The sequence below is a fragment of the Kyrpidia spormannii genome (assembly GCF_002804065.1).
Classification (GTDB): Bacteria; Bacillota; Bacilli; order Kyrpidiales; family Kyrpidiaceae; genus Kyrpidia; species Kyrpidia spormannii.
Genome location: NZ_CP024955.1, coordinates 1,151,753 through 1,267,095, shown reverse-complemented (window position 1 = coordinate 1,267,095; position 115,343 = coordinate 1,151,753). Strand labels below are relative to the sequence as shown.

Sequence of the window (115,343 nt, the reverse complement as noted above, 5' to 3'; positions counted from 1 at the left end):
CCTTCGGATTTATCGCGGATCGAATCGGCCGGCGCTGGACGTTCTTCTTGTTCTTCGCCGGGGCCGCCGTTCTGGTACCCTTTTACGGATTGACACACACTGCGTCCACCCTGTTGCTCTTGGGACCCTTCGTAGCATTTTTTGGATCGGGGTACTTCAGCGGGTTTGGTGCGGTGCTGGCGGAGTTGTTCCCCACAGCAATCCGGGCCACGGGACAGGGATTCACCTACAATTTTGGCCGGGGAGTCAGCGCCTCCGCGCCCTTTGTCGTCGGCACCCTCGCCATGACCATGGGACTGGGCAGCGCCTTTTTCGCCACCGCCCTCTCCTTCGCTTTGGCGGCCATCACCACTTTGGTCTTTCTTCCTGAGACCAAAGGCAAGGAGTTGGTATAAAGCAGAAAAGGCATATACCTTCACAAACGAACCACTGTGACCGCGATCATAGGCCGCGGCTGCCACTGGCGATACGATGATCGCCGTCCGGCTGCGCCACTCTCTGCGCGCCGGAGCCCCGCGGTCAGAGGAGATGGCCGGGATGAAATGGGCGGCCTTACATTACTGGACTTTCGGGCTTCTCTTCGCTGCCGGGCTCTGGCTCGGTCGCTGAGGAGTCCGGACCCTCGATCAAAGGATCGGCACACCAGCGCCTAAAAAGTCAAGCGGGCGACGCCTCCGTTCGCCCGCTTTCATTTGGCCGTTTTGACCTGCCAGTCATGCAGTTTCTTCCACACATCCTCCAAATCCACCCGATCCCCGAGGGTCATCCGCTCCCGGCGATTCAGATACTCCTTATCCTTTTCGATCATCCGGAAAATCTCCACCGTCGTCAAGGCGTCGTCCAGGGCTCGGTGGTGACGGCCAACCCCCGTTCGCCCGTACTCCTCAATCGCCTTCCAGAGGCCGGTCTGCTGGCGATTCCCGAAAAACCGTTTATATTCTAAGGACAGATCCCGCTCCCGGCGATCGAAAGGAAAGGGCAGCCCGGCATGGCTACAGTTTTCCCGCAGCACCTGCAAATCGGCGTTTCCCCAAGTGACCGGCGTGGTCGGGCACAACTCGACATAAGTCTGCAAAGTCTCCACCAGTTCACGAAAGGAGATCCCCGCGTCCACATCTTCCTGGCGAATCTGTAAAAAGTTCTTGCACCGCTCGGTCAAGGTGGGAAATCGCATCGGGCGCACGAAAGTGGACAATCGGTCAAAGATCTCGCCGTCGATCACCGAGACCAGACCCAGCTCGATGATCTCCGGCCGAAACTGTTCGGGCATCGATCGATCTTCCGGCATGGTGAACTCAAAATCAAGAAAGAGCAACTGTTCACTCAATCCTGTTCCCCCCGCTCCGTCACATCCCTCGACACCAGTCTACCACAGCCGGAAGAGATGGGGTGGATCCGGGCCGGCCAACGCAGCGCAAAGAGTATTCGCGCTCCCTTGCCGGTCCCTCCGTCCCGCCGAACCCCCGAGCCACCCAACTTCTCCTTCCGGCCTTCGTATCGAACGGTCGGTTGGCAATCCGAATCCCCTTGCTCATCCCCGGCGCCTAGAAGGGAGGGCCCCCCACTCTGTTCCTGCCTCTAGCCCTTCCGCCCCCTAATCTCCTGCTTCGCGATGGACATGCGGTGCACCTCGTCGGGACCGTCGGCGATGCGCAGCGTGCGGATGTTCGCCCACATCCGCGCCAAGGGCGTGTCGCTGGTCACCCCCGCCCCTCCGAAGGCCTGAATCGCCCGGTCAATCACCCGGAGAGCCGTGTTCGGGGCCACCACTTTAATCATGGCGATCTCCTTTCGGGCCGCCTTATTCCCGACGGTATCCATCATGTAGGCCGCCTTTAACGTCAGCAGCCGGGCTTGTTCGATCTCGATTCGAGAGTTCGCGATCCATTCCATAATGACCCCTTGTTCCACCAAGGGCTTCCCGAAAGCCACGCGATTTTTCACCCGGTCGATCATCAACTCCAGCGCCCGTTCCGCCGCTCCGATGGAACGCATACAGTGGTGAATCCGGCCGGGCCCCAGTCTCCCCTGGGCAATGGCAAACCCTTTCCCTTCTTCCCACAGGATGTTCGACGCCGGCACCCGCACATTTTCATAGGTGATCTCGGCGTGGCCGTGGGGAGCGTCGTCATACCCGAAAACCGGCAACTGACGCTCGATCTTCACCCCGGGGGCATCCAAGGGCACCAGAATCATCGACTGTTGCTCGTGTCTTGGCGCATTGGGGTTCGTCTTGCCCATGACGATGGCGATTTTACACCGGGGATCCCCCGCCCCGGATGACCACCATTTGCGCCCATTGATGACGTATTCGTCCCCGTCCCTGACAATGCTCGCCTGGATGTTCGTGGCGTCCGACGAGGCCACATCCGGCTCGGTCATACTAAAGCACGAGCGGATTTCCCCGTTCAACAGGGGGATCAGCCACTGCCGCTTCTGCTCCTCGCTTCCGTAGCGCACCAATACCTCCATGTTGCCCGTGTCCGGTGCAGAGCAATTGAAGACCTCCGGCCCAATGAACGAACGGCCCATGATCTCGGCCAGGGGCGCATACTCCAGGTTTGTCAGCCCTGCCCCGTACTCGCTGTCCGGCAAAAAGAGGTTCCACAGACCGGCCGCCTTGGCTTTCGCCTTCATCTCCTCCATAATCGGCGGGATCGTCCACCGGCTGGGCGCCTCCCGCAGCTGCTGCTCATACACCTCTTCCCCCGGATAAACGACCTCCTCCATGAACTCTGTCAATCGGCGCTGCAGTTGTTTCACCTTCTCGGAGTATTCAAAATCCACGGCCATCCCTCCCCGTATTGGTGCGCGGCCCCTGCCAAACGCCCGGTCCCCGCCCTACTCCCAGTCTAAAGTGAAAATACAGAACCGGCAACCGGTTCTATGGATGCTGACGATCAGGCCCTCACCGGCAAATTACGCCGTTTTCGAACCACCTGCGCCCTTTTGACATCGTACAGCCCCAAAGGCGTCAGGCGAAGCCCCGGGAGAAAATCACAGGTCAAAAAGAGCAGGGAATACAAAATGTCGTGAAAGGGAAATCCCCGATCGTGGACCGCCGCCAGAAGCCGGTCGTGGTCCCGCACCACCTGGGCAAAGGGCACGTCGGACATGATTCCGTACAGGGGCAAAGGAATATCCAGCTTGACCTCCCCGTCTTCGGCCAGGGCGATCCCGCCCCCCATCCGCCGCACCCGCTCCGCCGCAACGGCCATGGCCCCGGGATCCCTGCCGATGACGAGAAGCTCGGTGGTGGTGTTGTAGGTGGAGGCGAGCCCCGCGATCCGACCGCCGAACCCCTGGATCACCCCTTTGGCCACCCAGGTCCCATCCCGGGCTACCAAAGCGGCATAGGCCAGATCCGGCCGGCCGCTGATCGCCACGTATTCGCCGTCTGTCGACAGCGCGGTATCCGTACGCCGGGTGATGACATTACTGATAAATTCGATCACCGGCACCTTTTCCCCGTCTTTCGCCTCAAATCGGTACAGATCGGGATCCGCCAGTACCTCTGCGGAGACGGACAATGGTTTCATGGAAGGATAGCGGTCCCATGCAATCTCAGGTAGCGGCGCGATCAGCCGGCCATCCCGGGCGACTTCCCGTCCTCCCCTCACAACCCGATCCGGACGAAAACTCTCCAAATCCGGGAGGATCAGTACATCCGCCCGGCGCCCGGGTGCAATCCCGCCGATGTAGTCATCGAGCTTCAGGTACTGGGCCGCGTTGAGGGTCACCATCTGCACGGCGGTGACGGCCGGCACGCCCATCCGCACTGCCTGGCGAAGAAGCCCGTCCATAAACCCGTTCTCTGCAATAAAAGACGGATTCGGCCCGTCCGTGGTCATCAGGAGCCGCTGAGTGCTGATCTGCCCTTCTACCACCGGTTCGATCAACTCTTGCAGATCCGGGCGCAGTGAACTGTTGCGCAGCACCGTCCACAGCCCCAGGCGCAACCGGTCCAGCACCTCCAGGGCGGTGATCGCCTCGTGGCAGGCACTCAGCCCCCCGGCCGACAAGGCGTTTAATTTTTCAAAGGAACAGCCCGCGGTGTGGCCATCGGATACCTTCCCCAACCGTTTCGCGAATTCCATCGTGTCCACGATCAGGGGGTCGCCCTGGTACAACATGGGCCAGCGGGTCAGCTCCGCCGTTCCGATCACATCTTCGTGTTCGAGCAGCTTCCGCACGAAGACCGGGTCAAACCACTCCTCTTCTTCCGGATACCCCGCCTGGGCAACGATCCGGGCGAGCCACAGTTGATTGATGGGCACATCCCGCAGCGCCTCGATCAGCCGCACAGTCCCCTTGTAGCCTAAATGAAGGTAGAAAAAAAGGGTGTCGTGAACCACCGTGGTTGTCCCCAGAGGCACGATGCGCTCCGCCAGGCTCACCGGATTGTACAAAATCCAGGGATGCGAGTGGGTCTCGATATACCCCGGAACCACGAACATCCCCGCCGCATCCACCACCTGGGTCTCGTCCCCTACGGCGACCTCCCGGGGCCCGACATAGGCGATGCGATCTTTGTAGATCGCGACGTGGTGGGGCAACAACTCCCCAGAATAGACATTGACCACCGTACCACCCCGAATGAAGAGATCGGCCGGCCGATCCCCCCGGGCCACCTCAATCAATTCTCGTCGATTGGCTTCAAACTTTTGGATCCGCACCCCACCGCCTCCATTTCTTCCTCGATGGTTGGAAAACCACCATCTTTGCCATACTGTTATAGTAGACTGGTTGTGTCCCCGGACTCAAGAAAGGAGCGAGGGCTCTTGCACCTGGGCGTCCAATACTGGATCTCCCACTATGGATACATCGGTGTTTTTTTTATTTTGCTGATCGAAAATCTGGGAGTGCCGTTTCCCGCAGAAACCACGCTGGTGGTATCGGGCATCGAGTGGACCAAGGGGGCCTTTGCATTCCTGCCCCTTTTCATGGCGGCCTCCTTGGGCAATATCTTCGGCTCCACCGCCGCCTACGGAATCGGATATTTTTTGGGGCGTCCGATCGTCATGCGAATCGGACGATACCTGGGAATCCGGGAGGAAAAATGGGCGAAGGCCGAGGGGACCTTCGCCAAATATCGGGGCTTTGTGGTCCTGTTTGGGAAGTTCATCGCCGGAATTCGCGTTCTGGTGCCTTATCTCGCGGGCATTGAACGCATGCCCTTTTTGACCTTCAGCCTGTTCAACGCAGTGTCGGCCTTGGTGTGGGTGGCCGCCTTCACGACCCTCGGCCGCTTCGCCGGGGTGGCCTGGTCCCATTACCACCGGGTGATGCACCAGTACCTGGTGCCTGGTCTCATCGCCCTGGCCGTCCTGGTTGCCTTGTATGTTGCCCTCAAACGCAGGTACCGCCAGGCGTGAACATCAGAAAAAGCCATCGAGAAGACTTTCTCCTCCCGAGCACGTCAAATCTCCGGAGGAAACCTCCTAGATGGCCTCAATCGATGATGCGTGGTCATTTGTTCCTTTTTTGGGATATCCCAAGATCAACTATGGCCACAGCGATCTTCACGGCCGATGTCACCCCGTCAATAACCGGAATCCACCCACACCGCCTCCCCCCCGAATTCCTGATCGGCGCCCACGGTCCGCCATAAACCGGGAGCCTAATCCACCTCCGATGAAGCCTGGCTCAGTGCAACCACCGATTCCCTTGGCCGCATCAGAAAAACATAAACAATCAACCCGGCGCCCACCCCCAAAAACCATGAATAAGCGTAAAGGCCGCTCAATGCCGGGACGAACAACCCGATCAGAGAGAGGATCGTACCGATTCCCATCGCCACCAACGCTCGAAAGTTCCATCCGTTGCTGTAGGAATACGGACCGTTCCGACTATAGAAAGCGGCCATATCGTAGTTTCTCCGACGAACAAAATAGAAATCACCGATCATAATCCCCGCCACCGGCCCCAACGTGCCCCCGATCGCACCGAGGATCGCAAAAATCGTATTTGCGTTGTCAAACCAGAGCCAAGGGGCAAAGAACAGCGCAATGACAATGGACAGCATCCCGGCTTTTACAAAATTGAGTTTCTTGGGGAACAAATTGATCAAATCATATGCTGGGGAAACGACATTTGCCGCAACGTTCACCGACAGCGTCGCAACCAATAGGGAAAACGACCCGAGAATCAGGATGACCGGATTGTGGAACTGCTTTAACAGCTCCACCGGATCCCATATCGGTCGACCGAATACCACGATGGTCCCGGATGTAATGATAATGCTCATCACGGCAAAAACAATCGCCGTGCCGGGCAGCCCGATCGCCTGCCCGACCACCTGATCCTTTTGGCTCCGGGCAAACCGGGTAAAGTCAGGGATGTTGAGAACCAACGTCGCCCACACACCAATCAAACCGGTGACCGAGAGGAAGAACACGTGCCAAAACTGACCGTTCGTCAACTTGCTTGGTTCAGCAAAAAGGGGGCCGACCCCGTGCGCCGCGACCAAGGCCCAAGTGACCAAACCGAGGCCGAGCACAATCACCAATGGTCCCGCCCACAGTTCGAAAAATTTCACACGTTCCATTCCATGTGAAATCACGTACGCATGCAGCACCCAGAACACGGCATATGCTAGAGCGTCGTTCAGACCCATTCCAAGCACATGAACGTCACCCAGAGCCGCCCAACCGGGAATGAGAAGGCCGAGCACGGCGCCAACCGCCTTACTGCCCGCCCAGGACTGTACGGCAAACCAGAAAATCGCCACAAATGCCCGGATCAACACCGGGATCTGTGCCGCTTGATGACCAAACGACGCTCTCACCAACACCGGAAACGGAATCCCGTATTTGGCCCCAGCCACGCTGTTCACCCACATCGCAAGGATCAAGATCACATTCGCCACGACGACGGTGGCCAGAGCCTGCCACACACTCATCCCGAGTCCAAGCAGGCTGCCCGCCGTTTCGTAAGCCACGATATTGTGAACCATACCCATCCACACCGTCGATCGGCAGCGCCCACTCATCGGCGGCCCGGACCATCTCCGGAGGGGTCTCCGGAAGGAACCGCCGGATCTTGATCCCCAAGCCGGCGCAGCCTTTTTGCGCCATTTGGCGGACCAAATCCACCAGGGCACCGGGGTGATCTTTTAGGCCGTATCCGGTGGTGACCAAAAGTTCGTTTGGTTTGAGAAAATCGATAATATCCGGCGCATCCATCATGTTCACTGATTGAACATTTCGCGCAAGACCTGACGCCCCTGCTACAACCTTTGCATCGGCAAGAATCGGAATAGCCAACAAATCCCTCACATTCATCGCCTCATCACCTCCTATGCGTAATATTATATATCATAATAAGTCAGTAAGTTAGACAGTTGGATACCATACATAATTCGTGCCTGCGAAACCGGTGAACCTGACCAATGACAGGGGTCATCCCGAGGGGTAGGATACACCAACAGAGGTGTTGCCAATGTTCGAGATTCCTATCCGGATGGAACGGGTGCTCCACCGGCTCAAAGAACTGGCTCATTGCAGTGCAGGGAAACGAGGGGTTACGCGGTTGTCGTTCACATCCGAATTCCGCCAAGCCGGCCTCTTGGTTCGCAGGTGGATGAAAGAGACGGGGATGGTGGTCCGAGTCGATGCCCTGGGGAATATCATCGGCCACTATCCCCATCACCGGCGCGGTGGCCCCGCCTTCCTCATCGGATCCCACCTGGATTCTGTGATGGAAGGCGGAGCCTTTGATGGGACGCTGGGGGTGGTGGCGGCCCTGGAGGTCGTCCAGGCGCTGTTCGAATCTGGCTTCCAGACCGCTTTGCCCCTGGAGGTGGTGGTATTTTGCGACGAGGAAGGGGCTCGCTTCCACACCACGCTGCTGGGAAGCCGGGCCATGGCGGGGACGTTGCTGGGAGAGGATCTGAACGCCCGGGATGCCCGGGGCATCACGTTGGCTGAAGCCCTCCGCGAATTTGGCCTCGACCCTTTGGCGTTCCGCTCGGCCAAGCGGGATCCGGAACAGATCGCCGGCTACATGGAACTGCACATTGAACAAGGGCCCATCTTGGAAAATGAACATCTTCCGTGTGGAGTCGTCAGCGGCATCGCCGGTGCCGTACGCGGCCGATTCCAGGTTGAAGGTCTGGCCGGTCACGCCGGCACCGTACCCATGGATGCCCGGCGGGATGCTCTGGTCGGGGCGGCAGAAATCATCCTGGCCGTGGAGGAGGCCGCCCGAAAGTCCCCCTCCACGGTGGCCACCGTGGGGAATCTCCAGGTCTTTCCGGGATCGAGCAACGTGATTCCCGGCCGTGTCGAGGGAACGCTCGATGTCCGCAGCTTGGACGACGAAGAACGGCGGCGGGTGTTCAGGCAAATTTGCCAAAGAGCGGAGGGTATCGCTGAAAACGGGAGCCTTTCTTTTTGCTGTGAAGTCGTCCTGGACACCCCGGCGGTCCAGTGTTCTCCGCGGCTGATGGCGGCTGCGGCAGAGGCCATAACCCGTCATGGTTACCCGCCGCTTTTTATCCCGAGCGGAGCCGGACATGACGCACTGGCCATGGCCGACCTCACCGAAGTCGGGATGATATTCGTTCGCTGCCGCGGCGGCGTCAGTCACCACCCGGAGGAGTACGTGGAACCCGAGGACATCGAGATCGGCGTCTCAGTCTTCCTGGAAGCGGTATTGCGAGCCATGGACAGCCACCCTAAAGCAGGCTCAACGGGACAAACCGAAGAGGCGGAGGTGCCCTGAATGAAGCTGTCGACGCGAGAAGGCCCGAATGACGGTCACGCTCCGGGAAGCGCATGGGGGGACGGGAACCGGATATCCACGGGGTGCCTCTTTATACCGACGCCCGGCATTTTGCCGAAGCGGGGATTCCGGTGGTACTCTTTGGAGCGGGCCCGAGGACCCTGGCCGAGGCGGGCGGTCACCGGGCGGATGAACACGTGCGCATCGATGATATGGTCCTAGCCGCCAAAATCCTCACCATGACGTTGTACGATCTTCTTCGGAAAGGAGTCGGCGGGAATGAGAGATGAAGGTGATTTGGTGATTCGCGGGGGCACTGTGGTTTCACCGGAGGGCACTCGGCGAACGGATCTCCGGATTCGACACGGTACTGTGGTCGCTATGGAGAGTCAATTAACTCAGGCGTCCACATTGGACCGGGAAATCGACGCCACAGGCTTGTACATTTTCCCTGGACTCATCGACGCCCATGTCCACTTGAACGAACCTGGAAGGGCGGACTGGGAAGGGTTCACGACGGGAACCATGAGCTTGGCAGCCGGTGGGGTGACAACGTTTTTTGACATGCCCCTGAACAGCACCCCGCCCGTGACAGACAGGAGTCACTTTGAGGAAAAACGAAAGGTCGCCGAGGCGAAATCTTTCATCGATTACGGACTGTGGGGAGGGCTCATTCCCGGAAACACAGAGGAGTTAACCGAACTCAGCCAGTGCGGGGCGATTGGCTTCAAAGCCTTCATGACCGACGCTGGAACCGACGATTTTCCCGCTGTGGACAACGACTCCCTGTGGGCGGGGATGGACATTGCAGCCCGCCTGGGCGCCGTGGTCGCCGTCCATGCGGAAAGTTCCTGGATCACCCGACGCCTGACCGAATCTTTTCTGTCCCAGGGGCGGGTTTCAGCCCGAGATTACGAAGCCTCCCGCCCCGTGGTCTCCGAACTGGAAGCTGTCGAACGCGCCCTGGCCATCGCCCGTCTGACCGGGTGCCGCCTGCACGTCGTCCACGCGAGCAGCGCGGATGTGGTCCGCCGGATCCGGGCGGCGCGAGAGGCCGGAGTGGACGTGAGCGTGGAGACCTGCCCCCACTACCTATCCCTGACTGTCGCCGACCTGGAAGAACTCGGCGGCGTGGCCAAATGCGCTCCCCCCTTGCGAGGACGGGACGAAGTGGAAGCTCTCTGGCAGGCCGTTCGGGCGGGGCTGGTGGACACCGTGGGATCGGATCACTCCCCTTGCCCACCTTCTATGAAAGAGGATCCCGAAGGCAACCTTTTTCGCGTCTGGGGCGGCATTTCCGGCGCCCAAACCGCCCTCAACGTACTTCTCGAGGAAGGCTACCACAGGCGCGGAGTCCCCCTCGAGACCCTGACTGCCCTCACCGCCACCAACCCAGCAAAGCGGTTCGGCCTTTATCCCCGAAAAGGCACCATCGCGCCCGGCTCGGACGCCGACCTGGTTCTCGTGGAACTCGGCACCCCCTGGGCCCTCCGCCGGGAGGATCTCTATTATCGTCACCCGCACAGCCCCTTCATCGGTCGGACATTTCGAGGAAAGATTCTTGCCACCCTCTTGCGCGGAAAACCGGTTTACTGGGACCCGTCCCTGAACAAGCTCATGAGGGAATTCGGCTCGGGGCGCTTCCCGGACAAACCCTTCGGCCGGTTTGTCGCGGGACAGCATGGCTGACACGGGTACAAATCTCATGCCCGATCGGACGGAGCCGGCTCCACCCCCATGCCAAGCACCGGTTTCACCGGCTCAGGATCTTCGGCCGCGCCATGTCCCGGCCCCTCCGGCCAATTTGTAAACCGCTCCAGCTCATTGTACGCCGGAATGCCATGGAAGGCCAGGTCCAACCCCTGCTCCTCCAAGTCCGGCGCCACACGAAGCCCCATAATTTTATCGAGAAGAGTGCCAATTCCGAACATGGCCGCAAACCCCCACACCGCCGCCACCGCAGCGCCTAACCCTTGCACGAGCAGCAGATGGGCATCGCCGGTGGTCAACATCCCTTGGCGTACATCGAACAACCCCACCGCCACCGTACCCCAGAGGCCACCGAATCCGTGAACCGCCACCGCCCCCACCGGATCATCCACCTTCATCCGATCCACCCATCCCGTCGCCCAAACCACCAAGGCCCCGGCCACCGCGCCAATCATCACCGACGCACCCGTCCCCACAAAGGCACAACCCGCCGTGATCGCCACTAGTCCCGCCAGGGAACCATTGATCGCCATGCTCGGATCGGAAACCTTAAAGCGCGCCATGCTCACGAGGATCGCCGCCGCCCCGCCGGCCGACGCCGCTAGAAAGGTGTGAAGAGCAATCATGGGAAGCCGCACGTCCAGGGCGTTCAATGTACTGCCCGCGTTGAACCCGAACCACCCAAACCACAGAATAAACGCCCCCGCCGAAGCCAGGGGAATGTTACTTGGAGCAAAGACGTTGACCTCTCCATCCGAACCAAATCGCTGGCGCCTGGGCCCGAGCACCGCGGCCAGGGCCAGCGCGGAAAATCCCCCCATGGCGTGAATCGCCGCCGATCCGGCAAAATCCTCCATCCCGAGTCGAGATAACCAGCCCCCCGAAGACCAGATCCAGTGGCCGGACAACGGATAGATTAGACCGCAGACCAACATGGTCACCACGATATACGCCGAAAATTTCATCCGCTCGGCGACGGCCCCGGACACGATCGACGCCACCGCCATGGCGAAAGCGATCTGAAATAATGCATAAGCGGCAGTGGGAACTCCCTCGGGCCCCATCACCCCAGAGGGTAAAGCCAACCCGAACCAACCAAAGTGATCCGCACCAAACATAAGTCCGAGTCCCACCGCATAATAGGCCAAAGCCCCAAAGGTGAGATCCACAAAAATTTTCATCGTCACGTTTACGGCGTTTTTGGTCCGCACCAAACCCGCCTCCAAAAGGCTGAACCCGCCCTCCATGAACACAATCATCGCCGCCGCCAGCACGACCCACACAGTGTTCAACCCTTCCGGTACCGTCACATCTCTCCCCTCCAACGTCAGAGAAAATACGATGCCAGTATACGCGACCGAAAGGGGTATTCGCAAGCAGTTTTGTCATCTTTCATTACATGTTATCGATTATTTTGTGGACCGCATATCATCGATCGTTTCGTCGGGCGCACCGGTGCGAATGTTGTACGCTTCATACACCGGCAGGACAAAAATTTTCCCGTCTCCCGCCTCCCCGGTCTGCGCCGCCTGGACAATCGACTCCACCGCCCTCTGCGCATAGGCATCGGAGACGACCATCTCCACCTTCACCTTCGGGTGCAGGCTGATTTGATACACGTGCCCCCGATACACCCCTGCCGAACTGCGCTGTTGACCCCGGCCTTGAACCTGGCTGACCGTGAATCCAAAGATTCCAGCCGCATGCAGCTTTGCAATCACCGCCTGCAACTTTTCCGGACGAATAATCGCCTCAATCTTTTTCAATCCCATTCTTCCTTCCCGCCTGAAAATCGCCTTGATCGCCCCCATGATAACGAAAGGAGCAGGACTCGACAAATCCCGCTCCCCTTGCTCGTGCTCCATTCATGAATTCACGGCTTTCCACCGCTTCCCTCTCCTTTCGAAAAAAATACGGAGGGATAAAAACCTCCCGGGCTTTTATCCCTCCGTGTGACGCCGGCTTCGGCGCGAACTCCTCTCGGACCGGTCCGTTTGTCATCTTTCATGCCAAACGCGGAACCCTAGGAGTTCTCTATCGCCATTTTAACCGGACTATCTCCATTATGCAAGATATTTTTCTCATTCTACGTCATTTTTTATATCTCAAATATCCCTGATTCAGAAAGGTTTCTATCCTAAATCTGACCGCGGTCCTGTTCAAAGGCATAGGCGGCCCGAAGGACCACCTCATCCTCCCCGTGGCGCCCGATAAGCATCATCCCCACGGGAAGTCCGCCCGACCGCCCGCAGGGCACGTTCATCGCCGGGTGTCCGGTCACATCGAAGGGAGCGGTGTTGACGATCATCTCCAGCGCCCGGGCCACCCGCTCCTCCCGGCTGCTCTCCGGCCCGGGGATGGGCGTCGCTTTCATCGGCGTCGTGGGCATAATCAGTACATCGTAGGTTTTCAAGACGGCGTCATATTCCGCCCTCAACTGCCGCCCGAGATTCTGGGCTTTGGCATAATATCTTCCGTGATACATCTCCTGCATGTACTGGGCTGCCAGGATCACCATCTTCACAGTATCGGTGAGATCCACCGCCCGGGTCTTCAGACCCCGGGCATACACATCGAGAAGGCTGGTCTGATAAAAGCCCTTCCAGTTCGTTCCTTGACTGTGCCCGCGGATCATCATGTCCAAGGTGCCCTCGGTTCCGATCACGTTCCAGATGTGAAGCCCGTCCCGATGCATTGGAATCGAGATTTCCTCCACCGAGGCCCCGTACTGGACAAAGGCGTGCGCCGCCTCCCGGACCGCCTCATCCACGTCGGGCTCAGACAACGCTTCCCATCCAAAGCCTTCCCGCACCACGCCGATCCGCATCCCGCTCAGGTCTCCGCCGAGCAGTTGGCTGTACGGTTTTGCTTCCAGATCCCTCTGGCGTGGGTCGAGGCCATCAGGTCCGGCGATGACCTCGAGCAGGAGGGCCACGTCCGCCACGGTGCCGGCAATGGGACCCACGTGGTCGATGGTTTGCTCGATCGGAAACACCCCGGTGTAGGGCACGAGACCATAGGAGGGCTTTAGCCCATACACCCCGCACCAGGAACTGGGGATCCGAATCGATCCCCCCTGGTCGCCACCAATGGCCATGTCCACGTCCCCGGTGGCCACAAGTACGGCACTTCCGCTGGACGACCCCCCCGCTGACCGCGACGGGTCGTGAGGATTTCTCACCGGGCCAGTGTCAGACGTAAAACTGCTGCCGGAAAAGCACAGATGCTCACACACCGCTTTCCCGACGATCTCACCCCCGGCGTCGAGAATCCGGGTCACGATCGTCGCATCGACATCGGGCACATAGCCCTCCAACACCGAAGTCCCGTTCATCATCGGCACTCCGGCCAAACTCACGTTATCTTTCAGAACAATCCGCTTACCGGAGAGCTTCCCTTCCGACGCTCCCGGAACTTTCGTTTTCCAGTACCAGGCTCCAAGCGGATTTTCCTCCTCGCCTGGGCGATAGCCCACCGACCGCGAATAGGTGACTGGCGGCTTCGGTTCCACCATGTCGTGAACCCGGTCATAGGAAGCCAGCGCCGCCGACACCAGATTGCGAAACTCTATTAAATCCTCCGGTCCCAAGCCCAGCCCATACGCACGCGCGATGCGGTCCAATTGTTCCAGTGAAGGGCGTTGAATCACGAGGCATCCCCCTTATGCAGGCAGTTTTGAAAAATTTTCACTAAGATCAACGCTGGGGTGGTTCGTTCACGACAAGCCTGAATACGTCTGGACGGGAGTAGTGCCCAATGGGATCGAACTCCTAATGGACCTCATCCAACAAACCGAGATCTAAGTCCGCGTACAAAATTCCTTCCCGGGAGTACAACGGGCCCTCGATGTATTGCCCGAACGGGTCAACAATTGCCGTCCCGCCCCGGGAAATCTCTTCAGGAAAATTCTCTAAATCGTCCTGGCCATACAGATCTTGAGGGTACATCTCTTTTGTGACGTACTGGCTCGTGGAAATCACAAAACACCCGTACCTGTGTTTTCTCTCGCAACCCGCTCCCTCCCGGTTAAACTTGGCGATGCCGCATCGGACGACACTCCGCCTAGATCCACTATACCGATTGGCGCATTTTTTGTACAATACAAATAGGGTAGGGGATACCAACTGTTGGAACGAATCCAAGTTTACCATGAAACAACCGGCCGGTCGTTATAACGAAGCAACCAGGTTGGAGTTCGGAAGGGGGCAATGCGATGGATTTCCAATTGACGAATGGTCCAACAGACGGTACGCCGGTTTGTCGAACGGGAACTGATCCCCCTTGAACAGCAGGTCTTGCGAAACGAACGGGAAGGGAAGCCAGGGATGTCCCGGTACGCCTCCATGGGGAAGCTCTACGGTTCCAACATGGGCAACCGCGTGGTGGATCGGGTGTTGCAGATTCATGGGGGAATGGGGTACACGAAGGAGTTGCCCATCGAACGATGGTACCGGGAGGCCCGGTTGTGGCGCATCTACGACGGCACGGATGAGATCCAGCGCCTCATCATCTCCCGAAATCTCCTGAAGGGACACGTCAAAGTGGATGATTTGCTAGGCAATGTCACGGAAGGAAGGTGTTCGCCTGTGCGAGCCTGGGTGGTGCATCAGCTTGGAAATCCGGAAGAAGTACTCCGCCTGGAAGAGAGGCCGGCGCCGGTCCCGCAAGCGGGAGAAGTGTTGATCGACGTCGAGGCCGCGGGAGTTAATTTTCTTGACCTCCTCCTGTGTGCCGGTACCTACCAAGAAAAGCCCCCGCTTCCCTTTACCCCCGGAGCCGAGGTGACCGGTCGCATCCGAGCCTCGGGAGAGGGGGTGGACCTGCCCGTCGGGAACCGGGTGATTGCCCTCCCCGCTTTGCCAGAGGGCGGCTACGCCGAACAGATCAAAGTACCGGCTGACCGCGTATACCCCGTGCCGGAATCGATGCCGCCGGCGGAAGCCGCCGCCTTTTTCATCAGCTTTCACACCGCTCATTACGCCTTGCATCGGCTGGCCCGGCTTCAGCGGGGCGAGGTGCTCCTGGTACACGCCGGAGCCGGCGGAGTCGGGTCGGCGGCGATCCAGCTCGGCAAGGCGGCAGGCGCCGGAGTGATCGCCACAGCGGGCGGCCGGGAGAAAGTGAACATTTGCCGAGAACTCGGCGCCGACTTGGCGATCGACTACAGAGAACATGATTTTGTCGAGGCCGTCAAAATGGCCACCCAAGGCAAGGGGGCAAACGTTATTTTCGACCCGGTGGGCGGGGATGTGTTCGACCAGTCCCGCCGCTGCATTGCCTTTGAAGGGCGGATCCTGGTGGTGGGATTCGCCGGCGGGCGCATCGCCCAGGCTCCCACCAACCACGCCCTGGTGAAAAACTACGCCATCTGGGGGGTGCACTGGGGACTCTTTCAGCGCCTCTTCCCCCAGGCGGTCCGGGAGGCGCACCGGGATCTAATCGCCCTCTACCAGCAGGGTTCCATCCGGCCCCTTGTCCACCACCGATTCCCCTTTGAGCAGCTGCCCGCAGCCCTCGCCCGCCTGGCCTCCCGACGGACTTGGGGAAAAGTGGTTCTGGAGCGATGACGCGCAGGGCCGGACCGGCTTCGGTCCGCCCCCTTCATGCAAAGGACTCCAGTACGATTTTTCCAATGCTGCGGCCTGAGCGAATTTCGGCGAAGGCTCTTTCCAGGTTGGCGGCGCTGATCGGGGACAAATAGCGATTCATCGTCGTCCGGATCTCTCCCGAGTCCACCAAGCCCGATACCTCCGCGAGGATGCGATGTTGTTCCTGCATATCCGGAGTTCGAAACCGGGCACGCGTGAACATGCCTTCCATGGCCCAGGTAAGACTCTTGTCAAACAGCGGCCGCAGATTGACCGGGGAGGTGGGCGGGAGGATGGTGCACAACTTCCCACCCGGCACCAAAACATCTAACATGGCATCCCAATTGGGCTCCACCACGTTAAGACAAAAGACCGCGTCGACCCCGGATATCCCCAGCGCCTCAAGCTGCGGCCGAAACGGTTCATAATGGTCGATCACATGGTGGGCGCCGTACTCCCTCACCCATTTGGTCGACTCCGGTCGGGATGCGGTGCCGATCACCTCAAGTCCCGCCCACCGCGCCAGCTGTACAGCCATGGAACCCACTCCACCCGCCGCCCCGACGATCAAAATCCTCTTGTCCGCTCCACCGTTCGCTTGCACACCTAATTTTTCAAACAGCCCCTCCCACGCGGTCAGGGTGGTCAGGGGCAGCGCCGCCGCCTGGGCAAAATCTGAGGTTCGGGGTTTAGGCCCCACCAGCCGCTCATCGACGACGTGATACTCACTGAAACCGCCAGGTCGGGTGATGTCCCCGGCGTAATAGACTTCGTCACCCGGGCGAAAGAGCGTACAGGCCGGACCCACCTCCCGGACGATACCCGCCACATCCCAACCCAGGATCCGGAGTTTCCCTTCTTCTGCCCGCTGTTTGGTATCCACGGGATTCACCGACACGGCGCGAACCTCCACCAAAAGATCGCGGTCCCCGGGCGCCGGTTTTGGCACTTCAGTTTCGATGAGATTTCCTGAAGACGTCAACACAATCGCTTTCATTTCGCCGGCCACGGCGATCACCTCCACAAGATCACAGCCCAAAACCCCGGGCCGGGATACGGGTTGTCGCTGACATCCCTTTGGAGTTTAGTGAAGCCTCTCCCGCCTTCGCTTTCGCTTAGAAGCGGGAGCTTCCTGGTTCATCGACCGTAGCCACATGGGTCTTACACAATCTCCGCAGGCGTAAGTTCGGGTGCTTCCAGCCCTACTCAGATCTTGCCTAATTCGCCCTTTGCAGGATGACCATCGCCGAGACCACGTCCCGGTCGGCGGTCAGCCCGCAATGCGGGCATTGGTGTATCCGGACGCTTAGGTCTTTGGGAACTGGATGCCCGCATACACAGGTTTGGGACGTGCCGGCTGGAGGAACTTTCACTAGAACCTTGCCGAACTTTTTGGCTTTATATTCGATGTAGCTGATGAACTTGCTCCAGCCAGCGTCGGCGATGCTCTTGCTGAAATGGTGATTCTTCATCATGTTCTTAACCGACAAATCCTCGACGGCGATCCAGTCATATTTTTGGACTATGCCGTGGGAAATCTTGTGCAAGAAGTCTTTCCGCTGATTGGCAATCTTATCATGCAGCCTGGTTACTTTCGCTTTAGCCTTCCCTCGGTTGTTTGAACCTTTTTTCTTGCGGGAAAGCCGTCTTTGCAACCTGGCCAATTTCTTTTCGGATTTACGAAAGTATTTCGGGTTGTCGATTTTCGTGCCGTCTGAGAGTGCGGCGAAGGTTAAAAGGCCAACATCAATACCCACCTTGTTAACAATGTCTACTCCTTCGGACTCTTGGATTTCCGAGGTCAGATTGACGTACCATTTGCCGCCGTGGTACTTGACATTGATTCGGCTGACCTTGGCCGGGTTAAATTCAAAGTGAGCTTTCATTTTGACGTACCCAATCTTAGGCAAATAAATATGGCCGATTTTTTTGAAATGGTCCTGCTTGTCCGCCTGCGGGTAGGTGAAAGAACGGTAATGGTTCTGATCTTTGTAGTGCGGATACCCGGCCAGGCCAGCAAAAAACCGCTGGAACGCATGGTCTAACCTCTGCAGGCAATCCTGCAGGACTTGAGCATTGACCTGTTTGTATTCCGGAAATTCTTTCTTAAATGCCGGTAGTTCATTTTTTTGTGCGGTGCAAGAAGGTGACTTGCCTCTTTGCCGATAACAAATTTCTCTTTGCTCCAGGGCTGCGTTGTATAGCTGGCGGCAAAGCTCCAGGGTCTGAAACAGCTTTTGCTCTTGCTCTTTAGTTGGCTCGATGTGAAACCGGTGTACGATGATCATTTTTCTCACCCTGGGACTCGATGTATTTTTTGATCACTTCCATCGGAGCTCCCCCGGTAGTCAAAAGGCAAAAACTGCGGGACCAGAAATATTCTTTCCAGAGGTGTTTCCTGATTTCCGGGAACTCCTTTTTCACCAACCGTGACGAGGCGCTTTTAAAAGCGTTGATATATTTCGACAGAGTGCTGTTGGGGTGGGCACTGAAGAGTATGTGCACGTGATCGCGGTCATGGTTAAATTCCAAGAACGTAATGTTGTACCTTGGTGCTATATATTCTCCGATTTCCCTAATGCGTGCGGCCACTTGATCGTTGATAACTTTTCGGCGGTACTTGACCACCAAGACGAGGTGATAAGTGAGCTTAAACACTGAATGATAATTGCTGTCCAATTTCATAGCAACACCAAGACCTTCGCTAATTAGTAACTGATTATATGTTACAGCAACTTTTGGTAAACTGCAATCGAGTAGGAGGGGGCGGCTAGCCCCCGTCCTCTCACACCACCGGACATGCGGGTCCGCATCCGGCGGTTCACCAAGCTTGACTGAGCCTTCGGTAACGTTCGGTTAAACTCATCAGACCTTGAGCCTGCCAGTAGGTGTTGTCCAGGGCTCGATTCATCGGCCCATGGGCCATTCGCCACGGCCCTTTGCGGGCATTGGCGAATGGGTGTACCACCCACTCCGGCAACCCCAGTGCGCGCAGTTCACGGTATCGCGTCCGCACCCGTTTCCACTGTTTCCAGAGACACATCCGCAGCCTCCGCCGGATCCATCCTTCGATTTCTTCGAATGTGCTCGGCGTTTCGGCCAGAGCAAAGTATCCGATCCAGCCGCCCAGATACGTGTTCAGCCGTCGGATTCGTTCCTCCATGGCGATCGGTGTGTTCCTCGCCGTGAGGGCTCGGATCTTGGTCTTGACCCGGTCGATCGACTGCCTGGCCAGGCGAATCCGGATTTCCCCGGCTTTGCGTTTGTACATGCTGAACCCCAGAAACTTGAGTTTCCACGGTCGGTCCACCGTGCTCTTCTGCTCGTTAAGCTTGAGTTTTAACCGCTCCTGCAGGAATTTCCGGATACTGGCCAGGACTCTCTCCCCCGCCCGTCTGCTTCGAACGTAGATGTTGGCATCATCCGCATACCGGACGAACCTGTGGCCCCTCTTTTCCAGTTCTTTATCCAGGTCATCCAGAAGGATATTCGCCAACAGTGGACGGGGCGGCCCGCCCTGTGGCGTCCCTTCCTCCCTTTCCATGACCACCCCGTTCACCATGATCCCTGCCTGGAGGTACCGGCGAATAACCTTGAGCACTCGTTTGTCCGTGATCTTCCGAGCGACCCGGGCCATCAGGATGTCATGATTCACCCGGTCAAAGAACTTTTCCAGGTCCATGTCCACGGCCCATTCGTATCCTTCTTCCACATACTGCCTCGCCTTCTTGACCGCGTCGTGGGCCTTTCTCCCGGGACGGAACCCATAGCTGGCCTCCGAAAATTGCGGATCAAAGATCGGCGTCAGCACTTGCAGGAGGGCCTGTTGGATCAGGCGGTCCATCACGGTGGGGATCCCCAGCATCCGCTTGCCTCCCCCGGGTTTCGGGATTTCGACCCGGCGCACGGGCTGCGGTCGGTAGGTCCCCGCGAGCAGTTCTTCCCGGATGCGCGGCCACTCGGCTCGGATCTGTTCCCGGAGGTTTTCCGTGGGAATGCCGTCCACGCCGGGGGCACCCTTGTTCTGCTCCACCCGCTTCAGGGCGGCCAGCATGTTATCCCTGGCCACCACCTTCTCCATCAGGCTGTCACCTTGATCCCCGCGAGGTGAGGTTCCGCTTTGTGCCGGAGAAGGGCTCGGCTCTCCCACGATCCCCCGTGGCTTCACCACTTCCTCCCGTGGGCAGTTCCTGTTCAGGGTTTTCGGCTGTCTTCGTCCTTCTCGCGAACGCACCGGTCTCACCTCTGACTTGATGTTCGGGCCTTCCTCTCAGGTTCATGATCCCCGGAGTACTATGCCCTCTGCTGACTCCTGCCGGTTCAGCCGAACCTCTCGGTTCGGGTTGCCAGTTTCTCTGGCGTGTCCGGCAGGCCTCCCCGGGTAAGAACGCTGACCTTCCCCCCGCGCCCGCCTCATATACTCCACCGCTCCTTGGCAGCCTTGGATTTCGCTGTGTTGCGCCAGCTCATCCGAACGGCGCAGCCTCGTATGAGGTTCTTGTTCATCGGACCGTGGGTTTGCCTCCGGCTTCCTTCGGATTCCGCCTCGCAGCGGACACCCTTGCCTTTGGCTAGCAGACTCGTGCTGCCTCGCCTGCAGTGGACTTTCACCACCAAGTCAACGCCCATGCCGGGCACACATCGAGTAGGAGGGGGCGGCTAGCCCCCGTCCTCTCACACCACCGGACATGCGGATCCGCATCCGGCGGTTCACCAAGCTTGACGAAGCCTTCGGTAACGTTCGGTTAAACTCATCAGACCTTGAGCCTGCCAGTAGGCGTTGCCCAGGGCTCTGTTCATCGGCCCATGGGCCATTCGCCACGGCCCTTTGCGGGCATTGGCAAATGGGTGCACCACCCACTCCGGCAACCCCAGTGCACGCAGTTCACGGTATCGCGTCCGCACCCGTTTCCACTGTTTCCAGAGACACATCCGCAGCCTCCGCCGTATCCATCCATCGATTTCTTCGAAGATGCTCGGCGTTTCCGCCAGGGCAAAATACCCGATCCATCCACCCAGATACGTGTTCAGCCGTCGGATTCGTTCCTCCATGGCGATCGGTGTGTTCCTCGCCGTGAGGGCTCGGATCTTGGTCTTGACCCGGTCGATCGACTGCCTCGCTAGGCGGATTCGGATTTCCCCGGCTTTGGGTTTATACATGCTGAACCCCAGAAACTTGAGTTTCCACGGTCGGTCCACCGTGCTCTTCTGCTCGTTGAGCTTGAGTTTTAACCTCTCCTGCAGGAATTTCCGGATACTGGCCAGGACTCTCTCCCCCGCCCGTCTGCTTCGAACGTAGATGTTGGCATCATCTGCATACCGGACGAACTTGTGGCCCCTCTTTTCCAGTTCTTTATCCAGGTCATCCAGAAGGATATTCGCCAACAGTGGACGGGGCGGCCCGCCCTGTGGCGTCCCTTCCTCCCTTTCCATGACCACCCCGTTCACCATGATCCCTGCCTGGAGGTACCGGCGAATAACCTTGAGCACTCGTTTGTCCGTGACCTTCCGGGCTACCCGGGCCATAAGGATGTCATGATTCACCCGGTCAAAGAACTTTTCCAGGTCCATGTCCACGCCCCATTCGTATCCTTCTTCCACATACTGCCTCGCCTTCTTGACCGCGTCGTGGGCCCTTCTTCCGGGGCGGAACCCGTAGCTGGCCTCCGAAAATTCCGGGTCAAAGATCGGCGTCAGCACTTGCAGGAGGGCCTGTTGGATCAGGCGGTCCATCACGGTGGGGATCCCCAGCATCCGCTTGCCTCCCCCGGGTTTCGGGATTTCGACCCGGCGCACGGGCTGCGGTCGGTAGGTCCCCGCGAGCAGTTCTTCCCGGATGCGCGGCCACTCGGCTCGGATCTGTTCCCGGAGGTTTTCCGTGGGAATGCCGTCCACGCCGGGGGCACCCTTGTTCTGCTCCACCCGCTTCAGGGCGGCCAGCATGTTATCCCTGGCCACCACCTTCTCCATCAGGCTGTCACCTTGATCCCCGCGAGGTGAGGTTCCGCTTTGTGCCGGAGAAGGGCTCGGCTCTCCCACGATCCCCCGTGGCTTCACCACTTCCTCCCGTGGGCAGTTCCTGTTCAGGGTTTTCGGCTGTCTTCGTCCTTCTCGCGAACGCATCGGTCTCACCTCTGACTTGATGTTCGGGCCTTCCCCCTGAATTCATGACCTCCTGGGTACTATGCCCTCTGCTGACTCCTGCCGGTTCAGCCGAACCTCTCGGTTCGGGTTGCCAGTTTTCCTGGTGTATCCGGCAGGCCTCCCCGGGTAAGAACGCTGACCTTCCCCCCGCGCCCGCCTCATATACTCCCCCGCCCCTTGGCAGCCTTGGATTTCGCTGTGTTGCGCCAGCTCATCCCAACGGTGCAGCCTCGTATGAGGTTCTTGTTCATCGGGCCGTGGGTTTGCCTCCGGCTTCCTTCGGATTCCGCCTCGCAGCGGACACCCTTGCCTTTGGCTAGCAGACTCGTGCTGCCTCGCCTGCAGTGGACTTTCACCACCCAGTCAACGCCCATGCCGGGCGCACACATCGAGTAGGAGGGGGCGGCTAGCCCCCGTCCTCTCACACCACCGGACATGCGGGTCCGCATCCAGCGGTTCACCAAGATTGACGAAGCCTTCGGTAACGTTCGGTTAAGCTCATGAGTCCTTGGGCCTGCCAATAGGCGTTCCCCAAGGCTCGATTCATCGGCCCATGGGCCATCCGCCACGGTCCTTTGCGGGCATTGGCAAATTGATGAACGACCCACTCCGGCAGCCCTAGCGCGCGCAGTTCACGGTATCGCGTCCGTACCCGTTTCCACTGTTTCCAGAGGCACATCCGCAGCCTCCGCCGGATCCATCCTTCGATTTCTTCGAAGGTGCTCGGCGTCTCCGCCAGGGCAAAGTATCCCATCCATCCGCCCAGATACGTGTTCAGCCGCCGGATGCGTTCCTCCATGGCGATCGGTGTGTTCCTCGCCGTGAGGGTTCGGATCTTGGCCTTGACCCGCTCGATCGACTGTCTGGCCAAGCGAATGCGGATTTCCCCGGCTTTGCGTTTGTACATGCTGAATCCCAGAAACTTCAGTTTCCACGGTCGGTCCACCGTGCTCTTCTGCTCGTTGAGTTTGAGTCTTAGCCGCTCCTGCAGGAATGTCCGGACACTGGCCAGGACTCTCTCCCCCGCCCGTTTGCTTCGAACGTAGATGTTAGCATCATCCGCATACCGGACGAACTTGTGACCTCTCTTTTCCAGTTCTTTGTCCAGGTCGTCCAGAAGGATATTCGCCAACAGGGGACTCAGCGGCCCGCCCTGTGGTGTCCCTTCCTCTCTTTCCATCACCACCCCATTCACCATGATCCCTGCCTGGAGGTACCGACGAATGACCTTGAGCACTCGTTTGTCCGTGACCTTCCGGGCTACCCGGGCCATAAGGATGTCATGATTCACTCGGTCAAAGAACTTTTCCAGGTCCATGTCCACGGCCCATTCGTATCCTTCTTCCACATACTGCCTCGCCTTCTTGACCGCCTCGTGTGCCCTTCTTCCGGGTCGGAACCCGTAGCTGGCCTCCGAAAATTGCGGGTCAAAGATGGGCGTCAGCACCTGCAGAAGTGCCTGCTGGATCAGGCGGTCCATCACGGTGGGGATCCCCAGCATCCGCTTGCCTCCCCCGGGTTTCGGGATTTCGACCCGGCGCACGGGCTGCGGTCGGTAGATCCCCGTGAGCAGCTCTTCCCGGATGCGCGACCACTCGGCTCGGATCTGTTCCCGGAGGTTTCCCGTGGGAATGCCGTCCACGCCGGGAGCCCCCTTGTTCTGCTCCACCCGCTTCAGGGCGGCCAGCATGTTCTGCCTGGCCACCACCTTCTCCATCAGGCCGTCACCTTGTTCTCCGCGAGGTGAAGCTCCGCTTTGTGCCGGAGAAGGGCTCGGCTCTCCCACGGTCCCCCGTGGCTTCACCACTTCCTCCCGTGGGTAGTCCCTGTTCAGGGTTTTCGGCTGTCTTCGTCCTTCTCGCGAACGCACCGGTTTCACCTCTGTCTTGATGTTCGGGCCTTCCCCCGGAGTTCATGACCTCCTGGGTACTATGCCCTCTGCTGACTCCTGCCGGTTCAACCGAACCTCTCGATCCGGGTTGCCAGTCCCCTGGCGTATCCGGCAGGCCTCCCCGGGTAAGAGCGTTGACCTTCCCCCCGCGCCCGCCTCATATACTCCGCCGCCCTTTGGCAGCCTTTGGATTTCGCTGTGTCTTGCCAGCTCATCCGAACGGCGTAGCCTCGTATGAGGTTCTTGTTCATCGGGCCGTGGGTTTGCCTCCAGCTTCCTTCGGATCCCACCTCACGATGGACACCCTTGCCTTTGGCTAGCAGACTCGTGCTGCCTCGCCTGCAGTGGACTTTCACCACCCAGTCAACGCCCATGCCGGGCGCACAAAAAAAATGCCGGGCTTTCGCCCGGCCGCCCATTCACCACGCACCTAAAGAGGCGGGAGTCCTCTGGGCGAATTTCGATAGAATAGTACCTGTTTTTATTTTATCTCATGGAGGATGTGCCATGGAAACGGGATTGAAAACGTTCCTGGCGGGTTTCAGCCCGTGCAACCGATTTCCCCCGTCGTCATTTTTTTCGCTATACTGGGGATAGACGAAGAACAACGTCCGCACAAAGGAGGCGGTAGGAATGAAAGCGGTGCTGATCGAGAACTACGGGGGCCCGGAGCAGCTCAAAATCGCCGATGTCCCCAAACCAGAACTCAGGGAAACGGATGTGCTCATCGAGGTCCATGCCGCTTCGGTGAACCCCGTGGACTGGAAAATCCGCCGGGGGTATTTACAAAGTCGGCTGAACCATCGCCTCCCCCTGATCCTCGGGTGGGACGCCGCCGGAACCGTGGTGGAGACGGGACCGAAAGTCACCCGTTTCCGGGTGGGGGACGAGGTCTTCACCCGGCCGGACATCGAGCGGGATGGCACGTACGCGGAGTACGTGGCGGTGGACCAATCACTGGTGGCTAAAAAGCCGGCCAATCTGTCTTTCGAAGAAGCAGCATCTGTACCCTTAGCGGCCTTGACCGCCCGGGAAGCACTGATCGATCATGCCGGCGTGAAACCTGGCGACACCGTGCTCATCCACGCCGGGGCGGGCGGAGTCGGCAGCTTTGCGATTCAGATTGCAAAACTCCTCGGTGCCCAGGTCATTACGACGGTCAGCACACGGAACGTCGATTTTGCAAAACAATTGGGCGCAGACCGGGTCATTGACTACACCCAGGAGGATTTTACCGCGACCCTTCGGGATCTGGATGTGGTGTTCGACACCCTCGGCGGCGAGGTGCAACTTCTCAGCATGAACGTCCTAAAAAAAGGGGGCATGTTGGTGTCTATCGTCATGCCGCCGGACTTGGCCCTGGCCGAACAAAAAGGCATCCGCCGGGCTTACTTTTTCCTGCAACCGGACGGAAAAAAGCTGGAGGAGATCGGGAAGTGGATCGAACAGGGACACATCAAACCCGCCATCGGCGCTGTGTTGCCATTGGAGGAGGTTGCCAAGGCCCACGAACTGAGCGAATCCGGTCACTCCCGGGGTAAAATCATCCTGAAAGTTCGCTAACACCGGGCCAGGCCTGGCCGGCCCCCTGGAGAGAGGAAGGATTCGAAGGATGAACCACGAAGACGCGGTGACGCTCTCAGACATCGAACAAGCGCGCCGGCGCATTGGGGAGCAGGTAACCACCACTCCCCTACTGTACGCCCCCCGCATCTCGGAGAAGGCCGGTGCGCCCGTCTATCTGAAATGCGAAAACCTGCAGCGCACAGGTTCGTTCAAACTTCGCGGGGCAACCAACAAGATCAAATCCCTACTTGAATCCGGGTCATCTCCCCTCGGAGTGATCACCGGTTCTTCAGGAAACCACGGCCAGGCCGTCGCCTTTGCTGCCAAGTCCCTGGGACTGGGCTGTACCGTCATCGTGCCGGAAAATGTAGCGCCGGTCAAAGAACAGGCCATTCTTCGCCACGGGGCCGAAGTGATCCGACACGGGAAAACATCAAACGAACGGATCGACCTGGCACAGAATTTGGCAAGAGAACGCGGGTTTATTTTTATTCCCCCTTATGACGACCCCCACGTCGTCGCCGGCCAGGGGACGATTGGTCTGGAAATCCTCGAACAGCTGCCCGAGGTACAGGCGGTATTCGTGCCCGTGGGCGGTGGCGGGCTGATCTCCGGCATTGCCACAGCGATCAAAAATCGGTCGCCCCGCACCCGGATCTACGGAGTGGAGCCGGAGCTCGCCAATGATACGTATCTTTCCCGCCGTGCGGGCCACATCGTGGATATTGGAGTGAGCACCACCGTCGCCGACGGCCTGCGGTCCAGCCACCCGGGAACTTTTACTTTCCCGATTGTCCAAAAATATGTAGACGAGTTGGTGCTGGTGGGTGATGCGGAGATTCACCGGACACTGCTCGAGCTGCTCGGGGAAGAAAAATTGCTCGTGGAACCTTCGGGTTGTGTATCTGTGGCCGCCGCGACCCAGGCCGGCACCTCGGCGGGCGGCGGCCCCATCGTCTGCGTGCTCAGCGGCGGAAACGTTGATCTCGACCTGGTGCGGCGCTGGATCGAGGAAGACCAGAAACCGGGACCGCAAAAGGAGGGAGACAGGACATGAGTTCGTACCGACTGGACGCTCACATGCACATCATGGCGGAAAAGCGGATGAAAAGCGGCATCCGCTGGGCGGTCAAAGCCGGTTTTAACATGGGTTTGGATCCGGAGACGACCACCGAGGAGGACCTGCTGCGGCACATCCGGGATACCGGAATTACGTATTTTTTTAACTTCTTTTTTCCCATCTTTCCCAAGACAAGTGTCGAGATTCTGGACTGGCAGACGGAGTTCGCCCTGCGAACCCCGGAAGCATTGCCCTTTGTGTCTGTCCACGTTCACGATGGCGATCCCCTACCGATCGTTCGGGAGGCCTTGGAGAACCGCCATTTTGTCGGTCTCAAGCTGCACCCGTACGCCCAGAGGCTGGAGTTGTCCCACCCCTTGCTCGAGCCGGTCTATCAGTACCTGGAGGACACGGGAGCCATCTTTTTCGTCCACACCGGTTACGATGCCTTTTATGGCCGCTCCGGCATCACCCCGGATTTGGAACAGATCCTCCAGCGGCACCCGAAGTTGATCACCGTCGCGGCCCACATGTTATATCCCGAGATCCCTAAGGCCTTTGATTGGCTGGAGAGGTTCCCGAATCTGTACTTGGACGGGACCGGGGCCGTGGCCTCCGCCGACGAGGACGGGCTCGGTGAGACCCTGTATCCCTTGATGGAGCGATATGCAGACCGGGTTCTGTACGGCAGCGATTACGCCATGGCCATCGAATCGGTAGGGGCTTCATGGAAACGATTCCAAGAGATGCCGATCTCCGACGAGGCGCAAAAGCGGATTGCCTGGGAAACGCCCCTGGAACTTCTTAAACGGCGCAACTGGCCCTTCTGCGGCGACCTTCCGGCCCGGTATCGGGACGTGGCCTACGACAAGCCCAAAGTTCAAAATCGGTTGTCCGAAGTCTGACGGTGCAGGCACTGGATCCCCTTACCGGCCCGGGGGCCGCGCCCATTCGGCGCCAATCAACCCCTGGCCGGTTTCGCCAGGCCGAGCTCGATCAGGCCCTCCAGGATACACTCCGCCATCGCCCGATAACCCGTTGGTAAAGGATGAACGCCGTCGTCACTGAGTAACTCCTGCAAGTCACCCTTTCGCTTGAATCGATTGCGCAGATCAATCCAAGATATATTTAAGTCGCTGATCAATCGCCGCAGGAAACGATTGTACATGCCATGCCAATGCTCAATCCCGCCGCAGAGGCCGATCCAATGCCCCAGTTTATCGCCGTAGAATCGAACCAAATGTCGGTAATACCGAACGGGGTCGAGGGGCAACAGGGTGAGAAGGACCGGCAAGGTTCCTCTCCCATCGATTTCCTTGACCAGCCTCGTCACATTTTCTAAATACTCCCTCAGTGGAACGATCGGTTCATGAACATCGTGGGGACTGGCTGCTACCTCGTCCCAGCGAAAATTACAATCGTTGCCCCCGATTTCGATGAGTACAAGATCCGGATCCAGGTCCAGGACATCGGCCTTGAGACGCTGTAAAAGATGGGTCGAGGTGTCATTCCACACCCCTTTATTGACCACCTGAATATCTCTTCCTTCCCCATCTAACCGTTCCTGAAGAAAATACGGGTAATTCTGTCGCTGGATGCGCAATCGGCCCCTAAAAAAGGAGATTCCCCGGGTCACGCTGTCCCCGAAACAAACAATTTTCACCGTTAACCCCTCTTTTTCCGCAAAATCTTGCCCTCTTATTAGCGCCCCGTTTAAGCATATCACAAACTGGACACAGGATTCGCGCCAATGGTCAACCGTAACACATGCCGATCCCATTTCGTCTGTATGATGTGGATAAAAGATATCTTCGAGGGATGAGGGGATTGGACAGTATGCCCGAACCGATGAGAAGCGGCGGCCGCTACATGCCCGGGCTGGATGGATTGCGAGCACTGGCGGTACTCGCGGTCCTTGCCTACCACCTGAACCCGGGCTGGGCCCCGGGTGGGATGTTGGGGGTAGGCGTTTTTTTCGTGTTGTCGGGGTACCTCATTACCGATCTTTTGGCAGAAGAATGGCGTCAAACAGGTCGGATTGATCTTCGGGATTTCTGGATGCGCCGCTTTCGCCGCCTCATCCCGGCACTGTGGCTGCTGCTGATCACCGTGATTCTCGTTTTGCTTGTCTCCGATCCCGGACGGCTGGGGAGCCTCTGGGGGGACTTGGTAGCGGCCTTCTTTTATGTGAGCAACTGGTGGTATATTTTTCATCACATCTCGTACTTTCAACAATTCGGGCCGCCCTCTCCTTTTGGACACCTGTGGTCCCTGGCCGTAGAGGAACAGTTCTACCTGCTGTGGCCCTTGCTGCTGGCCTTGGGACTCCGCCGCTTGTCCCGACGCTGGATGTTGACCGGGATTTTGACGGGGGCGATCCTCTCGGCCGGGGCGATGGCGTGGATTTATCAGCCGGGAGTTGACCCCAGTCGGGTCTATTACGGGACGGACACCCGGGCCTTTGCGCTGCTGTTCGGCGCGGCCCTGGCCCTGGTTTGGCCGAGCCGACATTTGGCAGCGGCCCTTTCCCGGGGGCGCCGGCGGCTGCTCTCCGCTGCGGGCATCGCGGGGCTCCTCGTGGTCTTGATTCTGATCTTGACGTCCGATGAGTACGGACCTTTTCTCTATCCGGGAGGGATGCTGCTGCTCTCCCTGGCCACCCTGGCAATGGTGGCCGCCGCCGCGCACCCCGGTGTGGCTTTCGGGCGCATCCTGGGATGGGCACCCCTGAGGTGGATCGGGGTGCGCAGTTACGGGATCTACCTTTGGCATTATCCCGTCATCGTCCTGACGACTCCTCTGAACACTGCCGGCCAGTGGGATGGAATCCGGGCGGGACTCCAGGTAGCGGCGAGCATCGGGTTGGCCGCCCTATCCTGGCGTTTTATCGAGAAGCCCATTTTACGCCGGGGAAAATCCGGGGGCCAAGTTGGCGGTGCGGCCCCCGCCCTTGGCTCTCTGGGCCGACTGTGGACAACCTTGCGCAAAGGCGGTCGAGTTCGAGTTGTGGGGCCCGCACGCCTGACCGGCGCGGCCGCGCTGTCGGCGGCGCTCCTGCTGATCGTTGCCGGATCGTGGCTTCACGCTCATGCGGGCGCGAATGTCCTGGGGTGGGGTCCATGGCGAGGTGGAGGAACTGCCGTTTCTGTCACGGCTCCCGTTCCGGGCATGGGCGGCACCCCGCCGGAGCCCACCTCTGTAGCGCCTACTTCACAGCCTGGAGGGAGCGCGGGCACTCGCCCGGGGACACCCCACCAGGGCTCAGGGGGCACCTGCCCTCCGCCGTCCACCCCGGGACCGTCAACCTCTACTGACGGATCCACGGAGGGCGCGGACGGGGCACCTTCTTCGGGCGGGGGTGAGCCGGGCACTGGAACCTCGCCTTCCGGTCCCTCGGACAATCCCCGATCCTCCGGGAATCAAGGCGGGAATCCCGGCCAGGATGGGAAAGTAGGCACGGGAATCACTGTGGTAGGCGATTCGGTCCTTCTCGACGCCGCACCGTACCTGCAGAACCTCTTGCCGGGAATTGTCGTGGATGGCAAGGTCGGTCGACAATTCATCCAGGCGGGTGACGTGGCCGCTGAATTGGAGCGCACCGGAAAGCTCGGAGACACCGTCATCATCGAGCTCGGCACCAATGGACCTTTCACAGACCGGCAACTGGACGATCTGTTAGCCCAACTGGCCCCCCGGCGGGTCCTGGCGATCAACGTCCGGGTCCCCCGTCCTTGGCAGGACGTGGTCAATCGTACCCTCGCCGAAGCCGCCGCCCGCCACCCGGATCTCACGGTCATTGACTGGTATCGCGCCAGTTCAGGGAAAACCGAATGGTTCTATTCCGACGGGGTCCATTTGACTCCCCAAGGATCCAGGGCATACGCCGAACTTGTCGCCGCCGCGATTCGGCCCAATAGGGCGTTATCACCCCTCCCTTCCCGAAGTGCTCTAGATGTGCAGGACTTCACCTTGTCCGTGCGGCATCCGGCATCTTCCGCGAAACGACCCGCGACCACGGACAGTACCATCAAGGCTTCACTCTCGGTCCCCCCGGCACCTGAAGATGAGTCACCGTTGCAACGGGGAGATGAACCGGGTGGGCGTCCATCCCCCACAACTATACCCAGTCCACATTGATCACCAACAAGCGGCCTTGGCAACTTTCCGGCCCGGCCAATGTCCCAAGGATGTTGGCCGGGTTTTCTCTACCGTCGGAGCCAGGCCCCCACGAACATGCGGCAGGGAAAACTTTTGCATACTCTTAGTTCCTTGGCCCATGGGCCCATGAACCGATTCCAAAAAATCGGACCAATGAATCCAAAAAATCGGACTATCCGTCGGATAGATGCCCAAGAGAATATGCCGTATACCCGAAAATACTTCTGTTTTTTGCATCTTTCGGATTGATTCTGACATGGCATCATTTTTGCTGAGCATGAGGGCGTACCACATTTCAATCATTGTAATGGAGGTTGATGGTGGATGAAGGCTGCTGTCGTTCACAGTTTCAGCGAACCGTTACGCATTGAGGACGTGCCGAAGCCCACACCCGGCGAAGGCGAGATTGTCGTAAAGATTGAAGCCTCCGGACTTTGCCACACGGATATCCACGCCGCCCACGGCGACTGGCCGATCAAGCCCAAGCTACCCTTCATTCCCGGTCACGAGGGCGTCGGGATCGTCGAAAGTGTCGGCAAAGGCGTGACCCGAGTCAAAGAAGGGGATCGGGTGGCCATTCCCTGGCTTGGGTATGCCTGCGGTCACTGCAAATACTGCGTAAGCGGATGGGAGACGCTGTGCCAGAGCCAGAAGCAGACCGGATACATCTTGGACGGCGCTTATGCGGAGTATGCCAAGGCGTATGCGGATTATGTCGGAATTGTTCCGAAAGGAGTGGATCCTTTCGACGCGGCACCGCTGACCTGCGCTGGGGTAACCACGTACAAAGCTGTTAAGATGTCGGGCGCTCGACCCTCCTCCCTGGTAGCGGTGTTCGGCATTGGTGGCCTTGGGCACTTGGCCATGCAGTACGCAAAAGTTGCCGGCGCGTCTGTGGTCGCGGTGGATCTGGTGGACGAAAAGTTGGATTTAGCCAAACAGCTCGGGGCGGATTTTGTCATCAACGGAAGAAAACAGGATGCCGTGGCGGAAATCCAGAAACTCGGTGGAGCGGACGCCGCCATCAGCGTGGCGGTGTCGCCGAAGGCCTTTGAGCAAGCATATCAGTGCCTCCATCCCGGCGGTACTGTGGTGTTTGTGGCGCTCCCGGCCGACAACTACGTTCAGATTCCGATTTTCGAAACAGTCCTCAACGCCATCCGGATTCAGGGATCGATTGTGGGAACCCGAGTGGATCTGCAGGAAGTGTTCGACATCCACGCCTCCGGCTTGACAAAAGTGATGTACGAAAAGCGCAACCTGGATGACGTCAACCAATGTTTCCACGAAGTTGAAAGCGCCCAAGCCAAGGCTCGGCTGGTGTTTGAAATCTGACAGCTCCACATTACGCAAAGGGGGAACCAACTTGCCCAAGTTCATCATCGAGCGTTCGATCCCCGGAGCGGGCAAGCTTTCCCGGGAAGAGCTTCACCAAATCGCGAAGAAGTCCAATCAGGTGCTGCAGGATCTGGGCCCAGGTATTCAATGGGTGCACAGTTATGTGACGAATGATAAGCTCTACTGTGTCTACCGAGCACAAACAGAAGAGCAGATCGCTGAACACGCCCGGAAAGGTGGATTCCCAGTCGATCGCATTGAGGTGATTCATGATATTATGGACCCTACAACCGGCGAGTGAAGTCTAAGACTTTATCATATCACGGCCCCTCCATGGGGCCTATTTATGTCGAATCTTTTCGGTATTCAGCTATTTGTTGAACTTTGTTGTATAATCATCGGTAAGACCTTCTGATTGGGAGGGGCCACTTTGCGACTCACGAAGTTTGTCGTTCCGGAGATTATTTTTGGAAATGGGGCTCTTCTGGAAGTCGGACGGGCTGTGATTCGCCTCGGAGGCAGTCGGGCCATGGTGGTGACGGATCCGGGAGTGGTCGAAGCAGGATGGACTAAGAAAGTCACTCAATGTTTGGACGAAGTGGATGTTCCGTGGTCCTTGTGGAGCGCGCTCACCCCAAACCCCAAGGATGTCGAGATCGACAGCGGGGTGAAGCAGTATCTACAAGAGCACTGTGATTGCTTGGTCGCCATTGGAGGGGGCTCGGTCATCGATGCAGCCAAAGCCATAGGAGCCGTGGTCGTACACGGCACCCGGGTACATGAATTCGAAGGGACGGACAGAGTGGGGCACCCGCTCCCTCCGCTCGTGGCTATCCCCACCACGGCCGGCACCGGGGCCGACGTTTCCCAGTTTGCGGTAATCGTAGATACGAGCAGAAGATCCAAGATGGTGATGATCTCAAAGTCATTTATTCCCGACATTTGTCTCAGCGATCCGACCACCTTGATGACAAAGTCAGCCGAACTGACGGCATACACGGGTATCGACGCCTTGACCCACGCCATCGAAGCTTATGTGTCCCGGGCTGCCACTCCTTTGACAGATGGTTACGCACTCCGGGCGATACGGCTGGTCGCCACCTCCCTTCGCCAGTCAGTGGCATCCCGCAGCAACAGCGGGGCCAAGGAGTCCATGATGATGGCGAGCCTGCAGGCGGGAATCGCCTTCTCCAATGCCGTGCTGGGAGCCGTACACGCAATGAGTCACGCCATCGGCGGGATGCTGGATCTGCCTCACGGCCTGATCAACGGAGTCCTGTTGCCCTATGTGACCGAATTCAACCTTCTCGCCTGTCCAGATCGATTCCGGGATGTGGCCGAAGCATTCGGCGAGCACATCGACCACGCCCATCCTATGGAGGCCGCCGAGAAAAGCATACGTGCCATTCAGCGACTGTGTACCGACATCGGTATACCGAGTCGACTTCGCGACTTGGAGATTCCGAGGGAGTTAATCGGCGAATACGCCTCCCGGGCCGTTCAAGACCCGTGTCTGGCCACCAATCCGAGGGACATGTCCCACACAGACCTCTTGGCATTGTTCGAAGCCGCTTGGTAAAATGTCGACCCGGCGTGGCACTCGTGTGGGGAATGGACGGTGAGTGCCTTGACGACACCCGAAAAATTGGATCAGTTACTGGAAAGACTGACGGGGGTTTATTCGTCCAAAAAAACATACTACCGAGAACTTCAGCAGACTGTGTACACCTTGGCCACACGCAATGTCCAGTTGGAATTGCTGAATCGCCTTGTCACCGAGTTTCACGTTCAGGCATCTCCTGTGGAATGGGTGGGATTTCTCGGTTCTCTTTTGGAGGGATGGCCGGGTTTAAACCGCATTATTCTAACTCTGCGAGAAATTGAGGATCAAACGACACTGACGATCTACGATACATCCGGTCGCAACGCCACCATGATACCGGTTCCGGGTGACCGGTGCACGACATTGGACAAAGACTTGCCGAGTGCCGAAGGGCTTGGGGGAGATTTTCGCGCCGAGGGGATCATGGAAGCAGACTTCCTGGCAGCCGAGGACGATCGCTTTTGGTTTCGCCTTTTGGGAAGGGCGAATGCCCGCTTCGGGGCGTTGATCCTTACATTCCACCCCCGATCTACAGCCTGGACGAAAGACGAACAGTTCCTGGCCCGCTTCACCGACCATCTCCAGGTATGCTTAGAAAATGCGCTCTTGTATCGACGGATTCAACGCTACCAACGTGAATTGCGCCAAATCAACCGGTTTGCCATCATGGGCGAAATCGCTGGCGAGGTGGCCCATGAGCTCAATGGCCCTCTCACCATTCTTCTCGGTAATGCTCAGTTGTTGATGAAGCAGTTGGATGAAGGAATGCTGCGGGAATTGGGGGAAGACATTCTGTCGGCCGGACTGCGGTGCAGGGATGCGGTGCAACGCTTGTTGGTGGTGGCCCGGGGCGGAGAGGTTCATCTGCAGCCTGAAGTGACCTCGTTGGAGCGGATCGTCGATGATGCGCTTCAAAGCCTTTATTGCGTGTTCAAAGAGCGGGCCATCGATGTTCGTTTGTTTTTCTCCCAAGGTCCGTTGTACACTTGGGGCGTCTCCTCGGAGTTGGTCCAAATGGTGACTCATCTCCTTTCGAATGCTTGCGATGCCATGCAAGATCAGCCCGTGCGTCGGTTGATCCTATCGGGCAACCGAAAAGACGGGAGCCTCTTGTTGAGATGCAGCGACACCGGGCCCGGAATTGATCCATCCATCTTGCCGGATTTGTTTAAACCATTCATCACCTCCAAGCCTCCCGGGAAGGGCACCGGACTGGGACTGAGCAGCGCTCGGCGCATTGCTCGAAAATACGGTGGGGATGTGCTCCTGGAAAACACGGGCCCCGAGGGCACTGTGTTTTCCGTCCTTCTTCCCGCCGTCCACTCAACCCAGGGAGGTGAGGTGACGCACAATGATCCACGTCCTGGTCGTTGATGACGATCCCGGGATCACCCGTTTTTTCCAACGCTTTTTTGCCCAACGCGGGGTCGCGACGTCTTCAGCACACACCGTGGAAGAGTTTAACCTCCAATTGGAGAAGGAGTTCCATCTCGCATTGGTGGACATTCGTTTCGGCCCGGTGGATGGGGTCCAGCTGATCAACCAGATCACCCGAAAGCACCCCCATTGTGCCGTCATAGCCATCACCGGATACGCCTCGGTGAAGACCGCCGTGCAGGCCATGAAAGCAGGAGCCCGGGATTTTATCGAAAAGCCCTTCACAGATATCGATCAACTGCAGCGCCAACTGGGTGTTTATTTAAAGCAACCCGACCCAAACCGGGACGAGGATGACCCCTGGCCGGATCTGTGTCCGATCCTCCGAAAGATTGGGATGATCTGCTCTGCGAATTCCCCGTTGCTGCCCATTCTGCGAATCGCCATGCGCATCGCCGATTCAGACATCCCGATTCTGATCCTGGGTGAGACCGGGGTGGGAAAAGAGCAGGTGGCGCGGTTTGTGCATGAGGCGAGTTCCCGGCAGAACAACCCCTTCTTGGCCATCAATTGCGCAGCTATTTCCGATACATTGCTGGAAAGTGAACTCTTCGGACACGAAAAGGGGTCGTTCACCGGGGCAACGGAAACCCGTCAGGGACTGCTGGAACTGGCCAACAAAGGGACCCTGCTGCTCGATGAGGTGGCAGACATGCCCGTCCGCCTCCAGACGGTACTGCTTCGGGTTCTGGAACAGAAAGAGTTTTTGCGAGTTGGCGGACGATCGCCCATTCGCAGCGACGCCCGGATCTTGTCCGCCACCAATCGCCCGGTGGATCAATTGGCCGCCGAGGGGACGTTTCGGGAAGATCTTTTGTACCGGTTGGATGGCATTCGTCTGGAAATTCCCCCGCTTCGGTATCGAAAGGACGACATTTTGCTCATGATGAGGGATTTCTTGAAGCGACAGGATTTTCCGGAAGACCACGTGTCACCAGACGTCGAACGGTATTTGACCGCCTACGCCTGGCCGGGAAACGTGCGAGAACTGAATCAGGCCCTTCGCCATGCCATGGCTCTGGCGGGCAAGGGGCCGATCACTCCGGAGCATCTCCCGGCCAGAATTCGGCACGCGGTGGAGGGCTGCAGGCAGGATCCGGATGGTTTCTCCTGGGATCAAGATCTCGATCAACTGACAAAAAGGATCCTTCAGGATTGGCTGCAAAAAAAGGACTGCACGTTGGAGGAACTCGAGCAAACCCTGAAACAATTGAATCGTGAAGTGTTATTCCGGGTTGTGGAACACCTGTGGTTTAAGTACCAAAAAGATAAAAGCAAAGTCTGCAAGGTGTTAGGTATCAACGAGCGCAAGTTCCGTTATATTCTGTATGAACTTCGCCCGGACCGCGGGGACTCACTGTAATTCCGAGGATCATTGGCATACCAAGAGTCCCCGTACGTTGCGGACGCGGACAACTCTCGACATTGTTTCTGCCCGGGAGCGGGCAAATCCGGGCAGACGCGAACCCGGCCGCCACAATTGGGCACCGGGCCCATGCGCCCGGTGTCCACATAAGATTTCCGTGGATCGATGGCCTCATCGTCCTCCCAACCTGCTGCCGTCTGCCTTTCCACCGGCTGCCGGCACGAGAACGACACTCAGCCGTTACCGATAATGCCTGTGGGGATGGCGGGCTGAAGGCGATACAGTTCCTCCACTTCCTTCCAGTGGTCGAGAAGAACGCGAACCATCTTAGGATCGAATTGGCGACCACTTTTGGTGCGCAAATACCTCTGTACCTGAGAGGCAGCCCAGGGAATTTTATAGGGACGGTGCGAAAAAAGGGCATCGGTCACGTCCGCCAGGGCGACGATCCGGGCGCTCTCGGGGATTTCTTCGCCACGGAGACCTTTCGGATATCCGCTGCCATCCACGTGTTCATGGTGACACTGGGCAATCTCCCGAGCCATTAATAGCGCCTCGTTGTAGCCGTAGATTTTCGCCATATTCTCACTGAAACGAGTCAGGAGTTCGGCGCCCTGGGTCGTGTGGGTTTCCACCAACCGCCGTTCCGCCGGGGTCAACGGACCGGGTTTGAACAAGATCTCCCGGGGAATGTACAGCTTTCCCACGTCGTGCAGGACCGATGCCATCCCCAACCACCTCGCCCGGGCCTCCGGCCATCCCAACCATTCCGCGAGGGACCGGGAGAGTCGGCCTACCCGATCCAAGTGCGGCTGCACCGACGGGTCACCGGTTTCAGCCAACTGTGCAATCAGCAAAAATAGCTGTTCGTAGGACTCGGAGATCGCCTGATACCTGAGTTCTTCTAGATCGCGGCACACCGCAAGGTAGTAAACCTGACCGAAAGCGCGCACCGGTGTCACCGTGAGGGAGAAATTCCATAACTCCCCGTCCGCCCGCTCGCAGGTTACGATCCCTTTCCATCCCTGTCCGCGTTCCACGTGTTCGCAGACAGATGCGGAGGTGCCGGGGATCAACCCTTTGGGTTTCGCATAGACCGCTTCCTTACCGGTCAAATCTTTGCACCTGAAGCCACTGGCCCGTTCATACGCCGGGTTCACGGCCAACACCCTGTGACGGGCATCGGCTACAATCACCGGATCATCGAGAAGCATATACGGGTCATACCAGTTTCCCATCTGTTGTTGACCTCCAGTACATCTACTGTTCCCGGCTGTTCAGGTGCGCCGCTACACTTTAAATCGATCTGTCACGTTCTGCAAAGTCGAGGCCGTATTCGACAGAGAGACCGCTGAGGCGGAAACCTGTCTGGGGAACGGAGGAATTGGCGCAGGGTATGGCGGAGAATGGTCAGAGTGGGGGTAAATATAATAAGATCCATATATTGTAATTAATGGGCCACTACCCCCCCCCCCCCCCCCCCCCGCACTATTTACATATATTTCCATATCGTGCGGCTCAGGAAAATGGTCGGAGGTTCCTCGCAGAGTAACTCGAGCCGTGGTCCCCATGAAAGTCCCTCCTCGACAATTCTTGTTTCTTATAGTTTCGTCGCCACGGATAATATTTCCTTCAACAGCTCTCTTGCCGCCGTCCGATCAACCGCCGGAATATTGCCCATGACCGGTCTCGACGCATGTGGTATCCTAGGCTTAAAAATCGAGCCCGTGAGCAACGGAGGTGGGGAGGCATATGCCGGACCTTTCCGATACAATCCGGCGCCGGTATGATCGCATCGCGCCCCTGTTTGACAAGATGGATCGGATGGTGAAGGATAAATACCGGGCCGAACTCCTCGACCAAGTTCGAGGTGAGGTGCTGGAAGTGGGCGTCGGAACCGGGGTGAATCTGCCACTTTATCCGGAAGGGCTCCACGTCACCGCTATCGATTTCAGCCCCCGCATGCTAAGATACGCAGAAGAGCGGGCAAAAAAAAGTCGGGCGAGGGTCCGCTTGCTTCACATGGACGTGCAACATCTACAATTTGAAGATGATACCTTTGACTCCGCGGTATCCACCTGTGTGTTTTGTTCCGTCCCCGACCCTGTGGCAGGCCTTCGCGAAATCCGCCGGGTCCTCAAGCCGGAGGGGCGCCTGTACATGATCGAACACATGCTGAGCGACCACCTTCTCATCGCCCTCCTGCTCCATGTGCTGAATCCCCTCGTCGTCCGAATGGTGGGAGCCAACGTCAACCGCAAAACGATGGAAAATCTCCGATTGGCGGGTTTTTCTATCGATCGCGTGCGGTTAATTGGTTTTGTGGATGTTTTTCGGATGATCGTCGCCTCTCCAAACAAAGCCGATCAGGCTCATGAATAGCCCTGAGCCCGTTCTGTCAACCTCGTATCCAGACGAGCCTTTTTCGATGTCCCTTTTTTCCCCGAACCTTCAGCAAGAATCCCATCGGCATGTTGAGTCCGACATGCCCATTATCTGGGTTATAACGTTCTGGACCCCTATCCGTGCCTGGAATACCTGTTCGAAGAGCATGGCATGGCAAACTGCCCCGTCGGGTTCCCTGGCGGGGTTGCTTGTTGTTTTTTCGGACCGCCTTTGTCATCAATTGATGATCCAACTCCCGACTCCACTTATCAACAGAAACTTGCTCGACTAAAGAAGAAAGCGAGTCCTCGGACATATTACCTTTCTTCATGATTCCTTCTATAAATGTTCATCGATGCGCAGGGTGGCCCCTTGATTGCCCGACGTTCTCACTATAGAGTAAGCGTGAAGTTGGATGTATGGACCAATTCTCTACATCTTATATGATTGGAGGCAATGAAAAACTGTCCGGAATTGGGCGCTTGACGCCCGAATGCTCACGACACCAAGCAAATCCGCGAAACGGCGTCAACGGCGGCCGACCACGCCGAAGGGACCAGCGCCGCCGCCCGACGGACACAGGAACGGTGGAACGGGCTGTCACCCTTTTTGGAGGAATCTTACCCACAGCGGCGTGTGCAAGAAAAAGTTTTTTTGCGGTTGCCCGGCAGGGACAGCGCATGATCTTGAAAGCAACAAGCATCTCAAGGCGGGGAAAACGAATGGCAACTTGGTATGATCCTTATCTGCTTCTCGGGGATCCAGTGATCGTCACCGACGCGGATCACCGAATTCTCACTGTGAACAACGCTTACGAAGAAGCAAGCGGCTATCGGCGCGAGGACATCATCGGCAAAGACGCGGGGTACATCAAATCCGGATTGACGCACCCTTCGGTATACCGGTCGATGAAAGAGTGCCTTGGAAACGCCCAAGTTTGGAAAGGCATCCTCACCAACCGCCGTCCGGACGGCCGTCTCTGGAACTCTTCTTTGACCATCACACCCGTGCATCGTCCTGACGGACTCTATTATCTCGGCGTTTGTCGGGACGTTCAGAACATCACCTCACAGGACATTTCAGATTCCTACCAGCAGTTGTTTTTCCTGATCGCCGAAATTGCCGAAGCCGGGGATCCTTCGGTGGCACCCCACCTGTTCCGGGTGAGACACATTTCTACATTCTTGACCCGATGGCTGGGATGGCCGGAGATTCAGGCGACATGGGTGGGCACAGCCTCGGTCCTGCACGACGTGGGAAAACTGTACATTCCCAGGGAACTTCTGTTCAGGCCGGGTCCCTTGACCCACCAGGAACGGCGCCTGGTCGAGACACACACCACCATGGGGGCTGAACTCCTGATGCGCCTCAATGACAACATGGCCAAAATCTACGGATACAACGAAGCTTTGGTCATGGCCAAGGACATTGCCGAGTGCCACCACGAACATGTGGACGGCGGCTATCCCAATGGCCTTCGAGGCGATGAAATCCCTGAAAGTGCGCGAATTGTGGCTGTCGCAGATGTGACGGACGCACTTTTGTCCCGTCGCCCGTATAAAACCCCTTGGAGCAGCTCAAGTGTCCAGGAGTACTTACGTGAAAAGCGCGGTCGGCAATTCGACCCCGCCATGGTCAATGTCCTTCTCGAGCACTGGGACGACGTCGAACAATTGTACAGTCAGAACGACAAGCGAGACAAGATATCTTCGAGTCCTATGTGAACCATCACCCGATGGTCGCATCATGAGGGGTGGAAGTTTTTCTATACCACAGCCGCACCTGCTTCGGGCCGTGCATGGAAGCCAGGTCAGACGCCATCCATGCGAATCTGTCGGTTGCCACGCAAAAATACTGGCTCTTCGCCGTTTGCGGTGGGTTGAGCTGTGAATGGATTCAAGAGTTGGGATTAAGGGGAAAGCCTCCCTGCGATCGGCTTCTCCTCGTGTTTGCCATGTCTTGGATTGCTTAACCTGAGAAAAATACAGGATGTATGCCCGCTGCCGTCCCGGCGTCAACGCTTCGAAGGCCGTTTTCGCACAGGCATCCTTTCCCTCAGAGAGGGAACTTTAGAAAGTTTACGCCGGAAACGCCCACCCCGAAACCTACTTTCGCACGATTGCCCGAATGAACTGACCAGGATGCATCTCGACAAGACTTTCGGGTGGATACTTTCGGCATACCTCCTCTCCTCTCTTGATGAGTTGCTGGACCATGTCATGACGCGCACGCCATGGAAGCGTTGCCATCTGTTCCTCAAAAACATCGACAATCCCCACAAAAAATTCCACGACCGTGCGCGGTGAAGTATAATGCATTTCCAAGTCGAGGCTTTGAAGATGGACAATCTCATAGTGCGGCTCCATCGCCGATGGGACAGTATCAGGTCCGGGCAGATTGTCCTGATTCCTGGGCGTGCCCCCCGTCTTTAGCAATGGTGCAAACCATTCTAAGAAGAACTCATTCCGAGCGGGAAAATGCAATGGATGCAATGTGATCAATGACCCGCCGGGTTTTAACACCCTGGCGATCTCCCTCAGCGCCTCGTCCATGTCAGTCAGGTGCAGAAAAGCGTATCCAATCACACTGTCAAACGTGTTCGCGGGAAAGGGCAGACGTTCGGCCTTCCCATGGACGACTTCCACCCAATGGGCGTTGTAAGATTCTCGTTTGCGCCTCACCGATGCCAGCATACTTGTGGACGGATCAGTTGCGACCAGACGGCCATCGGGTCCAACCCTTTGGAACAACCCGGCCTCAAATGTCAGTGCACCGGTGCCGCTGCCCAATTCGAGCACAGCCATGCCGGGCTGAATGCCGCTGAGTTCAACCACCGTTTTCCTGTGCTCACATGCAGTTGGAACCAGCGCTTCCATCATGGAAGCGATATCATCCACATGATTGAAATTATTGAGTCGAATCAGCTTGGATCGGGATGTGAAAAACCCGGATTCACGAAATATCCCTTCAATGTAATGCAACATTTCCTTGCCCCGAGAAGTCAGTCGCACAAGGTCGGCAGCAGTGTCGACTTCGACCGCCTCAGCAGAGACGGCGGCTTCAAGCTCCCCACTGAGCGTCTCCGTCCCCCAGGGTCTGTGCAAGTGTCCTCGGACAAAATCATTCGCTTGCATCGAGCCGTAGTACTCCAATGCTTGTAGGTCTTCATATATGACCGTCAGAAGGTAGAACGTCACAAAAACCTTTGGATCGGTTTGAGCGACAAAGTTTTCGGTTAACCTTTCTGCGACTTTTACCATTTCTTCGGTTACATTCAATTGGCCAAGCTCCAGATGACTCAAATACACCGCGGTGCTGGAAACCGTTTCTCGGTAAGCTTCCGCAACTCGGTTCCTGCTGATGGGATAACTCCCGGTAAGAGTGATCCGCCAGTCCGGACGCCAATGCAAATGCGCGAACCTCTCCGCAATCCCCTCAATGTCGCGCTGCAAATGGGTGGGGATTCGATTTTGTCCGTCCCCCCAAGTTAACCAAGGAGCAATGACAACGTCTTGCTTCATCATGTTTTTTGCGAAGTCGACAAATACATCCAAATTCTCCATGCCCCTCACCCCTATCATGTAAATGTCTTCGACTAAACGTGTCTCATTTCCCCCCATCCTCTCTCAGGGAACATCACTCTGACATTTGAATGAGAAATGAGCCTGGCTATCGGTTCCGGTAGACCTTATCGGCCAACACAGCCTCCGGATAGCAGCTGTACCGGTCTCGATAGGCTTCGACCGCGGCCTGCAAGGTATGGCCTTCATGGAACCCGTCCCACGCGAGTTGTTCGATCCGTGCGTACCCATCCACCAGGCGATCACCACTTTTGTGCGCTTCATCTCGGGTTCGCTTGGTGAAGCGCATGTGGAAAGCGAACGCGAGTCGAGCCCGGTCGGATTCCGCCCACTCATGCAAACCAAACCCATGCAAAAGCCGGGAACATCGTCTCATTTCGGCTTAATCGAAACCCAACCTTGAAAAATCCGTTCTTCGACTATCCTATTCTCCTCAGGCACATTTCTTCTCACATACAGGTTCAAAATTTGTACTCTCCATCAACTCAGGAAACTGTGTCCACAAGCTCGAGAAGGTTCCGTACAACGTAATCTGGCCGCACTCCCAACTCTTCATGCGGTTTACCTTGTCGATTGACCCATGCGACAGTGAATCCAAATGCTTTTCCCCCGGCTACATCCCAACCGTTCGACGAGACAAACAGAATTTGCTTTTTGACTACCCCTAATGTCGAAACCGCCAATTCATACACCCGTGGATCCGGTTTGTACGTTTGCAACTCGTCCACACTGAGAATATCGTTAAAATACGTCCGAAGTCCAGTATTCCGAACCACGGTTTCGAGCATGTTCGTAGTCCCATTCGACAAAATCGCCAACTTGTATGGCTGAAAAGCCTTAAGAGCCTGTGGCACTTCAGAATAATGTTCGAGTCGAAGGTAGGCATTCAATAGCCTTTCAACAATGCTATTGTCGAACTTCAACTTCAGTTGATGGAGCGTATACTTCAATGCATCTCGATTAACTTCTTCGAAGTTTGCGTACTGACGCATCAAGGCACGCAGCCAAGTGTATTCAAGCTGTTTCTGTCGCCAGATTTGGCTGATTTGCTCACCGTATCCAGGAAAGGAATCCTCGCATGCATCTACCACGGAATGCACATCAAACAACGTACCATAGGCGTCGAATACAACTGCTTCGATCACCCGAATCCCTCCTTAAGACGCTGTGTCGTTGCTAATGATACCATATTTTTACATTCAACGTCGATGATAGTGTTCCATCATCCAGCGCAGCACGACAGCTTGGACACGTCTTTGTCGAACGTGAGGGCCGCCAGTTTGAGTCCCTCTGCCGTGGTGAGATACGGTGCCATGGTGTTCCGCAGATCCTCAATGGTCAGGCCGAACTTTACAGCAAGAACTGCCGAATAGATGACTTCACCAGCGTTTTCTGCCACCACATGCGCACCGAGAATCTTCCCCGCGTTCGCATCCGCCACAAGTTTGAACACACCTGTTGTCTCGCGATTGACGAGTGCTCTTGGAACGGCATCCAGAGGCAACACCGATGTAATCACCTCGTATCCAGCAGACCTGGCTTGCACTTCTGTGAGCCCGACTGTCGCGATGGCCGGGTTCGTAAACGTCACAGCCGGGACAACAGTCAGATCGACTTTATGACTGCCGCCACCAACCGCATTTTCGGCTGCCACCCATCCCTCATACGCCGCCACGTAGACAAATTGCGGTCCCATGGTGACGTCGCCAGCAGCGTAGATGCGGGGATTGGTCGTCCGCAGGTATTCGTCCACGAGAACCTCGCCACGGTCGCCGACCTTCACGTTTGCAGCCTCGAGATTGAGTGCATCCGTGTTGGGAGTGCGTCCCGCGGCAACAAGAAGCTGCTCGGCCTCAATGATCCGCTCCTTCCCCTCCACCGTAATGTGAACTCGCTTGATGTCGCCCTCCTGCTCAACGCGTTGGAACAAGGCGCCCGGGATCAGTTGAATGCTTTGTTCAGTCAAAGCCTGTGTGACAGCTTCCGAAATTTCGGGATCGAAATCTTTGAGGATCCGATTGCTTCGCTGGACAAGCGTCACTTCGGTGCCAAGGTTATGGAAAAGCTGGCCCAGCTCCATTGCGATATAGCCGGAACCGATCACCGCAAGACGTTTTGGCACTTCCTGAAGCTCCAGTGCCGTGGTGCTTGTGAGATAGTCCACGTCTTTGAGTCCCGGAATATCCGGAACTGCCGGCGAAGCTCCTGTGGCAATAAGAAAGTTCCGGGCCGTGATCGGTCGCCCACCCACTTCTACCGTCCCTTCATTCACGAATCGGGCCTCTCCCCGGATGAGTTCAAAACCATAATCATCGATTAGATCAATATACTTGTGCTGGCGCAGTTCCTCGACGAGCTCGTTCTTCTGAGCGATCAATGCCTTCAAGTCCACTGGCCCGGCGTATGTTTGCAGTCCGGCAAATGAATGCTTTCCTGCCAGACGTTTGATCTCTCCAGCGCACAGCAGGGTTTTCGACGGCACGCAACCGATGTTCACGCAGGTTCCACCAATGGTGCCGCGTTCGATCATGCCCACCTTCGCACCGCGAGAAACGGCCTGGATCGCTGCCGAGAATGCGGCACCACCGGATCCGATGATAAGAAGATCATACTCGTCGCCACCGGTCCCATCGAGTTCCGAACCGCTTGCCATACGATTGAGAATCTCTGCGTCACCGGGTTCATAACCGATCTCGGTTACTGCTCGTTTTGCCGCCTCAATACCGGGCGCATCATCAACCTCAAATATCGCCTCTCCACGGCGAAAGTTGACGGATATCCTCTCAGCCCCAGCACTATCCAGGGCTTTGTGCACGTGTTCCGCGCAACCTGTACAAGTCATTCCTCGCACAGCAAGTCGTACCCGCAATTTATCACTCACGAATTCGGAACCCCTCTCTGTCGCAAAACTATGGAATCCAACTGACACACGGCAACCAGTAAAAAACCAGATAGATACCCGTAGCCAGAGTAATGAAGCAACTGGAGTTGTCCCGGGTTTCGTGGAAATTTGAAGGTGGCGGTCTCCTGAGCCCGTTTGGTATAACGGGATTGGGAACAACAAAGAAAGGAGAGCGCCACCTACAAGATCAAGAGTACACCAGATTGTCCTGAAAGACCAGAAGCAATTTTCCAGACTCGATGCTTCCGAGCATTTGGCCATTCAGCTATCCCCGTTGGATTGTGATGGAATCGACCAAAGAAGGGCTGATGGCTTTGGCGGTGCAAACGGGACTTCGAGTCATTCAGAAACAGAGAGACTGGGGCAAGCGGCAACTGCGGGAGGCCTGGCGTCAGGATACCGAGAAAGAGGGGGCTGGCGGCCCTGCGGCGATTGGCGGCGCAGCTTGAGAAGGCGCATCCAGGGGCTGCAACCAGCATGCGGGAAAGAATGGAAGAGACCGTGACCGTGATCCGAGTGGGTATTCCGGAACTGTTGCGGGGGACAATGCGTTCGACGAATGCGATTGAATCGGCACATGAATAGGTGCGCATGGGGAGTCGGTACGTGAAGCGCAGGCAGAATGGGGAACAGGTGCTGCGTTGGGCTGCCGCTGGTTTTCTCGAGGCGGAATTGAAGAAAAAAGCCGCCACGAAAATCTACGAGGAGCGGGACAACCCCGTCGCACAATTCCAGCCGATGGTATAACACATATCTGGCCCATTCTGCCCCACGCTCTTGAAAGCACCCGACGCCTTGGAAAGTGCTTTCGGATCTACTCGCAACGCCAAAACGGCCCCCATACCAGCAAACAAATCAGTCCATTGCGAATCGTTTGGTCCGCCGCTTCTTTGATTGTTCCATGATGCAGCCTGCTCGGAATGGCAAACAAACGAATCATCCCTCTCTCTCCAACAGAGAGCGAGTTATACCCCTATCGGTTAAGATTTTTTTGCGTCGGTTGAAATGGCATCTATTCGCCAAAATACGGATATTAAGGGAACTCGCTCCGCCGGGCCTTGCACCAGAGCCTCTGACGAGGTGGGAGCTCGTCAGAAGCCAGGCATTAAAACATCAATGCCTACGACCAACCCGACGATGCTCAGGACCACCGAGAGGAACGCCAGTACAACCATGACCAGGCGATATTCACGAGGTTCGATAGCTTAGCCTCCTTTCGGGAAACTTCCCGGCGGAGGCGAGCGTTTTTCTAATCCACCATCACCATTCTACCATACATCGCCCTTTTCCTGATAATCGGGAGAGGGCGATTGTTTTTGCCTCTTCACAAATCCACCGCCTCGCCCATCACGACAGCCCGAATCTCCGGGCGCAAGGAATCCTCGGCCACCACATGCGCCGGACATCCGAGCAAGTCCCCAAGGTCCTCCTGAAGGCCCGCCAAATCAAATAATGACACGTCCTTCTCGAACCGTACCAAAAAATCCACGCCGCTGAACTCGTCCACCTCGCCCCGGACCACCGAGCCGAACACCCGGACGTCCGCGGCGATATTGCCGCGCTATAGCGAGAACTTCCGGTTTCAGTTCACGCAGCCGTTCCAGAGTCACCTTGCGGTGCGGCAAGCCATCGTCCGCCACGTCATCCCCCGCCATCAAGGCTTCGCAAAACCGCTTCACCTTAAGCAAGTCCTTTATAGGCAACCGGTCCACAAGCGCATGTAACTCAGCCCGAGCTGTCTGCATTGGTTAGCACCTCCCAAGCAGTTGTGTAAGCATTCTGCTGACTTACGCTCGCCCAACAGCACTTTGGAGCGTCGCGGGATTTTCAAATTGATTCAATTTGCAAAACGGTGTATCATTCCATTCACAGGTGGTCCCATGCGCAAAATTCAACGAGCTATCCAGTTCGATCCCGACGTTCTCGTCTTTGACGCGGAATTCATCAGCGCAAAATTCGCGATCCCGCACGAGCCTTGAAGCGCGACTCTTGGGACTATTTTAGTCCCGAGTGGAAGAGAGGGATCATGGACAAATGGAAACGGGAAATCAAAACCTTTCATGAACAAATCTGGATTTGCCAGATGGAAATCCAACGCCGACAGCGAAAGAAGCCAGATTGATCTTCCAGCAGTGGATCTCCAATCTGCTGGAAGAAGCCCGGCACCACCGCGACGTGGCCAGGCGGCATCCCGAGGACAAGTTCGAGTCTGGAATCGCGTTCGCGTACTACGACATCCTAACCAGGTCGAAAAACGCTGCCATCAGACTGGACTTCGATCCGAAGGCCGTGGGTCTTGAAATCGACTTGGACCGCGAGTTTTTGCCCTGACGAGGCTCAGGATTGCACGCGCCTCCCACCCGGAAAGCGGTCGTTTTTGTCAAGTGTCGGTACAGTAATCGCTTCACAGGATAGCCGTCGGTACAATCGTCACTCCAATGTCGGTGAGAAAAACACCGCCAAATGAGCTCAGCGCCTACACCACAGCCGTCAAAATAGAGATGCTTCATTCTTGTAATTGGAGGGAGGAACTGCGAACTTATGTATTTTGAGGAGTTTTTCGTTGGCCAGCACTTCAAGCTAAATCCCATCATCTTAACCTCACAGGAAATCTACGAATTCGCTCATCGCTATGACCCGCAGCCCATACATATTGATCCTGAGTTTGCGAAAAATGGGATTTTCAAAGGGATCATCGCCTCCGGATTTCACACGTTGAGTATGGTTTGGAGTGAGTGGATCCGAACCAATCGATTCGGAACAGAAATCATCGGCGGTACCGGGCTGGACTTTGTACAGTGGACAGCGCCAGTTCGACCAGGCGATACGTTATACGCGGACGTTGAAGTAACCGAGACATTACCTTCATCCAAAGGAAATGGAGGATTGGTTGCCCTTAAATTTACTGTTACGAATCAAAAGGATGAAACTGTTCTTGTGACGCAGGGACGAGTCTATCTTAAGCGCAAGGGTGATTAACAGGTGATCACCCGAAAAGGTCTTTGACCACTTGGGCATTCATTGCCTGGCGCAGTATCCACAACGCCCTTCCCCTGACGTCCTTGGCGGTTCCCTACTCGATCGCTACACAAGCGATGCTCCGGGTATAATGGCCCCAAGAAACTGGACATCGAGTAGGAGGGGGCGGCCAGCCCCCGTCCTCTCACACCGCCGAACTTGCGGGTCCGCATCCGGAGGTTCACCAAGCTTGACGGAGCCTTCGGTAACGTTCGGTTAAACTCATCAAGCCTTGGGCCTGCCGGTAGGCGTTGCCCAGGGCCCTGTTTATCGGCCCGTGTGCCATTGCCATGGCCCTTTGCGGGCGTTGGCGAATGGGTGCACCACCCACTCCGGCAATCCCAGTGCGCAGTTCACGATATCGCGTCCGTACCCGGTTCCACTGTTTCCAGAGACACATCCGCAGCCTCCGCCGTATCCATCCTTCGATTTCTTCGAAGGTGCTCGGCGTTTCCGCCAGGGCAAAGTACCCCATCCAGCCGCCCAGATACGTGTTCAGCCGTCGGATTCGTTCCTCCATGGCGATCGGTGTGTTCCTCGCCGTGAGGGCTCGTATGAGGTTCTTGTTCATCGGGCCGAGGGTTTGCCTCCAGCTTCCTTCGCATGCCACCTCGCGATGGACACTCTTGCTCTTAGCTAACGGTGTGTCGCCAAGCCCCGTTCGGGACTTCCACCATAGAGACACCGCCCATGCCGGGCGTACCAATAAACCGGGCACCCGCCTGAGATGCCCGGTCAATTCTTCCAGGGACGTCACGTTTTCCTCAAAACTCCAGTGGCTCCGGCGCCGGCGACTGGCGAACCGGAAGTTCCTGCTGGGCGAGCCTCTCCAGCGCCCAGTCCGTGACCCTGTCGAGTGTGGTCCACCACACGCCGGGGTACTGACGGATGTGCCGGATGAGCCGCTCCACGACAGCCATGTACGCCCAGCGGCCGCTGATGAACGGGTGGAGTGTCAGAACGTAGCACCCACCAGAGGCGTAGTAGCCGTCGAATTCAGTGCTCCAGAGGCGAAACACCGCGTCAGGATCGGCAATGGCCTTGTCCCGGTTGGCGCGGGAGTGGTTCCAGTGCTCGGCGTCATCGAGCAGCCAGTGGATGGGGATCTCGATGAGCTGCCCGGCGGGCGTCTCAAGCGCATAGGGTTTCTCGTCGTCCATAAGACTGGAGTCGGACAGGACGCCGTGGCGCACGAGAAGTTCGGGGGTCCAGCGGTTGAGTTCCCACGACGGGGCGCGGAAGATACGGGGTACGGAGCCGGTGAGCTCGCGAAAGATCTGCTGCGAGTGAACGAGGATTTCCTCCTCTTGCTCTAGCGTCAGCACTTCCAGACTGTGATGCAGGTGGCCATGCAGACCGAGAGCATGCCCGTCCTTCTGGACCGCCTCGACGACGTCGGGGTGAAGCTTGGCGGTGTAAGTCGGGATGTAGAACGTGCCGGGGATGTCGTATTTGCGAAGTAGGTCAAGCACCTTCCAGATGCCCACCTGCGGACCGTACAGTCTCTGGTGCAGTTCGCTCAGCTGATTGGGGGCCCGGTCCGGAAACCGGACGTATTGCGCGGACTCCCCGTCCACATCCCAACTCAGGCAAACCGCCACGCGTGCTCCGTTGGGCCATGGTGCTGACATCTTTCTCATCCTCCTCGAGTTTTTGGGGTTGGGGCCTGACCGCAGCGAAGCCCTTCAAACTTTAGCACATCGCGCTCAAGCGTGCGCCTCCGGCAACTCGAACTCTCCCGCCGCGCTGCCACCGTCGACGACGAGGGTGGCGCCGGTGATGTAGGCGGCGTGATCAGAACACAGGTACAGGACGGCCGCACCCACGTCATCAGCGTTCGACGGGCGGCCAAGCGGGATCCGGCGCAACATCGTTGCGATATATTCGTCGGACAGCGCGTTCACCTCGCTACCCGGCGCAAGGCCGGGGCTCACCGCGTTGACACGGATGCCCAGCGGTGCGAGCTCGAGGGCAAAAGCCCGCGTCAACATCGCCAGTCCTGCCTTGGAGACTGCGTAAGGGCCGCCGCCTGGCCGAGGGCGGTGCGCGGATTTGGAGACGATGTTCACGAAACATCCAGTCACCTGCCGCGCTTGCATCAGGCGCGCAAAGGCTTGCGTAAGGAGAAACGGCGCGGTCAGGTTGACGGCCATCACCTCCGACCACTCCGCTGCGTCCACATCGAGCAGCCGCCGGCTCGGGTAGATGCCGGCGTTGTTGATCACGATGTCCGGCGCGCCCCACTGCCTCTCCACCGCGTCCACCAGTGCACCGATGGAGTCGGCGGACCGCAGGTCCGTCACGTGGTGCAGGGCAATGGCAGGGCCGATGTGCGGGTCGGCATGGAGAGCCGCTAGCGCGTCGGACCTCACGTCCGTCACGCAGAGGTGTGCCCGTTGCCGCGCAAAGGCCGTACATATCCACTTGCCAATAACGCCCGCCGCCCCCGTCACCACCACCTTCTTCGACTTAAACAATCTGTCCACCTCCTGAATGCACACCGCAGGGCGGCGGCGCGTCGGCAGCGCGGTGCACCGCCGCCCTTCACAACCACTTCGGATTCAGTTCAGCTCCTCACGGTAACGATCCTTGAGACCGAGCAACACGAGGAACGTGATGACGGCGCAAATGACCACGTACCAAGTCGGAGACAGCTTGTTGCCCGAAACTGAGATCAGGTAGGTCGCGATGAACGGCGCCGTGCCGCCGAAAAGCGCCACACCGATGTTGTAGCCGACGGACAGGGAGCTGTTGCGCACCCGCGTTGGGAAGATCTCCGCCAGCGCGGCCGGACCGGGAGCAGCGAAGAACGACTCGAATAGCGCGAGGATCAACTGCGGCAGAAGGATCATGAAGAAGCTGCCGCGGTTGATGAGCAGGAACATCGGATACGACAGGATGGCGAATCCCGCACACGAGAGCAGAAGCAGCGGCTTACGCCCAATTTTGTCGGACAGGGCACCGACGAAAGGAATGAGCAGGATGAAGAACGTTAGGATGATAACGTTCGACAGCATCGCGGCCCCGAACGACATGTGAACGACCGTCTTGACGTACGTCGGCAGATAGGTGAACGTGATGTAATAAGACACGGTCCAGGAGATGGTGAAACCGATGGCCTGCAGGACCTGCAGCGGGTGCTTGGTCACCATTTCCTTCAGCGGCTGTTTGGCGACGTTCTCCATCTGCTCCGCCTGGATGAACTTCGGCGTATCCTCCATCTTCATCCGCAGGTACAGACCCACCAAACCGAGCACGATGCCAATGAGGAACGCCACGCGCCACCCCCACGACTCCAGTGCAGTCGCCGGCAAGGAGAGGATGAGCAACGTGGACACGAGCGATCCCGACAACAACCCCGCCCCGGTGCTAAATTGCTGCCAACTGCCGTAAAATCCGCGGCGGTTGCGCGGCGCGTACTCGACCAGGAACGACGTCGAACTTCCCCACTCGGCGCCAGCCGAGAAGCCCTGGATCAGGCGCGCGATAACGAGCAGAATGGGTGCAGCCACGCCAATCTGTTCATAGGTCGGGATGACGCCAATCACGAACGTGCCGATGGCCATGAGGATGACGGCGAGGGCCAGCGCCTTGCGGCGACCCACGCGGTCACCGTACGGCCCGAACACCAGCGAACCCAGCGGCCGCATCACGAAGCCGAGCGCGAACACCAAAAACGTTGAAAGAAGCGACGCGACAGGGTCCTGGGATGGGAAAAAATGTTTGGAAATCACTGACGCGAAAAATCCGTAGATGGACCAGTCGTACCATTCCATGACGTTGCCGATGGAGCCGGCGATGATGGCCTTGCGCACCGCTCTCCCCTGCTGCAACGGGACATCTCCCGCGTTTACGCCCAGCACGGTTGACATCTTTCAGCCTGCCTCCTTCGTGTATCGTTTGAGTTCCTCCAAGTTGATCAAGGACAGTGGCCGCTGACCGGTTTCTGCCGCGCGGATCATATCGAGCAGCCGTTCAACCGCATCTCGTGTCGAGCCGGCGACCTTCCTGAATCACCGGCCCCAGATGCCACGGGACTTCCGTCTTCCCCCCGCGGACCGTCAAGCTCGCCGATGAAAAGGCTCCCCATGCCGCCGTATTCCACCACGCCCGGTTCGAAGCAATCCGCAAACAGGTTGACGAACGCGCCCACCGTGCGCTCCGGCTCGACGTAACGGGCGATGACGTCCTCGCACAGGCCGTTTTGCAGCAAGACCACGCAGGCCGTCTCCGGTAGACGATGGGAGAACGGGGCCACCGCATCCTCCGTATGCTGCGCCTTCACCGCGAGCAGCACCGCGTCCACGTCGTCCAGCGGCGTGGCCTCCGCCGCGAACGCGTCACTGGAGAGCGCATCCACGGGGATGTTAAACGTCTCCGACGCAGTACGGATGGAGAGACCCTGCTCCCGCAGCGCCCGCACGTGATCCGGATCCTTATCCACAAACAGCACCCGGTGTTCGGCCCGGGACAGATAGCCGCCGATCACGCCGCCAATCGCACCTGCACCCACCACGAGGAAGTTCATTCGCTCGCTCCCTCCTCCTGCCGCCGCGCATTCGTCAGTACGTCGGACCATTCGTCCGCCAGGCGGATGGCCTCCTTGAGCGTGTGGCATACCTCGTTCGAGCGACGGCGCAGCGCCGTTTGCAGCGCCCTGTGGCGGAGCGTGCCCGGCGCTTCGGCCGCCAGCCGATCGATGTCCGCCAGCTTCGGCAAGGGCGACTGAGACAGGGCGAGGTCATGATCAAACGGGCTGCCCTTCACGTAGTTGAGCGGCACAAGCAGGCGGCACATCCGCATGATCAGGCGGTTGCAGGTTTCGCGCGCGGCGGGGTCTTGCAGGTCCGGCATCTGTGCATCGATAGCCCGCAGCCGCTGTGTCAATTCGCGCGCACGGCGGATAGCTTCCGACAAATCCAGGTGTTCCCCGGCGCGGCTCTGCCAGCGCATCAGCGCGGACTCGACATCCAACGCCGCCTTTGAGCAGGTGATGGGCAGCAACGGATCGGTCAAAAAGCGCCAGATCACCAGCAGATAGATCTGCGTATCGCGCACGAGCAGATCCGGGTCAATCTTGTCCAGGGTGTCTTCCGTCGTGTGCCACCACCAACCGAAACCGCCCGTGTTGCCGCCGCCGAAGAGTTGAGCGAAGGCGCGCGCGGCGGGATCATCGGAGGCTGGTTGCTCCGACAGGCCCATGAACAGCGAGGGGACGCCGGGACCCCAGAACGACTGATCGCCGGATCGACCGTAGCGGGTGCCAACGAAGGACTGACCGGTGAGCGCCTCGATAACCTCGGCCGCCAGCGGCTTCGTTTCGGCCATCGCGTTTGCCTCGCTCAGCACGGTGGCGCCACGGCCGCCCACGGAATCGACGTTGATGTGTACCATGCAGTGCTCATGCAGCTCCTCCCAATGCGTATCGCAGTACCACGCGGATCCCGCATAACGGCCGTGGGAGTGCCCGGACCAGAAGGCGAGCCGAAGTGATCTGCGCAACTCGTACCGATGCGCCGCAACCACCCGCGCAACCTCCACCATGAGTGCGTTAGCGCTGGCGTTGTCCATCGCCCCGTAGTGCCACGAGTCGATATGGCCACTGAACAGGACAAAGTCCTCCGGCGTCTCGCGGCCGTTAATTTCCGCGGTGAGCACGGGGATGGGCCGAATGCCCGTGTCCACAACGGTCGTCATGACGCATTCCGCCGTACCGCCGCGCATCAGCTCGCGAATCCGCTCTCCCCCGTGCCGCGTCACCGATACCACCGGAATCGTCGGCAGTCTGTCCAGCGTCTCCGGCGTGGGATGGCCCCAGACGGGCGAGACAATCATCTCGTACGTCAAGTCCCCATTGACAAACACCATGCCCGCTGCGCCGCATTCCATCGCACGCACCACGAGGCCCGGCACCGCCAACCCGTCGGTCAACCCGACGCGCCCGGCAAGGATGTCTGCGGACCAGCGGTCGGGCGGCAACGGGGCGAGATCGACCAGGGATGCCTGAAGGTCCTGCACCGACGCGCTCATCGAGTGCGTGATACAGTCCACGGCTTCCCCGTTCACCTCGAGCGACGCGCGGATCGGCAGGCTGATGTACGCATCCGTTGACATCCGCTTCGTCGTAAAGCCCAGCCGCTCCAATTCGGCTTGCACCTCATCGAAGGCCCTGGCCTCCTCCGCTGATCCGGACAGCCGCACCTCGCGGACCAAACGCCGGTTCCACTCGACGAGCCGGACCCGGTCAACGGCGGCGATGAGCTCACGCTCTGATTTGTCGATAGATCTCACCGGCATCGCCTCCTTTGAAGCCTCAGATTCTGTCCAACACGCTCTGCATCTGCAGTTGAAAGGACGGGAACGTCTGGCCCGCGGTGTAACCCCCGTCGACAAACAGCGCCTGGCCCGTCACGTAGCCGCAGACCGCGTCGTCCGCCAGCATCCGTACCACATTCGCGATCTCGCCCGGCTCCGCCGCCCGCTGCATCGGTACCTTGGCGACCTTTTCCACATGCTCCTGCGTGAGCACGGGCGTGACGAGGCTGGCGAGTAGCGTGTCGGTCTCGACGAGGCCCGGACATACGGCGTTGACACGAATCCCGTACGGTGCCCACTCGAGCGCAAGCACTCGCGTGAGCATCACCAATCCGGCCTTGGACGCCGCGTAGTGCGCCACGCCGGGGCGCGCCGTGTGAGCCGCGGTGGAGGCGATGTTCACGATGGACCCCGTGATATTCGCCTGGATCATTCGCCCGGCCAGCTCACGGCAGAGGAGAAACGGCACCTTCAGGTTCAGGTCCAGCACCGCATCCCAGGCGCTCTCATCTATCACGAGGGCGGGGCTCGACGGATAGATGCCGGCACAGTTGACGAGGATGTGAACGGGCCCTTGCTGCCACAGGTCCTCCACCAAATGAGGAAGACGGTCAGTCTGATAGAGATCGAAGGCCACATCCGTGATATCAGATTCGGCTTCCTCCTGGACGCGCCTGTCCACGCTCGTCACGTCAGCACCCGCTGCCGCGAACGTTCGCGCGATGGCCCGCCCGATACCGCCATTGCCCCCGGTCACCAGCACGCGCTTGCCTTCGAGTGCCATTGCATCTTCACCCCCTTGAGTGTCTGTCACATGCGCGGCTCCAATTGCACGCCGGTATCCTGATCACGCTAGCAAGAGAAATGCCAAAGAGCCACGTTGCTGCGAAAAATAGAAATGGAGCGGTTTGTGGCTGGCAGACGTTCTGTCGAAGCTACCCACCGCACAGCTGTGTGGAGGATCACGGCTGAGCTCCAAACTTTAGGTTTCATTTTGGGTTTTCTTTTGGGTTGATTCAGGCGATTAGGAACGTCTCCAGCCGCCGACCCGTCATCATCAGTACGGTCATCCTTGGTGACCGCGGCGTCATGAGGGCATCACACAATGGTTGGCACTCTTCTTGCTAGCCATTCTCTGCGTGGAGTCCAATGCGAGGAGTGGTCATAGGGTGTCCGACATCCATGAATACCTGCAATCCCAGCAGCAACGGATGATATCTTGCATCGAAGCGCTCGTCCGTGCGGAGTCCCCCACTTATGATAAGCAGCGCGTCGATGCGTGCGGCAAGGTCCTGGCCGAACAGTTCCGGGAGCACCTCGGCATTACACCGGAGGTGTACCGGCAGGATCAGGTTGGCAATCACATGAAATTCATTTTTGGCAAAGGTGAGGAGCAGGTGCTCATCGTGGGCCATTTCGATACTGTGTGGGAACCGGGGCGGCTGGCTTACCGTGTGGAAGAGAACAGGATCTACGGACCCGGCATCCTCGACATGAAGGCCGGACTGGTGCAGGCTCTGTGGGCCGCAAAAGCCCTGCGTGAGCTGGGGCTGCCGGTGAACAAGCGGATCGTCTTCCTCTGCAATTCGGACGAGGAGGTCGGCAGCATCACGTCACGCGCGCTCATCGAAGAGGAGGCGAAAAGGAGCAAGGCGGTGTTTGTCGTGGAGGCCGCCCAGGCGGTGACCGGTGCATTGAAGACCGCGCGCAAAGGTGTATCCATCTACAAAGTCCGCGTCCGCGGACGCGCTGCACACGCGGGCAATCACCACGAGGATGGCATCAGCGCTGTACGCGAGCTGGCGCGGTTGGTGGAGTATTTGGAGAGTCTGACGGATTACGATCGCGGTACCACGGTCAACGTCGGCGTCGTGCACGGCGGCACCCGCAGCAACGTGGTTCCCGAGGGGGCCGAGGCCGACGTGGACGTCCGCACCGTGACGTGGGATGAAGCGGACAGAATCCATCGCATCATGGAAGACCTAAAGCCGAGCCGCCCTGGCCTGAGCGTCACCGTCAGCGGAGGAATCAACCGCCCGCCGATGGAACGCACGGAAAAAACCGGGCAACTGTTCCGTCTGGCTCAGGACATCGCTCGCGAACTCGGTTTGCCGCTGCAGGAGGCGATGGTCGGCGGAGGCAGTGACGGTAACTTCACCGCCGCGGTCGGCGCGCCGACACTCGACGGTCTCGGCGCCGTGGGGGACGGGCCGCATGCCGAACACGAGCACATCCTCATCCCCTATATCACGCAGCGCGCGGCCCTGCTTGCGCATCTGCTCGAACGCGTTTGACTTTCCCACACGTCACCGGAGGGCGCGCTCCATCCGCGCTCTCCGACTTGCCCCGGGCCAAACCGGTTTGCCCTGTCGCGGCTCACCCCGTGTGACCTCGGCGCAGAACTTCCAGCACCTTCACACCCTTTTCCGTTAAGGCGGAGCCCTGCCGGCGGGTGCCCGTCCGGATGAGACCCAGGTTTCGCAACACCTCCATGCGGTGCCGAACTTGCGACTCACTCAGATGGACGGGGTATCCCTGAATGAAAGACGCGACAAAGCTACGTCCAACGGACTTCATACCGATCTCGCTCGCCCGCGACAGCGCTTCGAGGACGGCGGTGAACTGATCCAAGTCCCCGGATGTCCGCAGTGCGTCCACCATATCGTCTTCATCGTCAACATCGTCCGCCACATGTTCACGGAACTGCGGCGGCAAATCCTCTTCCCCGATCTCGCTGGCCTCGCACACGGTTACCATGTATTGGACCACGGACTCCAGCTCCCGAACGTTGCCCGGCCAGTCATAGTGCTGAAGACGACACATGACCGCGTCCGCCACGCGAATGCGGCGTCCACCGTAACGGATCAGGAAATGCTCCACGAGCAGCGGGATGTCCTCGCGCCGCTCGCGCAGCGGCGGAATGTATACCGGAAGTACGAACAGGCGGTAATACAGGTCCTCACGGAATTTGCCTTCGCGGATCAGTTGTTTGAGGTCCCGGTTCGTCGCGGCCACAATCCGGACATCCACCGGGATCATCCGGTCTCCACCGATGCGCATTACCTGCCGCTCCTGCAGCACGCGCAACAACAACGCCTGGATGCTGAACGGTGCATCGCCAATCTCGTCCAAAAACAACGTGCCGTTGTGCGCCAATTCGAACAACCCCGGCTTCCCGCCGCGGCGCGCGCCGGTGAACGCGCCCTCTTCGTAGCCGAACAGCTCGCTCTCAGCCAGTGTGGCAGGCAGCCCTGCGAAATTCACCGGCAAAAACGGTCCTTCTCTGCGCGCCGACAACTGGTGGATGGTATGCGCGATGAGTTCCTTGCCCGTCCCGCTCTCCCCCAAAATCAGGACCGTCCTGTCGGTACGCGCTATCTTCTCCACCACCTCCAGCACCTTGACCATCGACGGGCTGTGCGCCACGATGTGTTGCGTGGAGTAACGCGGCAACAATCCCTTGCTCTGTACCTTCCGGCGGAAATCCTGCTCCAGCTTCTGCAGGCGAGTCACATCCTGGAACGCGAGCACGGACCCGATATCCCCTTCACTTACATCCGTCCGGCTGATTACAAGAAACGACTCGTGGAAGGCGTAGATGTTCTCCTCCGACCTGATGTCGGTCAGCTCCGGGAAGGACGGCACCACATCCCATAAGCGGCGTCCGACAAGCGACTCCGTCCCCGGGTCCAACCCCAGAATGCGGTGCGCCGCGCGGTTCGCCTGTACGACTCTGCCGTCCTCCGCAAGCGCCACCAGACCCTCGTGGACCGTTTGGAAGATGGCATCCATCTGCCGGTTCAACATCCGCTCCACGCGAAGGGACTCCGACAGGTGAAGAGAAAGCTGAACAATCTGGCGAATATACGTCGACGAATAAAGCTGTGAGTTGCGGAACGGAATATCCAGGCGAAACGCGATCTCTAGCAGCGTGGTATAGTCGATGGGACGCAGCCCGATGTCCACCACCCTGTCGACGGTCGGCGGAACATATGCTCGACCTGTGGCCGCCACCAAGGCCACTTCAATCCCGTCTGACATCGGTGCGCCCGGATCATACGGATAGAGCCGTAAGTCCAGCCCCAAGTTCTCAAGGGATGCCACGGTCTCCAATGCCGTGTCGTAGCTGTTGTTTACCACCAGGCAACGCGTCCCCGGCGGTAGTTGCACGAGATTTGTCACCTTTGTCAGGTCCACCGTTCTTCGCGCCACGATAGTGCGTTCCTCCGGGAGGCCGTGTTCCCTCAGTGCCTCCCGATACGAACAGAGTGCAAGGTCAGCCTCCACACGAACACCAAGTTCCGCCGCATCGAGTAGTTCGATTGCATCGGAAAACATGTCATGCAACTGGCGGCAAAAAAGCTCATATACCTCGTGGCTTCGGGTCACGAGCAAAAGACAGGGTCTCGGCATGGGCCGGATCAGCTCCTTGTTTGAGAGGAACCTCTGGATGCAGAACTAACAATCCGCACCGCTCGCACCACCGTCGTCATTTTCGTTTCGGCAGTACATATTCTATAATGGACCTAAGAAAATGGACAACAAAGAAGGGAAGGCCGAGACTTCCGAAGTTGTTTCAGTACTCTGTGAATTCTGGACTTCACCGTACCCACGGGCATGCCCGTGATATCGGATATGTCCTGGATGGTGAAATCCTCCCCGTAACGCATCGCGAGCAGGTGTCTGTCCATCTCGGGCAGTGTAGCCAGCAATCCCTCAATGTCCAGCCTGTCATCAATCCGTTCGTAAGATTGGTCCATTTCAAGCACCGGCGTGTCATGTTCCAAACCACTCTCCCGGTTGGATCTCACTCGTTTCTGGTGATTGAGGAACACATTCCAAAGAATCTTGAAGAACCAGGCGTGCGAGCTCTCCGCGATCCTCGTCCTTGATTGCCAAGTCCGCAGGAACGCCTCCTGGACCACATCTTCGGCCATTTGGCGATTGCGCGTCCAACGAAACGCAAGACGCAGTGCGCGCGGCCCCACCTCCTCCGCAAAACGCGTGAGACTATCCTCATCTTCAATCGCGGCATTCTGCGATCTGTTGGCGTGCCGTTTCACCGCCCGCCCCCCTTCGTACTGTTCTATAATCATAAGACCACCGGCAAGCTGAAACGGTTGCACACCGATTCCTGTTCAGGCCCAACAGTGTCAAGGGCAGACAGGCCTCCTTCACCACGAACCCGTCCCTTTGCCGGATTGTTCGTTTATAATAAGCCAAATAATGGTAATAGTTTTAATACTATTTGTGGAATCATCCCTACACCCAAGTCATTTTGGGGTCTCGCCCAGTCACCGGTGGAACACTCCTTCCACTTCCGCATGAAGCATGGGCGTCATGAACAAGGCTTCGTAGTGGCGTCCGTTCACCTTGTACCACACCCGGACATCCATGGCCCGTCGTTCGGCCTCGATGATGGTGACGCCCTGGCTTTGCAGTTCCTGGCTTCACGGCCTTCATCTGGCGGGCCAGTTCCGCCTGCAAATATTCGAGTTGCAGCCGCCCGTGGTACAATATCCTTGCCACCAACCAATCGGAAGGAGCGAACTGCCAATGGCCGTCACCAAGGAAGAACTCCACAGGCTGGTCGACCAAATCACGGACCCCGAAGACCTGGAAATCGCCTACGAAGCGCTGCGGGCCGTCGTCGAAAGCGACCGGGACCAGTCGTGGTTCTGGACCGAATACTGGCAGGCAGGGGAACGGGAGGCCGACGAAGACAAGGCATCCGGGCGGATCAGCGGGCCGTTCGATACTGCCGATGAAGCTATGCGGCACCTTGACCGGGTGGCCGCCAAGGGCGACAGCGATGAAGATTGAGACCACCCGTCGGTTTGACCGGCAATACGCGAAACTTGTCCGGGCCAATCCTGACATCCGTCCCGCTGTCCTTAAGACCCTCACGCTTTTGGAACGCTTCCCACCCGCCCATCCCTCGCTGCGGTTCAAGCGGGTGCGCGGAACAGACGGCCTCTACGAGTGCTCCGTGAACATGGACATCAGGATAACGCTTGAATTCGTCGGAAACGACACCTTCCTGCTCCGCAACATCGACCATCACGACCCGGCTTTTCGACGCTAACCGAAAGGAGGAACCCACATGCCCCGCCGACGCCTCACCGCCGCCGTCACCAAAGAGGGCAAATGGTACGTGGCCCGCTGCCTCGAAGTGGAAGTGACCAGCCAGGGCGAGACCCTTGAAGAAGCTCTTGCCAACCTCCGTGAGGCCCTGGAACTCTATTTCGAGAACACGCCAACCACCGACCTGCCGGACACCGGCCCGATCATCGCACCCGTGGACATTGAGGTGAAGCAGGCTTGAGCCCGCGCCTGCCAATCGTGTCCGGGGCGGAATCCGTCACGGCGCTGGGCCGCGCCGGATTTATGAAGATTTATGAAAGTGAGCCAAAAGGGAAGCCGCGTGAAAGTCCGGCGCAAGGACGGCAGGCAGGCCATCGTTCCGTTGCATGACGAGCTGGCTCCGGAAACTCTGCGGTCGATACTCAGGCAGGCCGGGATCTCCGTGGAAGAGTTCCTGAGATTGTTGGAGAACTGAATCACACTCCTTCCAAGATTCTCACTTTATGCTGGAGGAGAGAGAAATCCTTACACCAGGTCAATCAAGTCAGGCAGATAACGCCGTACCGGAGCCGGCCCTCCGTGCAGGTGCACCTGGCTAAAGAACACTTCCTGCCCGTTGAGCTCCACCCCGTGCGGCACGCCGACGAAACTCGTGTAGCCACCCGAGCGCGTACTGTGCACCGCCTGCATCATCGATTCCTGCGTACCGACACACTCGAGCACAGAATCCGCACCGACACCATGCGTCAACTCCTTCACACGAGCCACTCCTTCGTCACCACGTTCAGGAATGATGTCGGTTGCGCCAAATTCCCGAGCCAAGTTCTGGCGGACCGGGTTGCGGCTCATCACGATGATCCGCTCCGCCCCCATTTCCTTGGCCGCGATCACGCCGCACAACCCAACCGCGCCGTCGCCCACGACTACAACCGTGGAGCCGGGCTTTACGCTGGCCGTGTCCGCAGCAACCCATCCGGTCCCCATCACGTCAGACAGTGTCAACAGACTGGGAATCAGATCCTCGGGTGGGTATTCTGGTGCCGGAACGAGCGTACCATCCGCCAGAGGTACACGCAACCGTCTGGCCTGCGCACCGCCAACCGGCTCCCTGTGCTGACACGAGGACGGGTACCCATGGTGGCAGATGACGCATGTGTTGTCGGAGGCAAAGAACGAGCCGATGACGAACTAGCCCGGTTTGACCAACTTGACTTCGCTGCCGACCTCTTCGACCACGCCACAGTACTCATGGCCCATCGGAGTCGGCCGTGTGACCGAGCTGATCCCCCGATACGGCCACAAGTCGGAACCACAAACGCAAGTCGCGACAATGCGAAGGATGGCATCTGTCGGTTTCTGGATGATTGGATCTGGCAAGTCTTCAAACCGTACATCCCCGGGAGCGTACATGACCGTACCTTTCACGCTACAACTTCCCCTTTCACTCGGATAACCTCAACGTTCATCCCGCCGCGTTTGCGCAAACGCACGGTGATGACCCTGCCCCAACCGGACAGGGCCATCTTTTGGTCAACGGTCGATCTGGCGCATCAAGTGTTCCGGATAACGGGGCCCAGACACCTTGTCCGGTGCCAGTGCCTGGTCCAAAACCGCCGTTTCATCCGCACTGAGGGTGATGTGCACCGCCCCAACATTCTCCTCCAGGTACTTGCGGCGCTTGGTGCCAGGGATGGGCACTATGTCCTCCCCCTTATGCAACAGCCACGCCAAGGCGATTTGCCCCGGAGTCGCTCCCTTTTGCGCCGCCAGCTCCCGGACGACCGCGGCCGCCCGCATGTTGGCGTCAAAATTCTCTCCTTGGAAGCGCGGGTCACCCCGGCGAAAGTCGCCTTCCGGGTACTCTTCAGCCCGTTTGGCTGTTCCGGTCAAAAATCCCCGCCCCAGCGGGCTGAAGGGCACCAGGCCGATGCCGAGTTCACGCAACAGCGGGATGATGCGCGGCTCCAGGTTCCGCTCCCAGAGGGAATACTCGCTCTGAAGCGCCGAGATGGGGTGGACGGCGTGCGCGCGCCGAATTGTGTTTTCCCCCGCCTCCGACAGGCCGAGGTAGCGCACCTTACCTTCACGCACCAGGTCAGCCATGGTGCCGACAACCTCCTCAATCGGTACATCGGGATCGACCCGATGCTGATACAGGAGGTCGATGTAATCCGTGCCCAACCTGCGCAGAGACGCATCAACGACTTCCCGAATGTGTTCGGGCCGGCTGTTCAACCCCACATTCTTGCCGTTCTCAATGCGAAAACCAAATTTCGTGGCAATCACCACTTGGTCGCGGCGTCCCTTCAAGGCACGCCCCAACAACTCCTCGTTGTGGAAAGGGCCGTAGACCTCTGCAGTGTCAAAGAACGTAACACCCAGTTCAATTGCGCGGTGAATCGTCGCCATGGACTCCACGTCGTCCGGCACACCATAGGACTGGCTCATGCCCATGCAACCAAGCCCAATCGCCGATACTTCGAGCCCTTGACGACCCAATTTTCTCTTTGGCAGCATGCTTTTCTCTCCTCCCATTGGGCATTCCATCCGTGCTTCCTAGGCCCGGACGAATTACAGCTCCTGGCGCGTCGGACGGAACAGGATCTCGTTGACGTCCACCTCTTCCGGCTCATTGATGGCATAGGCGACCGCCCGCGCGAACGAATCAGCGGGGATGGCGTACGTAGCGTAAAACTGGTGCATCTCGGCGGACACGTCCGGTTCCGTGATGCTGTCCGGCAGCTCCGTGTCGACCGCACCCGGAGAAATCACCGTCGTCCGGATGTTGTACGGTTTGACCTCCTGGCGCAACCCTTCCGTCAGGGCGCGCACGGCGTGCTTGGTCGCCGCGTAAACCACGCCTCCGGCGCGGACCTTGTGCCCCGCCACGGAGGAGACGTTGATGATGTGCCCGGACTTCTGCACCTTCATATAGGGAAGTGCCGCCGCGATGCCGTACAGCACCCCCTTGATGTTCACGTCGATGGTCCGGTTCCAATCCTCGATTTTCAGGCGCTCCAGCGGCGAATGAGGCATCAGCCCAGCGTTGTTGATCATCACGTCGATCCGCTGGTACGCCTCCACCGCGGAGTCGACCAGGTGCTTCACGTCCTCGTACCGCGTGACATCCGTTTTCACCGCGAGGGCCTGTCCACCCTGTGCCTTCAAATCATCGACCAGCGCCCGAAGGCGTGCCTCACGCCGTGCCCCCAACACCACGATGGCCCCCTGGGCCGACAGATGGCGCGCGGTGGCTTCGCCCAGCCCGCTGCTGGCGCCCGTGATGACGACGACCTTTCCATGGATTCGATTCTCCATGCAAAACACTCCCTTCCGACGTTGTTGACCACCTAAACCTCGCCTATCGTCTATACCTGCCAATCCATCGATGCAAGACGAACGCCACCAACAACGCTGCGGTCCCCGCTACTGCACCCATCCAACCGATGGCCATTATGGTCGAGCCATTGACCACCACGCCTCCGGCTGCTGCACCAGTGGCAAAACCGAACTGCACAAAGGAAATGTTCAAACTCAGGGCAATGCCGGACGCCTCAGGTGCAAGTGACAACAGGTTATAGTTCTGCACCGGCCCAAACGACCATGAACAAGATGTAGGCGCGCGCATACACCGGGTCACCGACGACGACTGACCAGATCCAGGTCGGGGCGCCTCAGGTAACTCCTTCCTCGCAAAAGGGTGAAATATGCAAGTCATCCGCCTCGGCGATTTTACGCAGCTCATCCTCAGACCAAGTGCTCATGTATCGACTCCTGATTTTCGCCCCGTTGATATCCGCTCGAGGCAGGGTTTACAAGTTCAAGTGGCTTGAACTACAACGAGCGTACAACATTCGAGTAACACGAAGTCAAGCTGGCGATCAAAATCTTGAGGTGTTGTACGATGTACACTGTGAAAGAAGTCGCTAGACTGCTTGGTCTGACGGAACATACCGTTCGCTTCTATACCGATAAGGGACTGGTCCCAAATGTACAGCGTGACAGCCATAATAACCGTCTTTTCGATAACCAGTCCTTAGATTGGCTGACGGCGTAAAATATTTGAAATAATGTGTAATGTCAGTAAAGAAGGCGGGTCGTCAATCTTTTGTTCCAGCCACTTGTAGAACCGCTTTCCCTCTTGCGCTCCCCATTTTGAAAGCTTCCATCCCGTCCGCCTCCCCACTTCGAAACCTTCACGCATTCTCCGCCGACCCCCGGGCGGTGTCGCGGATGAGTACATACCCGGCTCCGGCGGCGTTCCCTTCGCGCAGTTCGTCACCCATACGCCGGAGGGTTACGGTGGTCCCAGTTGTCAAGACAAAATTTCCGGCGTTGCTAAGCTATATCCTCGACTCTCCACCGACCCGTTCCCTCGTTGTTGGAGGAGCAGGAGGGGTGAATGGCCAAAGGCCAGAGGGGAGGAGCAAAGCGGCTTCCCCTTGTCTTTAAGCACTCTCCTTTCCACAATATGTATGTTCGGTAGAGACTTGAGGACGTATAGGGTCTTCTGGCCTCATTCCCTTCAGGTAAATCTCGGCAGGTGTGTGGTACCCCAGCGATTGGTGTGGCCGCTCATGATTGTAATGGTGAATGAACGTTCTGATGGACTCCCTCGCCTCCCTGGGGTTGGCGTACTCTTTCGTGTACACCTCTTCGTACTTGAGCGTCCGCCAGAACCGCTCGGTGAAGATGTTATCCACAGCCTGTTCCGGCCGTCCATGCTGATTTGCACACCCGCCTCTTTCAGCAATTTCATGTACTGTGGACTGGTGAAATGACTTCCTTGGTCGCTGTTCCAGATCTCCGGTTTCCCCTGTTCGAGAGCCGATTGAGCGGCGGCTAGGACAAACTGAATGTCCATGGTCTGTCCAGTCGCCAGCTCACAATGTACCGAGAATGCCAATCGATTACAGCCATTAGGTACATCCAGCCTTTTTTGAGCCGAATATAGGTGATATCAATCCCCCATACATGGTTGTTGTGACTGGCCCGAACGTTGCGCAGCAAGTACGGATAGACTTGATGCTGAACATTCCGTTTGCTGAGGTTCGGCCAGGGCATACTCCTGCAATTTCCATCTCTCGCATGCAGCGTTGTACACGTTTACGATTGACATCCCCCCTCACGGCGTAGTACGGCAGTCATCCGTCGAGACCCATACGCCGGGTGATCTGTGTATATCTCGTCGATCCGGTGCTTGAGGCGCACCTCCTCCCGCTTAGAGGTTGTCCCGGTCGTCGTGGATTTTCGTGACGGCCTTTTTCTTCGATTTACGCGGTGATGGATTTGTTTTCCTGCTGTGGTTGAGGATGTACACATTTGTGTAATGCATCAAGGAGCAGAGGGATTTGGCGAAATCCCTTGACGGTCCTGAACTTTTTCTCCGCCTCCAAAAATCCTGCAGCCGCCCAGCGCAGAACCTGTTCCCCATTCTGCCAGCGCTTGACGTTCCGACTCACCATCCCACCTTCTCATTGGCTGATTCGATCGCATTCGTCGAGCGCAGAGTTCCCCGAAGCAGTTCCGGAACTCCCAGCCGGATCACGGTCACGGTCTCTTCCATCCCCTCGCGCAAACTGGCTGCTGCTCCTGGATACGCCTTCTCAAGTTGTGCCGCCAAGCGCCGCAGGGCCGCCAGTGCCTCTTTTTCGGTCTCCTGGCGCCAGGCCTCCCGCAATTGCCTCTTGACCCAATCTCGCTGTTTCTCCGGCAGATGCTCCAGGACATTGCGCTCCTTGTGCACCTGACACCGCTGAACCAATGCCGTCTCTCCAAACACGTCCCGTACTGCGGCACGCAAAGCCTTACTCCCGTCGATGACGACCAGGATCCCATCATCGGGTTTCAGTCCCCGGTCCACAAGATCGGTCAGCAGTCCTTTACACACTGTCGCATTCTCTGTCGCTCCCTCCCAGACGCCCAGGATCTGCTTCTGTCCCCCTACGTCAATCCCTAATGCCGCCACTACGGTGTGGTCCGCCATGACGATCCCGTCAATAACTAGCGCCACGTACCGGCGGTCGTCCAGGCGCCGCTGCATGAGTTTTTCGAGCAGCTTCTTCGTGGCGGCAATGAAACGCCGGCTAACGGCGCTCTTGCTCGTGCCGGAGGTTTCCACCTCGTTTCCGACCGGCTCAAGACCAAACGCATAGTTTCGGGTCGACAAGCCATGAATCATCCGCTCCAACGCGGCCTGGGTCAGCAGCGTTGGATCCTGAAAAGCCTGGTAGGTCTCCAGCGGGATTTCATGACCGTCGACGCTGCGTACCCGAACTTTTTCCACAGCCACCTTCCGGCCCCCAAGCATCACGGAGCCCTTTTCCTTTCCGTGTCGCACAGCCTTGCGCTTTGGATTGTGTTTCCCTTTGGGGCCCACCAAAGCTTCGACTTCCTCTCGCATCATGAGTTGAATCACTCGAAGCCCGGTTTGAACCGCCAAGGCCATGAGTCCCTCTTTCGCGCTCTCCATCACGTCCAGTAGCGACAGTTGGAGGGTGAACTGCTGAGAAGGATCTAGTGTCGAAAAAAGGCTCTGGTCATTTCTCACAATTTGATGTACCCTTGATTTCATAGGTGGCGTTCTCCTTTCTTCGTTGTGCCCAATCCCGTTATACCAAACGGGTTTAGGAGACCGCCACCTTCAAATTTCCACGAAACCTGGGACAACGCCGCGACCCTGTCGCTTGTTCAGTTTCCTGGGACCACATGCTAACCACCACTGATGCAACTGGGGAATTTTCGATTGATCTTTTCGAGGAAATTTATTTCGGTCTTGACACCATGCCGGGCACACGAAAAACGGCCGACGAGAATCTCCTCTTGTCGGCCTTAACTGATCCTACAATGTATTCACGCAGGTCATTCTACCCATGTTTGGACAGGCAATCCCGTTAGCATTCGGGCATTATGGCATATCGATAACAGTTAAAGATCGGGTCTAAGATGACGCGTCGCCTCTGCTTCAGTACGAAACCATATCTCGCGAGCAATCGGTTGACCCATTTCTTCACGAATATGTCCAATCAACCCTACGGACCGAGCAATAACACCCAGCCCACGACAGACATTCCACGGTATCGCCATCTCGCTAGCAATAGCCCCAATCGCGCCAGTTACATTAACCGGCAACGTCTTTGAATAGTGCTCAGACGCAACACGCGACACAAGCCACATCAGCTGAACGTATCTTCCTGAAAACCCACAATCTGTAGCAATCTCTAATAATCGTTCAGCACGAGGATCAATCGGTTTATGAATAGGATGACCAATTCCGGGTATCTTTTGGTTTGCCTGTCGATGCCGCGCCACAATCTCTTTCGCAATAGTATCAAGAGGTTCTTCCGAAGGGACTCCCTCTAGCGCCTCCTGTAACATCCGGGCTGAACCCTCCACTGTGCCAACAAACACCGTACCAAGCCCCAAAATACCAGCCGCGATAGCAGCCTGAAATGACTCAGGAGCTCCTAAATAGGTAAGGCGCGTTACTAAGGCGCTGGGAGTCAAGCCATGTTCAACAAAACTAACCAAAAGTGCATTTAACATAACGGACTCATCCGAGGTCGGCAATCGATCAAAAATTTCAATAAACGCCATATCTCCTAGGTTTATTTGTCCTAAAAGATCTTTCGCGAGGTCGAAACCTTTGACAACTACGCGGTCTGCAGTACTCCAGGCAATATCTGATCGCAACTCCTTTGAGGTACTCATGATACGTTTCTGCCATTTCTCCTTTCGTTAGTCATTTCATACGTGACTCTCTGTCCTAGTCGCAGATTTATCGCACACTTTGCCCTTTGATATGAACGAGGCTTGTCAACTTCCTAGTCCCGTAGGTTTTTATTTTGCGAGGAAGAGCCTTGGCCCGAAAACCTGTATATAGACCACGGCCAGCAGGCTGATATGCGTAAGATTGGCACCGGATTAACTCCTATAGATTGGACACACGCTCCCGATATTGCGCGATGTCGCATTCATGCTACGGCCTTTGCCCTCGTCTATAAATTGCGATCGGTCGTCGGGCTGTAAGGGCCGCTGACGCTGGACCTTTGGTCCCTTCCTTGACAACTGCTCCTCCCTCTGGCAGAGGGGGAGCCGGATTTGCTTGCCGACAAGTAAACCGCGAAATAGCGCAGCGGTACGATGATATTCTGCGCAAGTCTTGATGGAATCAAAGTCCCATAACCATAGACAGAAAGTCATCTGGCCAAATGGGTAAATTCCGTTAACGGGACACCATCCTAAGTCCCCCCACCGAATTTCACACCCTCATCACACCTCGAAATTCCTCTCCAAGGCAGGAAAGGCCCTTCACACTATCAAAGGCTCCTTCGTCCTGCCTTTCGCTAACCTTTTCTTCATGTGGCAAGGCGATGAAACAGAGGGACCTCCGATGGAACGTGCGGAGATCGAACTTCGCGGACATGGGCTCATTTCGATTCAGGGTAACCTTTCTGCTCTTTCCGTAAGTTCCTCTACTTCTGGAAAATAACCTCCCATTTCACGAGTCACCCGCATCGCGATTTCCTTCAGTCGTTCTCCACATTCGTTCATCTTATCTGTCGGAAACTGATCCGCGATTCCGATGCAGGCAATAGCCAGCAACACCCGGCCCGAGGAATCAAAAACCGGTGCTGCCACCCCGTTGATCCCTTTGACCTGTTCCTGGTAACTCAAGGCGTATCCCTGACGTCGGATTTGATCCAATTCCGATATGAACACTTCTCCATAACGCTCTGCAGCAACATCCCGTAACTCCTTGTCGTCCATATAAGCACAGAAACATTTTCCGAAAGATCCGCGATCGATAGGAAACTGTTGCCCCAGGGACACGGTGACGTGTACATTGCTGATACTGTCTTCTTTGACCACATAAGTCAACCGGTCTTTGCGGATCCTCTGAGCGGCCACCGTCGTCAAACCTGTCTTCCTGGCAACCTCGGTGACTGCGAACTTGGTTATCTCCAGATAATCTAAGGACTCTGCTGCCCGCGCACCAAGCACCACGAGATAGGGTCCAAGATTATATCGACGAGTCCGCTCGTCATAATGAACTAACCCTTGGGCGACCAACGTCTTCAACAGACGTAGGCACGTGGTTCGCGGGGTTTGCAGCAGTTTGCATATTTCCCCGAAGGTCTTGTTCCTGTGTTGCATCCGGCTGAGCAGATGCAGGAGTCGACAGGCTTGGTCTACCGATGGAATAATATATTTTTCGTCCAAGATTTAACCCTCCTGTATCTTCCCCCTAGGTTGACTGTCTATATAGCACTTCGCAACCACACCAATGCCTTTGGCCGCAATCAGTCGACCACCTCGGGAAGCATCTACACCATCCAAAATAATCGTTTTGGGAATCAGACATTTATAAATTTTATTCTAGACAAACCGGAAAAGATACTAAGATGCATAGCAACCACAATGATAAATATACTGATCCCACATGTGCGTTTTTTAAGTTGCTATTATTTTTATATACAATTATATTCACTATAGATCTTCCTAGAGTGAACAAGTTCCTATCCAGGTCATAATCCGGACATAGTTCATTAAATACTGACTAACCTGTCCGATTCCTCCAGCGCAATACCCCGGTTACCCGTGCTGGCCATCGATGGCAGCCTTGATCGCCGTGATTGCCTGTGGGTTGTCCAATGAGGACAAATCTCCCGTTACTTCACCCATGTAGAGTTGACGTACCACTCGTCGCATCAGCTTTCCGGTGCGAGTCTTAGGTAACTGAGAAACTAGAATAACTCGCTCCGGTCGAAAAGACTTGCCTAAACGCTCCTCAACAAGTCTCGACACGGCAACCGAAAGTTCCTCAGGATTTTCCTCTCCCCTGGGAACCACAAACACCAGAAGCTGCTCACCCTTCTGAGGGTGAGGTATCCCCACCGCAACGGCTTCGGTTACGTGTGGCAACGTAGTAACCAAGTCCTCCACCTCCGCCGGGCCAAGCCGCTTACCGGCAATTTTCAAAGTATCATCACTACGGCCCAAAATGAAGAACTGTCCATCGTCGTCTTGAAAGGCCAAGTCCCCATGTACCCAGATATCGTTGAACCGACCCCAGTAGGTCTCTAGATAACGGTCTGGCTCCTTCCAAAACCCCTGGGTCATTCCCACAAACGGCTCAAGGACCGATAATTCGCCTGTCTGATTGCAGACGGGGCGTCCCATCTCGTCACAAATAGCGGCCTTAATTCCAAGTGCCACGGAGTTGAAACCACCCACCTTAATAGGCCGATAGATTACGTTGCCTAGGATACCACCGGAAATCTCTGTTCCACCTGAGAAGTTGATGATGGGTAGTTTTCCTCCACCGAACTCATTGAAAAACCAAAGGTAAGATTCAGAGTCCCATACCTCACCGGTGCTAAGCAACATTCGTAACGAGCTTAGGTCACCAGAAAGCGCCTCATCATGTTGCATTAAAGCGCGTACTAACGTTGGGGATACCCCCAAATGAGTAACCTGATGATGCTCTATAATACGAGCCAGGCGATGCCACCCAGGGTAATCCGGCGCTCCCTCATACATCACCAGCGTAGCCCCAAGAGTAAGCGCTGCACTCACTATCATAGGACCTACAAGCCAGCCCATGTCGGTGAGCCAAAAAAGAGTTTCGCCCTCTCGAAGGTCGAAAAACTGGGCGGTATCGAGAGTAGCTTTAAGGGGTAAACCACCGTGGTAGTGGACAGTCCCTTTGGGCTTCCCAGTGGTACCAGAGGTATATATGATCAAAAAGGGATCATTGGCGTCCATTGGCTGGATAGTGACAGGTTCGGCCGTCTTTAAAAGTTCATCCCAAGCCCAGTCCCTGCCTTCTCTCCATGACACCTCAACTCCGAGCCGACGAACCACCACAATGCTTTCCAGGCTTCCGTATCCTTCGGCGGCCTTGTCGACTACCTCTTTCATCGACACTACCCTTCCCCGTCGGTAGAAACCGTCGGCGGTGACAATAAGTTTGACCCCTGCGTCTTTAAGGCGAATCAGGACCGCCTCGACCCCATATCCGGAAAACATGGGCACTGAGATGGCACCAATGCGTGCAATGGCCAGGTGGGCAATGGCTGCCTCCGGAATCATCGGCATGTAAAGGCCCACTCGATCTCCTTTACCCACTCCCAGCATCTGCAACACTCCAGCAAAGCGGGCCACTTGCTCCTCCATTTCCGCGTAACTGAGAGTTCGTACCGTTCCGTCCTCTCCCTCCCAGCGAAGGATGACCCGGTCTCGGACTCCGGGGTCCTGAGCACGGCGCAGTGCATTGTACGTTAGATTGATTTTCCCTCCCACGAACCAGTAAGGCCATGGTTTTCCCCGTTCAAGATCCACAAATACCTTATAAGGTTCGAACCACTCTATGCCAAGTTCTTCGAGGGTGGATTTCCAGAATTCATCTGTGTTCTCTATTGAAAAACGGTAAAGTGCATCGTAACTCTCAATATTAAGCTTTTGCATAAATCGTTGTAAATGAGATCCATTTGTGTAAGCATCAGAAGGTTGCCATATAATAGGAGCTCGCATCGGTTATTCCTCCTGTCGCAAATTCCGGAAAAGGCTAAAATCTGATTTCCTCTTTTCCATAAAGGCTTGGTGCCCCTCTTTGGACTCCAAAGTAGTGTAGTACAAGCCCAATGCTCCGAACGCCAACTGTGTAAGGCCGGAGATGTGCTCAGTCTCGGCGTTGAAGGATGCCTTAGTGATCTTAAGGGCTGTAGGGCTCAGTGCAAGGATTTCTTCGGCCCATTGCCGCACGGTGGGCATGAGTTGTTCAGGTTCGACTACAGCATTCACCAAGCCCATGCTCAAGGCCTCCTCAGCGGAGTAACGGCGACACAGCATCCATACCTCCCGCGCCTTTCGCTCACCTACTAGACGTGCTAGATAGGCAGTACCAAAGCCAGCATCGAAACTCCCGACGCGGGGACCAACCTGTCCAAACACTGCAGTCTTTGAGGCAACTGCCAGATCGCAAACCACCTGCAGAACGTTTCCACCTCCAATAGCATAGCCATTGACCGCAGCAATCACGGGCTGAGGCACACTACGTATGGTCCGATGTAGCCGATCAATTGGAAGCCCGATCCCGACCCAAGAAGCCCCAGTATACCCCACACCACTTTTCCATTCTTTAGTGTCACCTCCGACGCAGAATGCCCTATCTCCAGCTCCGGTCAAGATGATTACGCCCACCTCAGGATTATCTCCAGCTTGTTCAAAGGCATGGATCAACTCATTCACTGTTCTGGGTCGGAAAGCGTTGAGTACTTCGGGTCGGTTGATTGTGATAGTAACAACACCACCGTGTTTATCAAACAAAATATCCATATATTCCATGAATCCTTCCTCCTTTAAAGGATTTGTTTTTTGAGGATACTACGAATGGGTCCCAATCCTACACTATGAAACCCGAACCCCTGTCCTCCTGCGTATTTATTGCTAAATTCAGGTAGTTACTAAGCACATCTTCAATGGATTCCCGATAGTATGATAGCTAGATCTTCACCCCCAATCCAAACTTGCCAATTCCCCAGATATTCTCAGCACATTGTGAGCCCGCCTGAAGCGCTGACAACTTGACCCGTTATTGCACCATTGGTCCAAGAGGCTAAGTAAACAACCAGAGAGGCTACCTCCTCCGCCTTGGGTAAACGATGTAATGGTACGCTTCGTTCCATAGCGAGACTGATTTTTTCCGCAAAAGGACTTTTGACTTTTTCCTTTTCCCATAGTTCACTTTCCGTAGGACCAGGAGCTACTACGTTGACTAGTACCCCATTTCGTGCAACTTCCCGAGCTATGGATTTTGCGAAGGCATTAACTGCCCCTCTGCAACCTGCCGAAACGGCCATACCCAGATTACCAACTTTGCCTGAATCTGACCCAACCAGCACGATCCGTCCTTGGGCTTTAATAACATGGGGGAGAACTGAACGAACCAAGTAGACCGTTCCTAAATACTCCACCTCTACTGTACGACGCAAAGAGTCCATATCCATTTGAAGAAAGGGTTGGATAGAGTGTTCGAAACCAATAGTATTTATCAGAACATCCAATCTTCCCCATCGATCAATCACCTGTCCCGCCGCCTGTTCACATTCCTCTAAGTTGGTTATGTCAAACCGAACAGGTAATACCTGCTCGAACGCAATGTGCCTAAAACGCTGGACAACCTCTTCACGATTGCGATAACCGATTGCAACTTGAGCGCCCTCCTGAAGCAACTGGTGAATAATTGCTTGGCCAATTGAGCCAAGTCCCCCAACGAAAACAATTTTATCCTTCAAACCTAAGTCCATGTGTCCGCGCACCCCCAATTGTGTCAACGGGCTATTCGATACAACCATTGAAACTGTATTATACACCATTCAAATGCCCACAATCTCACAAGGATGCGGAGCGCCCAGAAGGTTATAGGCGAGGTTGTCCCGGTCGTCGTGGATTTTCGTGACGGCCTTTTTCTTCAATTTACGCGGTGATGGATTTGTTTTCCTGCTGTGGTTGCGGATGTACACATTTGTGTAATGCATCAAGAAGCAGAGGGATTTGGCGAAATCCCTTGACGGTCCTGAACTTTTTCTCCGCCTCCAAAAATCCTGCAGCCGCCCAGCGCAGCACCTGTTCCCCATTCTGCCAGCGCTTGACGTTCCGACTCACCATCCGCACCTTCTCATTGGCTGATTCGATCGCATTCGTCGAGCGCAGAGTTCCCCGAAGCAGTTCCGGAACTCCCAGCCGGATCACGGTCACGGTCTCTTCCATCCCCTCGCGCAAACTGGCTGCTGCTCCTGGATGCGACTTCTCAAGTTGTGCCGCCAAGCGCCGCAGGGCCGCCAGTGCCTCTTTTTCGGTTTCCTGGCGCCAGGCCTCCCGCAATTGCCTCTTGACCCAATCTCGCTGTTTCTCCGGCAGATGCTCCAGGACATTGCGCTCCTTGTGCACCTGACACCGCTGAACCAATGCCGTCTCTCCAAACACGTCCCGTACTGCGGCACGCAAAGCCTTACTCCCGTCGATGACGACCAGGATCCCATCATCGGTTTTCAGTCCCCGGTCCACAAGATCGGTCAGCAGTCCTTTACACACTGTCGCATTCTCTGTCGCTCCCTCCCAGATGCCCAGGATCTGCTTCTGTCCCCCTACGTCAATCCCTAATGCCGCCACTACGGTGTGGTCCGCCATGACGATCCCGTCAATAACTAGCGCCACGTACCGGCGGTCGTCCAGGCGCCGCTGCATGAGTTTTTCGAGCAGCTTCTTCGTGGCGGCAATGAAACGCCGGCTAACGGCGCTCTTGCTCGTGCCGGAGGTTTCCACCTCGTTTCCGACCGGCTCAAGACCAAACGCATAGTTTCGGGTCGACAAGCCATGAATCATCCGCTCCAACGCGGCCTGGGTCAGCAGCGTTGGATCCTGAAAAGCCTGGTAGGTCTCCAGCGGGATTTCATGACCGTCGACGCTGCGTACCCGAACTTTTTCCACAGCCACCTTCCGGCCCCCAAGCATCACGGAGCCCTTTTCCTTTCCGTGTCGCACAGCCTTGCGCTTTGGATTGTGTTTCCCTTTGGGGCCCACCAAAGCTTCGACTTCCTCTCGCATCATGAGTTGAATCACTCGAAGCCCGGTTTGAACCGCCAAGGCCATGAGTCCCTCTTTCGCGCTCTCCATCACGTCCAGTAGCGACAGTTGGAGGGTGAACTGCTGAAAAGGATCTAGTGTCGAAAACAGGCTCTGGTCATTTCTCACAATTTGATGTACCCTTGATTTCATAGGTGGCGTTCTCCTTTCTTGTTGTGCCCAATCCCGTTATACCAAACGGGTTCAGGAGACCGCCACCTTCAAATTTCCACGAAACCTGGGACAACGCCTTATAGGCGCCCCGCGTTACTTGTCAGACCGTAGCCTTTCGATAATGCATTACAAGGAAACGATCGAATGCGACTTCGTATTTCGGAGGGATAACTACAGTCGTCATGGGATCACGAATGATGGCTGGTCCCCGCACGATGTTCCCCGCTTTAAGCGTTTCCATCTGCCAGACGTCAAACTGCTGCCATCTTCCCCCGTAGAAGACCTGTCGTGTGCCAACAAAGGCGGAATCGTCCGGCTTCTCGCCTGCTACAATGTGCTCCCGGAGTTCAGGACGTGGACGAGGGACTACGGCATGAATGTAGATTTCAGTCACCGCGTAGCCTGTCTCAGGGAAACGAGCCCCCTCCGGGTAGATCTTTGTGTAGACTTCCTCAAATCGATCCACTATCCGGTCAAGATCCCGAACAGTCCGGGGCCGGAAATTTAGAGGGGTATCAAAGCTTTCCAATTGTCCAATGTAACGAGCATATACGCCGTAACGAAACATGACAGTCTTCGGATCGATCCCGCTGTCCTTCAATTCGGCAATGGCTCGTTCCTCCAATTGTCGAAATCCACTATTAATATTTTCTGCGAGACCTTGCTTGTCCTCGAGACTGAGACCTGGGGGCAACAATGTCACGTGACTTCTTTCATACCGCTGGTAGTGTTCGGCACACGCAGCCCCGTAAGCGGAGAACGCTGCAGCCCAAGGCACCGTAATAACTTCCGCCAGACCTACCCCCTCGGTGAAGCCACGCATGTGTACTGGTCCGGCCCCACCGTAACAAAGAGCCGTGAATTCACTAGGGTTATATCCTTTCGATAGTAGCATGCTTCGCATAAGATCACGCATTTGACTATGAATAACCTCAAGAACTCCTTCACCCGCAAAAAAGGGATCAAGACCGAGCGGACGTGCCACGCGTTCTTCTAATCCCGCCAGAGCACGGTCACGATCTAGTTTAATCTTCCCCCCTAAAAAATAATCCGGATCCACAAAACCAAGCGCCACGTTGATGTCTGTTATAGTAAGATCAGGATATTGATAGCAGAGTCCTACTTTATATCCAGCGCTTTCTGGACCAACATGCAACCTCTTGTATTGATCAACTCGAACAACCGATCCAGCTCCTGAGCCAACCGAGTCAATTGCTACCATAGGGGTTGCTAAACGGTGTCGTGCAAAGTCTGCATACCGTCGAACTTCAATCAAATGGTCTACTACAAGTCCGACATCGAAACTTGTACCGCCCATGTCGGCAGTAACCAAATTTTTAATGCCAAGCGTATTGCCGACCACCTGCGCGCCTGTAAGTCCCCCTATCGGACCAGAAATAACAGTTTCATATAGCCGAGGATAATCAACAGTCACTGCCCCCCCATAAGAAAGAAGCGTATAAAGAGGGCTTTCTAATCCTTCTTCTTGCGCGGCCCTTTCTACCCTCTTTAACTGGGTACGAACCTTTTCAGCAGCATGTGCTTGGAAAATTAAACTTTTCACCCTATAGTTTTCCTTCATAACCGGAGCCACTTCACTCGACGTTACTACGTCTACCCTAGTCCCGCGTTCACGGGCCACTTCCTCGACTATTTCTTTGGCCGTCAACTCATGATTAGGATTTACATATGAGTTGACAAACATGATACCGATGATTTCAACACCTTGAGTAATGAGACGCTCAGCAGCTTGTCTTACTTCTTCGCGATTCAAAGGTATAAGAACCTCTCCAGGCTTAACATCACGACCAGGAAACATGTTATTCCCCGCAATCCTTTCACTCACACCTATGACGTTGCCGGGATCAACAAGCGGCGGGGTGTGACGACGTAATTGTTGGTGTAGAAGGTGCTCTTGGGGTTCCCCAACCCAGGTCAAACCAGCTTCCATAACCGTGATGTGTTCAAACCCGCGCGTGACGATTAGACCCACTACAGCGCCCGAACGGGTCAAAATCGTATTTAAAATCGCAGTACCCGTGTAGACACTTGAATCTGCCGACTTGTGTACATCATTAGACGATAGGCCCAGGAAAGAAGCCGCATCTCGTACCGATTCAAGGTAACTTGAAGCCTCGTCCTCACGATTGCTCAAGGCTTTACCAACGGCAAATTCTCCATCAGGTTGAACCAGGATGCAATCGGTCATGGTACCCCCGGCATCAATCGCAATAATAAACTCTTTGGACGGCACTGATAAATCACCTCCTAAAATTAGCAACCACATCCATGGTTCGATCACGAAACCAATCTTCGCTCTCGTCCTCCAGCGGTCGCCCCAATTCCCGGTACAACCGGTCCAAATCAGGCAACAAATCGAAAATCGGGGGATAGCCTGGAGGAACTACCTCTACCGCCAATTGAGCAGCACATCCTGGGCAAAAGTACTCTCTAATAGTCATCCAACCTGGCTCTGGAATAGCTTGATCAGGAGTGTACACCTCTTTAAATTCCTCAGCTGTTCGTCGGACGCGTACCCTGGATGCTATTTTCCAGTTGACTCTATAGTCGCCAAACTCATGGCCGCAATCACATTTCACAACCCTTGCACCGTTTCCATTTCGCACGATATATAGGTGGTCAGTCAGGCGTAGCAAGATTTTGTCATTCCACTGAACACGTTCTTGAAGAACCTCGAGATACTTCCAAAACCGATCGGCGTCTTTCTCATGCATGCGTTGCAACTGTTCAACGTCGCTGTCAGCCAACCGTCCGTCCAACAGATTTGAAATGATCTCTTTTGTGATTTCCATGGTGCCACCTCATCCTCTCACCAAGAAAAATCTTCCGGTAGTTGCCAGAATTCCTTAACTTCCTTATCGAAATCGTAAATTTCACTAACTGTATGGGTGTACATATACCGCACAGGCTCAATGATATTATGCGTAAGAAGTAAATTTCTTTCTTCCTCCCAGAATTCTTCGAAAGGAACGCTGTCGTCAAGACGTTTTTTATATATACTCTTACGTAGTACCGTTGTTAACTCTTGGTCTATCGTCCAACCCTCATTCGTTTTCTCCAATACCACCCCATAAACCTTTTTTGCTGTATCGGGTTGAAGCCAGCCTTGACATACGTCATCCAGAACTAGATTTGGATCACGTTCAATAGGATCGCCCCATCCACCCGAAGAACCATTACATGTCGCTACCAGATCGCCATCTTGAAGTCGAATTGGTGGCATATCGTAGCGCCAAATATCCAGTTGATCAACTTTAAGCGTTCCTTCTTCAGCCATTTGGATGAGTTCTATTCCATCACGTGGTACTGGTTTACCTGCTGAAATGAGATCATAAATATTTGTGCCGCGAGCCGAAATGTGAAAATTCGCTGGAGCCGGGTAAGCCCCGCTCATACCTTGGGCCACAAATGTACAGTAAGCCACACCCGCTCCACCACGACTTAGGTACAGCTCCCCTGGTCGTACTACCCAATGAAGAATGGCTTGACCAGGGCCGCCCCGGTATTTTCCGTGACCGAAGAAATCCGGCAAAAGCTTGCGCCCCAGATAGAAAGTCGCAGGAATCAGGTATTCGAATTCCTCTGCGTTTCCAATATTAGCCAATTGAGTCCACTCGGCCCAAGCGATAGGTTGGCCATCACGAAAGCAAAAAGCACCCATGGCAGTACCGCCCACATTTTCAAAGTTTGTAACCCCATAAGGCGTACCATCAGGTAGTACCCCCGCTCCTTGGATGCCCTCCCAGTCTCCCTCAGCCTGGAAAGATTCTTCAAGATATCCTATTGCGAATCTCCCTCGGTTTACAGAGTTAAAACCTATGCTGTTAAGAGCCATTGATTGTGCCCAGATATTAGAGAAGCTTGCAACATTCACTCCAGGATTGTAAATCGAATGTTTCGGATAGTGGGTTTTCATAACCCAAGATACGGCAGAGGTAGGCTTCGTGTTATAAGCAAAATTATTAATCATGCTAAGATAAAAGGCTACGTCGGCCCCACCAGGATATCCATTCCAGGCGTGATAGTCCCAGTGAGAGCTGCCGTCATGGTACGCATCTATTGTTCCATCACCATTAACAACAAGCCGTTGACGTATGGATATAATCTGATCTTTATCCGCATGCTCCCATATTGATTGTAACCCCTTATACTTAACAGCTCGGAATGCAGCACCATCATATCTTCCGGGTACCATGGTCCTTCGAACATTGTCTGTTATCATCTGCCGACTTTCTTCAATTATTTCGCGAATGGCACGCTTATAGTAGTCAAGACCGAATTCACTAATGATTTTATGGATTTCTCTGTGGATCATGGCACAACCAGCAAGCCGCATCTTGTCATCTAGATTGTTTAGTGTCCCCGCACGGGTACGTCGTAGCCACATTTGCTCCCACCAAGTAAATTGGCGTAAATTCTCCCCCGTCTTGATCGGTGGTACAACAAATCCATCCATAAATGTGTCCACAGCAAACCCCGGCCAGCTACCAGCAATTGGGGCCCCGGCCTCCATAATATGGTTTATTCCCATAGCCCAAGCAACTAATTCATCTCCAACCATGATCGGCACGTAAGTGTAAGTATCTCCAGGATGTGGGGCGCCACCTGACTCGCCATCGTCTGTAACGAAAACATCGCCATCACGGATACCGGGATTTTGATCGTAGTGATGCTCTGCCATAAAACGAATAGCATACTTTCCCGAATTAATGTGACTGAAGAAACCTGCCGAAATCGCCAACGCATCTCCCTCAGGAGTAAGTAGTCCCCAAAGAACCTCACCCATTTCTCGTGCGCCGGGAGACGCCGTAACGTACCGCGAAACTTCGTATGCCGCCACCATAGTTGCATGAAGACGTGAGTAAAAACGTTCGTATTTAACCGGATCATTCTCTTTTAGCGTTAACTCATGAACCCCGTAGTATTTGCCCGTTTCTTCGGTCAATCTATCCCGTTGTTCAACTAGTTCAAGCAAGGACGTTTTCACAAACCAACCCTCCCCTTCAGTTCATTTTAATCCTTTGTTTAGTCAGAATAAGACCACGTGACAAATTCCCGCTCAAGTTCCACCCCCTTTTAAAGTAATGAAAGGTCACAATGGAACTGTATTCATATTTGAAACTCTAGTTCCTATTTATAAATTATAGGTTACTTTATCTGTTTGTCAAGCAAATAGTTACAAGTAAAAAATTCTAAAATAACGGTCATCATAGTTTAATCTTATCCCCAACTTCACTTCTGACAGATTCGCACTTCAGTTGTGCCGCAATGATATTGCGTGTTGATCGTCAAGTAGAATTGACCCCGGTTTGGCACTGAATTTTGACCCCCCTCAGAAAACGGAAGTCATTGCTTGCCATGTCGTGTCGTCACTCAGGGTTCATCGTCGTCGGCCGTTGTCCCAACGGGCCGAGTGTATCGGCCCTGGCCGCTCCGTCAAGGGACGCTTCGCTCGCCCAAGGGCGCCCTTGACCTCGCGGCTGCGGGCCGATGGGGGGCCCTTAGGGGACAACGGCCACGTGTGCGTGTCGCACACGCACGGACAACATGGGGTACCAAGTCCGCCGGGCTGGTGATTAGGCGGAGGCATCGGCCTTGAGCTTGTCCTTCATCCGGTAACTGTGACCCTGAATGTGAAAAATGTGACTGTGATGCACCAGACGATCAATGATGGCGGCAGAAGCAATTGTATCGCCAAACACCTTGTCCCACTCGTCAAAAGGCATGTTGGTCGTCAGGATGATTGATCCCGTCTCATAGCGCTTGCTGACGAGCTGGAAAAAGAGGTTCGCCCGTTGCTTGTCCATGGGCATGTAGCCCAACTCGTCGATGATCAGCAGGTGGTAGCGGCTCAGCGACGCCAGCTTTTGGGGCGTGGAACGATCCGCTAAACTGGCATACAAGAGATCCGCCAGTTCAGAGGCGGTGAAAAACGCGACCCGGAGTCTGGCCGTGCACGCTTTGACCCCAAGGGCAATCGCTAAGTGCGTTTTTCCAACCCCTGGAGGACCTAGGAAAATAACGTTTTCTTTTCGGTGGATAAAGCCGAGTTCTCCCAATTCCCGAATCTCCGCGGCATGGAGCGAAGGTTGAAACGAGAAATCGAACTCCTCCAATGTACAGATCCGCGGGAATCGCGCCAGATGAATCTTCGTGGCAATGGACCGGTTGGTCTTCTGCAACACTTCCGCTTCCACGAGCCGCGTGAGAAAAGCTTGGTAAGTCAGCTTCATTTTCACCGCGTTCTCAATTTCCCGTTCCACCACCTCCCGCATATACGGCAGTTGGAGCGTTTTGAGATGTTGTTTCAGGGTCTCCATCGCATCTTCGGTCACGGGAACTCCCCCTTGTTAATGCAACAGTTGACTGTAGTAGGACAACGGGCGAATGGTGTCGGCGCGCCGAGATAACGCCTGGACCTCGACGTTTCTCGAAGAGGCGGCCGGTTTTGTCGGGTAGTTGGCCAGCAGTTTCAACACGACCTTCTCGTCCGTGGCTCCGTAAGCCAAGGCCTCCTTCAGGGCCATTTCAATAGACTCGTCGCTATAGGTGCTGCGCATGTCCAGGATGCGGGCGGCATGGTACCGAGCGTTGTGGGCATACCGACGGGTGAGCCCTTGGTAGAATGCCGCACCGCTGGGAAACACCTCGCAGAATCGCTGACGAACCGAGACACGCTCCCGGTGAGGCGCCTGGTGTTCGGGCAGCGTGTGGATCGAGCCGGTGTCTCTCGATTTGACGTGCCGACACAAGAAGGTGCCGTCTGGGCCGTACATCTCGACATATGCCCCCCTGGGTTGCGTCACCCACACCTCCCGGCCGAGGTAGGAGGGCGGGACCGAGTATTCCACGTGATCGACGGAGATGTATCCGTCTCTGCTGACGCGGCGCAAGACGCGCACACTGTCGACATACCTGCGCTCGGGGAGGGGCCGTAAAGCCGCCCGGTCCGCCTCAAACCGCTCCAACGGGGTTTGTCCCAACCGGCGGTGCACCCGCTGATTCTCCGATTCGTCAAAGGACTTCCCTTGGGTAATGAGGTCCTCAAAGTCTTTGAACTCCGTCCCTTTGAGGAAATGCTGTTCCAGCATATAGAAGGCCCGTTCCACTTTCCCCTTCGTTTGGGCGCGGTACGGGGCGCATGCATACGGGTCCATCCGGTACAGTCCCATGACCTTGAGAAATTCCGGGTGGTACCGTACAGCTCCATCCGGCCGATGATCCACGACCATTTGACCGGCATTGTCGATCAGCACCCTCTCAGGCACACCGCCAAAGTGGCGAATCCCGCACTCCAGAGCTTCCAGGACCGTCTCCAGCGTTTGATTCAGCGCAAAGTGCGTGTATCGCATTCGACTATAACTGAGAATGTAACGGTACGCGTATACCTTGACCTCCTTGCCTCCTATCTTTACTGAGTACTCCGACCAGTCGAACTGGGCTTGTTCACCTGGAGCCGTCTCCATCCGCTGAACCCGCACTTCGGTGTGCGGCTGTTCTTTCTTCAGCCGCTGCAGACACCGGTGAACCGCAGAAAGTGAACCTTGGTACCCCATCTTCTGCAACTCCGCATAGATTCGTGTTCCGATCAATTGTTTTTCCACGTACATCTGTCGAATGTGCTCCAGGAATGGGTCTGTTGCCCGAGCCGACGGCTTCTTTCGCACATACTTGGGTGGATCGTCTCCCCGCAAGGCACGACGCACAGTGTTGCGCGAAATTCCCAGTTGCCGCGCAATCGCCTTAATACTGACACCGCGGGCATGGAGTGCTCGAATCGCAGTCCAATCCTCGATAGAGATCAACCCTTTCTCCCCCGCTCCCACTCAGATTAGTAGGAGCGTACCAGTCTATCTGGTGGGGGTCAATTTTCACTGACGATCTGGGGTCCATTTTCAGTGTATATCAACAGATATTGCGCTGAATTTCTGACGTTCCCTAGTAAATCCGGGTAATCCGGGCATCCCGGTAAAACCGTTCCACCGGCACCTCCCGCATGTACCCCATCCCACCGAAGATTTGTACCGCCCGGTCGGCGATCCGGTTATAGACCTCCGAGGCGTAAAGTTTGACAATAGCCGACTCTTTGATCGTGTTCTCCCCCCGGTCGACCATGGCGGTCACCCGATACAAGACGCTTCTCAGGGTTTCGATCTCTACGGCCATGTCGGCGAGCATGTGTGCCACGGCCTGATTCCCAATGATCGGTTTGCCGAATTGCACCCGCTGAAGTGCCTGATCGGTGGACAACTCCAACAGTTTTTCGCAGGACCCCAGACACCGCGCCCCGAGAGACGCCCGGCCGTTCGTGAGGATTTTCAGGGCATTGACATATCCTTCCCCTTCCTCCCCTAGTCGATTTTCCACCGGTACCTAGCAATCCTCAAAAAACAGCTCGCAGATGTGGGAACCCCGAAGACCCATTTTGCGATCCGCCAGTCCTTTGCGAAATCCCGGGAAACCCGCCTCGACCAAGAAAGAAGTAATGCCGCGAATCCCCTTGGATGGATCGGTCACCGCCATGACCGTCACGACGTCTGCCTCAGGACCGTTGGTGATAAAATGCTTTATGCCATTCAGAATACACCGGTCTCGCTTGCGGACCGCCGTGGTCCGCAGATTAGCCGCATCGGAACCGGCTTCGGGTTCGGTGAGGGCGAAGGCCCCGATCTTCTCCCCTGCCGCCATGGCCGGCAGAAACGTCAAGCGTTGTTCCTCGTTGCCGAGTTCAATGATTCCGACGCTTCCGATCCCGCTGTGGGCCCCGATAAAGCTGGTGAACCCGTTGTGGGTCTTGCCCAGCTCCTCAAGGATCACACATTTCTCGGTCATGTTGAGGCCGAAGCCGCCAGGAATCGACAGTCCGAAAAGCCCCAGCTGTTTGGCCTGTTGCACCAGCTCCTCAGGAATGCGGTCCTCATCTTCGATGACGCCGGCCGCCGGTTCCACGACCCGATTGACAAAATCCCGGACCACGAGTCGGAATTGTTCGATCTCCTTCGACAGTTCCACATCCACTACAACAATCCCCTTGTTTACATCAGTCCCTCGGCCTTTCACACCGCCGATTGGCCGTCACTCGTCCGAGTGCACCCCGGCCCGGCCCCGGTTTCTTCCATCCCCCGGCGCCCCATCACGACGTCTCAAGCTGCTGGCGGAGCCGGGTATCCTGCGCCCCTGCTCGTCGTACTCGTACACCCCCCGGCCGACCTTCTTCCCCAACCGGCCGGCACGCACGTACTGAACCAACAGAGGACACGGGCGGAATTTTTCCCCGAGGCTCTGATGGAGGTATTCCAGCACATGAAGCCGGGTATCCCAGCCCACCAAATCACCAAGCTCAAAGGGACCCATGGGAAAATGCAATCCCTGCTTAATAGCCTTGTCGATCTCCTCCGCCGAACTGACGCCTTCCATCAACATATAGAACGCCTCATTGCCGACCAAGGCACTGATCCGACTGGTGACAACCCCTGGGCGCTCGTTCACCCGAATCGTCTCCTTGCCCAAGCGGCGGCCAACGGCCTCGGTTTGTTCCACCGCCCAGTCGGCAGACTCCAGCCCCTGGACCACCTCCACCAACTCCATGCGGTGGACGGGGTTGAAAAAATGCATGCCCACCACCCGTTCCGGTCTGGTGGCTGCGGCAGAGATCTCGGTGATGCTTTTGGCCGAGGTGTTAGTCGCCAATACCACGTCCGGGGCGCACACCGCGTCCAGTTCCTGAAACACACTGTGTTTCACCGCAAGATCCTCGGTCACCGCCTCAATGATAAAATCGCAGGAGCACAGATCCCCGAGAACGCCTACAGTTCTTAACCGTTCCAGTATATTTGCAAGATCCCCTAAGATTCGGCCTCTGTCACTCTGCTGTTTAACCAATCTTGCGATTTTCTCGACTGCTTGTTCCAGAGTCTCCACCTGAACGTCATATAGCCATGCTTCAAATTCGTTCATTATTGCCTGATAAGCAATCCCCTCCCCCATCGTACCAGTTCCTACTATACCGATCCGTTTTACATCCCGCACTTTCTAGCTCTCCTTTCACAAAACCCTAATCACTACTCGGCTCATCACAATCATAGCAAGAATTTTATTAAACAAACTTTTATCAAAAACCAGGATATTTCTTCTTATCCGATCATCCGCCAATTAACATCGCAGTTTCAAATAGAGATATACTATTTCATATACGGAATCATAGCAATAATTTCTTGGATATGTCAAGACATATAGCATGACTGATTTCCCACTTTTACGATTTCGACTTGCAGAACTTCGGTGTCAGCCTCTTTGCCAGCACACGCCCATCCTCCGTCACCTCGTACCACCGCGGCACCAGCCTCTTCCCTCTGTGTTGCACTTTCACCACTCCCTTTTTCACCCGGACGTTCGCCGCCACCCGCAACTCCAACTGCGTCACCCCCCTTGCCGGGAAGGCTCCCACCCGGCTGTCCTCGACGAGCGCGACCTTCGCCCGCCACGAGACCGGCTCCGGCCGCCCCTTCGGGCTTGGCCTGGCATCCCAACCGTCATGCACCTTCGGGCGCGTCAGGTATTTCGCGAGATCCCACAAGAATGCCACCACGGTCTTGCCCGCCGGGTCCAGTTTGCTTAATTGGTATCCGATAAGACCGGCGGCGCACACCCCGAGGAACCAGGAGGGAAGCGGGATCCATGCGGACACGAGTTGCCCCACAATGACCCATGAAGGCATCCACAGGACAATCGCCAGGATCACGGTGTCCGCCGTAATCTGAACTCCCCTCGGCAACCGCAGGCGGTACCGCCCCTGGCCTATTGAGGACACGGACGGCCGGATCCGGTACAGGTTACGATAGGTTCTGTACGCCATTGCTCACATCCCCGACCCGCCGCTTCCGCCGCCACCGCCGATCTTGCCCCCGGCGGAACTGACGATGGACTTGAAAATATTCAAGATGCTGTTGGGGTCGGTGGTGAACCAGAAGGCGATGCCGAAGAGCAAGATCGTGGCAATCAATTGCCGTATTCATGACGGTGGAGCATCCGCAGCATCCGGGCACCCATCATCACGAAAAGGATTAGGCTTAACAAGAGATGCACAAAATTGTCAATCGGTCCAATTGAGCAATCACCTCGTTTTAACGGATTAGTGCCTGAATGGACGCCGGAAACAACCGGATCAACCCGTCCGACGCCGCCGCTAACGCCGGCCCCGCGAACGGGACCTGCCTGAGGGCCGGACGGACGTAGCCGGCAAACAGGAGCGCGCTGAAGGCCGCCATCACCCTCCTCAAGACGGTTTCCCGGAACGACTCAACCGGAATGGCCAGCGGGTTCGGCAGCAATTTCACCCGGAACCTCCACGGCCAAAGAAGCTCCACCCCCTCTTCGTTCAGGGGGTCAATCGCCGGGTGACTGGCATATCCGATCCAGACCGCCCAGCGCACGACGTCCGGCACGGGCAGGAATCGCAGGGGCGCCCATAGCGTTGCCAGGAACAGCAGCGAGTGGGTCAGCCTCCTGTGGCGCATCCCGACCACGCTCAGAAGAACCGCCAGGGGCCAGACACGCTGGCCGACGTAGGATTGCGGCTGGTCCACGTCGGCAATGGGACCGGCGAAATACGCTCCAAGGAGCGCCGCGGCCGTGGGCCACGTGAGGACCGGCTGGTGCACGTGCATCAGCCACAGTTCGGCACCAATCAGAGCGGCGACATGGATGCGTCTTGTATGTCCCCCCTTCTCACCCCCTCCAAAAAGAAAGAGGCCCGGGAGAAACCTACCGTCCCGTGGACTGATCGACAGGTGTGCAGGGGTCCGGAAAGGTTAATGCGAGGGGAAATCCGTGGGGCGGCAATGCAGGCGAGTAAGCAGGTGGTACAGGATACCATCCGGGAGCAGGGTGATCAGTACCCGTGATCGACTAGAATACACCTGCACGGCATAAACGAATAGTGTTCGCAAATGTGGTTGCCATCCGGAAGGCAGAGCGCATGAGGACGACATCATGACTGAATCCGGCTTCCTGCACAACGGACTTTTTCATGTAGGGGGAAAAAGAAACGCGGGGCGCGAACACGCCCCTTCTTAGCGTCCATACCATGCATGCTATCACGGCATTGGTGTTTGCAGAGCTCGCCGCGACAGCGGGCCGCAGTGGAAGCCGAATGGCAATTCTTCACTGAGTCCATATCCCATGACTGCCAAGGTTTCCTGCTCTCGCCGAGGGGTTACCTGGCTCTGCTGTCAAAACGTCCGTCATGAAGGTTGACTGACTGGCGTGCGCAGTTTGCTCAGCGTTTCGCGGATGAACGCCGGTTCGTCAGCCGGCATACGCGACGTAATATAGTTGCCGTCAACGACTACCTCTTGATCGACGTATGTCGCGCCTGCGTTAATCAAGTCATCCCTTAAGGGAGGGTAGCAGGTCATCTTCTTACCTTTGGTAAGACCTGCGCTGATCAAAATTTGCGGTCCATGGCAAATTGCTGCGATCACTTTGCCTTGCCGATCCATGTCTTTCACGAACTGTAGTACCTGTTGATTCAGCCGCAGGTTTTCCGGTGACGAGCCGCCCGGAATGACAACCGCGTCAAACTGGTCTGCTCGCACTTCGTCAATCGATGCATCAACCGTATACCTCGCTTGCCTGTTCTTGCCTACAAGTTGTTCGCCCTTCTTCAACCCAACAATCACTGTTTCGTAACCCGCACTTTTGATGGCTTCGTACGGTGTTTTTATTTCGGAGTCCTCGTAATCATTCGCCAACAGAAAGGCAACTCTCTTCATCTCTCCTGTATACCCCCTTCATCACGGATATTTCCACGTCGTCCTTTAGACTGCCCGCCGATCTGCCCTTAAATTCGTGGCCTGCGATACACTTGTGTACGCCAAGCAACATCTTGAACGTGCTCGCCACGTGTGGCGCCTTCACCATGAAGCTGCCCTCCGGCGCGCCGCCCCGTGCGCTGAAGATAGATCCTCCGCACCGCTTTCGGCTCAGAGGCCAGCCACGGGAAGACAATCTCAGTACCCGCCGCACTGGCTCGGCCAACAAGTAGCACTGTAACCGTACTCCTGTTCCAGCAAGAGGTTGTCCCGGTCGTCGTGGATTTTCGTGACGGCCTTTTTCTTCAATTTACGCGGTGATGGATTTGTTTTCCTGCTGTGGTTGAGGATGTACACATTTGTGTAATGCATCAAGGAGCAGAGGGATTTGGCGAAATCCCTTGACGGTCCTGAACTTTTTCTCCGCCTCCAAAAATCCTGCAGCCGCCCAGCGCAGAACCTGTTCCCCATTCTGCCAGCGCTTGACGTTCCGACTCACCATCCGCACCTTCTCATTGGCTGATTCGATCGCATTCGTCGAGCGCAGAGTTCCCCGAAGCAGTTCCGGAACTCCCAGCCGGATCACGGTCACGGTCTCTTCCATCCCCTCGCGCAAACTGGCTGCTGCTCCTGGATACGCCTTCTCAAGTTGTGCCGCCAAGCGCCGCAGGGCCGCCAGTGCCTCTTTTTCGGTCTCCTGGCGCCAGGCCTCCCGCAATTGCCTCTTGACCCAATCTCGCTGTTTCTCCGGCAGATGCTCCAGGACATTGCGCTCCTTGTGCACCTGACACCGCTGAACCAATGCCGTCTCTCCAAACACGTCCCGTACTGCGGCACGCAAAGCCTTACTCCCGTCGATGACGACCAGGATCCCATCATCGGGTTTCAGTCCCCGGTCCACAAGATCGGTCAGCAGTCCTTTACACACTGTCGCATTCTCTGTCGCTCCCTCCCAGACGCCCAGGATCTGCTTCTGTCCCCCTACGTCAATCCCTAATGCCGCCACTACGGTGTGGTCCGCCATGACGATCCCGTCAATAACTAGCGCCACGTACCGGCGGTCGTCCAGGCGCCGCTGCATGAGTTTTTCGAGCAGCTTCTTCGTGGCGGCAATGAAACGCCGGCTAACGGCGCTCTTGCTCGTGCCGGAGGTTTCCACCTCGTTTCCGACCGGCTCAAGACCAAACGCATAGTTTCGGGTCGACAAGCCATGAATCATCCGCTCCAACGCGGCCTGGGTCAGCAGCGTTGGATCCTGAAAAGCCTGGTAGGTCTCCAGCGGGATTTCATGACCGTCGACGCTGCGTACCCGAACTTTTTCCACAGCCACCTTCCGGCCCCCAAGCATCACGGAGCCCTTTTCCTTTCCGTGTCGCACAGCCTTGCGCTTTGGATTGTGTTTCCCTTTGGGGCCCACCAAAGCTTCGACTTCCTCTCGCATCATGAGTTGAATCACTCGAAGCCCGGTTTGAACCGCCAAGGCCATGAGTCCCTCTTTCGCGCTCTCCATCACGTCCAGTAGCGACAGTTGGAGGGTGAACTGCTGAGAAGGATCTAGTGTCGAAAAAAGGCTCTGGTCATTTCTCACAATTTGATGTACCCTTGATTTCATAGGTGGCGTTCTCCTTTCTTGTTGTGCCCAATCCCGTTATACCAAACGGGTTCAGGAGACCGCCACCTTCAAATTTCCACGAAACCTGGGACAACGCCTCCAGCAACCGGGCCGTGGTTGTCTTCCCTACCCCCCATTGCACCAATCAACAGCACGGAACCAACAAATCGACTTAGTGCAACCCCACCTTTGCAACCTCCAAATGCCCTTTATCGTCTTTCAGGAAATCCACCAAAAACGGCTCCGGCAACACTGCCTCCGCCCATTGGTTGAAGCGTGATCCCCGCCGCTGCCATGTTGGCCAAATCAGCGGGGTTCGAGGACGTGAGAAACGTCCGTAAGAAATCACTCACGAACGGCGTGGCCATGTCGTACACGTCCTGCTGCGCGTCCTTGGCTGTGGAAGCCGGTTTCTGCCGTTGCAAGCCCCAGGGCCAGCGGCGGCAAGATCGTCGGCGGCGCCGTGGTCACGTCCCCCGTGTCAACCCGCAGAACTGGCCCGTTGAGGACCAGATGACGGCTCCGGGTCTTCTGCCCGTCCGACACGTCACACCAAGCGTCTACCGAGGCCTCAGCGAAGCCCGGACCGGACCGGGACACGTCCCGCACGTACATTTCCCGCGGCGTTTGGTCTTGAACAGGCGGCGTCCAGCCCTGGGGTTCAAACCCCGGCCAGAGGTCGGCAACGTCCGCCTTTCGCTCGTCGGCCGACTCCCCTTTGTGCAGGGTCAGCCAGACCTTGGCCGGTGGAGGGCGATCGCCGACACCTGGTGGTCATCCGCGGCCCCGCCGTGTCCGCCTGGGCCGGGGCGAGCATCCGGGCGACAGTGCCGACGCCGCCGAGGGCGCCCAGGGTGAGAAGGATCCAGAGAAAAACACTGGTCAACTTTCTCAACAAAAAACCCCTTTCATTAGTAAGGGGGAGCGGGAGAAAAATACGTCGGTCGACGCCGTCGGCAATTAAAATAGAATCCAGTATAAATTTGTATCGGAACGTTATTCGTGGAGCACTCGCAGTCCAGAATTTCCCGCTTTCTATCAATGGTGAAAGTACCTGCGTAACAGCGCCCAGAGAATCACCCATGCAACACCGATACCCACCACGACCCGGCTGCGCCAGCGCGCCGCCGCCACGCGCAACGACCACGGATCTACGATTTGTTGTTGTGTGATCGGGACCTCATACAAGGGATGAATGCGGATGCCCCACCACTCGTAAAACAAGAACACACAAAAGCCAAAATAGATCCATTTGATCCAGGCTTGCGAGCCGATCGTCAGGGTGCCGGTCGCGACAACGGTAAAAAACATGAGATCGCGAAGCATACCTTTCCGCCGCAGTGTCCGGAGTAAAAGGATCCAGATCACCGGGTGCATTTGCCGGTGAAACAGATTCTCGGTCCATCGGACAAGCCATGCGGAAATCCGGCGCATCCGAAATTGAATGTTCGAGACGGCGTCGGGATCGGCCGGCAACACTGCGGAGACGAGGAAACTTTGCCGCACTTGAAACAAACCATCCCACTCCGTCCGGGAGATGTACCTAACCGCCAATGCCGACACCGTGCCACCCACACCAAGAAGCACCCCCCACCCGGCGCCCGGCCGGCCGAGGATCTGCCGCGTCAAACCGATGCCCACGGGGAGGTATGACAGGTACCGGCCGGCATGGTACGCGATCCATTGTTGCCAGGTCATGCGATCGCGATCATTCAACAGTTGACTTGCGATTCGAATGACCGCTTCATACCCTGACAACAAGACCAGCATTCCAAACCAAGTGTCCAGGGGAATCCGGCAAATCCGGACGAAGGGAACGGATAGGATCCCGATCACCGCGACCGGCATAAGACTGAAAATCAACCCTTCAACCCACAAGGTCGCCAGCAGCCATGACCGCCGCACCGGGGACAGCAACAGGAACAAGCGGTCTCCGCTCTCTAGAGGAATCGGAAGACTTCCATACAACATCACGTGAACCGCCATCATGACCACGAACATCGCCACAGCCACGACGATGCGGAAAGGAACCCCGAGCCATAACTCGGTATCCGCCGTCAAGCCTGACGTTAGATCACCTCGGTAATATCGTCCCAACCACCAAACGGCAAAGATCGTTCCGGGAATGAGCAAGTACAGCGTCGTCACCCAGTCGGAGACCAGGCGCAAGACCTGGAGCCGTACTTTCCACCAGGAGCGCATTCGGCGACCCGTCCACACCGCCAGCAACGCAATCCGCTTCACTCCGCGACCACCCTTTTATGGAGAAAAGCAATGAACAAATCCTCCAAAGTCGCCGCATCATCCCCATGGACGACCCGCAATTCCGCCAGGGAGCCAACGGCGAAAACTTCCCCGTCCGCCATAAAACCGAACCGCCGGCACATCCGTTCGGCCGAATCCAACACATGGGTCGAAATGAGGATGGCTGCACCGCCCTGCCGCGCTGACTCGAACAGCTCGCGAAGTTGGCGAATGGCGATCACATCCAGCCCGATAAACGGCTCGTCCACCAGGAGCACGTCAAAGGGAAACATGAACGCCGAGACGACCATCATTTTCTGAAGCGTTCCCTTTGAACATTGGTGAGGAAACTTCACCAGATGGGGCTCAAGTTGAAACCGCTGAATCAAGGTTGCCAGGCGGTCGCGCACCGCCTCATCCTGTGCGGACGACATCTCCCGCAACCGCATTTTCCATTCCAGGTGCTCTGCCAAGGTGAGATCGGCATAGTACATCGGCTGTTCGGGAATATAGGCCCACCTTTGCTTGACCTCGAACGGTATGTCTTTGCCGGCGCCGAACGTCCATTCCCGGAAGTTGACCGTCCCGCCGCTGATCGGATAGTAACCCAGCAACCCGCCGATCAGTGTACTTTTCCCCGCACCGTTAGGGCCGATAAGTCCGAGGATCTCACCGGCCCGGATGTCGAAACAGGCCTTGCGGACAATGGTCGTCCCGCCTCGGGCGACGGAGAGATCGGCCACCGACAAGATTGCGGACATCGTAAAACCCCTCCTCGGATTACCGCCTTCGATTCTCCCCCCGAGAATTCCAGGGATCTTCCGAACAAACAACTGTAAATCCGGGCACACAATTGCAAATGGGGTAAACTCAGGCGGCCGCTCACGGGCCGATACCCACGGGCTACCTCCGGTGAATGGGAAAAACATGGGGTTCACCCCGGCCATAAATCGGCGCACTTCGGCGATCCGCTTCGGCATGTCGAACTCAACACACCGATGGGATTCGTGCTGAAGCTTCGGGGACAAAGGAACATCGAAAAAGGCTGTGAACTAAAGGCTGACTTTACAATCAGGTTTGCCTTTGTAACCGCTCAACCCTGCACCAAACATCTTCCATGAGCATCAACTGATTGAGGGACCGGCTTCCGATCCAGAAACATAAAAGCCCAAGGGGAAGTCCGATTCCGGCCAACATCCCGAGCCTATGCCAAAGCCCCGGCCCCTGTCCGCCCGCGACTGTCCACTTGACCAGCCATCCGAATTCTCCGTACACCGAAGCATATAGCAGCACCAAGAACACACTCAACACCCGATGTCGAAAAAGTGCGGGAGTGATCTGTAACAAGAGTAAATTCAGCGTGAACAACAGGGTGATGACCAGCCAGATTTCTCCGATGCTCCGCCACCCGTCGGCAAGGGAAGCCCAGGACCCGCCGATCATCCCGCGTATCGTGATCCCGATCCCCAGGCTCATCAGAGCGAGGGACATTAGCTCGACCAGGGTGGTCCACACCGCCAACCCCCTCGCGGCCAAGAGCATCCACCGGGGACGGGGGATGGCCAGCCACCAGGATCCCCACCCCTGCCTGAAAGGTTCGGTGGGAAACCCGACCACCCGAAAGATGGCGTAAGCGTACACCCCGGCGCCGACAAACGACGGTCCGTGAAGCCAGATCTCCTGCCTGCCCATCAGGACATAGCCCTCCACCGCCGCACCGGCCATCGCCGCGGCGAAGAGCCACCGGTACAGCGGCGGGGCCCCGGCGCCCCACCATCGCTGCCGGGCCCGCTCCAGCGAAAACAGACTCCAAAAAGGAGAACGGCTCGCGCGAACCTCCCAGGTCCCGGCCGGTGCTGCCGACGTCTGCAGCCGGAATCCCCACCCGGTTTCGGCCAAACGCATGTCCCCCAATCGACAGAGACCCACTCCGGCCGTAAGGCGAACCAGGAACCACGACAGCGGCCAGCCGATCACCGCGATCCCCAGAATGATCATCAAGTATTTGGAAACGAGTGGTGCGCCATTCCACAGTTGATTGAAAACGTTCCCTCCGTTAAACAATCCGAACAGAAGGATGAAGTACAGAAGGATGAAGTAAATGAACCCGCCCACCCGGGCCCATCCCCTGGAAAACACCACGCGAATCAGGCCCACCCCCACGGCGGGAAACAGCGCCACCAAATCCAGCATGGTAAAGGTAGCCGCCACCACGGCGAATTGGGACACTGATGTGCCTGGAACCCAGTGAAGAAAAAACGCCGTCGCGTAATGCAGGATCACCGTCGCTTCCATGTAAAGGGCTAGGTGCAACCCCATCCGTAGGCATCCTAGGGCCCTGCCCAACACCAGGTGCATGCGCGGGCGCGGAATCGTGAGCCACCACTCGATTCCCCCCGATGTGGACCATAGAGACCCGCTGAAGATGATCACTGCGAAAAGATGAAAGATCGTCCATTCGGCGTACAGTTGACCCAGGTCCGTCCAGCCACGAAAGAACCACAAGCTGATCAGCAAAAAAACGGCCTGATTCAACATGAACACTCTCGGCCGACTCCCCGGGGCAAAAGGCATCCACATTCGAAACCGACTGAATTCCAGATCGGCAAGGGCCAAGATATCCTTCATGAAAAAACCTCCCGGTACCGGGATTCCACCGACTGACCGCGGGCCCGCAGGGCCTCCACATCCTCAACTCCAAGAATTCGGCCGTCGCCGATAAGGATGATTTGATTAAAGAGATTTTCCATCTCCCGAATGTCGTGGGTAGCGATGATGAAGGTGCGGGAACCGCCGGCAAAATCGGAGATCACCGAGGAGGCGATCTGCTCCCGGGAAATCATGTCCACCCCGGCACAGGGTTCGTCCAGGACCACCAGGGGCGACCGCCGGGCCAGGCAGGTCAAAAGCTGGACCCGGGCCTCTTCGCCCCGGGAGAGTGTGGACATGCGGGCGGTACGCCTGACCTTGAGAAATTCGGCCAGTTCCTCCGCATGGCCGGAGTCCCAATCCGGATAGATGTCCCGGGCAAAGCGGAGCCACTCCCCCACCGTGACCCATCCGGGCATTTTCCCCCGGTCGGGTAAAAAGGCAAGGTAACGCAGCGTCGACACCCCGGCCGACTCCCCGAACAGCTCCACCGTGCCGGCGGTGGGCGGCGTCAGCCCGGCCACCAGGCGCAGGAGAGTGGATTTTCCCGCCCCGTTGGGCCCGAGAAGCCCAACGATCTGCCCTTGATCCACGCGGAAGGTGACGTCGTGGAGGATCTCCTTGTTTCGGATCTTCATGAACACCCCGCGGCAGACCACTGCGGGCCGGTCCGCCGGAGTTGTTCCTGTTGGCCCTGGTGCCGACAGCGTCATCTTCCCATCCATTTACTCATCCTCCTCCGTCTCGGCATGGGCAAGGTCGATCAGTTGTTGAACGGTCAGACCCAGGGACTGCGCCGTCTCCCGAAGCCGCACCACCGCTTCCCGGGCCAAGGCCCTCCGGCTGGCCTCGACCGCCCCGGCATCCCGGGTCACGAACGTGCCCTGGCCCCGGAAGGAGACAATCAGCCGTTCCCGTTCCAATTCCTGATAGGTGCGCTGAATCGTCGTCGGATTGACCCGGATCGCCGCGGCCAACTCCCTGACCGAAGGGAGGCGCGCACCGGGCTCAAGGTCTCCCCGGGCAATCGCGGCCCGGATCCGTTCCACAAACTGTTCATACAGCGGCCGGGAGGGATCCACAGGGAATTTCAAAATCTCCAGGGCGACGTCCACCTCCAACTGACCGCCTCCTTTGCATGGAGTGTACGATTTCAAACCATACAATCTGCATGATGGATTGTATGATAACACACCATGCATGTCAAGTACAAACATGCGAGGCCCGCGCAGTATGGTAATGCCGCCTATATCCTTGCTCCCGGATCTCGCCAAAGATTCGCTCCGCATTGAGGACGCCGATACACATGCGCTGCTCCACATAGGCCTTGTATGGCTCCAGCTTCTGGCCTTTCACCCTCCGGCCGCGCGACTTCACCATCCCCTCCTCCTGCTGCCTAGGTTCACTCACAGCCTTGCGGATGGTTTTGCGGTCATGGCCGTATCTTCTGGCCAGTTGCGAGATGCTGACGCCCTCCTCATACAGCTTCCTGATTTCCATCTTCTCACTCTCCCTCATGACTGGCACCTCCCCAGACGTGATGTGTTACCGCTATTCCATAATGGCCGAATGCTGACGGGATTGCCGGTCCAGAAATTGACGGATACAATGTCCATAAGTCTGGGAAAGGAAAAGGGTGTTGATATACCCTGAAAATGGACCCCAGATCGTCAGTGAAAATTGACCCCCACCAGATAGGATCGCGAGATGCTCGAGGAAGTCCGGTTTCTGCTGAACTTCAAGATGGACGCGCAAAGTCCCATGGCCCTGATTTTGGTGGGTCAGAGCGAACTGCAGGAGCGGTTACATTTGCAGGCATACGCTGCGATCCGCGGGCGGATCGACGTGCAGTGCAGGCTGCCCCATTACGACCGGGCCCAGGTCGGTGAGTACATCCGCTGTCACCTCACCTATGCGGGAGCGCAGCACGAGATTTTCTCGGATAAGGCGATGGATGAAATCGATCGATTCTCGGGCGGGGCGGCGCGGCTGGTGAACAAAGTGTGCACACATGCGCTGATTTACGGCGCCCAAAATGGCCACCGCATCATTGATGATCACATGATTCGGCGCGTGGTGGCCAAAGAAAGCAACAGCAAGAATGATTGGCAAGGGTCCCACATATCCAATCCACTGAGCAAACTCGAAGGTTCCCGATGTGTACTTTATTGAGGTAATGCTATAAAGATCTGCAGTCAGATAATCAGTAGGATGAGGGGATGGGATACTCTTCCACACGAACGTGCTTTCCCCTCAACATCTTGGACAATTTGACTAAAGCCTGAGTTCCCGAGATAATTAATCCGTAATGGTGATGAGTGTTCAATCGACATTGTAAAAAGGGGGGGAGCAGATGGATAAGCCGAGAGCTTATGGAGTGTTCATAAAAAATGGGACTCATACGTGTAGGACTGCAGCGTACATCCAGTGGGCGACATCAAAGGTATCAATAGGAAGTTGTCTACTGCTTAATCCAGGGTCGGCAGATTTAATCGACTCACATAATAAAGATAAGTTGAACTTTAACGGCGAAGTACGGGGAGAGATTCGACTCGATCATACCATGAATCAACTCATTCGTTTTGTAGAACAGATTTTTAAGCCGTCCGAACCAGACGGACGGTTTTACATCTACAATTTGTTCTCCATTCAGCAAACTTCATCATCAAGTGCCTTCGAGGAGTTTAAAAGCCTTGTGGAAACCGGGTACTATGACCCAACATCATCCCTTGTCGACAAACAAGAGTTAAAGAAACACCCCTGGATCTTGTTGGGATGGGGGTGTGACGAAGAGTCATTTCCGGTTGAACTGCGCGCCGTAAAGGACAGATGGCTAGAACTCATCTCGCATGCTAATATCCCATGTTTTGGAAAGAAACATCCGGAAGGCAAGGGGTATTACCATCCTAGCTATGCTCTGTATCATCCGGAACTCATTGATGAGTTAGTATCAATCTACAAATTGTGTGTTAGTGATTCATGACTGATTTACAATGGGCCAGATTCAACGGTTATATCTGGGGATTCGCCGTGTGACTGGACGATGGACTTGGCTGGAAAACAAGCTTCCCGCGCCCAGTCTGGAAGAAAGGCCGGTGCTGGTCGATTTCACAAAGGTGATTTCCTGCCGGCCGTTCTGGCTAAGCTTCTGGGTTTGAGCCGATCCTGGCTCTATTACAGACCGGCCAGCCCATCTCACTAGATGGGGCGCAAGCAACAGGATCGAATTGGCGACAATCCGTGCAATACACTTCTTTCGGCTTGGGGCGAATGGCGGTGATATTACGCAACGAACACTGGCCCGTGAATCGAAAGGCCGTCCAGCGTCATATGCGAGAAATGGGAATCGCCGGGATCACACCGGGCCCAAATCCAAGCCAACGTTCTCAAGCACACCGGGTCTACCCGTATCTCTTGCGCGGCATGAAGATTGAGTCCAAATCATCTAATGGGCACCGACATCACATATATCCGGATGGCCAGTGGTTGGATGTTCTGGTCGCAGTTCTAGACTGGTATACCCGGCGTGGTCAGGTATGAGTTGTATCAGACTTTATACCTCGACTTTGTCCTCGAGCCTGACATTCTATAATCACTCGGCCACTGTATTTGGCATCCAAGGAACGCAAAGAGGGTTTCCCGCCAAAAAAGGATTTACCATAGCTTCGGAACTGGAATAGGTCCGGGGTCTATATCTAGAATGCAGCAAAGCAACAAACCTCAAGAACAGCCGAAAAAATGTCTTGACAGTGGGGTTACCTCAGTTGAGGAGGGATAGGGTGTGAAGTATAGAATTTCACCACTTTTGATGCCGTTTTTTTTGTTACTTAGCGGTTGTGGCAATTCGGCCATATCGAACGCAGATTTGAAGAATCTGGATGTTGGATCTTACTTTCCGGAAGACTCTTCGACAGCGACCTATGATACATACAATGCCCCAAGTAACAATGTAGTTGTCGAAGAAACAAACATCACTCATCAGGTGTCACAGAATAAGTTTGTTATCTTGACTACTGCAACAGGACAGGCCGCAAATGTTGGAGATAGACAAGTCGCTTATGCTGTCAACAGAAACGAGATTATCCAAATTGGAGTTAGTAATTCTCTCATTGGAACAAGCAATAACCAGAAAATTATTTTAGCTAACACTTCACAGTGGACTGCTGAACCGTCAGAGACCGACACAATTACTGGCATCAATAAAACCATCACTGTAAAAGCTGGAACATTTAATAACTGCATTGAGGTCACAAGTGAGGTCAAGTTTGGAAACGATAAGGTTTTCAACAAATCTTATTACGCACCTCATGTTGGATTAATTCTTAAAGAAATTAAAGACAAAAATAACCATCAATATGTAAAATTTGTAGAACTAGTGAAGTTTAGTTCTGTGCAAAGTCGGGATAGCTTAACAAACGAAGACTCTTCCGCCACCCCCACGAATTCTAAAAAACCTTTAACAGACTTGCAGATAGCAGCTGGTTCCGGAAATGTGGAACTGGTAAAAGCTTTGCTCAGCCAAGGTGCCGATCCTAATGTAACAGATTCAAGCGGGGCAACTCCTCTTATTGATTGTGCGCACTCAGCTGCTAACCCACACGCTAATACGCAGGCCTACAATGAAATAGCAAGGATTTTATTGGAACACGGGGCAAATCCAAATGTTCAGGATGCCAGCGGAGACACAGCATTGTCCTTTGCTGTGTTCGCGAATGATCTAGAAATGGTTAAGCTTTTATTGAACGCCGGAGCAAATCCAAATCTCAAGAATACGAGTGGACTTTCGGCGATGTCGGGAATTGATCCAAATTCGGCGATAGGAAAATTGTTGATTCAATTTAGCACATCCGCTAATTCTAATAATTAACTCGAGCTTCGCACCCTCAGCAAGCCAGCTTTGGTTTGATTGTATTGAGTAAATGGTCGATGAATCGCTATACAATCTGCTCAATCATGTCTTGTTCCTGGGTGACTATCCCATATTGGGCGACTCTGAGTCACTCCAAAATAAGTCTCAGTCTTTTATAAACCGGAAGTCGTCCAGTTCATTACAGCAATCGTACAACAGACCGCCAATAGTTCGAGGATCCTGGCCGTTTCTGGAAGTCACGGACAAGATGATATAGCGGACGAAAACGATGGTTGTATGTGTAAACATTTTGTCATACGTGCGCCCCTGGAGTTCTTTCGCCAGTCTCAGATAGGACTTACTGGCCTTGAAGAACGTCTCGATGTCCCATCGCTTACCGTAGATCTGAACGATCTCTTCTCTTCGTCGGCCAGGCGGGTGTCGGTACACAGGAGCGTTAGCCATCTACAGGAACGACCTCGATCTCGGACGAACACGATCTTGGCGGGCACCAGCCATATTCTTCAGCATACACACGACGTGCGGAGAACGGCGCGCGGCCTGCGTAATCGTCGATGGGTATGCGAACCAGCTATCGAACAACAGGTACTTTGCTGAGATGCCCAAGTCCTGAGCCTGTGCCAGCAGTTCGAAGATGACCTCCGTGGCTTTCCGCAGGGGCTCCTGCCCCGCTTGTACCCACAGGTGCACTTGTCGACGGATTCGGTAACGCTGCACAGCCTGTGTCCTCGTGTTCAGAACTCAACAGGGAAAAGCATAAAGGCACAAACGAGTTGCCATCCGACCAACCCAGTGTCAGTAGTTGGAAGGCTCGTACGAAAGTATAAGAGACGTAGTTCAATTTTTTACCTGTAATCCCTGAATTAGAAAAATTGACGTTTTTCGTAATACATCATATAATAGGCGTAAGCATATCCAACCATCGACCAGCATCCTTCTAAATTTTCACAAATCAACTGGAGCAATGCGAAGTCTTTAATGCAAGAAGGTTACACCGATAGTGTTGCGTTTGATCTTACGGCAGCAATGGGAATAGCGGCAGATGTACAAGTGAATGGCTCGACGATGGGTTCTATTTGGCTCGGAACAGATAATCCTGCAGTGGATAATCCTGAACTCCGGGCATTAGCTCTGGATTTAAGAGCAAATCTGAGTTACCTAGATGAGAATTGTAAACAACTGTATTCCGTTTTAACGAAGAAAGGTAACCCTAACTCCATCGACGAACTATCCTCTCATATTTCTAATGACCTCGCAAAACTTCAGTCTTACGAAGATGACCTTTTGCATGGCCATCAGCAAGTAGGTGCCCTTCCTGAACCGCTTAATCCGGCGGCAGATTGTTTTTGTCAAGCACACCAAATCCCCTGTTAAATGAAAGCACAACCTCAGAGTCGGTCCCACACATCTTGCGCCTATCCCAGGAAGACATTGCGCGAAAAAACCATCCTCAGCCGACCGCCGATGCCCGGCAGCTCCCCATCCATGCCCGCCGAGGCCATGTAGAGAATGCGACGTACGGAATGTTGTTCATCCCGGCAATGAGATTCCGGGCCATCTCCGTGAGAACAGCACTGGGCCGGCCGACTTGCTTGGCTCCAAGGCACGACACCGCCGCATCAAAAGCGGAGGACACTCACGAACAATCCCCCTTTTCAGTCCAACGCCTCCCGCCGAATCTCCTCAACCTCTTTGTAAGGCGCATTCCCCCGATGGCTCCACACCATTCCTCATCCGGCTTCACGATTCCTCCTGGCTTTGATCCGATAGAGTGCATCAACCAACCAGACCTTATCATGTGCGGAATCAATGGGCTAACTTTGATGATCCATCCCTCCGCGACCCCCCTTTATGAAACGGAACAGAAACTTGCCCGACTAAAGACGAAAGCGAGCCCTCGGAGGCATTGTCTTCAAAAATATTTCACAATTTCTTCTATAAATATTCGTCGATGTGAAGAATGGCGTACCTTGATTGACCAAGATTGTCACTATAGAGTAAACATGAAGCTAGCTGGATGTGTGGACCAATCTTATACATCCTATATGGTTGGAGGCAATGAAAGACTGTCTGAAATTGGGCGCTTGGACAGTTTGGAGCCAGTAGCGCAACCGGCCAATGTCCTTCGGGGGATATTGGCCGTTTTTTGTGGTCCCAAATACCTCAAATGGAGGGATCCCATTGATGCCGGAACTCTTGGGATTGAAAAAAGGAAACAAAGAAATGATTGTGGAACCGATCACACAGACGGATATCGAATCGACGCCCCGCATGAAGGACAAGTTGACCTTTTTGCAGTTGTTCAAGCGAGATCTGGAGACGATTCGGCAAATTAAAGACGACATGGACCAGATCATCGAAAAAGTTGCCGTGCGCCATTACGACATGATTGAGCGGTTCCCCGGTTTGCAAGGCATTGTGGATCGGCACAGCAGTCGCCATCGGCTGACAGAAACATTCATCCATTATTTTCAGACGCTATGCGCCATTGAGGATGTGGACGCGGAATTTATTCACAGCCGCGTGAAAATTGGACAGATACATAGTCGCATTCACCTGACGCCCGAATGGTACCTTGGCTCTTATGTAAGGGTGTACGAATATCTCATCCCTTGCCTTGTTCGGAAATATGCGAAAGAGCCCGAGAAGTTGGGGAACATTCTGTTGTCGTTCCTGAAGGTCATTACCATGGATATGCAACTCATTATTGAGGCGTATCAGGAAGAGAACGACTTCAAACTGATCGACAACATCTCGGGGATTATGGAATCCATCCTGGGCATGGACGGCACCAAAGAAATCCTCGACGCGGCGTCGACGGCAGCCGACCACGCCGAAGGGATCAGCGCCGCCGCACAACAGCTCACCGCTTCGGTTAAAGAAGTGGCCCATCAGGCCGTCCGGGTCGCCGAACATTCCGATCGCGCCGTCCAGGACGTGGAGACGGGCCGTCGGGTGATCGAAGATTCCCTGCAGGGGATATTGTCCCTCGGAGACTCCTTTGAGAGCATGCAGACAAAAGCCGATTCCCTGTCCTCAGCAACCGAGGACATTTCGCACGTGACCGATTTCATCCGCAACATCGCCGACGAGACGAACCTGTTGGCGCTCAACGCCGCCATTGAAGCGGCGCGGGCCGGCGAGCACGGCCGGGGGTTCGCCGTCGTCGCCTCCGAGGTCCGTTCCCTGGCCGACCAAACCAAACGATCCGTTCATAAGATTGCCGCCACCATTGAGCAAGTGCAGCAAGAAGCCCGGTCGATGCGGGATCTCACCGGCCACGTGGTGGAGGAGCTCCATGTTCGAGTCGAGCAGTCCCAAGAGGCCATCCAAACGCTCGGGGGGATGGTCGAGCAAGTGACACGGATGGGGGAACTGACCGCCGGGATCGCCGCGACTACGGAGCAGCAGTCGGCGGCCACCGAAGAAATCACCACACGCATCAGTCATGTGTTAAGCGACACCCAGCGGACAAAGGAACGGGTGAACGCCATGGGGGCTCAAATCCACCAAACCAGCGTCCAGGCGAATGGGCTGCGCCTGGCGCTCATTGAAAATCTCAGCCACCTACAGGACAAGCAGGTGGTGCGCGTGGCCAAAACCGAGCATCTGTTGTGGAAGTGGCGGCTGCACAACATGACGCTCGGTTTTGACGTCGCCGATGAGAAGGAGTTGGTCGATCACCGGCAGTGCCGCTTGGGGCAGTGGTACGAGCAGGCTCGGGGGCGGGCGTCTCTCTCTTCCCTGGATTCGTTTCAGGCGATCGAGGAACCACACCGGCGGCTTCACCATCTGGCAAGGCAAATCTACCGGCTGCTTCTCGAAGGGGAACGAACGGAAGCGGAAAAACGCTTGATTGAGCTCGAACAAGCTTCCCATCAGGTTGTGGAAGATCTGGATCGTCTGTTGGCGGATTTGGAACGGGGGCCCCAGACGTGAAAGACGGGGTTGGAGATTACGAAGCAATACAAGACCTTACGGAACTAGCCTGTTGGGCCAAAAAGGATCCGGACGCCTTTGCGGAGCTATCCCGGCGGTTTCACCCGTTGATGGCGAGCATCGCAAAGAAATACTGGTTGCCGAACGATACCGAGGACGAAACGATGCAAATTTTGCGGATTGAACTGTGGAACGCGGTGAAGAAGTTCCGTCCGGAACGGTCTTTCGAGGGATTCGTCAAGATGTTTTTGAGAAACCGGATGAAAACGGTAATTACCAGAAAGGCGTTCGGCGAAGAAAACCGATTTTGGCAGTCTGTCGATCGGCTCACCTGGGCGCCGGACCGCATTCATCACCAAGCCTATCCATCACCGGAGGATGAGGTCGTCCACAAGCTGGCGACAGCGTCCCTGCGGAAGGGATTGTGCCAAGCGCTACAACAGGCGCTTAGGATCTGGAACGACAATGTTTCATCGGCCGATACATCTACGGGCACTCCTACCGTCAGATACAGGACCGACTAAAACTGAAAAGCACCAAGGCTGTTGATAACGCACTCACGCGGGTGAGGAAAAAGCTGGCGAAACATCCGAAAGTGATAGAGCTTTGGAAGAACCTTGCGAGGTAGGGAGCGGAATTGGTGAATACGGTTTTGGCTGCAACTCAAGGAGGGGGAAACGAATGGCAACTTGGTATGATCCTTATCTGCTTCTTGGGGATCCAGTGATCGTCACCGATGCGGATCACCGAATTCTCACTGTAAACAACGCTTACGAAGAAGCAAGCGGCTATCGGCGCGAGGACATCATCGGCAAGGACGCGGGGTACATCAAATCCGGATTGACACCGCATTATCTCGGTGTTTGTCGGGACGTTCAGGACATCACCTCCCAGGACGTTGCGGATGCCTACCAGCAGTTGTTTTTTCTGATCGCCGAAATTGCCGAAGCCGGGGATCCCTCTGTGAAACCCCACCTGTTCCGGGTGAGACAGATCTGCACATCCCTGGCCCGATGGCTGGGATGGCCGGAGATTCAGGTGACGTGGCTGGGCACTGCCTCGGTCCTCCATGACGTCGGTAAGCTCTACATTCCCAGGGAGATCCTGTTCAAACCGGGTCCCTTGACCCACCAGGAACGGCGCCTGGTCGAGACACACACCACCATGGGGGCTGAACTCCTGATGCGCCTCAATGAAAACATGGCCAAAATTTACGGATACAACGAAGCTTTGGTCATGGCCAAGGACATTGCCGAGTGCCACCACGAACATGTGGACGGCGGTGGATATCCCAAAGGTCTTCGGGGCGATGAAATCCCTGAAAGTGCACGAATTGTGGCTCTGGCCGATGTAACGGACGCACTTTTATCCCATCGCCCATACAAAACCCCTTGGAGCAGCCCGAGTGTTCAAGAGTACCTGCGTCAAAAACGCGGCCGGCAATTTGACCCCGCCATGGTCAATGTCCTTCTCGAGCACTGGGAGGACATCGAACAACTGTACCGACAAGAGGACCGGCGGGACAAGATGTCGTCATGAGTTCGTTGTGAACCATCAGGCCGCCCCACGTTTCTTCAAATCCCAATTGTTGCAAGATGTCTCGAACACCTTGGAGCTTTGATACCGACAGAATCATCGTGTGTCCCCTTTTGCTTGTGGATGTCGGTCAACAGACGTTCCGGTCAAATGAACTCAACCCCATCTATCCCCTCCTTTTGAAGTCACCCCTCCTTCTTGTTCGCCCACAATTCTGGGAAAGGTTACAAACGAAATACAAGCGCGACACAAAGTTGCACAATTTTATGCCACATCTTCGGTCTTTCTCACAGATCTCTGAAAATGTTGTCAACGCCATGCCGAAGCCGATTCGAAGTTGTCCCCGACTATAACCACAAGGGGGCAGACAAAACACAGAGCACGTTACGTCATTTGGACAAACATGGTTCGAGAACATCAAACCGGTTCACGGGGACTATTCTGCCTTTTTACAGCTTATCCGCCCTGGTCTTTTTTCGCGCCTTTCTATCTCATGAGGACCGTTTTGCCTTGGAACCCGCGTCTTTTCTTGGTCGCAAAAACGCTGGAATTGTATGAGCCCAGCCGCAAGGAACGGCTCCCGATGGAACCTTCGGATCAGCAAGGGAAATGGGTCACCATCACGCCACAATCGACCCATCCCGAATCCCTTGGGGAAAAGTGAGCTCAAAAGACACTTCCGCAGCAAACATACGGTGGGGATCAAGCCACGATTCAAGTCGCACAAGGGTCGTGGTGTTCGACGTGGACGCCGTGCGTCAACCGACAGAAGCCGATGGTGAGACCGTCATGCGTGTCCGGCATACCACGCAGGCGTTGGTCGTGGTCATGAAGCGCCATCACCTGGAGCCGCATGTCTCAGCAGCGGCGGAAAAAGGTACCGTGTGTCTCTGTTCTTTGATCAGACCATTAACCATTCCATTCGGGATATTCGGGAGAAACTCGGAATTCCAAAGGTAGTGAAAACAATATTTCCATCGGACCGGTTTTAGAAAATCAAAAACGAATGAATACTGCCTGACGGAGATGCCAGGTGGTGACGGAGAGGTTGACACCCCCCTTGCCACCATCACTTCCGAAACCTGGACCCAGGATTTGTGGTATCGTTTGCTTCTTAGACTATTTACCCCAGAACAACTAAAAACGGATTATCCCTTTGCCTATCACCGCATTCTGGCCGTTTCAGCACAGAGCATGGCCGTTTAGTTCCATACGGCAACACAAAAGGGCCTTCCCCTTTTTGGGGAGGTACAGATCTGTTGCACCCAACCCCCGACTTGCCTGTCCCCGCGATGTTTCACTCCTGATTCCTCGGCCCGACGCTGCCAGCCGACCGTTCCTCTCGGTCACAACCTTTCACTTGTTTAGCCAGACCACATCGTCATTCCCCTGTTACCATCTATCGTCTTGATACCAAAGGTCTGGCGACGCCATCCAGACTCCTCCATTGCCCGGAGCCCAGGATGTATCCACCCCCACAGGCGACGCCCCGTCCAAGCGAGAATCTCTAATTAAATTCGCTACGGGACCGTACTGGCCGACGTCAACCATTCGAACTGCGTCGGCGACGTGGCGCTGCACCTTCTCGAGACCCGCCGGCTCAATCAGCGGGCCGACCGACACCCCATCCTCCATACCGTTGCCGACCTGCATGCAGCCCATTCTCTCAGCCAAGTGCTGTACAAACCGATCATAAACAGAGCGCTGCACATAGATCCGGTTGGGGGATACGCACGTCTCGCCCATGCCACGCATCTTGCATGTCACCGCACCTGCGACCGCCGCGTCCAAGTCCGCGTCCTCGAACACGGTGAACGGCGCATGGCCGCCCAACTCCAACCACACCCGCTTAGCCGTGTCGGCCGCCTGGTGCATGAGAATCTTGCCGACCTCGGTTGACCCAGTAAACGACACCTTGCGCACTCGGAAGTCGTCCATAGCATCTCGGCTGAAGACTTAGACCGTACTGTGCATCGAACGCTAAGAGAAAGTGGTGGCACGGAATTTTCAAATAAAAACTGAAGAGAATGAGTCGACTCCCATGCGTTTGGTTCCAGGCACATATAAAAACCCCTGACGAGACGGCATCTCCTCAGGGGCTAGCGAATTGATGACGAAAACCTGGGCTGACGCTACCGACCATCAGGGAGGTCTGCCTAACAGGCGGTACTCTCTCAGCCCCCGAACATTTCGGGGACGCGGAAGAATTCCTGCCACGTATCGCGATCCCAACATCACGGCCACCCGTTCCATCGACAACACGCGAATGCGCCGCAGGAGAGCCTGCCGAAGCCAAAGGACCTGCTCATAAGTCATTTGTCATTCCTGCAGCTTTATTCATTGATGAGTCGAAAACGAAGCGAACGATTTCCCGCTGTTGTAGGGAAGATCCGTCGACACCAATGGACCGTCGTACGGGATGTTTTTCATGCCGGGCGGCATCATCTTGGGGAAAAGGGGAGTACGTGGTGCACGCGCCCCCTGGCAAATAGTGTTGGTCCAACACCAACACCTTCGCGCCGCGTTTCGCGACTTCAACGGCGGTAACCAGTCCGCCGATGCCGCGCCCCGCGCCCACGACGCCGGGGGGCCGCAGGTCTTTGGGTGGGATACCCGGTTTCCATTGCGTCTCTTTCGTTTCGGATTTGTACAATTGTGTCAGGTAGAATCTCTGCATCCGGGCTGGCAAAATCATCATCGCCGCGACGCCCAACACGTTCCACACGTTCGTCAGGATATACCCCAAACTTCGGATAGAACGTAAAGCGCGATCAGGACCGCAAAGAACAGGGACAGGGAAAACAACGCCGCCCACAGGATGTATCCATAGCCTTTAAGATGTTGTCGAGACTTTGAGATGAATTGACAACCGGCAGTTTCCCCGTAAAGTATTCGTTCTGCACATCAATGACCAAGAGAGCCTTTTTCATCATGATCCCCCTGTTGGATCAACATGTCCGATCGGCACGGAGATGTGCCATGTTTCCAGGCTCGCGAAGAGCGGCGGTGAGCAGAGCGCCCATGATCAGAGCGACGGCACTGGTTAAAAACGACAGATGGTAATTCCCCGTGGCAGACCTCAGATATCCTCCGACAAAAACTCCAATAGCGGCGAAGATTTGGTGCAACAACCACGTGGAGCCGAGTATGCTTCCCAGTGCGTTGGCCCCGAAGCGTTCGCTGATCATGCCTGTCACCAGTGGAATGATCGGCATGGAAGAAATCCCGTACAGGACTGCGACAACGTATAGCTGCCAAAGGTGTGCGGAAACGGCAAGAAAGAAAAGTGCCATGGCCCGGATTGCATATAACCAAATCAGCAATATTTTCTTTCTGTGGGTCTTGGACAGTTGCCCGGTGATCCACATCGATACAGCGCTGGCAGCCGCCGCTATTCCGAGGAGCCTTCCTCCAAGGTCAAGCGCTCCGCCCAGATCCACGGCGTATTTCGGAAGATGGATGGTGACCATGTACAGGGAGTATCCGCACGTGACAAACGCCAAGCTGGCCAACCAGAACACCCGGCTTTGCAGCGCTTCTGAGAGTGGAGCGCTCCGGGGAGGCGTGAAGGTGGATGTCGGATCTCCATCCGGGGCCTGCCCGATGCTTTGAGGGGTATTTTTTGTCAACAATAGGAACGCGGGGACGATGATCAAAAGCATCATGAACCCCAGCACAAGAAAAGCAATTCGAAAATTAGTATAGGCGATCAACATTCCCGCAAGAGGCAAGAGCACCAATTGACCAACATTCATCCCCATGGAACTTCGCGCCAACATCACGGCCCGATTTCGGACGTACCAGCGAGAGACGAGAACAGAATTGGCCATTGAACCACAGCCGGCAAAGCCCACCGCGGTGAGAATTCCGTAATACACAAAAAACTGCCAGATTTGTGTGATTGTCGAGGAAAGCAAAAAAGCAATCCCCATCAAAGCTGCACTTCCGGCAATAACGGGCTTTGGGCCGAACCTGTCAATGAGCCGGCCCATCACCGGTTGGAAAATCCCCCATGTCAACATGTTCAGGGAAACCGCTAGACTGAGGGTCGTCAAACTCCAACCGTAGATCCCGTGCAGGGGCGAAAAGAATTGACCGGCTGTGAGATTCAGACCAAAAGCACCGATCAAGGTCAAAAATGAGACGAAAACAACGCGGGGACCAAGAAACGGTCGATTCACAGGCACGCCTCCTTCAACTAACCCTTTGAATATATTTTTTATGGTTAGGATAATATCCGATTTTATTTAACCTGTCAACGCGCTAAAATAGAGTTAGATGTGTTTCGGGGTTGTTATCAATCCCAGTGTGGAGGTATGAAAATGGTCCACAAAAAAGAATTTCCGCTTATTTCGGGACACCTTTCCCTTGATCTTGTCAACACGGAGGTGGTTCGGCGGGGTGTCCGACATGATTTGCTGGTCACTTCCGAAGATCTGGTTCATTGGGTTGAGAAGATGGAACAGGTTGGGAGTCTGGATCCTGCCGTTCTTCCCGAGGGATATGATTCGCCTGAAGCCTTGAGTAGACTGCGAACGGTCCGGAATTGGTTGAGAAAGAATTTTGAGGAGATCGCAGACGGAGGGAACCCCTCCGATGGCTTGAAAGACTCGTTAGAGGGGTTGATTGAGAGGTCTCCGTTTTCTTATAGAATCATCGGCACATCCTTGGTTCCTGTTCCGATGGGTTCTCCCGCCGATGCTCTGGCATCTTTGGTCGCTTTGGATGCCCTCCGTCTGCTTGCAGGCGGAGATCTACGGACTCTGCATCGGTGTGCGAACCCTGATTGTGTGTTATTGTATATGGATGCGACCGGGCGACGAAAATGGTGTTCCATGAAAATTTGCGGGAACCGGGCCAAGGTGGCCCGGCATCAGGCTCAGGCGAAGAACAAAGCGGTCGAGACCACCGACCCTCCGCACCAGGGCGCCGGGATGAACGGCTCCATCTAAAGGCACACCGCCTTACCGGTTGCGACAAGAATGATGATCGAGCGAATCTGAACCCGCCTGTGTCCAGTATGTGCTCGGCAATGTGCCGATCGTTTTAGCACCGATTTCTTGCAGCCGAGTGTTCATGCCATCCACGGAACCATATAGACTAACAATAGACTATTTGCACAAATACTGTTTGTGGGGTGATGCAAATGAACAGTATTGACACTTTTGACGGTAGCGAATATGATGGAGACAGGGAGCGTGATAAACCGATGAGACAAACGGCAGCAGTGGAACAAACAACAAAACTGGGTGGCAATTGGGTGACTACTGGAGAAGCGAAGAAAATGTTGGGCGTCAGTTCCGTGAATACGGTGAAACGCTGGGTGGCAGAGGGAAAACTTGAGGCCCGAAAGTTTGGAGAGACTGGCTGGATGCGGATTTCCGTTGAGTCGATTCAACGCTTGTTGCGGTCCGGAGATAAAAATGTCCAAGCGTTCCAAAACTTGAAACGGCGTGCAGATGCTATGGCGGACTTGGATTTTGACCTGACTGAGGAAGATTTGGATGCAATGTCCGATCGTCAAATGGGACAATTGCCCTGGAAAGAAGAGAAAAAAGAGACGGAGAAGTGACCCGCTTGGTTCTACCTATAGCTGTTGTTGATGCTTCAGTGTTGGTCTCAAACTCGAATAGAGAGCACCTTGTTACCGCTGCCTATGAGGGATTGTATCGTCCAATATGGTCGCCGTGGATTATCGCTGAACTTAATCGTGCTTTGACGTGGAATTGGATTCGAAATAAAGGTGGCCTAAGAGAGCGGACGCAGCTTTCAAAACGGTATAACGACATGATGTCTTTTCTTGCTTCTGTTTTTGACTGCGTCGATCCAAAACCACCATGGTATCCTGCATGGCCTAAATTGGCTGACGAAAATGATTTGCCTATTTGGTCCACTGCAAAATTCGCAAAGGCTGATTACATCGTTTCAGCCAACGTGCGGGACTTTCCCCCTCAAAATGATGAAGGCAAACATGTGTGGGAGGGAGTTGAGTACATAATGGTTCCAGATTTTTTTAGACGCATTGGATATGAATGCTAACCATCTTTTTACAGAACCCCAACGAAGGAATATGGAGGAATTTCGCCGGCTTGGTACCAACAACATCAAGGGAGAAGGGATAAATTCTCTTGGTGAAGAGCGTCTACAACAGATTTCATATTATCCAAACAGACTGAATATCCACCAAATGAACGCCCCGATGAATACGCGTTTGCGTTCTTCTCGGGTTTTCGGTTTTCCGCGAAAAAAGATCTCCATGGCATAACTCATTCCAAATGACAGGAGGAAAAACACGACAACGACAATCATGGTAAGCAGCGTCCTATTCATCGAATCACCTTCTGGTATCCATTCCCGTTCATGCGGGATTAAGGTTCCCTGTGCACCCTCATAATATACAAAACTTAGGAAAAATCGGCAAGAGGAGAGACGATTACAATTTTGATCGATCCCATTTTTCGCATATCGAAGAATGTCGAAACATGGAATTGATCATCTGCCTATTTCGACAAAATTCGACGTTGTACCCACAAACGAAGACCTCTCTGAGGATTCAGTTGTCGCATCATGTCGAAGACCCCCCGCCGAGAGGTCGATTACCCGCTTTCCGCCGGTGGCAAAGAAGCTCCCATCAAGAGGTTATCCGTCCGGATCCGAATCCATCGAAGAATCTGCATCCCTGTTTCGGTGAGTCCTTGAAGATGATGATGGGTGACCGTCCCATCCGGCAGACACACGATCACATGGGTTAACCCGTCAAACTCTTTCAGTAATGTACGGGTGGTCGGAGAGCGAACTTCGCACCCGCGATTGCCAGTGCCGTTTGTTGATCCTCCCACATCCCTTGGCGCACCCGGTGTTGAATGATCGCGTACAAGAGCAGCCCCAGTAAAAAGACGTATGCCAACGCCAAAACGCGTTTGGGCGTCTTGACGAAGATTCCGTACACAAAATAGGGCTACTTCAAGGCCCGAAACAGGTTTTCTACCTCAATCTGGCCTTTGTAATCCCGGAGCAGGTCGGCATCGTGGGCCCGACGCGTCCGTGGGACGTTACTGATCAGGATAAACGTCCGGTCCCGCCGCCGTCTCTGTTCAATGGCCTCCGTGTCGGGTTCCACCGTGAAGGTCACTCGCCACCGAACAACCTCTACGTTTCCTGGGTCGGGATCGTTTTTCCGAGGGCGTCCCACCCGCCGTTTGACGGCCGTTTCCTGAACGACCTGGCCTGTTACGTGATGAAATCCCCAGCGGCTATGACTCCGCCGCCAATCCTCCAGGACCACCTTGGCATCGGCTTCGCAGTGGTAGCTCAGCCGCTCCTGCTGGGCCACCGCCTTCTCAATCGCCTGAGCCTCCTCCGCCACAAGTTTCTCCAGTCGCTTGGCTTTGCGCTGATCGAGCGCCGAGGACTCCACCACCACAAACCGATAGGTCCTCCCGTACAACTCGTCTTCAAACCCCTGAATCCGGTAGCTCGCTGCCTCTTTTCCCTCCTGAGACACCGAACCGACCTCGATCCACTGGCTCTCATCGGCAAAAGCCCGGTCCTTGAGCGTCTCACATAGACGATACGTTTCCGGCATCCGGCTAATGAACCACCGCTTCTCGTAGGTGTTCAGGTTTTCCTCGGTGACAAAGGCCGAATCGGCCACGACGATCAGGGTGTTCCAGACCTCTGGCGACAACAGTTCCGTGATGCGCTCTGTCCATGGCCCGTACCACGTTTCCCGCTCATCACATCCGCGAATAAGGGAAGACCGCCGTAGCTCCCCAGCCCAAACAAAAACTGCTTGAGGTCCGGACGCAGGTCCTTGCTGTACCCTCGGGTGATCCGAAAAGGCGCATCCTCGAAGTCGGCGGGATCGTAGCTACCTTGTACGGAAAAGGACGTGGTGTCCAACCGGATGACATCCAGAACCAGGGACCGGGCATCCGGAGATCCCAAGGCAATCTCGTGATAAATGCGCCAAGGATCGGCGTCGGCGAACTTGTCCAAGGCCCGTGCCAGCCGGTCGTCATTGAAGTGGCCGGCCTCGATGCCATTGCCGAACAATGCCTCCACATCCATGTCCCGGAAGAACCACTCGATCCGGGTACAACGGTTCTCGACGTACGAGAAGATTGACCAAGAGAGCCGTGATGGCGGTGCCGGGGCTCACCTCGGTCCGGAGGCGGTTCCACGTCACGTGGGCATCGATGATCTCAGCCACCCGAAGCTCCCGACACAAGTACGCCACCAGCGGTGCTGCTTCCAGCTTGTGAACTTCCACCGTAACACCCGGAAGTTGCATGTCTCTCCCCTCCGAATCCTAATACAAGGACAATTCGGAGTTGGATAGGCATTCTCCTCCTGAGACTCCTCGAAATGCCGTCATTCGACAAATCTGACATGCGAAAAATGGGATCGATTACACCCCCGCCATCCATTTGGCAGGCGGAAAACGGCTCCACGGGCCACGGGTGGGACGTATCCGTGGGAGATGCCGTGGGAGGCGCGTCATCAGTAGGGGAAAGTGTCCCTGACAATCCGGGCTGACAAAGATGAAAATGTGCATGTCACACAGACGCCCCGACGTGGGGCGACATGATACGAGGAGGTGATTTCAGGTGACCACAAACGGGTACAAACAGGAGAAAGACACAGCGGCTCCGGAGGGGAAGGAGACAATCACGCGGCTGGCGTCTCAGTCGGATTCCCGGAAACTCCAGATCCGAGCCATTGCACACAAAATATGTGACCGTTACGACGGCATGATGAGAAGACTATCGGAAAATTGAATGTCCATCGTTGGTGGACACAACCCTAGTAGGCCAGCGCCACAGACTTTTTCACGTAATCCGTCTCGCCGAGCGCCTCGAGTAAAAAGTGGGCCACATCCGCTCGGGAAATTTTCCGGCCTCCATGTGGAATCCCCTCAAGCGCGATCCGGTATCTCCCCGTCAAAGAGGCGTTTTCCAATCGGAGAGGCCGGGCCACCGTCCAGCCCAATCCACTTTCCGCCAACACGCCCGCAACCCGGCGATGATCCAGGAAGACGTTGCGCAATAAAACCATTGTCAACCGACCGCCGATGCCCGACAGTTCCCCATAAATACCCGCCGAGGCCATGTACAACATGCGACGTACGGAATGTTGATTCATCCCGGCAATGAGATTCCGGGCCATCTCCGTGAGAACGGCACTGGGCCGGCCGCCTTGCTTGGCTCCAAGGCACGAAACCACTGCATCATCTCCTGCGATGGCATAAAGCACCGCTTCACGGTCCGGTGCATTTCCCTGTACAACACGCAAATGGGGATGGCTAATGTTTAAACGGGACATGTCCCGAACCAACGCCGTCAACCAGCACCTGCCCGACGAACCCCCGTCCCGTACCGCCGCTGGCTCCGAAAACGATGATGTTCATACCACCCACCTCCCAACAGGGTGGCTTTGGTCGGTCGCTCTTGTGATTGACTCTTCAGAACTGTTCTACCTGAGACTTTAACTTCCTCTTTGGAAAACGCCATTTTAGGTGTTCACAGAAAAGTATCGGATCTGCGACCGATGGTGCGGATGGATGCGGGCAACGACAGCGTCGAGAATCTGAAGGTCTGTCGGTCAAGATGACCAAGCATGCCCGGCAAATGCGGCAGCGACTGGGGCGAGGGAATCGGTTGCTGCCTGTGTTTCGACGTTTGTATCAAGCCTTTGGCTGAAAGGGGGCTGATCGCTGGCTTCCGAATGTCTCAAGGGGGATCTGTGGCCCGCAGGGCGGCTTCTCCGCCAAGACACCACGGATTCAGGCTCACAAACGCTCATCCCCTTACGTCAACTTGAGTTGGCCCGGCAATGTATCACGGCGACCAAGAATCCCGAATCAAAAGTGATTTGGACGCTCATCGACAGCCGGAGACGGTACCACACCGGCCCATCGAGGACAGAGACGGTCGGATCCGGTACAAGTTGCGCTAGTTACGGCAGCCATTCGCATTCCCCCTCTCTC

General features: G+C 56.0%; 100 protein-coding genes, 9 pseudogenes and 2 riboswitches (1 of these 111 cut by a window edge). Of the genes and pseudogenes, 38 read left to right on the top strand and 71 right to left on the bottom strand.

The annotated features are described in order from the left end of the window. Positions 1–395: the 3' portion of an MFS transporter gene (locus tag CVV65_RS06290; RefSeq protein ID WP_100667420.1), read on the top strand. Its footprint begins 886 nt before the window's first position; the window shows 395 of its 1,281 coding nt (coding positions 887–1,281); its start codon lies beyond the left edge, outside the window; the stop codon is at positions 393–395. A gap of 293 nt (positions 396–688) precedes the next feature. Here CVV65_RS06290 and kapD read toward each other — a convergent pair whose 3' ends face one another. The 3 genes from kapD to CVV65_RS06270 form a co-directional block, all read right to left on the bottom strand. Next, positions 689–1,327 (bottom strand): 3'-5' exonuclease KapD, encoded by a 639-nt coding sequence (kapD, locus tag CVV65_RS06280; protein WP_100667419.1) that lies wholly within the window; start codon positions 1,325–1,327, stop codon positions 689–691. 251 nt (positions 1,328–1,578) lie between these two features. Further along, a complete protein-coding gene (locus CVV65_RS06275) occupies positions 1,579–2,787 on the bottom strand; it encodes an acyl-CoA dehydrogenase (protein WP_100667418.1) in 1,209 nt (402 codons plus the stop codon). A 113-nt stretch (positions 2,788–2,900) separates the two neighbouring features. Beyond that, positions 2,901–4,676: an adenine deaminase C-terminal domain-containing protein gene (locus CVV65_RS06270; RefSeq protein WP_100667417.1), complete on the bottom strand. Its 1,776-nt coding sequence runs from the start codon at positions 4,674–4,676 to the stop codon at positions 2,901–2,903. 105 nt (positions 4,677–4,781) lie between these two features. Between CVV65_RS06270 and CVV65_RS06265 the strand changes: the two genes are divergently transcribed. Continuing rightward, on the top strand, positions 4,782–5,375 hold the full coding sequence (locus CVV65_RS06265; protein WP_100667416.1) for a DedA family protein: 594 nt from the start codon (positions 4,782–4,784) through the stop codon (positions 5,373–5,375). Positions 5,376–5,620: 245 nt separating this feature from the next. On the opposite strand, the gene CVV65_RS06260 is transcribed toward CVV65_RS06265, so the two are convergent. Together CVV65_RS06260 and CVV65_RS17435 are read right to left on the bottom strand one after the other, a co-directional pair. Beyond that, complete coding sequence (locus CVV65_RS06260) at positions 5,621–6,961, bottom strand: NCS1 family nucleobase:cation symporter-1 (protein ID WP_269148837.1); 1,341 nt, start codon at positions 6,959–6,961, stop codon at positions 5,621–5,623. Positions 6,962–7,031: 70 nt separating this feature from the next. Continuing rightward, positions 7,032–7,283, bottom strand: a pseudogene (locus tag CVV65_RS17435) (PucR family transcriptional regulator ligand-binding domain-containing protein); the annotation flags it as partial. Between the two features lie 157 nt (positions 7,284–7,440). On the opposite strand from CVV65_RS17435, the gene CVV65_RS06250 reads away from it, so the two are divergent. From CVV65_RS06250 to allB, 3 genes are read left to right on the top strand one after another with little or no spacing between them, the layout of a single operon-like run. Then, on the top strand, positions 7,441–8,724 hold the full coding sequence (locus CVV65_RS06250) for a M20 family metallo-hydrolase (protein WP_100667413.1): 1,284 nt from the start codon (positions 7,441–7,443) through the stop codon (positions 8,722–8,724). A gap of 53 nt (positions 8,725–8,777) precedes the next feature. After that, the gene (locus CVV65_RS06245; RefSeq protein ID WP_232796729.1) at positions 8,778–9,014 is read left to right on the top strand and encodes a M20/M25/M40 family metallo-hydrolase; all 237 of its coding nucleotides are present in this window, start codon (positions 8,778–8,780) and stop codon (positions 9,012–9,014) included. Then, a complete protein-coding gene (gene allB / locus CVV65_RS06240) occupies positions 9,004–10,413 on the top strand; it encodes an allantoinase AllB (RefSeq protein WP_100667412.1) in 1,410 nt (469 codons plus the stop codon). The genes CVV65_RS06245 and allB overlap by 11 nt, the downstream gene beginning before the upstream one ends. 14 nt (positions 10,414–10,427) lie before the next feature. On the opposite strand, the gene CVV65_RS06235 is transcribed toward allB, so the two are convergent. The 4 genes from CVV65_RS06235 to CVV65_RS16740 all read right to left on the bottom strand — a co-directional run bounded on the left by CVV65_RS06235 (position 10,428) and on the right by CVV65_RS16740 (position 14,414). Beyond that, positions 10,428–11,744: an ammonium transporter gene (locus CVV65_RS06235; protein WP_100667411.1), complete on the bottom strand. Its 1,317-nt coding sequence runs from the start codon at positions 11,742–11,744 to the stop codon at positions 10,428–10,430. Positions 11,745–11,843: 99 nt separating this feature from the next. Continuing rightward, on the bottom strand, positions 11,844–12,206 hold the full coding sequence (locus tag CVV65_RS06230; protein ID WP_100669230.1) for a P-II family nitrogen regulator: 363 nt from the start codon (positions 12,204–12,206) through the stop codon (positions 11,844–11,846). 155 nt (positions 12,207–12,361) lie between these two features. After that, positions 12,362–12,472: riboswitch (guanidine-I (ykkC/yxkD leader) on the bottom strand. A gap of 99 nt (positions 12,473–12,571) precedes the next feature. Next, positions 12,572–14,083, bottom strand: a complete 1,512-nt coding sequence (locus CVV65_RS06220; protein WP_100667409.1) for an amidase — start codon at positions 14,081–14,083, stop codon at positions 12,572–12,574. A gap of 121 nt (positions 14,084–14,204) precedes the next feature. After that, entirely contained in the window at positions 14,205–14,414 is a 210-nt protein-coding gene (locus CVV65_RS16740) for a carbon-nitrogen hydrolase family protein (RefSeq protein ID WP_100667408.1), read from the bottom strand. Between the two features lie 252 nt (positions 14,415–14,666). On the opposite strand from CVV65_RS16740, the gene CVV65_RS06210 reads away from it, so the two are divergent. Beyond that, positions 14,667–16,001, top strand: a complete 1,335-nt coding sequence (locus CVV65_RS06210; protein WP_100667407.1) for an NADPH:quinone oxidoreductase family protein — start codon at positions 14,667–14,669, stop codon at positions 15,999–16,001. A 34-nt stretch (positions 16,002–16,035) separates the two neighbouring features. Here CVV65_RS06210 and CVV65_RS06205 read toward each other — a convergent pair whose 3' ends face one another. The 6 genes from CVV65_RS06205 to ltrA (CVV65_RS06175) all read right to left on the bottom strand — a co-directional run bounded on the left by CVV65_RS06205 (position 16,036) and on the right by ltrA (CVV65_RS06175) (position 24,036). Then, positions 16,036–17,031, bottom strand: coding sequence for a zinc-binding alcohol dehydrogenase family protein (locus CVV65_RS06205; RefSeq protein WP_100669228.1), 996 nt, complete (start codon positions 17,029–17,031; stop codon positions 16,036–16,038). A gap of 208 nt (positions 17,032–17,239) precedes the next feature. Next, on the bottom strand, positions 17,240–18,310 hold the full coding sequence (locus CVV65_RS06200; protein WP_100667406.1) for an RNA-guided endonuclease InsQ/TnpB family protein: 1,071 nt from the start codon (positions 18,308–18,310) through the stop codon (positions 17,240–17,242). Next, positions 18,273–18,707, bottom strand: a complete 435-nt coding sequence (tnpA, locus tag CVV65_RS06195) for an IS200/IS605 family transposase (RefSeq protein WP_100667405.1) — start codon at positions 18,705–18,707, stop codon at positions 18,273–18,275. Before tnpA ends, CVV65_RS06200 begins: the two co-directional genes overlap by 38 nt. Before the next feature lie 136 nt (positions 18,708–18,843). Next, positions 18,844–20,256 (bottom strand): group II intron reverse transcriptase/maturase, encoded by a 1,413-nt coding sequence (gene ltrA / locus CVV65_RS06190; RefSeq protein WP_198592149.1) that lies wholly within the window; start codon positions 20,254–20,256, stop codon positions 18,844–18,846. Positions 20,257–20,732: 476 nt separating this feature from the next. Then, positions 20,733–22,145 carry a group II intron reverse transcriptase/maturase gene (gene ltrA / locus CVV65_RS06180; protein ID WP_100667402.1) on the bottom strand — a complete coding sequence of 471 codons (1,413 nt, stop codon included), beginning with the start codon at positions 22,143–22,145 and terminating at the stop codon, positions 20,733–20,735. A gap of 478 nt (positions 22,146–22,623) precedes the next feature. After that, the gene (gene ltrA / locus CVV65_RS06175; RefSeq protein WP_198592148.1) at positions 22,624–24,036 is read right to left on the bottom strand and encodes a group II intron reverse transcriptase/maturase; all 1,413 of its coding nucleotides are present in this window, start codon (positions 24,034–24,036) and stop codon (positions 22,624–22,626) included. 654 nt (positions 24,037–24,690) lie between these two features. Between ltrA (CVV65_RS06175) and CVV65_RS06165 the strand changes: the two genes are divergently transcribed. The 3 genes from CVV65_RS06165 to CVV65_RS06155 are packed head-to-tail and all read left to right on the top strand — an operon-like array spanning position 24,691 to position 27,588. After that, on the top strand, positions 24,691–25,620 hold the full coding sequence (locus tag CVV65_RS06165; RefSeq protein WP_100667399.1) for an NADP-dependent oxidoreductase: 930 nt from the start codon (positions 24,691–24,693) through the stop codon (positions 25,618–25,620). 49 nt (positions 25,621–25,669) lie between these two features. Next, complete coding sequence (locus CVV65_RS06160) at positions 25,670–26,680, top strand: threonine ammonia-lyase (protein ID WP_100667398.1); 1,011 nt, start codon at positions 25,670–25,672, stop codon at positions 26,678–26,680. After that, positions 26,677–27,588, top strand: a complete 912-nt coding sequence (locus tag CVV65_RS06155) for an amidohydrolase family protein (RefSeq protein ID WP_100667397.1) — start codon at positions 26,677–26,679, stop codon at positions 27,586–27,588. The genes CVV65_RS06160 and CVV65_RS06155 overlap by 4 nt, the downstream gene beginning before the upstream one ends. A 56-nt stretch (positions 27,589–27,644) precedes the next feature. Here CVV65_RS06155 and CVV65_RS06150 read toward each other — a convergent pair whose 3' ends face one another. Then, entirely contained in the window at positions 27,645–28,346 is a 702-nt protein-coding gene (locus CVV65_RS06150; RefSeq protein WP_100667396.1) for an SGNH/GDSL hydrolase family protein, read from the bottom strand. Between the two features lie 173 nt (positions 28,347–28,519). Here CVV65_RS06150 and CVV65_RS06145 point away from each other — a divergent pair, with 173 nt between their 5' ends. The 6 genes from CVV65_RS06145 (at position 28,520) to CVV65_RS06115 (ending at position 36,582) form a co-directional block, all read left to right on the top strand. Beyond that, positions 28,520–30,820, top strand: a complete 2,301-nt coding sequence (locus CVV65_RS06145; RefSeq protein WP_100667395.1) for an acyltransferase family protein — start codon at positions 28,520–28,522, stop codon at positions 30,818–30,820. A 345-nt stretch (positions 30,821–31,165) separates the two neighbouring features. Next, complete coding sequence (gene adhP / locus CVV65_RS06135) at positions 31,166–32,176, top strand: alcohol dehydrogenase AdhP (protein WP_100667393.1); 1,011 nt, start codon at positions 31,166–31,168, stop codon at positions 32,174–32,176. A 31-nt stretch (positions 32,177–32,207) separates the two neighbouring features. Next, entirely contained in the window at positions 32,208–32,480 is a 273-nt protein-coding gene (locus CVV65_RS06130; protein ID WP_100667392.1) for a DUF4242 domain-containing protein, read from the top strand. A gap of 129 nt (positions 32,481–32,609) precedes the next feature. After that, complete coding sequence (locus tag CVV65_RS06125) at positions 32,610–33,758, top strand: iron-containing alcohol dehydrogenase (RefSeq protein WP_100667391.1); 1,149 nt, start codon at positions 32,610–32,612, stop codon at positions 33,756–33,758. A 39-nt stretch (positions 33,759–33,797) separates the two neighbouring features. Continuing rightward, positions 33,798–35,156, top strand: a complete 1,359-nt coding sequence (locus CVV65_RS06120) for a sensor histidine kinase (protein WP_100667390.1) — start codon at positions 33,798–33,800, stop codon at positions 35,154–35,156. Then, entirely contained in the window at positions 35,134–36,582 is a 1,449-nt protein-coding gene (locus tag CVV65_RS06115) for a sigma-54-dependent transcriptional regulator (protein WP_100667389.1), read from the top strand. The genes CVV65_RS06120 and CVV65_RS06115 overlap by 23 nt, the downstream gene beginning before the upstream one ends. A 236-nt stretch (positions 36,583–36,818) precedes the next feature. On the opposite strand, the gene CVV65_RS06110 is transcribed toward CVV65_RS06115, so the two are convergent. After that, complete coding sequence (locus tag CVV65_RS06110) at positions 36,819–37,823, bottom strand: HD domain-containing phosphohydrolase (RefSeq protein ID WP_100667388.1); 1,005 nt, start codon at positions 37,821–37,823, stop codon at positions 36,819–36,821. A gap of 514 nt (positions 37,824–38,337) precedes the next feature. Between CVV65_RS06110 and CVV65_RS06105 the strand changes: the two genes are divergently transcribed. Together CVV65_RS06105 and CVV65_RS06100 are read left to right on the top strand one after the other, a co-directional pair. After that, the gene (locus tag CVV65_RS06105) at positions 38,338–38,967 is read left to right on the top strand and encodes a class I SAM-dependent methyltransferase (RefSeq protein WP_100667387.1); all 630 of its coding nucleotides are present in this window, start codon (positions 38,338–38,340) and stop codon (positions 38,965–38,967) included. Positions 38,968–39,692: 725 nt separating this feature from the next. Next, complete coding sequence (locus tag CVV65_RS06100) at positions 39,693–40,694, top strand: HD domain-containing phosphohydrolase (RefSeq protein ID WP_198592147.1); 1,002 nt, start codon at positions 39,693–39,695, stop codon at positions 40,692–40,694. 213 nt (positions 40,695–40,907) lie between these two features. Here the strand turns inward: CVV65_RS06100 and CVV65_RS06095 are convergent. The 5 genes and pseudogenes from CVV65_RS06095 to merA all read right to left on the bottom strand — a co-directional run. Then, a pseudogene (locus tag CVV65_RS06095) lies at positions 40,908–41,006 on the bottom strand (YdeI/OmpD-associated family protein); the annotation flags it as partial. A 69-nt stretch (positions 41,007–41,075) separates the two neighbouring features. Next, positions 41,076–42,533, bottom strand: coding sequence for a methyltransferase domain-containing protein (locus CVV65_RS06090; protein WP_157935410.1), 1,458 nt, complete (start codon positions 42,531–42,533; stop codon positions 41,076–41,078). Between the two features lie 273 nt (positions 42,534–42,806). Next, positions 42,807–42,888 (bottom strand): annotated as a pseudogene (locus tag CVV65_RS17430) (transposase); the annotation flags it as partial. 148 nt (positions 42,889–43,036) lie between these two features. Further along, entirely contained in the window at positions 43,037–43,696 is a 660-nt protein-coding gene (locus CVV65_RS06080; RefSeq protein ID WP_198592146.1) for a haloacid dehalogenase type II, read from the bottom strand. A gap of 77 nt (positions 43,697–43,773) precedes the next feature. Continuing rightward, positions 43,774–45,432: a mercury(II) reductase gene (gene merA / locus CVV65_RS06075; protein ID WP_269148836.1), complete on the bottom strand. Its 1,659-nt coding sequence runs from the start codon at positions 45,430–45,432 to the stop codon at positions 43,774–43,776. A 365-nt stretch (positions 45,433–45,797) separates the two neighbouring features. On the opposite strand from merA, the pseudogene CVV65_RS17540 reads away from it, so the two are divergent. Further along, positions 45,798–46,131, top strand: a pseudogene (locus tag CVV65_RS17540) (transposase); the annotation flags it as partial. Positions 46,132–46,777: 646 nt separating this feature from the next. Here the strand turns inward: CVV65_RS17540 and CVV65_RS16920 are convergent. Beyond that, complete coding sequence (locus CVV65_RS16920; protein WP_269148835.1) at positions 46,778–46,987, bottom strand: nucleotidyltransferase family protein; 210 nt, start codon at positions 46,985–46,987, stop codon at positions 46,778–46,780. A gap of 584 nt (positions 46,988–47,571) precedes the next feature. Between CVV65_RS16920 and CVV65_RS06060 the strand changes: the two genes are divergently transcribed. Together CVV65_RS06060 and CVV65_RS06055 are read left to right on the top strand one after the other, a co-directional pair. Continuing rightward, on the top strand, positions 47,572–47,784 hold the full coding sequence (locus CVV65_RS06060; protein WP_100667381.1) for a hypothetical protein: 213 nt from the start codon (positions 47,572–47,574) through the stop codon (positions 47,782–47,784). A gap of 210 nt (positions 47,785–47,994) precedes the next feature. Then, positions 47,995–48,432, top strand: coding sequence for a MaoC/PaaZ C-terminal domain-containing protein (locus tag CVV65_RS06055; protein ID WP_100667380.1), 438 nt, complete (start codon positions 47,995–47,997; stop codon positions 48,430–48,432). 220 nt (positions 48,433–48,652) lie between these two features. Here CVV65_RS06055 and CVV65_RS06050 read toward each other — a convergent pair whose 3' ends face one another. The 7 genes from CVV65_RS06050 to CVV65_RS06020 form a co-directional block, all read right to left on the bottom strand. After that, entirely contained in the window at positions 48,653–49,228 is a 576-nt protein-coding gene (locus tag CVV65_RS06050) for a group II intron maturase-specific domain-containing protein (RefSeq protein ID WP_232796728.1), read from the bottom strand. A gap of 7 nt (positions 49,229–49,235) precedes the next feature. Continuing rightward, a complete protein-coding gene (locus tag CVV65_RS06045; RefSeq protein ID WP_157935407.1) occupies positions 49,236–50,102 on the bottom strand; it encodes a polysaccharide deacetylase family protein in 867 nt (288 codons plus the stop codon). A gap of 75 nt (positions 50,103–50,177) precedes the next feature. Beyond that, positions 50,178–50,948, bottom strand: a complete 771-nt coding sequence (locus CVV65_RS06040) for an SDR family NAD(P)-dependent oxidoreductase (protein WP_198592143.1) — start codon at positions 50,946–50,948, stop codon at positions 50,178–50,180. A gap of 84 nt (positions 50,949–51,032) precedes the next feature. After that, positions 51,033–52,343: an MFS transporter gene (locus CVV65_RS06035; protein ID WP_100667377.1), complete on the bottom strand. Its 1,311-nt coding sequence runs from the start codon at positions 52,341–52,343 to the stop codon at positions 51,033–51,035. Positions 52,344–52,429: 86 nt separating this feature from the next. Continuing rightward, entirely contained in the window at positions 52,430–52,999 is a 570-nt protein-coding gene (locus CVV65_RS06030) for a ketopantoate reductase family protein (RefSeq protein ID WP_157935406.1), read from the bottom strand. Then, positions 52,996–54,762, bottom strand: a complete 1,767-nt coding sequence (locus CVV65_RS06025) for a M28 family peptidase (RefSeq protein WP_407928392.1) — start codon at positions 54,760–54,762, stop codon at positions 52,996–52,998. Before CVV65_RS06025 ends, CVV65_RS06030 begins: the two co-directional genes overlap by 4 nt. Before the next feature lie 22 nt (positions 54,763–54,784). Continuing rightward, on the bottom strand, positions 54,785–55,570 hold the full coding sequence (locus tag CVV65_RS06020; protein ID WP_100667375.1) for an SDR family NAD(P)-dependent oxidoreductase: 786 nt from the start codon (positions 55,568–55,570) through the stop codon (positions 54,785–54,787). A gap of 385 nt (positions 55,571–55,955) precedes the next feature. On the opposite strand from CVV65_RS06020, the gene CVV65_RS06015 reads away from it, so the two are divergent. Beyond that, positions 55,956–57,080, top strand: a complete 1,125-nt coding sequence (locus CVV65_RS06015; RefSeq protein ID WP_232796727.1) for a M20 family metallopeptidase — start codon at positions 55,956–55,958, stop codon at positions 57,078–57,080. 82 nt (positions 57,081–57,162) lie between these two features. Here the strand turns inward: CVV65_RS06015 and CVV65_RS06010 are convergent, their stop codons facing one another. Beyond that, positions 57,163–58,998 (bottom strand): sigma-54 interaction domain-containing protein, encoded by a 1,836-nt coding sequence (locus CVV65_RS06010; protein WP_232796726.1) that lies wholly within the window; start codon positions 58,996–58,998, stop codon positions 57,163–57,165. A 314-nt stretch (positions 58,999–59,312) separates the two neighbouring features. Beyond that, entirely contained in the window at positions 59,313–59,849 is a 537-nt protein-coding gene (locus CVV65_RS06005) for an RNA polymerase sigma factor (protein ID WP_157935405.1), read from the bottom strand. Positions 59,850–60,342: 493 nt separating this feature from the next. On the opposite strand from CVV65_RS06005, the gene CVV65_RS16915 reads away from it, so the two are divergent. The 4 genes from CVV65_RS16915 (at position 60,343) to CVV65_RS17140 (ending at position 61,345) form a co-directional block, all read left to right on the top strand. Beyond that, a complete protein-coding gene (locus CVV65_RS16915) occupies positions 60,343–60,609 on the top strand; it encodes a hypothetical protein (protein ID WP_198592142.1) in 267 nt (88 codons plus the stop codon). Beyond that, positions 60,599–60,871 carry a type II toxin-antitoxin system RelE/ParE family toxin gene (locus tag CVV65_RS16910; RefSeq protein ID WP_198592141.1) on the top strand — a complete coding sequence of 91 codons (273 nt, stop codon included), beginning with the start codon at positions 60,599–60,601 and terminating at the stop codon, positions 60,869–60,871. The genes CVV65_RS16915 and CVV65_RS16910 overlap by 11 nt, the downstream gene beginning before the upstream one ends. An 18-nt stretch (positions 60,872–60,889) precedes the next feature. After that, on the top strand, positions 60,890–61,111 hold the full coding sequence (locus CVV65_RS05990; protein WP_100667372.1) for a type II toxin-antitoxin system HicB family antitoxin: 222 nt from the start codon (positions 60,890–60,892) through the stop codon (positions 61,109–61,111). A gap of 99 nt (positions 61,112–61,210) precedes the next feature. Beyond that, positions 61,211–61,345: a type II toxin-antitoxin system HicA family toxin gene (locus CVV65_RS17140; protein ID WP_232796725.1), complete on the top strand. Its 135-nt coding sequence runs from the start codon at positions 61,211–61,213 to the stop codon at positions 61,343–61,345. A 50-nt stretch (positions 61,346–61,395) separates the two neighbouring features. Here CVV65_RS17140 and CVV65_RS17135 read toward each other — a convergent pair whose 3' ends face one another. The 4 genes from CVV65_RS17135 to CVV65_RS05970 form a co-directional block, all read right to left on the bottom strand. Then, the gene (locus tag CVV65_RS17135; protein WP_269148841.1) at positions 61,396–61,854 is read right to left on the bottom strand and encodes a zinc-binding dehydrogenase; all 459 of its coding nucleotides are present in this window, start codon (positions 61,852–61,854) and stop codon (positions 61,396–61,398) included. Between the two features lie 204 nt (positions 61,855–62,058). Further along, positions 62,059–62,295, bottom strand: coding sequence for an alcohol dehydrogenase catalytic domain-containing protein (locus CVV65_RS17130; RefSeq protein ID WP_232796723.1), 237 nt, complete (start codon positions 62,293–62,295; stop codon positions 62,059–62,061). 105 nt (positions 62,296–62,400) lie between these two features. Beyond that, entirely contained in the window at positions 62,401–63,384 is a 984-nt protein-coding gene (locus CVV65_RS05975) for an aldo/keto reductase (protein ID WP_198592190.1), read from the bottom strand. Positions 63,385–63,441: 57 nt separating this feature from the next. Continuing rightward, positions 63,442–64,188 carry an SDR family oxidoreductase gene (locus CVV65_RS05970; RefSeq protein WP_100667370.1) on the bottom strand — a complete coding sequence of 249 codons (747 nt, stop codon included), beginning with the start codon at positions 64,186–64,188 and terminating at the stop codon, positions 63,442–63,444. A gap of 586 nt (positions 64,189–64,774) precedes the next feature. On the opposite strand from CVV65_RS05970, the pseudogene CVV65_RS05960 reads away from it, so the two are divergent. Further along, positions 64,775–64,918: pseudogene (locus CVV65_RS05960) on the top strand (MerR family DNA-binding transcriptional regulator); the annotation flags it as partial. Between the two features lie 481 nt (positions 64,919–65,399). Here the strand turns inward: CVV65_RS05960 and CVV65_RS17125 are convergent. The 27 genes and pseudogenes from CVV65_RS17125 to CVV65_RS17425 form a co-directional block, all read right to left on the bottom strand. Then, positions 65,400–66,087: pseudogene (locus CVV65_RS17125) on the bottom strand (IS3 family transposase); the annotation flags it as partial. Positions 66,088–66,143: 56 nt separating this feature from the next. Beyond that, a pseudogene (locus CVV65_RS05940) lies at positions 66,144–67,276 on the bottom strand (IS256 family transposase). A 521-nt stretch (positions 67,277–67,797) separates the two neighbouring features. Then, a complete protein-coding gene (locus tag CVV65_RS05935; RefSeq protein WP_100667366.1) occupies positions 67,798–68,580 on the bottom strand; it encodes a citryl-CoA lyase in 783 nt (260 codons plus the stop codon). 729 nt (positions 68,581–69,309) lie between these two features. Continuing rightward, the gene (locus CVV65_RS05930; RefSeq protein ID WP_232796722.1) at positions 69,310–70,092 is read right to left on the bottom strand and encodes an IclR family transcriptional regulator; all 783 of its coding nucleotides are present in this window, start codon (positions 70,090–70,092) and stop codon (positions 69,310–69,312) included. Positions 70,093–70,464: 372 nt separating this feature from the next. Beyond that, positions 70,465–72,405 carry an AMP-binding protein gene (locus tag CVV65_RS05925; RefSeq protein ID WP_100667364.1) on the bottom strand — a complete coding sequence of 647 codons (1,941 nt, stop codon included), beginning with the start codon at positions 72,403–72,405 and terminating at the stop codon, positions 70,465–70,467. A gap of 3 nt (positions 72,406–72,408) precedes the next feature. Then, complete coding sequence (locus CVV65_RS05920; RefSeq protein WP_100667363.1) at positions 72,409–73,218, bottom strand: enoyl-CoA hydratase-related protein; 810 nt, start codon at positions 73,216–73,218, stop codon at positions 72,409–72,411. 203 nt (positions 73,219–73,421) lie between these two features. Continuing rightward, positions 73,422–74,180, bottom strand: coding sequence for an SDR family NAD(P)-dependent oxidoreductase (locus tag CVV65_RS05915; protein ID WP_100667362.1), 759 nt, complete (start codon positions 74,178–74,180; stop codon positions 73,422–73,424). Positions 74,181–74,349: 169 nt separating this feature from the next. Continuing rightward, complete coding sequence (locus CVV65_RS05910) at positions 74,350–75,651, bottom strand: IS256 family transposase (RefSeq protein WP_232796624.1); 1,302 nt, start codon at positions 75,649–75,651, stop codon at positions 74,350–74,352. A gap of 121 nt (positions 75,652–75,772) precedes the next feature. Continuing rightward, the gene (locus tag CVV65_RS05905) at positions 75,773–77,926 is read right to left on the bottom strand and encodes a hydantoinase/oxoprolinase family protein (RefSeq protein ID WP_232796721.1); all 2,154 of its coding nucleotides are present in this window, start codon (positions 77,924–77,926) and stop codon (positions 75,773–75,775) included. A gap of 7 nt (positions 77,927–77,933) precedes the next feature. Further along, positions 77,934–78,485, bottom strand: coding sequence for an acetone carboxylase subunit gamma (locus CVV65_RS05900; protein ID WP_100667360.1), 552 nt, complete (start codon positions 78,483–78,485; stop codon positions 77,934–77,936). A 17-nt stretch (positions 78,486–78,502) separates the two neighbouring features. After that, positions 78,503–80,680 (bottom strand): hydantoinase B/oxoprolinase family protein, encoded by a 2,178-nt coding sequence (locus tag CVV65_RS05895; RefSeq protein ID WP_100667359.1) that lies wholly within the window; start codon positions 80,678–80,680, stop codon positions 78,503–78,505. A 589-nt stretch (positions 80,681–81,269) separates the two neighbouring features. Beyond that, positions 81,270–82,028 carry an IS21-like element helper ATPase IstB gene (istB, locus tag CVV65_RS05890; protein WP_100666831.1) on the bottom strand — a complete coding sequence of 253 codons (759 nt, stop codon included), beginning with the start codon at positions 82,026–82,028 and terminating at the stop codon, positions 81,270–81,272. Between the two features lie 15 nt (positions 82,029–82,043). Then, a complete protein-coding gene (gene istA / locus CVV65_RS05885; RefSeq protein WP_157935348.1) occupies positions 82,044–83,498 on the bottom strand; it encodes an IS21 family transposase in 1,455 nt (484 codons plus the stop codon). Between the two features lie 133 nt (positions 83,499–83,631). Then, a pseudogene (locus tag CVV65_RS05880) lies at positions 83,632–84,711 on the bottom strand (acyl-CoA dehydrogenase family protein). Between the two features lie 57 nt (positions 84,712–84,768). Beyond that, positions 84,769–85,722 (bottom strand): 3-hydroxyacyl-CoA dehydrogenase family protein, encoded by a 954-nt coding sequence (locus CVV65_RS05875; RefSeq protein WP_100667358.1) that lies wholly within the window; start codon positions 85,720–85,722, stop codon positions 84,769–84,771. A 226-nt stretch (positions 85,723–85,948) separates the two neighbouring features. Next, positions 85,949–86,548 carry a TcpE family conjugal transfer membrane protein gene (locus CVV65_RS05870; RefSeq protein ID WP_100667357.1) on the bottom strand — a complete coding sequence of 200 codons (600 nt, stop codon included), beginning with the start codon at positions 86,546–86,548 and terminating at the stop codon, positions 85,949–85,951. A gap of 3 nt (positions 86,549–86,551) precedes the next feature. Further along, complete coding sequence (locus tag CVV65_RS16715; protein ID WP_157935402.1) at positions 86,552–86,695, bottom strand: hypothetical protein; 144 nt, start codon at positions 86,693–86,695, stop codon at positions 86,552–86,554. Positions 86,696–86,816: 121 nt separating this feature from the next. Next, positions 86,817–87,380, bottom strand: a complete 564-nt coding sequence (locus CVV65_RS05865; protein WP_269148840.1) for a metal-dependent hydrolase — start codon at positions 87,378–87,380, stop codon at positions 86,817–86,819. Positions 87,381–87,935: 555 nt separating this feature from the next. Continuing rightward, positions 87,936–88,466 carry a type 1 glutamine amidotransferase domain-containing protein gene (locus tag CVV65_RS05855; RefSeq protein ID WP_100667354.1) on the bottom strand — a complete coding sequence of 177 codons (531 nt, stop codon included), beginning with the start codon at positions 88,464–88,466 and terminating at the stop codon, positions 87,936–87,938. 349 nt (positions 88,467–88,815) lie between these two features. Further along, complete coding sequence (locus tag CVV65_RS05850) at positions 88,816–90,117, bottom strand: IS256 family transposase (RefSeq protein ID WP_232796720.1); 1,302 nt, start codon at positions 90,115–90,117, stop codon at positions 88,816–88,818. Between the two features lie 661 nt (positions 90,118–90,778). Then, a complete protein-coding gene (locus CVV65_RS05845) occupies positions 90,779–91,012 on the bottom strand; it encodes a hypothetical protein (RefSeq protein WP_100667353.1) in 234 nt (77 codons plus the stop codon). A 143-nt stretch (positions 91,013–91,155) separates the two neighbouring features. Further along, the gene (locus CVV65_RS05840; RefSeq protein WP_100667352.1) at positions 91,156–92,361 is read right to left on the bottom strand and encodes a hypothetical protein; all 1,206 of its coding nucleotides are present in this window, start codon (positions 92,359–92,361) and stop codon (positions 91,156–91,158) included. Further along, positions 92,358–93,122 (bottom strand): ABC transporter ATP-binding protein, encoded by a 765-nt coding sequence (locus tag CVV65_RS05835; protein ID WP_157935401.1) that lies wholly within the window; start codon positions 93,120–93,122, stop codon positions 92,358–92,360. The genes CVV65_RS05840 and CVV65_RS05835 overlap by 4 nt, the downstream gene beginning before the upstream one ends. Positions 93,123–93,432: 310 nt before the next feature. After that, positions 93,433–94,989 (bottom strand): hypothetical protein, encoded by a 1,557-nt coding sequence (locus CVV65_RS05830; RefSeq protein WP_100667350.1) that lies wholly within the window; start codon positions 94,987–94,989, stop codon positions 93,433–93,435. Next, positions 94,986–95,735, bottom strand: a complete 750-nt coding sequence (locus CVV65_RS05825; protein WP_100667349.1) for an ATP-binding cassette domain-containing protein — start codon at positions 95,733–95,735, stop codon at positions 94,986–94,988. The genes CVV65_RS05830 and CVV65_RS05825 overlap by 4 nt, the downstream gene beginning before the upstream one ends. Further along, positions 95,736–96,125: a GntR family transcriptional regulator gene (locus CVV65_RS05820; RefSeq protein ID WP_232796763.1), complete on the bottom strand. Its 390-nt coding sequence runs from the start codon at positions 96,123–96,125 to the stop codon at positions 95,736–95,738. Positions 96,126–96,213: 88 nt separating this feature from the next. Next, on the bottom strand, positions 96,214–96,528 hold the full coding sequence (locus tag CVV65_RS17425; protein ID WP_198592139.1) for a hypothetical protein: 315 nt from the start codon (positions 96,526–96,528) through the stop codon (positions 96,214–96,216). A 189-nt stretch (positions 96,529–96,717) separates the two neighbouring features. Here CVV65_RS17425 and CVV65_RS05810 point away from each other — a divergent pair, with 189 nt between their 5' ends. The 4 genes from CVV65_RS05810 to CVV65_RS05795 all read left to right on the top strand — a co-directional run bounded on the left by CVV65_RS05810 (position 96,718) and on the right by CVV65_RS05795 (position 99,877). After that, positions 96,718–97,182 (top strand): ExeA family protein, encoded by a 465-nt coding sequence (locus CVV65_RS05810; protein ID WP_232796719.1) that lies wholly within the window; start codon positions 96,718–96,720, stop codon positions 97,180–97,182. A gap of 181 nt (positions 97,183–97,363) precedes the next feature. Beyond that, on the top strand, positions 97,364–97,993 hold the full coding sequence (locus CVV65_RS05805) for a hypothetical protein (RefSeq protein WP_100667348.1): 630 nt from the start codon (positions 97,364–97,366) through the stop codon (positions 97,991–97,993). A gap of 257 nt (positions 97,994–98,250) precedes the next feature. Then, positions 98,251–98,550, top strand: coding sequence for an IS3 family transposase (locus CVV65_RS17420; RefSeq protein ID WP_100667347.1), 300 nt, complete (start codon positions 98,251–98,253; stop codon positions 98,548–98,550). Positions 98,551–98,791: 241 nt separating this feature from the next. Beyond that, complete coding sequence (locus CVV65_RS05795) at positions 98,792–99,877, top strand: ankyrin repeat domain-containing protein (RefSeq protein ID WP_100667346.1); 1,086 nt, start codon at positions 98,792–98,794, stop codon at positions 99,875–99,877. 147 nt (positions 99,878–100,024) lie between these two features. On the opposite strand, the gene CVV65_RS05790 is transcribed toward CVV65_RS05795, so the two are convergent. Then, a complete protein-coding gene (locus tag CVV65_RS05790; protein ID WP_100667345.1) occupies positions 100,025–100,324 on the bottom strand; it encodes a transposase in 300 nt (99 codons plus the stop codon). Between the two features lie 534 nt (positions 100,325–100,858). Here CVV65_RS05790 and CVV65_RS16535 point away from each other — a divergent pair. The 5 genes from CVV65_RS16535 to CVV65_RS05765 all read left to right on the top strand — a co-directional run bounded on the left by CVV65_RS16535 (position 100,859) and on the right by CVV65_RS05765 (position 105,358). Beyond that, positions 100,859–101,254 (top strand): hypothetical protein, encoded by a 396-nt coding sequence (locus CVV65_RS16535; protein ID WP_133121238.1) that lies wholly within the window; start codon positions 100,859–100,861, stop codon positions 101,252–101,254. Positions 101,255–101,922: 668 nt separating this feature from the next. Then, positions 101,923–102,006, top strand: a riboswitch (cyclic di-GMP riboswitch). Between the two features lie 58 nt (positions 102,007–102,064). Continuing rightward, positions 102,065–103,819, top strand: coding sequence for a methyl-accepting chemotaxis protein (locus CVV65_RS05775; protein ID WP_100669214.1), 1,755 nt, complete (start codon positions 102,065–102,067; stop codon positions 103,817–103,819). After that, positions 103,816–104,343, top strand: a complete 528-nt coding sequence (locus tag CVV65_RS05770) for a sigma factor (RefSeq protein WP_100667342.1) — start codon at positions 103,816–103,818, stop codon at positions 104,341–104,343. The genes CVV65_RS05775 and CVV65_RS05770 overlap by 4 nt, the downstream gene beginning before the upstream one ends. Further along, positions 104,274–104,447, top strand: a complete 174-nt coding sequence (locus CVV65_RS17415) for a sigma factor-like helix-turn-helix DNA-binding protein (RefSeq protein WP_133121349.1) — start codon at positions 104,274–104,276, stop codon at positions 104,445–104,447. The genes CVV65_RS05770 and CVV65_RS17415 overlap by 70 nt, the downstream gene beginning before the upstream one ends. Positions 104,448–104,500: 53 nt before the next feature. Further along, positions 104,501–105,358 (top strand): HD domain-containing phosphohydrolase, encoded by an 858-nt coding sequence (locus CVV65_RS05765; RefSeq protein WP_100667341.1) that lies wholly within the window; start codon positions 104,501–104,503, stop codon positions 105,356–105,358. A 1,389-nt stretch (positions 105,359–106,747) separates the two neighbouring features. On the opposite strand, the gene CVV65_RS05760 is transcribed toward CVV65_RS05765, so the two are convergent. The 4 genes from CVV65_RS05760 to CVV65_RS05745 all read right to left on the bottom strand — a co-directional run bounded on the left by CVV65_RS05760 (position 106,748) and on the right by CVV65_RS05745 (position 109,536). Continuing rightward, positions 106,748–107,293, bottom strand: coding sequence for an aldehyde dehydrogenase family protein (locus CVV65_RS05760; protein WP_100667340.1), 546 nt, complete (start codon positions 107,291–107,293; stop codon positions 106,748–106,750). 204 nt (positions 107,294–107,497) lie between these two features. Next, positions 107,498–107,671 (bottom strand): hypothetical protein, encoded by a 174-nt coding sequence (locus CVV65_RS17110; protein ID WP_232796718.1) that lies wholly within the window; start codon positions 107,669–107,671, stop codon positions 107,498–107,500. After that, positions 107,661–108,068, bottom strand: coding sequence for an NAD(P)-binding protein (locus CVV65_RS05755; protein ID WP_133121237.1), 408 nt, complete (start codon positions 108,066–108,068; stop codon positions 107,661–107,663). The genes CVV65_RS17110 and CVV65_RS05755 overlap by 11 nt, the downstream gene beginning before the upstream one ends. A gap of 235 nt (positions 108,069–108,303) precedes the next feature. Continuing rightward, positions 108,304–109,536: an MFS transporter gene (locus tag CVV65_RS05745; protein WP_100667339.1), complete on the bottom strand. Its 1,233-nt coding sequence runs from the start codon at positions 109,534–109,536 to the stop codon at positions 108,304–108,306. 141 nt (positions 109,537–109,677) lie between these two features. Here CVV65_RS05745 and CVV65_RS05740 point away from each other — a divergent pair, with 141 nt between their 5' ends. The 3 genes from CVV65_RS05740 (at position 109,678) to CVV65_RS05730 (ending at position 111,394) form a co-directional block, all read left to right on the top strand. Next, positions 109,678–110,307 carry a CGNR zinc finger domain-containing protein gene (locus tag CVV65_RS05740; RefSeq protein WP_100667338.1) on the top strand — a complete coding sequence of 210 codons (630 nt, stop codon included), beginning with the start codon at positions 109,678–109,680 and terminating at the stop codon, positions 110,305–110,307. A gap of 194 nt (positions 110,308–110,501) precedes the next feature. Further along, positions 110,502–110,927 (top strand): helix-turn-helix domain-containing protein, encoded by a 426-nt coding sequence (locus CVV65_RS05735; RefSeq protein ID WP_157935400.1) that lies wholly within the window; start codon positions 110,502–110,504, stop codon positions 110,925–110,927. After that, on the top strand, positions 110,924–111,394 hold the full coding sequence (locus CVV65_RS05730) for a PIN domain-containing protein (protein WP_157935399.1): 471 nt from the start codon (positions 110,924–110,926) through the stop codon (positions 111,392–111,394). Before CVV65_RS05735 ends, CVV65_RS05730 begins: the two co-directional genes overlap by 4 nt. Before the next feature lie 120 nt (positions 111,395–111,514). Here the strand turns inward: CVV65_RS05730 and CVV65_RS16710 are convergent, their stop codons facing one another. From CVV65_RS16710 to CVV65_RS05705, 3 genes and pseudogenes are all read right to left on the bottom strand, one after another. After that, complete coding sequence (locus CVV65_RS16710) at positions 111,515–111,685, bottom strand: hypothetical protein (RefSeq protein WP_157935398.1); 171 nt, start codon at positions 111,683–111,685, stop codon at positions 111,515–111,517. A 266-nt stretch (positions 111,686–111,951) separates the two neighbouring features. Continuing rightward, positions 111,952–113,648 (bottom strand): annotated as a pseudogene (locus CVV65_RS17535) (IS1634 family transposase). 512 nt (positions 113,649–114,160) lie between these two features. Then, positions 114,161–114,679: an NAD(P)-dependent oxidoreductase gene (locus CVV65_RS05705; protein ID WP_232796762.1), complete on the bottom strand. Its 519-nt coding sequence runs from the start codon at positions 114,677–114,679 to the stop codon at positions 114,161–114,163. Positions 114,680–115,343 lie beyond the last annotated feature (664 nt).

Bases quoted from the DNA above. Each gene is read 5' to 3' on its own strand.
- CVV65_RS06260 (WP_269148837.1), bottom strand. From the start codon at position 6,961: ATGGGTATGGTTCACAATATCGTGGCTTACGAAACGGCGGGCAGCCTG.
- CVV65_RS06250 (WP_100667413.1), top strand. From the start codon at position 7,441: ATGTTCGAGATTCCTATCCGGATGGAACGGGTGCTCCACCGGCTCAAA.
- CVV65_RS06245 (WP_232796729.1), top strand. From the start codon at position 8,778: ATGGGGGGACGGGAACCGGATATCCACGGGGTGCCTCTTTATACCGAC.
- allB (WP_100667412.1), top strand. From the start codon at position 9,004: ATGAGAGATGAAGGTGATTTGGTGATTCGCGGGGGCACTGTGGTTTCA.
- CVV65_RS06230 (WP_100669230.1), bottom strand. From the start codon at position 12,206: ATGGGATTGAAAAAGATTGAGGCGATTATTCGTCCGGAAAAGTTGCAG.
- CVV65_RS06210 (WP_100667407.1), top strand. From the start codon at position 14,667: ATGGTCCAACAGACGGTACGCCGGTTTGTCGAACGGGAACTGATCCCC.
- CVV65_RS06200 (WP_100667406.1), bottom strand. From the start codon at position 18,310: ATGATCATCGTACACCGGTTTCACATCGAGCCAACTAAAGAGCAAGAG.
- tnpA (WP_100667405.1), bottom strand. From the start codon at position 18,707: ATGAAATTGGACAGCAATTATCATTCAGTGTTTAAGCTCACTTATCAC.
- ltrA (WP_100667402.1), bottom strand. From the start codon at position 22,145: ATGCGTTCGCGAGAAGGACGAAGACAGCCGAAAACCCTGAACAGGAAC.
- CVV65_RS06165 (WP_100667399.1), top strand. From the start codon at position 24,691: ATGAAAGCGGTGCTGATCGAGAACTACGGGGGCCCGGAGCAGCTCAAA.
- CVV65_RS06160 (WP_100667398.1), top strand. From the start codon at position 25,670: ATGAACCACGAAGACGCGGTGACGCTCTCAGACATCGAACAAGCGCGC.
- CVV65_RS06155 (WP_100667397.1), top strand. From the start codon at position 26,677: ATGAGTTCGTACCGACTGGACGCTCACATGCACATCATGGCGGAAAAG.
- CVV65_RS06145 (WP_100667395.1), top strand. From the start codon at position 28,520: ATGCCCGAACCGATGAGAAGCGGCGGCCGCTACATGCCCGGGCTGGAT.
- adhP (WP_100667393.1), top strand. From the start codon at position 31,166: ATGAAGGCTGCTGTCGTTCACAGTTTCAGCGAACCGTTACGCATTGAG.
- CVV65_RS06115 (WP_100667389.1), top strand. From the start codon at position 35,134: ATGATCCACGTCCTGGTCGTTGATGACGATCCCGGGATCACCCGTTTT.
- CVV65_RS06110 (WP_100667388.1), bottom strand. From the start codon at position 37,823: ATGGGAAACTGGTATGACCCGTATATGCTTCTCGATGATCCGGTGATT.
- CVV65_RS06105 (WP_100667387.1), top strand. From the start codon at position 38,338: ATGCCGGACCTTTCCGATACAATCCGGCGCCGGTATGATCGCATCGCG.
- CVV65_RS06100 (WP_198592147.1), top strand. From the start codon at position 39,693: ATGGCAACTTGGTATGATCCTTATCTGCTTCTCGGGGATCCAGTGATC.
- CVV65_RS06090 (WP_157935410.1), bottom strand. From the start codon at position 42,533: ATGGAGAATTTGGATGTATTTGTCGACTTCGCAAAAAACATGATGAAG.
- CVV65_RS06055 (WP_100667380.1), top strand. From the start codon at position 47,995: ATGTATTTTGAGGAGTTTTTCGTTGGCCAGCACTTCAAGCTAAATCCC.
- CVV65_RS06045 (WP_157935407.1), bottom strand. From the start codon at position 50,102: ATGTCAGCACCATGGCCCAACGGAGCACGCGTGGCGGTTTGCCTGAGT.
- CVV65_RS06035 (WP_100667377.1), bottom strand. From the start codon at position 52,343: ATGTCAACCGTGCTGGGCGTAAACGCGGGAGATGTCCCGTTGCAGCAG.
- CVV65_RS06030 (WP_157935406.1), bottom strand. From the start codon at position 52,999: ATGAACTTCCTCGTGGTGGGTGCAGGTGCGATTGGCGGCGTGATCGGC.
- CVV65_RS06020 (WP_100667375.1), bottom strand. From the start codon at position 55,570: ATGGCACTCGAAGGCAAGCGCGTGCTGGTGACCGGGGGCAATGGCGGT.
- CVV65_RS16915 (WP_198592142.1), top strand. From the start codon at position 60,343: ATGGCCGTCACCAAGGAAGAACTCCACAGGCTGGTCGACCAAATCACG.
- CVV65_RS16910 (WP_198592141.1), top strand. From the start codon at position 60,599: ATGAAGATTGAGACCACCCGTCGGTTTGACCGGCAATACGCGAAACTT.
- CVV65_RS05990 (WP_100667372.1), top strand. From the start codon at position 60,890: ATGCCCCGCCGACGCCTCACCGCCGCCGTCACCAAAGAGGGCAAATGG.
- CVV65_RS17135 (WP_269148841.1), bottom strand. From the start codon at position 61,854: ATGGGGACCGGATGGGTTGCTGCGGACACGGCCAGCGTAAAGCCCGGC.
- CVV65_RS05970 (WP_100667370.1), bottom strand. From the start codon at position 64,188: ATGGAGAATCGAATCCATGGAAAGGTCGTCGTCATCACGGGCGCCAGC.
- CVV65_RS05935 (WP_100667366.1), bottom strand. From the start codon at position 68,580: ATGAGTACCTCAAAGGAGTTGCGATCAGATATTGCCTGGAGTACTGCA.
- CVV65_RS05925 (WP_100667364.1), bottom strand. From the start codon at position 72,405: ATGCGAGCTCCTATTATATGGCAACCTTCTGATGCTTACACAAATGGA.
- CVV65_RS05920 (WP_100667363.1), bottom strand. From the start codon at position 73,218: ATGGAATATATGGATATTTTGTTTGATAAACACGGTGGTGTTGTTACT.
- CVV65_RS05915 (WP_100667362.1), bottom strand. From the start codon at position 74,180: ATGGACTTAGGTTTGAAGGATAAAATTGTTTTCGTTGGGGGACTTGGC.
- CVV65_RS05910 (WP_232796624.1), bottom strand. From the start codon at position 75,651: ATGAAATCAAGGGTACATCAAATTGTGAGAAATGACCAGAGCCTGTTT.
- CVV65_RS05900 (WP_100667360.1), bottom strand. From the start codon at position 78,485: ATGGAAATCACAAAAGAGATCATTTCAAATCTGTTGGACGGACGGTTG.
- CVV65_RS05870 (WP_100667357.1), bottom strand. From the start codon at position 86,548: ATGGCGTACAGAACCTATCGTAACCTGTACCGGATCCGGCCGTCCGTG.
- CVV65_RS05855 (WP_100667354.1), bottom strand. From the start codon at position 88,466: ATGAAGAGAGTTGCCTTTCTGTTGGCGAATGATTACGAGGACTCCGAA.
- CVV65_RS05850 (WP_232796720.1), bottom strand. From the start codon at position 90,117: ATGAAATCAAGGGTACATCAAATTGTGAGAAATGACCAGAGCCTTTTT.
- CVV65_RS05835 (WP_157935401.1), bottom strand. From the start codon at position 93,122: ATGTCCGCAATCTTGTCGGTGGCCGATCTCTCCGTCGCCCGAGGCGGG.
- CVV65_RS05830 (WP_100667350.1), bottom strand. From the start codon at position 94,989: ATGAAGGATATCTTGGCCCTTGCCGATCTGGAATTCAGTCGGTTTCGA.
- CVV65_RS05825 (WP_100667349.1), bottom strand. From the start codon at position 95,735: ATGGATGGGAAGATGACGCTGTCGGCACCAGGGCCAACAGGAACAACT.
- CVV65_RS17425 (WP_198592139.1), bottom strand. From the start codon at position 96,528: ATGAGGGAGAGTGAGAAGATGGAAATCAGGAAGCTGTATGAGGAGGGC.
- CVV65_RS05810 (WP_232796719.1), top strand. From the start codon at position 96,718: ATGCTCGAGGAAGTCCGGTTTCTGCTGAACTTCAAGATGGACGCGCAA.
- CVV65_RS05805 (WP_100667348.1), top strand. From the start codon at position 97,364: ATGGATAAGCCGAGAGCTTATGGAGTGTTCATAAAAAATGGGACTCAT.
- CVV65_RS05790 (WP_100667345.1), bottom strand. From the start codon at position 100,324: ATGGCTAACGCTCCTGTGTACCGACACCCGCCTGGCCGACGAAGAGAA.
- CVV65_RS16535 (WP_133121238.1), top strand. From the start codon at position 100,859: ATGCAAGAAGGTTACACCGATAGTGTTGCGTTTGATCTTACGGCAGCA.
- CVV65_RS05775 (WP_100669214.1), top strand. From the start codon at position 102,065: ATGCCGGAACTCTTGGGATTGAAAAAAGGAAACAAAGAAATGATTGTG.
- CVV65_RS05765 (WP_100667341.1), top strand. From the start codon at position 104,501: ATGGCAACTTGGTATGATCCTTATCTGCTTCTTGGGGATCCAGTGATC.
- CVV65_RS05760 (WP_100667340.1), bottom strand. From the start codon at position 107,293: ATGGACGACTTCCGAGTGCGCAAGGTGTCGTTTACTGGGTCAACCGAG.
- CVV65_RS17110 (WP_232796718.1), bottom strand. From the start codon at position 107,671: ATGACTTATGAGCAGGTCCTTTGGCTTCGGCAGGCTCTCCTGCGGCGC.
- CVV65_RS05740 (WP_100667338.1), top strand. From the start codon at position 109,678: ATGGTCCACAAAAAAGAATTTCCGCTTATTTCGGGACACCTTTCCCTT.
- CVV65_RS05735 (WP_157935400.1), top strand. From the start codon at position 110,502: ATGAACAGTATTGACACTTTTGACGGTAGCGAATATGATGGAGACAGG.
- CVV65_RS16710 (WP_157935398.1), bottom strand. From the start codon at position 111,685: ATGAATAGGACGCTGCTTACCATGATTGTCGTTGTCGTGTTTTTCCTC.
- CVV65_RS05705 (WP_232796762.1), bottom strand. From the start codon at position 114,679: ATGTCCCGTTTAAACATTAGCCATCCCCATTTGCGTGTTGTACAGGGA.